The organism is Serratia sp. JSRIV001, assembly GCF_019968745.1.
GTDB lineage: Bacteria > Pseudomonadota > Gammaproteobacteria > Enterobacterales > Enterobacteriaceae > Chania > Chania fonticola_B.
Genome location: NZ_CP074147.1, coordinates 5,528,827 through 5,644,169, shown reverse-complemented (window position 1 = coordinate 5,644,169; position 115,343 = coordinate 5,528,827). Strand labels below are relative to the sequence as shown.

Sequence of the window (115,343 nt, the reverse complement as noted above, 5' to 3'; positions counted from 1 at the left end):
ACATGGCCGAAGACGGCAGCATCGTTAAAACCGCTGGCGTGGATAAAGACAACCTGACTTTCCGTGGGCCAGCCAAAGTTTATGAGAGCCAGGATACGGCCGTTGAGGCGATTCTTGGCGGTAAAGTGGTGGCCGGCGACGTAGTGGTGATCCGTTATGAAGGGCCAAAAGGCGGGCCGGGCATGCAGGAAATGCTCTACCCAACCACCTATCTGAAATCGATGGGGCTGGGCAAGGCCTGTGCGCTGATCACCGATGGTCGTTTCTCAGGCGGCACCTCCGGTTTATCCATTGGTCACGTTTCGCCGGAAGCGGCCAGCGGCGGCCTGATTGCGCTGGTGGAAGAAGGGGACATGATCGATATCGATATCCCGAAACGCAGCATGGTGCTGGATGTGCCGGAGAGCGTACTGGCTGCACGCCGTGAGGCGGAACTGGCACGCGGTGATGCGGCCTGGACACCGAAAGCGCGTGAGCGCCAGGTATCTTATGCGTTACGTGCTTATGCTACGCTGGCCACCAGTGCTGATAAAGGCGCAGTGCGGGACAAGAGCAAGCTGGGAGGCTAACCACCATGGCGGTATCACAACCCCTACCCGACGCCCCCTGTGGCGCCGAATATTTGCGAGCGGTACTCCGCTCGCCAGTTTACGAGGTGGCTCAGGTCACCCCGTTACAGACCATGGGCAAGATCTCTGCGCGCCTCGGCAATACCATTCTGGTGAAGCGCGAAGATCGCCAGCCGGTGCACAGCTTTAAGCTGCGCGGGGCTTACGCGATGATTGCCAGCCTGGATGAAGAGCAGAGGGCGCGTGGTGTGGTCACGGCCTCTGCGGGCAACCATGCGCAGGGTGTCGCCTTTTCCGGCAACCGTTTGGGGATCAAAACCCTGATCGTGATGCCGGTGTCGACGGCGGATATCAAGGTTGATGCGGTGCGCGGTTTCGGCGGTGAAGTGTTGCTGCACGGTGCCAACTTCGACGAAGCCAAGGTCAAGGCGATTGAGCTTTCGCAGCAACAGGGCATGACCTTTGTACCCCCGTTCGATCACCCGGCAGTCATTGCCGGGCAGGGCACTTTGGCGATGGAGCTATTGCAGCAGGACGCGCACCTGGACCGGGTGTTTGTGCCGGTTGGCGGTGGCGGCCTGGCGGCCGGTGTCGCGGTGCTGATCAAGCAACTGATGCCGCAAATCAAAGTGATTGGCGTGGAAGCTGAGGATTCGGCCTGTCTGCGTGCGGCGCTGGATGCCGGGCAGCCGGTCGATCTGGCGCGCGTCGGGTTGTTTGCTGAAGGCGTGGCAGTAAAGCGCATCGGTGATGAAACCTTCCGTCTGTGCCGTGAATACCTTGATGATGTGATCACCGTCGATAGCGATGCGATCTGCGCAGCGGTGAAAGATCTGTTCGAAGACGTGCGGGCCATCGCCGAACCTTCTGGCGCGCTGGCGTTGGCAGGGCTGAAAAAATACGTGCAGCAGCACAATATTCAGGGCGAGCGGCTGGCCCATGTGCTTTCCGGTGCTAATGTGAATTTCCACGGACTGCGCTACGTTTCCGAACGTTGCGAGCTGGGCGAACAACGCGAAGCGCTGCTGGCGGTGACCATTCCAGAACAGAAGGGCAGCTTCCTGAAGTTCTGCCAGCTGTTGGGTGGCCGTGCGGTTACCGAGTTCAACTACCGCTATGCCGATGCTGACAACGCCTGCATCTTTGTCGGGGTCCGCCTGACCAGGGGCCATACCGAGCGGCTGGAAATCATCGATGAGCTGAACCGTGATGGTTATCAGGTGGTAGACCTGTCCGACGATGAGATGGCAAAACTGCACGTGCGTTACATGGTGGGCGGGCGGCCTTCGAAACCGCTGCGTGAGCGTCTGTACAGCTTTGAGTTCCCAGAGTCACCGGGCGCTCTGCTCAAGTTCCTGCAAACGCTGGGCACGCACTGGAATATTTCGCTGTTCCACTACCGCAGCCACGGTACCGATTTTGGTCGCGTGCTGGCAGGGTTTGAGCTTTCTCAGACTGAGCCAGAGTTTGAGCAACACCTGCAGGCGTTGGGTTACGACTGCCATGATGAGACCGACAACCCGGCCTTCCGGTTCTTCCTGCAGGGCTAACATCGGCGACAAGGATAGCGTATGAGTAATGAGTTCACCGGGTTCAGCCAACAAGGGCTGGACTTCCTGCAACAGGTGCGGATCGAGAACGACAAGGAGTGGTTTGATGCCAATCGGGGCGTGTATGACCGTGAGCTGTTAACGCCGTTCCGTTCGCTGGTGGATGCGCTGAGTCCTGCGATGCTGATGATTGACCCGCAGTTTGAAACCCGTCCGGCCATTGGCAAAACGCTGTCGCGCATTCATCGCGACACGCGTTTTTCCCATGATAAATCCCGCTACCGTAGCCGCATGTGGCTGACCTTCAAGCGGCCAAGCAAAGACTGGAAGCTGGCACCGGTGTACTTCTTTGAACTGGGGCCGGACATGCTGCGTTATGGCCTGGGTTATTACAGCGCCGACAAAGCCACCATGGATCTGTTTCGCCACACCTTGCTGCGCAGGCCACAGCCGTTTTTGGAGGTGGCCGAGTGCTGCCGTGCGCCGTTCGAGCTGGTGGGGGAAAGCTATAAGCGCCCGTTGGTGAAGGAACAGGCACCGGAGATTGCCACCTGGTACAACCGTAAGTCCTTTGCGGTGATGGCCACAGATAATCAGGTGGAAAAACTGTTCAGCGCCGATCTGGTCGCTACCCTTACGCAGAGTTTCCAGCAGTTGGAGCCGCTGTACCAGTGGCTGATGCAGGTGGAAGCGATGAAGCAGATCGACCCTGCAGACTTATGAGAGCAAACGCCAGAACGCCTCAATCAGCGGTTCGTTGAGGCGTTTTTTCGGCACGCAGACCCCCAGTTCGAACGGTTCGACCATCGAGATATTTTCCAACTGAGAGATGCGGTTGCGAACGGGCTCCGGGCTATTATCTACCACCACGCTGGGGATCAGCGCGATACCGCAGCCTAATGCCACCATCGAAACAATCGCCTCATGCCCGCCGACGGTGGCGTAAATCAGCGGATTGGTGATGTGCTGGCGGCGGAACCACAGCTCGATGCGTTTTCTTGATGGGCCATGCTCCGGCAGGATAAACGGCATATTGGCCCAGTCCGGCTGCTCTGCAAAAGCCTGCGTTCGAACCGCACACGGCAGAGCGGGAGCAATCAGCACCAGCGGGATCTCACCGATTTGGGTGAAGGCGACGCTGGTGGGGAGTGTTTCAGGCCGCCCGGCGATACCAAGGTCGGCCTCGTTGGATTGCACTTTGTCCACCGCATCGGCGGCATCACCGGTAGTCAATTTGATTTCAACCAGGGGATGCTGGGCACGGAAGCGGTCGAGGATCGGTGGCAGATGACTGTAAGCGGCAGTGACCGAGCAGAACAAGCGTAGCTCGCCACTCAGAGAAGGGCCGTGCTGGCCAAGCGAATGTTTCAACTGCTGATACTGCAGCAGCGTTTGTTGAGCAAACACTTTCAACTGTTCGCCAGCATCGGTCAGCTCTACGGTTCGGTTATCACGCAGAAACAGCGACTGTCCAAGCGTTTCTTCCAGCCGCTGGATTTGGCGGGAAAGCGTAGAGGGGCTGACGTGCATCGCCTTGGCCGTGCGGCCAAAGTGATGGCTTTCAGCCAGGTGCAGGAACAGCTTGAGATCACGTAAGTCCATAATCAGTACGCTCGCAGCGGGGTGTTGCAGAAATTGCAACGTCACGTTCGTAATATATCAATTTAAGCAACGCAATTCCTGTTATACATTGGTTTCAACGGATCCCGCATAGACAGGGCGGGAATGAGAATAATATTGCACGACACAACATCTAACTGGAGCATCACCATGGCTAACTATTTCAACACATTGAACCTGCGTCAGCAGTTGGCGCAATTGGGTAAGTGCCGTTTCATGGCGCGTGACGAATTTGCGGATGAAGCCGGTTACCTGAAAGGGAAAAAAGTGGTGATCGTCGGCTGTGGTGCTCAGGGTCTGAACCAGGGTCTGAACATGCGTGATTCCGGCCTGGACGTGGCTTATGCGCTGCGTAAAGAAGCGATTGCCGAGAAGCGTGCCTCATGGCGCAAAGCCACCGAGAACGGCTTCAAGGTTGGCACCTACGAAGATCTGATCCCGCAGGCCGATCTGGTCGTTAACCTGACGCCAGACAAGCAGCACACCTCCGTAGTTCGTGCCGTACAGCCGCTGATGAAAGACGGTGCTGCGCTGGGCTACTCCCACGGCTTCAACATCGTTGAAGTTGGCGAGCAGGTTCGTAAAGACATCACCGTAGTGATGGTTGCACCTAAGTGCCCAGGTACCGAAGTGCGTGAAGAATACAAACGTGGTTTCGGTGTACCAACGCTGATCGCGGTTCACCCGGAAAACGATCCAAAAGGCGAAGGCATGGCGATTGCCAAGGCATGGGCGGCAGCCACTGGCGGCCATCGTGCAGGCGTGCTGGAATCTTCCTTCGTTGCAGAAGTGAAATCTGACCTGATGGGCGAGCAGACCATCCTGTGCGGTATGCTGCAAGCGGGTTCTCTGCTGTGCTTCGACAAGCTGGTATCTGAAGGTACCGACCCGGCATACGCAGAAAAACTGATCCAGTTCGGCTGGGAAACCATCACCGAAGCGCTGAAACAGGGCGGTATCACCCTGATGATGGATCGCCTGTCCAACCCGGCGAAACTGCGTGCCTATGCGCTGTCTGAGCAACTGAAAGGCATCATGGCTCCGCTGTTCCAGAAGCACATGGACGACATCATCTCTGGCGAATTCTCCAGCGGTATGATGGCAGACTGGGCCGCAGACGATGTGAAACTGCTGACCTGGCGTGAAGAGACCGGCAAAACCGCTTTCGAAACTGCGCCGCAGTTTGAAGGCAAAATCAGCGAGCAGGAATACTTCGACAACGGCGTACTGATGGTAGCAATGGTCAAAGCGGGCGTTGAGCTGGCCTTCGAAACCATGGTGGATTCAGGCATCATCGAAGAGTCTGCTTACTACGAATCACTGCACGAGCTGCCGCTGATCGCCAATACCATCGCGCGTAAGCGTCTGTATGAAATGAACGTGGTGATCTCCGATACCGCAGAATACGGTAACTACCTGTTTTCTTATGCGGCGGTACCGTTGCTGAAAGAGTTCATGACCACTCTGCAGGCGGGCGATCTGGGTAAATCAGTTGCTGGTACCACCGTTGACAACGCGCAGCTGCGTGACGTGAACGAAGCGGTGCGTAACCACCCGATCGAATCCGTTGGCCGCAAACTGCGTGGCTACATGACCGATATGAAACGTATCGCAGTAGCCGGTTAAATACCAAGATTGTAGAGGCCCGATTTATCGGGCCAACTAAAAAGGCCAGCATCGTTGCTGGCCTTGTGCATTTCTGGCGTTCGGGAATTATTGTGGCATCGCCTCGTGTGGGATGATGGCCCCGCGATACTGGATCACCGTGCTTGCGGTCAGGTGACCACGTTTGGCCGCGCTAACCGCATCACCGCCGGTCAGGCGTACAGCCAGATAACCCGCGCTGAAGGAATCTCCGGCGGCGGTGGTATCAATCACTTTCTCTTTTGGCAGTTTGACCGCCGGTACGTCGTGGGTTCCCCCATCGGCGCTGAACACCAGGCAGGAATCTGCGCCACGCTTAATCACAATCTCACTCACGCCAAAGTCGCGGGTACGGCCCACCACCTGCTCAACCGGCTGCTTGCCCCACAGTAAATCTTCATCATCCAGCGTCAGGAAGGCGATGTCGGTACAGGCCAGGACCTCGCGATAGGCCTGCTGAGTCTCTTGCTGGCTTTGCCACAGCCGCGGCCGATAGTTGTTATCGAAGATCACTTTGCCGCCGTTGGCCCGGCATTGGCGCAGCAGGGTCAGCAGTTTTTCCCGGCTGGCAGGGTTGAGGATCGCCACGCTGATACCGCTCAGATACAGGTAATCAAACTGCGCCAGCTGTGCACACAGGCTCTCTGCCTGCGGGCCATCCAGCCAGTAGCGTGCGGCCGCATCGTTGCGCCAGTAATAGAAGGTGCGCTCGCCGGTATCGTCGGTTTCGATCACGTACAGCCCCGGCAGCTTGTTGTCCAATTGCTGGATCAAATCGGTTTTTACCTGCTCCTGCTGCCAGGTTTGCAGCATTTCCCGGCTGAAGCTGTCGGTGCCTAGCGCGGTGACGTAATGCACGTTCAGCGCCTGTTGCGGCACCTGACGGGCGATATAGACGGCAGTGTTGAGGGTGTCGCCGCCGAATCCACGGCTGAGATCGGCGCCTTTCTGCGACAGTTCGATCATGCATTCGCCGATCACGGCGAGGTTTTTGCTGTTCATGATAATCCCTGGCTTGATAATGAGTCTGGTTGCTGCGAATACGTCCAGTCTCAACGCAAGGGCGAAGCGAGTCAATAGGAATAAAACAGCGTTTTAATTAGTTTATGATCGCGATCGGGAAACGCGTGGTTTCCCGCCGCTGAGGAAGGAAAACTACTTGGCCGCCGCGCGCAGATCGGTGACACATTGACCACCAATCCCCCAGTTATCGGTTTCCACTTCATCTATAACCACCACGGTAGTGGCCGGATTTTTGCCGAGCGTATCGACCAACAGTTGGGTCACGCCTGCAATTAGCTGTTTTTTCTGCTCCGCGGTTGCGCCTTCGCGGGTAATTTTGATATTTACGTAGGGCATTAAATTTTCCTCTTGTTATAGAAACGTTGCATGTAGGTAATGGTTTAATGTAGGGACCTTTTACCCAGGTTTAAAGTTTTATTGTGCGTTGCCGATAACAAGATCGACAAATTTCCGGCAACGTTATCGTTCCCATTCCCTAATGGCGATAGAACCGATGATAACCAACATGATCTCTGGTCTACTGACGCCATTGTTTGCCGCCTGGCAGCGTGCCAAGGTCTTCCGTTACTGGCGGCAGTGTCGGCGTTTGTATACTTTTCAGCCCATTTACCGCACCTGCGGCAAATTGCTGGCGGTAGAGCTGCTTACTGCGGTGCATCATCCGGCGGCACCGAGCAAGCCGGTCTCCCCCGAGGACTACTTTGCCGCGCTGGGGTTGCGCCAGCGCCTGGCGGTGCTTCAGGAACAGCTCAATTTACTGCAGCAATGGCAGGCCATGTTTATCCACCATGCGTTGATGGTCTCCATCAATATCGACGGCAAGGCCTTACAGGCCCTGCAGCGACACCCGGCGATGCAGCGGCAAATCAGCGTCATGCCTTACCTGCGTTTTGAGCTGGTTGAGCAGGCAGACAGGGCGTTGAATGGGCCGCTGCAGCATATCCCCGGAGCGGAGCGCCTGTGGCTGGATGATTTTGGTAGCGGGTTGGCGAATTTCTCTGCGGTCAGCAGTTGGCGTTATCAGTATATCAAGGTGGCGCGCGAGCTGTTCATGTTGCTCAAGCAAAGCGACGAGGGCATCCAGCTGTTTTTTACCCTGGTGCGCCTGATGAGCCAGCATAGCGACGGAGTGATTGTCGAAGGGGTAGAAACAGAGCAGGAATGGCTGCTGGTACAGCGCTCTGGCGCGTTTGCAGCCCAAGGGTATTACCTGAGCCGCCCTGCACATTTTGACCAGCTGAAAACGCTGCCTACGCGGTTTATTGCCCCCATCCCTTGACCCATTAGTTCCCATCGCGTGAACTTAGGCTTATCCTCGACTAGGCTTTCAGTAAGGCTGCTTATCAATTTTCGCAGTCAGCTATCGCCTCAAGGGAGCCGCTATGACAAGAACAGGCAAAACTTTTAGCTGGATTGGCGGCATCGTACTGCTGATTATCGTGGTTTTGGTGGTGTTCATTGCCACCTTCGATTGGAACCGCCTCAAACCCACCATCAATAGCAAAGTCTCCGCCGAGCTGCAGCGCCCGTTTGCTATTCGTGGCGATCTGGGCGTTAACTGGCAACGTCACCAGGATGAGGGAGGCTGGCGTGCCTGGGTACCTTGGCCGCATATTCACGCCGAAGATATTATGCTGGGCAACCCTGCCAAGATCCCCGGTGATGAGATGGTCACACTGCAACGCGTCGATGCCTCGATCGCGCCATTGGCGCTGCTGGGCAAAGAGGTGCTGATCCCGCGTATCTGGTTGAAACAGCCAAATGCCTCGCTACAGCGCCTGGCGAACGGTGACAATAACTGGACCTTCAACCTGGCTAACAGCGCCGAAAAAGACCCCAACCAACCGCAGTCAGACTGGTCTGTCAGCATTCACGATATCGTGTTCGATCGCGGCCAGATTGATTTTAAAGACGCCACGCTCAAGGCCGATTTCCAGGCGCTGATCGACCCACTTGGCAAGCCTCTGCCCTTTAGTGAAGTTGCGGGTAAGCAGCCGGGAGATAAAGCGACGACGCCGGATTATGTCTTCGGCTGGAAGATTAAAGGAAAATACCACGGTGAAGCGCTGTCAGGCAGCGGCAAAATAGGTGGCATGCTGTCACTGCAAAGTGCTGATATTCCGTTCCCGCTGCAGGCCGATGTCCGTTCCGGCAATACCAGAGTGCAGGTTGCGGGGACGTTGTCCGATCCGCTGAACCTTGGCGGCCTGGATCTACGGCTGAAATTCTCCGGTGACAGCCTGGGAAACCTGTATGCGCTGACCGGCGTGCTGTTACCCAACACTCCACCTTATTCTACCGATGGCCATCTTATCGCCCAGTTGCATCAACCGGGCGGTGCGGTATTCGAGTATCAGGGCTTTGACGGCAAGATCGGTGACAGCGATATCCATGGGGACTTGAAGTACGTTGCGAGCCACCCGCGGCCCAAGTTGAGCGGTGAAGTGCTTTCCAAACAGCTGCGTTTTGCCGATCTTGCGCCATTGATCGGCGCGGACTCCAATCAGCAGAAAGCCAATCGCGGCGAGAAAACCCGCCAGCCGAGCGACAAAGTGCTGCCGGTTGAGAAGTTCGAAACCAAAAGCTGGGGTGTAATGGATGCCGACGTCAAATTTACCGCTAAACGCATTGAGCATGGCAGTTCGCTGCCGTTGAGCGATCTGAATACCCATCTTAAGCTGGATAACGCAGTGATCCTGATGGACCCGCTGCGCTTCGGCGTGGCCGGAGGCAACCTGAATGCCACCGTCCGTCTTGATGGTAGCAAGAGCCCGATGCAGGGCCGGGTGGATATGCACGCGCGTAAGTTCCAGCTGAAGCAGCTGCTGCCGAACGTGGAGTCGATGAAGCGCAGCCTGGGGGAATTGAACGGCGATGCCAAGCTAACAGGCAGCGGCAACTCGGTGGCCGATTTGCTGGCGACCAGCAGCGGCGATCTGCGCCTGCTGATCAATGACGGCGTGATCAGCCGCAGCCTGATGGAAATCCTGGGCCTCAACGTAGGTAACTACCTGGTCGCTCAACTGTTTGGCGATGACGAGGTGGGGATCAACTGCGCTGCGGCGGATGTCGGCATTCGCAGCGGGTTGGCGACGCCACGACTGTTCGTGTTTGATACGGAAAATGCCATCATCAACATCACCGGCAACATCAATTTCGCCACCGAGCGGCTGGATCTGTCCATCGATCCGGAAAGTAAAGGGATGCGGGTGCTGACCTTGCGTTCGCCGCTGTATGTCAAAGGGACGTTTAAAAAACCGGACGCTGGCGTGAAGGCTGGGCCGTTGATTGCTCGCGGGGTGGCTGCGGTGGCATTGGGTGTGGTTGTCGCCCCGGCAGCAGCGTTGCTGGCTCTGGTTTCACCTAGTGACGGTGGCGAAGAAAACCAGTGTGGCAAAATCCTGCAGCAGATGAAGAACAAGAAGTGACCCAAGATTACTGTAGTACCTGGCAGCTGTGATCCTGGATCTCTTCGGCGGAGGCTAGATTCAGCTGCCACAGGTTACGTTTCACAGCCAGCAGTAGGAAATCTCCTCCCGGTAAGGCCGTCATCGCCATGCCGTAGCTCCCCATGCTTTCACGTGCGCCCTCAACGCCCTGAGCCAGCAAACGGAATGCCCCAAGCTGCTTGAGTTCAGCAGCGCTGGCGCGGCGAGCCAAATAATCATGCCCCAGCAATCCACCAGGTAGCGGCTGCCAGCTTTCACTGAAATCCTCTTGCAGCTGCGCCAGCCGGTTTTTTACCGCCGGTTGCAGGCAGGAGATATGAATATGCAGCTGATTTTGCGTACGGCCATATTCGGAGTTGATCGCCAGAGAGATGGCGGCATCGTCGATCGGTTTACCGAGTTTATCCGCCATAAAATGCCGGGCCTGCCAGGCTAAGGCGAAGAAGTTGGCGGTATCGGGCTTCAGTACCTGCGGACTTTCAATGCCGGTGATTTTGGCCGTTGGCATCAACAGGTATTGCAAAGGCCCATTGCGGTCTTTCAGCACTACGAACCCGGCCTGCTCATCTACCTGTGTGCAGGGCGCCGGATTATGGTTTTGTTGCTGATTCGGCAGGCATTGCTGGCTGACGATATGCCACAGCGCATCCGGGTGGGCCGGTTTCAGCCAGAAATAGGTGGCAATGGCGATAATAATCAGCAACGTAACAGACAAACAGAGCCAACGGCGCAATGACATGGGCGGGTTTCCTCAGCAAATGGAGGGATAGCATAGCCGGGATTTGTGACAACAGACAAACAGGCCCCCATAGGCAGGGGGCCGGGAGAGGATTACAGAGACGTGTGGCGGGTTTCTTTCATCAGCAGCAGCGCAATCAGCGTCAGGCTGGCCATGGCCGCCAGGTACATGCCAACGTAGAACAGCCCGTAGTTGTTAGCCAACCAGGTCGCAATATAAGGCGCTACCGAAGCCCCCAGGATCGAGGCCACGTTATACGAGAACGAGGCTCCGGTGTAGCGCACTTCGGTTGGGAACAGTTCAGGCAGCAGTGCGCCCATCGGGCCAAAGGTCAGGCCCATAATGCTCAGCCCCAGCAGCAGGAAAGCCATCACCAACAGCTGATTGCCGGAACCCAGCATGCTCGGGAACAGGAAGGCAAAGCCGATCATCAACAGGGTGATGACAATCATGGTCTTGCGGCGGCCAAAGGCATCGGCCAGCAAACCGGCGATCGGCACCATCACGCCAAAACCAATCACCGCTACCATCAGCATCCACAGGAAGCTGTTACGTGAATATCCCAGCCCCAGCGGCTCTGCGGCCGTGCCGTAGGTCATGGAGTAAACGGTCATCAGGTAGAACAGCGTATAGGTAGCCAGCATGATGAAGGTACCCAGGATGGTAGCCTTTTTGTGTTTGCTCAACAGCGTCCCGAGCGGGACCTTCACCTGTTTGCCCGCTTTGGCCACCTTGGCAAAAACCGGAGTCTCGTGCAGCGAAATACGCACATACAGACCAACCAGCACCAGCGCGGCAGAGAGGATAAACGGTACGCGCCAGCCCCAGGTCATGAACTGTTCGTCAGTCAGCAACCAGGAGAGCAGCAGGAAGGTGCCGTTGGCGAAGAAGAAGCCGATCGGTGCACCCAACTGCGGGAAAGAGCCGTACAGCGCACGTTTGTTGGCAGGCGCATTCTCGGTGGCCAGCAACGCGGCACCGCCCCATTCGCCACCCAGACCCAGGCCTTGGCCAAAGCGTGCCAGCGCCAGCAGGATCGGTGCAAAGATGCCAATGGTTGCATAGCTTGGCAGCAGGCCGATCAGCACGGTGGAAATCCCCATGGTCAGCAGTGAAGCCACCAAGGTGACCTTCCGCCCGACGCGGTCGCCGAAGTGGCCGAACAGAGCAGAGCCGATGGGCCGTGCCACAAAGGCGATGGCGAAGGTGGCCAGCGATTGTAGCGTTGCAGCTGCCGGGTCACCCTGTGGGAAGAAGATATGCGGGAATACGATCACCGCAGCGGTGGCATAAATATAGAAATCAAAGAACTCGATGGCGGTACCGACCAGAGAGGCGACGATGACTTTTCCCCGGGAGTTAACCGGTGTGGACGCGGCATCGGCGTCCAAGGGGGTTGCGATGGTGGCTTGCATAGTTATTTCTTATATTTTGACTAGGGAAAAATTCATCTTAGTCATAGCAAAATGGCTTTTCAACGGGGAGATTTTGTACTATCTGGCAAATAAACTGTTAAAAAGACTAATGTTTTAACGAGTTGACGTTCTATGGTCGTTAACGTGGTGAAGTGAGCTATAAGCAGAGAGAATGACTGGAAAAGGTGCAAAGAAAAGTTATAGGGTAGTTTGTTATGCTGGTTTTTGCCGATCGGTTAGTCTGGTTTTAGAGTTATTGACTGCTTTTTGAGTTGATTATTGAAATAAAAAACCAGTCGCAACCTTGCGACTGGCATGAATACCATGCTGATGGTGGATATTCACTTGCCCTGCGGCAGGGTTTTGTCCTCTTTATACTGTGCCGTGGCGATCCAGGCGGCGCAAAACAGCGTCAGGCGGGCAAAAAAGTAGAAGAACGCCATCAGCCCGATCACCGAGCCAAAGGCGGCACCGGAAGGTGATTTGGCGACCTGCGGCAGCGTCATGGTCATCACAAACTTGATGGCTTCAAAGCCAATTGCGGCGATCAGGGTGCCGCGCAGCAGCGCTTTTTTCTTCGGCTTATGGCGTGGCAGCATCCAGAAGATCCACAGAAACAGCAGGTAGTTGGCAAAAATGGAGATCGACAGCGCGATCAGCGTCATCGCCGGCCGCAGCCATTCAATGCCATCCAGTCCCAACGCATGCACGATGGCCGCCTGGGCAGAACCCGCAATCGAGGTTAACGACAGCGTGACGATCAGCGCCACCACCAAGCCAGTTAATGAAATAAAATCGCGGGTGTAGCGAAAATAGATTTTCTCCTGATCCTGCGGATTACGTTCCCAGACGTCACGGGACTGGGCGCGGATCGCCTCACGCAGGTTACCCATCCAACTGATGCCGGAGTACAGCGCCAGCGCCAGACCGGTCAGGCCGACGGTGGTACGTTGCTGGATGGCGGTATTCACCGTGTTCTTCAAGGTACTGGCCAGCGTGGGATCGCTGATGCTGTTGACGATCTTATTGATCAATTCGGCCAGCAAATCCGGGTTAGATGCCAGCACAAAGCCCACGGCGGCAAACGACACCATCAGGATCGGGATCAGTGAGAGAAACGAGAAGTAGGTAATGGCGGCGCCAAACTGACTGCCGAGACGGTCGTTGAAGCGTTCGGTGGCTCGCAGCAGGTGAGCGATGGTGGGCCAGGCTTTAACGCGCTCTATCAGGCGAGCGAACCCCGAAAGGCCTTTATCCAGTTTTTGATTGCCGGTTTTGATGGCGATCGTCGGTTTCTCAATGGCCTCAGGCTGCTCTGGAGCGGCTTTATTCTGCATTACGTCACGGTATCCTTCAGGTAAATCAATGGGCATGTGCTTGATTATAGCCAAATATGCCCTCGATTTGGTCGCTAATGGACGAGATTGGGTTAATTCTGATGATGGCCTCTACCGACAGCTGCGAGCAAGAACGTTCGATTTTGTCCTATTCACCACACGTCTGTTTTTCTGCCGGATCCCTGCAATTTTATCTATCTCAGCGCCAGGAAGGCTTTTACTCATCTTATGGCGCGCGCTTTTTTATCCGGCATGCGCCTACTGCAGCCGTAGGGGCTGGAACGGTTATTTCCTGAATCAATAGATAAAATGGAAGGTCTTATGAAATTATTCAATCATCCCACCTGTCGTCCATTTACCGAAGCGGGCAACCTGTCGCAACTTTCCGCTTATTACGAGGAAGATCGCCACATCATGTGGATGTTACTGCGTGCAGAGCCGCGCCCTTGCTTCAATCAGGCGCTGATAGAAGACATCATGACGCTGGCGCAGGCGGCGAAAGAGTCGACGTTGCAGTTCGACTTCTGGGTCACCGGCTCGCTGGTGCAAAACATGTTTAACGTCGGCGGGGATCTGAGCTTTTTTGCCGAAGCGATCAAAAACCGCAGGCGTGAGGCGATGATGGCATATGCCCGGGCCTGTATCGACTGTGTGCATGCGGCAGCACGAGGTTTTGATACCGGGGCCATCAGCATTGCCATGGTGGAGGGCAGCGCGCTAGGGGGCGGTTTTGAGGCGGCATTGGCGCACCATTTTGTCTTGGCGCAGAACAACGCACGGATGGGGTTCCCAGAAATCGCCTTCAATCTGTTTCCCGGTATGGGCGGTTATTCACTGGTAGCCCGCAAGGCAGGTATGCGCCTGGCGGAAGAACTGATCTGGAGCGGCGAGTCTCACACTGCCGAATGGTTCGAAAACTATGGGCTGGTGGATAAGCTGTTTCAACCAGGTGATGCCTATATGGCGACTCGTACCTTCATCGACACCATCAGGCCCAAGCTGAACGGTATGCGTGCCATGTTACGCGCGCGTCAGCGGGTATTACAGTTAACCCGCTCCGAGCTGATGGACATTACCGAGGATTGGGTGCACGCGGCCTTTACCATCGAGGAGAAGGATCGCCTGTACATTGAACGGTTGGTGATGTTGCAGGATCGGCACACGCTTAATCAGCGTCACGCTGGCTAAGCGTTAATTCCCGCCCGCATCACTTTGGTGATTGCGGGCTATAGGTTTTCAGCCACTGCTCCAACTGTTCGGGCAGCATCGGCCGGGCGAACAGGAATCCCTGTTTTTCATCTACCCCTACGCAGTCCAGGAAACGATTTTCACTGTCCGTCTCGACCCCTTCGGCAATCACCTTGAACTGTAGCGCTTCGGCGACCGCGACGATGGCGCGTATCAATGACTGTGATACCGGGGCCAGATTGACGCCGCGAACAAAGCTTTGATCCAGCTTGATAGCGTCCAGCGGGATACGTGCCAACTGGGCCAGAGAGGAGTAACCGGTGCCAAAATCATCCAGGTGTACCTGGGCGCCCAAGGCCCGTAGCCGGGCGATCACCTCACGCGCCCGATTCTCATCTTCTATCAGGCTGCTCTCGGTCAGCTCAAAGTCCAGAGTGCAGGGAGAAAGCTGGTTTTCTCGCAGTACCTCAACCAGATCGTCTACCACGCTGTCATCCACCAACTGCCTGGCGGAAAGGTTAACCGCAATGCGTAAATTCAGCCCCTGCTGCTGCCAAATGGCAGCCTGTTTAGCGGCGGTTTGCAGCACCCAGCGGCCAAGTGGGGCAATCAGCCCGGACTCTTCGGCATAGGAGATAAACTGCAGCGGTGGGATCAGCCCGCGCTCCGGTGAATCCCAGCGGACCAGCGCCTCTACGCTGTTCACGGCTCCGTTGAGCGTTGTGACCTTGGGTTGGTAATACACCACCAGTTGCTCCTGTTCCAGCCCCTTACGCAGGTTGGTATCCAGCCACATGTATTCGGCAACGCGGCGGTTCATGTCCGGCGAGAAGACGATAAAGGTGCGTTTGCCGTGCTCTTTGGCGACGTACATGGCGGTATCGGCGCTGCGGATCAGGCTGTCCAGATCGTGGCCATGTTGCGGGCAGAGGGCAATGCCAATCGAACAGCCGGTGTAGACCTCGATCAGGCCGATGCGGAAGGGCATTTGCAAGCGATCGATAATGCGCTGGGCCAGCTCTTGCAGCATGATCCGGTCGGCCTGGGTGACCAGCACCAGAAATTCATCGCCCCCCAGACGGGCAAGTTTTTCTCCATGATCCAGGCAACTGAGAATGGCGTGGGACACCTCGATCAGCAAGCGATCGCCAAACATATGGCCATAGGCGTCGTTCACTTTTTTGAAGTTATCCAGATCGAGATAGACCAGCCCTACGTGGCTTTCACCGCGTTCGCTTATCGCCCGGTTGATATCATCCTGAATGGCGTTGCGGTTTGGCAGGCCGGTGATGGTATCGGTATTGGCCAATAGCCGCAGGCGTTCCTGGGCACGGCGTTCTTCGGTGATATCCGTGCCGGAACAGATCAGGAACACCTCTTTTTTGCCGCTGCCGCTGTGGACAAACTTGTTGCGGAACAGGAATAACCGCTCGCCTTTGACCGTTTTGATCCAGCGCTCCACCTCATAGGAGGCCCCGTTGTGAAAGAAGTTGGCAATATTGCGCCGGGATGCTGCGGCCTCTTCGGGGCTCATAAACATCTTGAAGACGTTTTTGCCAATCACGTCCTGTTCCTGCAGGCCGGTATACTCTTCGCTCAGGCGGTTAAAGCGCTGGACGCGGCCGTGTTGGTCAACGATGACAATGACGGAATTAGCCTCTGACACCACCTGTTCGGCAAACGATAGGCCGTGCACCAAATCACGTGCCACGGCTTCGGTATCGGTATAGGCAGAGGCGGTGCCAGCCCACTCAAATTTATTGATCCGGCGGCCGACCAAATGCAGGTGGATGGGCTGGCCGCTGAGCTGGATGGTCAGATCCAGGCTGGCGGTGACCCCGCTCAGACGGCGGATTTTCGCCGCCTGCATTTCGTCGAGGGCCACGGCAAGGTGTGTTTTGCCTTTGATTGCCGTCAACTGCAGGGCATTGCTGTCAAACGCCAGATGCCAGTAAGGGCTGCTGGTGCCAAAATGGGTGTTAAGGAGTATCGGGCCTTGGTCTGCGAACATGTTCATTCCTCAAAATGGGACAGCCGGACCCTACGCTGCAGCCTGAAAGACGATGGGGATCGCGTGAACGACGTCTGTATAGAGTGTAAAAGAGAACCGCGTAGTGTGCGAAAATCAGTTTTTGGCTTCGTTGAGCCAGAGTTGTGGCTAGGGATGCTAAATTAATCCCAAGCTGGAGGTGGACAAAAGCCACACTAATAATTACGCTTGGGTCATGTAATCTTCCAAATAACAGACGCCTTCTCCATAATTTATTCATAATTGACGAATATTGCCATTTTTGATTTTAAAAAATTTACACTCCCTCGCATTACTATATATTCATGCGCATACTATTATTTCCGACGACGAGATAGTGAGCCTGTTAACGTACAGCGCTCCTGATGAAGAATAACTTTTAAGGAAATAATTATGCGTAAACTGACTGCTTTATTTGTCGCTTCAACCTTAGCCCTGGGTTCTGCTTCTGCCGCCTTTGCTGCGGACGCAACTGCCACCCCGGCAACCGCATCGGCCACAGCCGCTGCACCGGCAAAAATGATGCATCATAAAGGCCCAGGCAAAGAAGGCCCGTTTGCCGGCCTGAACCTGACCAAAGAGCAGCGCCAGCAGATGCGCGATATCATGAAAGAGTCGCATCAAAAACGCGGCCCGGGTGCTAAAGACGAGCGCCAGGCACTGCACAGCATGATCGCTTCGGAAAGCTTCGACGAAGCCAAAGCAAAAGCCCAGATCGATGCGATCGGTAAAGCGCAATCCGAGCACATGCTGGAACGCGCCAAAGCGGAAAACAAAATGTATAACCTGCTAACGCCAGAGCAGAAAAAACAATACAATGAGAATTATCAGAAACGCGAGCAGAAGATGATGGAGCATATGAAAAAAATGCGCGATCAACAGCCTGCCGCTGAATAATTAACATTGCTGTCAAAATAAAAATGCCGGGTTATTTGCCCGGCTTTTTTTATTAATGACAACGTCCTGACCGTGAAGCTAAAATTTAACCTAATAAGGTTAGTGTAAAAAATAGACTGGCCGCCATGTTCAAAGATCTCTCTCCCCAGTAATACCAGTTTGAAATCATCACTCTTAATGAATTTTCCCCCGAAGACCATCTGGAATGAAAAATTGAGGATGGTGTATGTGCTGCCACGCCTACAGCCTATTTCCCGCGGATCTCGCATGGGTTGAACGGGGCGACTAGGCCGGTTTCCCGTCTTTAATCCACTGTTCCGTCATACGCATCGAAAGGCGATACCGGGCGCAGTTGTGCGTGTTCAGTACCCGGAGTTCATCCTGCAGGAGAGCCCTGAACTGCTCCTTATCTTCTGTGGCAATAGTGATGGCTAGCAGGGCGGATTCGATACTCTCCCTGTCGGTGACGATATAGCGGATGGCTGTATTTAAGTCCTCCCGGTGGCGCAGTCTGAACGGGTCAGGAACACCCATTGCCTGGAGTGTCACGGCGTAGCGTTTTATTGAGCGACGGTACAGATGCTCAAACAACTCCACCGCTAGAGCCACATTACGCTTTTCATAGACCCCCATCATGGCGTATGCATAATTCGTGGCATCAGCGTCAAGGAAGGACAAAGGGGCACTATTATACAGCATCAGCGGAATGTTGGCCGCGAGCCTGTTGGTTCTTTTGTTACCGTCCTCAAAGGGTTGCAGGTAGGCAAGATTGACCCACAGAAAAAATGCGGACTCTACCGGATTTATGATTTGCCGGGCCTTCTCAATAATTTTGTCAAACATCTCCTGCAGCAGGAAAGGTGTCTGCAGCGGAGTGTAAGTTGTTCCGCTGATATTCACTATCTTCTTCCTGATGGCCCCGAGACCTTCCGGTTCAGAAAGCAAGTCGTGCATCAATAGAGCATGAAGGTTGCTGATGACAGGGCCAGTCAGTCCGGATTCGGGGACGGCATCGACCATAAACTCAATCGCCTGCTTATGGTTCAACAGCATCACTGCATCCATATCCCCGGCTTCTGTCCCGCTTTTAAAGAGTTCCTCGGTTGCCAGCAAGGAATACCGGTTGCCTTCCAATTGCGATGAGGACCAGGATAAATCAATCAGCAACTGCTCCAGCACTTTTCGGGCATAGGTCCCTGCAGGTTGCTGCCCGGCCATCTTCCCTTCTTCCATTAGTGCCCTGGCAAGAGACTCTGACAGCAGAAAGGTCTGGTTCGGGATGTAGTCCTCCACAAAGCTTCGGTCATAACCAGTAATCTCCCTGCTAGTCAGTGGGGAGTGTAGGTAGTTGAGAAGAGCTTGCGCCTCCGTGGTGTGAGGTGCGATGCCACTGTCTGTTGTGACCGAAGAAGTGGGTTGTACCAACTCTGTCTGTTGCCCAGAGAGGGTGTAACGGGTTCCTCGTCCGGTGCCGTATCGGATGATTCTGTCTTCCCTGAGCAGGACCTCAATATGACGCTTGATGGTGGAGCGACCGACCTGAAGCTGCTTCGCCAGTTCCCCAGAACTGACGGGAGTTTTCGCGGCAGCGATGGCGGTTAGGATGGCCTGCTGCAGGTTGGGTAGGGTAACTGAGGATGTCATCGATGTTTGTTTCCTGCGGGCCAGTAAAAACACGGACCGAAAAATATGATATTTACGGCCCGTTTTGCCATTTATGGCCCACTGCATCAGGTTTTATGGCCCAATTTAAGTTTTACCGGCCCATTAAAGGGTTTGCGGCCCATAGTAGGGCCATCGACACGATTTTAATTTCTGACAGGATTATTTAGCTGTAGCAGCAATGGCATTAAATTGTTCGATAATAATCGCGGCGAACAGGGGATCGTTGATATGGTACGGTACCTTGAGCAACCGGCGTTTTGCGGTCTGTACCAGCGTCCGTTCCAGCGAGTGAACAAAAGCGCTCAGCGCTTGTGGATCCCAGAAGGGTTGCCCTGGCGCATCCAAGGTTGAAAAGCCACCCAGCGGTACGACAAAGCATACTTCCCCGGCGCAGGCGTTCAGCTTGTCACCAATCCAGCGCCCTAACTGGGTATTCTCCTGCGCCGTGGTGCGCATCAGCGTTACCTGGCTGTTGTGGCAATAAAATTGACGATTGGCGTAGCGGGCCGGAATGGTTTTCGGGTGACCGAAGTTGATCATATCCAGCCCTCCGCATGACATCACACCAGGGATCTCGGTGCGGGCAATGGCCCCAAAGCGATCTTCGTTGCAGGCCAACACGCCATCAAACAGATAGTCGCACACCTCGGTGGTGGTCAGATCCAATACGGCGTTGAGCAAGCGGCTGTCGATCAGCTTCTCCATTGCCTGGCCACCACTGCCGGTAGCGTGAAACACCAGGCAATCCCAGTCGTGCTCAATGGCGCTGGTCACGGCCTTGATACAAGGCGTAGTGACGCCAAACATGGTCAGGCCGGTGGCAGGTTTGCTGTCGGCATCATCATCGATATGAAAGCGGATGGCGCCGGCTATCTGGTTGGCGGCATTGCTCAATACCTTGCGTGAAATGCGATTTAGCCCGGCGATATCGGTGACGGAATACAGCATGGCAATATCGCTGGAGCCGACATAGCCAGCGACATCACCCGCCGCCATACTCGACACCATCAGCTTTGGCAGGCCGATGGGCAACTGTTGCATGGCGGGCGTGATGATCGCGGTGCCACCAGACCCGCCCAAACCGAGCAGCGCAGCAACATCACGACGTGAGAGCATGAAGCGCTCAAAAGCGATAGCCATGGCCGCAATCGCCTGCCCGCGATTAGCACAAAAAACGGCTTGCTCACCTTCCGGATGGTAACCCGCGATCTCATGCGCAGAAACGTCCGCATGATACAGAGAAGGCTTACCGGAAGTGGAGAGATCGAGGGTGATGACGGGTAAATCGAGATTGGCGATCAGATGACGGACATATTCCAGTTCTTGTCCTTTAGTATCTGCTGTGGTAGCAATATAGACAAAACCCGGGGTGCTGCTCATCATCTGTTCCTGAAAAAGGTTCAGACAAAGGCCTGAACAAATTGATTTTAATGCTATTTTTTATAGTAGGTGGTGAACCCTGGTGTCGGACAATAAGGTACTATCGTTTATTTGTTGGTCATAATGAGACTGCCGTATCATTTTTGCAAGCATTAATTTGTTTAAAGTGAGACTTGAGTCCCGTTTTTGGCTATCTTAGCTGTAATTTTTTACGTTGCCGATGGGCCAGGATCTGTCGGTGAGGCTGTCTATCGTATTGACTCCAAGGCTGGAAGATACGAGGAAGTTCGAGGAAAACGTGCCAATATCCGCATTTCCCGCTCCACGGGATGAATCTTTGACACATACTCGTGCCAAAACCCGCAGCTTGCTGCTGGCCTGTGCGATGGAGCTCTACGATGGTGGAGTCTTCCCTTCGATTACTGAGCTAGCGGCGCATGCGCAGGTCTCTCGTGCCACCGCTTATCGCTATTTTCCCACCCAAAGTGCCCTGATCTCCGCCGTTGTGGCGAAAAGCCTGGGGCCGATCCTTGAATGGCAACCGCAGGATAACGATGCGCTCAAGCGCATTCATCAACTGTTGGCGTTTGCCTACCCGCAGATGGAGCAGCATGAAGGCGCGCTACGTGCGGCGTTACAGCTATCGCTCCAGCAATGGGCTAACGCGACGCCGGGCGAAAAGTTTGTGCGTGGCAATCGCAAGCGGCTGTTGAAGCTGGCGGTTGAGCCCTTGCAGAACAAACTCCCTGCTGAAGCCCTGCAACGCGTGATCCACGCCTTTTCGCTGATTTATGGTTCCGAGGTGTTCCTGGTGCTGAAGGACATTTGGGGTTTAGAGCTCGATGATATTCAGGATGTAACCCAGTGGATGGCCAAAGCCATCATTCGTCAGGCTGAAGAAGATGCCAGAGTTGAGGGATAATCCGCGAACGAGTGACGGGCCGGGGAGTGCTCTCCGGCCTTTTCATTGGTTTTTTGGCAAATAAAAAACCGGAACCCTTGCGGGCCCCGGCTTAACGAGGGGTGAAGCAATTAACTCTGCGGTTAAACTTGCTCAGCTTGCAACTCCCTGTTGATACTTTAATCAGGTGTTGTGGCCGGCTTATAATTTCCCTGGTGTTGGTATGGTTATTACTAACTTATCGTTCTACTATCGTTTTTATAATACATCACTTCTGATACCATGTTTGACCATAAAAGATGGTATGTCAAGCAAGCTATTAGGCTAAGATTGTATAGTATGCGAGATTTCGATAACGTTTTTGTACGGATGGGTGTCAAAGCGACTGAAAAATCAGCGAGATATATCGAAGGATAACATGTTTAACAATCATCAAAAATTCGATTCGCAGTCGATTGCAGGCAAGGTCAGGGAACTCTTTTTGCAACATGGGATCGGCAAGCGACAACATGCCAAGGAACTCAGCCGCATTTTGGATCTGAGTTTTTCCCATGCTCACCGCAAGCTGAAAGGCCAGAGCCCATGGACGCTGGAGCAAATCAACAGCGTGGCACTGGCCTTGGGAGAAACGCCAGCCTCCATCGTCGACATTCTCCCCGAAAGCGAGTCTGTTGGGTCCACTGTGGCACAGGATGCCATCTTTTCTGTGGCCGGGGTGGCGTTACCTTGCGTGGCGCACATTAGCAGCGAACTAGTGGGCAGCAAGCAGGCCGAGTTTGTTGGCTTGCAGCAGGATGGGCAGTGGATCGTTTATCGAGCCGGCGAAGCCCCACAGGGCAAGTATTTTGCTGTCGAACTGATCGAGATCCGCCCCGGCCTTAGCGAGGACGATCGCCTGAGCATTGCAGTATTGGACGATGCACATCAGGCCGCTGATGAGCTAACCAAGTATCTCAATAGCCAAGGATTCAACGCGGTGGCTTTCTATGACGTCAGCAGTTTCTGCCAGGCGCTGGCCAAAAGCCCGTTTGATGGCTATGTGGTGGATTGGTTGATAGGCCATGAGACGGCGCAGACATGCATCGAAACCATTCGCACTTCCGATCATGCGGATGCGCCGATCCTGGTGCTGACTGGCCAGTTGGGCACCGATTTGCGTGAGTCAGAGATTGCCAGAGCAATGCGTGATTATGACGTGCTCGGCCCGTATGAAAAGCCGGTGCGGCTCCATGTGATCGAAGCCGCACTGCAACGGTGCTTTAATCTGTAGCGACAAACAGCGACGTGAGTGAGGTGGATAGCGCCTCCATGCGTACCGGTTTCATCAGGTAATCGTCAAACATGGCGCGTTGCTCGCTAGGGAGCAGCTCCGGCGTATAGGCGCTGATACCGATAATCGGGATATTACGGTTCGGGCCACGCTGGTCACGCAACTGTTGCGCCACTGCCACACCATCGATGCCGGGCATTTGCAGGTCGAGCAGCAAGGCATCGTAAGGCCGCCGCAACAGCTTTTGCAGCGCACGTTCCGACGAATCACACAGCTCATATTGATAGCCCAACTTATCCAGCAGGGCGATAAAGGCCATGCCTGCGGCAGGATTGTCGTCCACCACCAGGATTTGCTGCTCTTTTTTCAACAGCGTCGCTGCTGGACGTGGGCTTTGCTCCGGCAACTGTTCTTCACTGATCTCAACGGGGATGCTGACGATAAAGGTGCTGCCTTCTCCCACTTCGCTGTACACCGTGATCGTGCCATCGAGCAATTCGACCAGGCCGTGGACGATCGCCAATCCCATGCCAACCCCGCTGTATTGGCGAGTATTTGACTGATCGAGCTGGGTAAAGGGCTCGAAAATCTGCGGTAGCAGGGCATTGTCGATACCGATGCCGGTATCCGTGACTTCAATGATTAACGAGCTTCCCGCCGGTTGGCTACGCAGGCAGCTGTGCAGCGTGATGGTGCCGCTTTCGGTATATTTAAAGGCGTTGGTCAGCAGGTTAACCACGATTTGCCGAAGCCGCTGAGGGTCTGAATAGACCTGCGCATGGGTAAACTCCACTTCACGTACCAGTTTGACCCCAGGTTTATGGGTCAGCATGGCGATTTCATCCGTCGTTTCGTCGATCACCTGCTGGGCATTAAAGGGAACAATGCGCAGCTCCATCATGCCGCTGTCCAGGCGTGCATAATCGGTGAGATCCTTCATCTGGCTTTCTATCTGCTCGGCGGCGGTTTCCAGCCGGTGGAAGGTATCCTTGTGCTCATGGGATACGCGGGTATTGGTCAGCACATCAATGGCGGACATAATGCTTTGCAGCGAGGTGCGCAGTTCATGGCCGATGGCCCCGAGGAAGGCGTTTTTGGTGCGGATAGCCTTTTGCTCTGCGCGAATGGCCTTCGACTGCTGGCTGATGGTTTGGCGCTGCTGGCGGATGACGATCAGCGTGATGGCAATCAGCGCGATCACCGAGAACATAATGATCACCAGGCCATAAAAGATGATGTGCCTTTTCTCGATAAAATCTTCGTAAGCGCCGGTGCGCTGCTTCACTTCAGCGTGGTCCGCCAGGTTGGCCATCATAATCGCGGAGGGTTTGATCTGTTGCATGGCTTGCGAAATCAGCCCCAGATCTACCTGAGGGCTGTTGACCAACTGATCCAACTGGGTAATTTCATTGCGCATCCGTTCAACGAGCTCGGGATATCCAGGCTCGTGATACAGCGGCAGGGTCGATTCTGACGGGCGGGCGAGCACCGAATAGCGAGAATAGAGAATATCGAACCTTAGCCTCAGGTTATCGATATCCACCTGATTGGTACTTTTTTGCTGTTCCACCAGGGTTTCAAATTCCGCCAGCTTGATGGCGAACTTGGCGATCGACCAAGAGTAGTTTTCCTGCGTACCGGCAACGGCATACAGCCCTTTTTTGGACAAGGTGGCACTGTAGTAATACAGCGTCACCGTCGAGGCGAGCAGGAATAAGGCGGCAAAAATGGCCGGAATGGCCAACCTGCCGCTGTCTTTGAAGCGGACTAACTTCATTTAATTACTATCCTGTTGATCTGCCAAATAAAGCGCGAGTTATACAGCGGAGAGTTGAGCTCCGCGCCCCCGGCATCGCGGGGATAGATCAGAAACAGCGGCCCGAAATCGCGCACCTTTAACATTTCCCCGCCCATTTTATAGGCCAGGATCATATTGTATTTAGCCACGTCCGAGATGGGCACATCAATATAATAATCGTTCAGCGCGTAGAGCGTCATCATGGTGCCTTCGGCCCCCACTTTAGCCAAAATATCTGCCAGCAATACGCCATCGAATTTTACTCTTGGCGTCCACGACGTGGTGGTCGTGATGCTGTGGACCGGCATGGCAAACAGCTCTTTATCGGTAAAGACATAGGTTTTGTTCTCGGCGTCGGTGGTGTTTTTAATCTTGCCGCCAACTTCCAGGGTAAAGCTGAGTGCGCTGGTTTGGGTAATGACCAAAGCCAGCAGGGCAAATGCGGTATTTCTTATTGCGGTCAACAGCATCGGTAGTTCTCCAGACCGGGGATCAGGCCCACGGCAATTCGTTTAGCATCAGGGTAGTAAAGGCTAGTTCGACCTGCTCCAGGTCATGCTTTCTGGCGCTGGCCTGCACGTTGTTCAGCTCGGGGATGGCAAAATAGACAGGCTGACATAAAGGATAGTCTCGCACCCGCAATTCGGGAGCGATTGAGGTAAAGAAGGCGGTGGTTGGCACATCGTAACCAGCGGCAATATGCACCGCAGCGGTATCCGATGTCAGAACATAGCGGGCATGCTTCACCCAGGCCAGGAAATCCGCGGTCGTGGTGGAAAGCGGTTGAATATCCACATAATGCGGATGATCTACCGCGCCAAATCCTAGCACTGGGCAGGCAAATTTCTCCCACAGGGCATTCACCAGTGGCACATGGGCACTGGCCGGAATGCTGCGTAACGGCGTACTGGCGGTGGGGCAAAACAGCACGTAGGGCTTGTTCTGCCAGCGTTCAGGTAATGGCGGCAGACATAGTTTTTGCATCCAGCGGTTGGCTTTCGCCGTAGCAGGAATAGCGGTAGGTTCAACGCCCAGCGCCTGCAGAAAAAAATCGATCATCGGCAACGTGGTGAAGGCTGGCCAGAACAGTTGATTACCGGCATCGATACACAGTTCTTGTTCTGGAATATGCTCTGCCTTCCACGGCAGCCAACGGAGATCCGCCACCACGCCTGCCGCCAGATGATAAAGCTGATCGACATAGTGGGGCGCGCGCCCTGGCCGGTAGATAATAGTTTGCAGGTTGGGATTAAACTCGCGCAGCGCCTCAAGCGCGGTCAGGCCAATAATGGAATCGCCCAGCGTTACGCCCATGCCGTTAATGATGTGCACGACCGATTCGTTGCAATAATCCACGCTGAAAGGGGCCGCAGCGGCATTGCGGATACCGCGGTAGCCAGCCAGGCTAAAATAATCACCGGAAAAACTCTCCTGTTGTTCAAGATCCCATGAGGCGACCATGACGCCGTCTGCCGTCAGCAAACTTCCCCGGTGATATAACACTTCATCCTTTGTTAACACTTCCATTATTTGTCCTGTCTACGAAGGCGTGGCTAAGGCTAGGAGGAATAGGCAAAAGAATGGCAGAAAACGCCGCGCTTTGCAGGTGAGAATAAGCGAAATAGCATTAAAAAGATTGGAGTTTACGCCTTACCTGAATAGCCGCAGGAAGGCAGCCCCAATAGATAAGATGTCATCCGTGTTATTTTCCGCTAGATTGAGGTGATTTTGTGGTCAATGGATAATGATAAGCAGGATAATGAGATGAAAAATAGCGTAATGGCCTTGGTTTTGGTGATGATGGCTGCCACTGCCGTTCAGGCTGAAGAGACCGCCGTGGTGAAAGACAGCGTGAAAAGCGTGGTCTCTGGCGTCATTGCCTCAGGTAAAGATGCTCTCAGCGGTCTGAAAGATGGCGTGGATGATGGCCGTCAGTCAGGTAGCAGCATTGATGGGGCCATCATTGTGACCGACAAAGACAATCTGGTTAAAAATGTCACCGCATCGGTTTCCGCCATTGAGAAAGTCGCGCTCCAAGAATATAAAGTGACCCTTTCCCTACGTAATAAAACCGACAAAATCGTACGTCTTAGCAATCTGAATGAAAGTAAATCATTGATGCTGTTAGACAAGGAGGGGTTTGTTTCACCACTGAAAACCGCATTGGTGCCTGGGGATGCGAATATTACCATCCCGGAAAATGCGGCAGTCCGAGTGCGGTATGTTTTTGCTGACGTTGAAGACACGCCTGCCATGCTGCGCCTTTATGGATTGGATATTCCGGTCCCCGCAGTCGTAAATCAGTAAGCTAAACCATCTGGTGGCCGTGATCGATTGATTCTGGATCGCGGCCTGGCCTGGTAACCGCCCACCAACGTTGACCTATTACCGCCCGTCTGAAAACGACCGGGGTGGCAATTTGTCGTGCCTCCGTTTTTTGACGGGCAAAAAAGGAGCCTTGAATCAGCCAGTATTTGGCCTTGATGGTGGGCGCGCTGGCATTGTTTGATAGAGCGGTAAAGTAAACCAGGGGCCAGATATTGGCTGCTCCAAGCCCTAAAGGTTCAACGAGCCGAACCTAAGCCGCGTGCTGCGATTCAGGATTTACAGGCTCTCCGTGGGCTAACACTGCCAGCCCGGCAGCTTTGATATTTCGGGCCGCGTTGATATCCCGATCATGGTCTTCCCCGCATTCAGGGCAGTGCCAATTACGAATATCAAGAGGCATTTTTTCCATGGTGAAGCCGCAACTGCTACAGCGTTTTGAGGTTGGGAAAAACGGGTCGATAGCGACAACGCTACGCCCCGTCCATGCGCCTTTGTACTGTAGCTGGCGAACAAGTTCGCTCCAGCCAGCATCTGCTATCGCTCTAGACAGCTTTGGATTGCGGAGCATGTTTTTTACCTTAAGGGATTCGACGCAAACAACTTGGTTTTCGTTAATCAGTTTGCGGGACAACTTGTGCAGGTTATCCATCCGGCAATCGGCGATTTTCGCGTGGAGTCGGGCGACCTTTAAGCGCGCTTTGGTTCGGTTTTTCGAACCTCTGGCTTTTTTGCTTAATCTGCGCTGTAGCAACGCAAGGCGTACAGCGTATTTAGCTGTATGGCGGGGATTGCTGGTTTTGAGTCCAGAGTCGGTGACGAACAAATCTTTTAAGCCAACATCAATGCCAACTGTTTTGGCACTAAGCGGCAGTGATACAGGTTCAAACTCACAAAGGCAGGAGAGGAAGTACCTACCGGTAGCATCTCTGGAAAGGGTGACGGTAGACGGCACGGATGGCAACGGGCGTGACCAGCGGACATCAAGAGGCATTTTGCTTTTAGCCATGTACAACTTGCCTTCACGGTCTTTAAACGCGCTGGTTGTCAATTCTGCCGTCTGCTTGTGGCGTTTGCTCTTGAAAGCCGGATATGCAGCCCGTCCAGCAAAGAAGTGAGTAAATGCCGCTTGTTGGTGCCGCAAAGACTGCTGGAGGGGTACGCAGGAGACGTCATTCAGCCAGGTGAACTCAGGCTCTTTTTTGAGAGCAGTAAGGCGCGCATTGGCCTGTATGTAGCCGATTTTTTCCTGTCGTTCGTAGTACGCATCAGTGCGCCAGTGAAGGATTGAATTATAGACGAAACGCACGCAGCCGAACGTCTGAGCTAAAAGCGCAGACTGTTCCGGTGTTGGGTAAAACCGATACTTATATGCACGTTTCATGGATCCACATACTAGAGAGGAAAATGTGATTATGCCAAACCACGTTAGTCTGAAAACAGCCTCCTTTCCTCCCCGGCCTGAAGGTCGAGGTTTCTCGGAAGCATCCTGAGGAATGACCCGCGCTCCGGGGTTATCAAATCCAACCGGATCGTATTCCCCGACGGTATCAAGGCCGGTTATCTATGGGTGGAACAAGGGAAAATAAGCGGTTTCGCCAGCCACTTTTCCGGTTGCTGCATCGACCATAGTCATCGGATCATCATGCCCGGCTTTGTCGATATTCATGTGCACGGCTGGGGGCAGGGTTCGTTCGGCTGCAAGGGCAATAAGGAGTCGCTGAAGTGGATGAACCACGATTTGGTCAAGGCCGGTGTCACTTCTTACCTGCCCACTTCCGGCATGGGCATACAGATTATTGTGCTTCAATTGGCAGAAATAAAACCACCGTCATATTGGATTTTGTCACCAGTCTGAGGCCGCTTGAGCGGCCTGGGTTTGCTGCAGACTCTCGCCAGTTTCACTGTCTCCCTCCATCAGGGATATACCGACGCTTTTGGCGCATTTATAGTGACGCCCCCTTAAAGCTGTTTATCAGGCCTGACGATGTGCTCGTGGCACAGCTAACAGACCTCTTTTCTTGGGGTCAATCATCGATATTCCGGCAATAGAAAGAAGGCAAAAAATATCGGCCGAAAATATAGCCATTAGGATATTGAGGTTGGATGAAAAAACCACTGCGTATCCCTTTTTGATACCAAATATCAGGCAGGAAGGTATCCACTTTTGCGCCAAAAAGTGTACTCTGAGAAAGGTTTACTATATCTTCTACGTAGATCTTATAAAAAGATCCACTTTGAATGTAATCAAACGAAATATCCCTGCTTATAATTCCAGCACTCTCTCCGTTTTCATACAATTTACCTTGTAGGAAAATCATGCCATTACCTTTCTGCATAAGATATCTTAACCTGAGGGAAAGTATTTTGTCATCTTTATGTATATTTACATTTGCGTAGCAGGATATTCTATTGTGCTGAGTGTATAAATACCTTCTTAATTCTAATACAGATAGTGAACTAATGGCAAAAATAGCCATGATAATTAAAGGGATTTTCAGTTTTCTTATGCTTAATCTAGATAAAATTCTGTTGAACATTCGCCACCCTCCTGAAATGTACTATCACATGTGATAATGGCCCGATAACCAATTTGCTGTCTTGAGGCATAATAAACTTTTTCTCCTTTATTGCAGGAGAATTTTTTACTTTTTAAAAATGATGTGACGCTCTCTATGGAGTTAGTATTGTTGGAGAGGTAAATATCACATGGGTAGCCACTGTTCATATGGTGAAAAGTATCAAAGAACCTACCCGAATTTATATTTAAAATGAGTCCTGTTATGCAGCCAAGGGTGAGGGTTAATAATAAAATAGCATAGAAACCTCTTCTCTTTGACTGGGGGGGGTTGTTGGTTGGGGACTCAATGGTATCTTGCTGAGTATCCTGGCAGGCCACCTCATCTATCGTACCTTCCAACGGCAGAGTTCTTGTCTCTACACTGCCTGATGAAAGCTGTGTCTTTAAAATAATTGAGGTTTTTTTTTCTATAACCAGACCTCTTCTATATCTTGTTGCAATTACATCATCCAAGCCAAGTGTTGAAAACGCCTTTCTGATGGTGAGTATCGTCTGGTAAAAGTTATTGTCAGAAGCGATAACGCCTCTTTTTTTCCAGATACTGTCCATTAGTTCTTCTCTGGGGATTATCTGCCCCTGACGTGAGATAAGAGTAGAAAGGCACTCTGTTGCTGTACTTAAAAGTTTAATCTTCTCATCATAATTTTTTGAAATGAGTACGTTTTCATCGGGTATGAAGTATACTTTTTGGTCAATGAGGTAAATGCAGCGATTGCTGATTTCTGCATCTTCTTTATCTACGTCGTTCATTTTTTGCCTTATCAAATCATCACTTAAGTTTCATTTAAGATTGTATGTTGAGCAAGAAAACTCCATTTTAAATTACCTGTGGACAAATTGGTTTATGTTTTTAAAATCATTATGTTAGGCGAAATCTAAGAAGGAGTTAATAACTTTATAGGTTCATTAATTTATCATATGATCGCATTTTTTTAAGCAAAATGCACTTTAGGAAAAATCTTAAAATTATAAGAATCTCAGATGATTATTTTTGATTTTTTTTGATTATTTTAAGTGGTGTTACGATGATACTGTGGTTGCCATTGAGAGGGACCTTGGGTATTTGATGACTAATATGGTGCGGGACTTTCTACCCGCGTAAAAATGTATGATGTCATAATTACCTGCCAGATTTCTGCGTGGTTAAGAAAACTATGTATGCTAAGAAAACAAGATTCATAACATGGAGTGACGATCATTTTTTTATATCTGGCCTGAAATCTTTGCATTCGGAATGGAGATTCATTCAGTCGAGACGTTTTCCATCAGAGAAAAAAATGCGTAGTGCACTTAAGAAAACATCCGAAAATAGTATGTTTATTGTAAATGTAAATATGGAAAATATTCATTTTTTCTCAAAAATTTTAGGGTTTTTGTTAGCGAATGATATTCTAACAGTTTGTTTTATCGACGTTCCTGTGAAGGTCAGGCCGAATCCAAAGGGAAGTGTGTTTTTTTTATCCTCAAAAACGGAAGTTTCTGAAGTTGTAAGCTTTATTAACGATGTTAAAACCAATAGAGCGGATAAAAGACACGTTAGAGAAAAAATGTTTTTGTGGCAACGGTTTACTGCTGACGAGGTCAGTATCATGCGCTCGATGATTAATGACGGTATGGACATCAATAGAGTCTCTAAAGTGCTGCTGATGAATTCAAAAACCGTTTATAGGAAAAGGAATAATGCATTATATAAAGCCGGGCTGTCTAATCTTAATGACTTAAGTATGCTTTTGTTTAAGTTTCTCTGGCTTTCTGATAAGGCATTAAATCATCATTAATTCATTCAGGTAAGTAACATCGTTACTCACTGAGTACATGATGTTTTGAAATGGTATTTTCAAGAATTCCGTATAGTTATATGGATATGCACCACACCACCTTAGTTTAAATAAGGTTATTCACTCATATGTTTAAAGGAATACACATGAAAATTAATAAACTGGGCGCCATTGCACTGTCAATCCTGGCCTTGAACTCTACATCCGTATTGGCTGCGGAAGCTGGTGCGACGAAGAGCATTGTGAATGGAGGTAAGGTTTATTTTAAAGGGGAAGTAATTAACGCAGCTTGTGCTGTAGACGCGGGCTCTATCGATCAGACCGTTCAGTTAGGCCAAGTGCGTTCCGCAAAACTGGCTAAAGCAGGCGACACCAGTCCGGCGGTTGGCTTCAATATTCAGCTTAACGATTGCGATACTGCTGTTTCGACTAAAGCTTCTATTGCTTTCTCCGGTACAGCGGTTGACAGCACTAACACTACCGTACTTGCAACGCAGAGTTCAACTTCCGGTGGGGCAAAGAATATCGGTGTACAGATCCTTGATAAAACGGGTACTCCGCTGGTATTGGATGGCTCAACTTTCAGCACTGCGATGGCTCTGAATGATGGCAGTACGGCTGTTCCTTTCCAGGCTCGTTTCTACGCTACTGGTGCAGCAACGGCCGGTACTGTCAGTGCTGATGCCTCCTTTAAGGTGCAATACGAGTAATCCATTTGCCAGGCAAGGAGGCATTCAGGGCCAGGATGGCCCGTTATACGCAATAAAACTGGGATGATAACGATGCAGAAAGTGAAATCGGTATTCTGCTATCTGTTTTAGGTAATTGCTTGAGCATCACCTTACCCAAGGGAGCCGCCAGTATTGGCTCTCTCTGAACTACCAATAAGAAACAGAAAATAACGACGAATAAAAAGGGAAATATGTGAGAAAAATACTGGAGATAACGCGCTGCTTATTCGTGGGATGTTTGATAATTGCCGCCACCGGCTTTTCCGTGCGTAGCGAAGCGAGTGTAGCGCTGGGGACCACCCGGGTTATCTATCCGGCGGGCCAGAAACAGGTTGCGCTTGCGGTCACCAATAATGAGCAGGACAGCACCTACCTTATTCAATCATGGGTGGAAAATGCTGAAGGTGGCAAAGACGGTCGCTTTGTCATCACTCCACCGCTGTTTGCCATGCAGGGTAAAAAAGAGAACACCCTGCGCATTATCGATGCCACTAATAATCAGCTACCGCAGGATCGGGAAAGCCTGTTTTGGGTAAACGTTAAAGCGATCCCATCGATGGATAAATCGAAGCTGAGTGAAAACACGCTGCAATTGGCAATCATCAGCCGTATCAAGCTCTATTATCGCCCAGGGAAACTGAGCCTGCCGCCGGAGTTGGCAGCGGAAAAACTGACATTCAGCCGTAGTGGCTCAACGCTGACGCTTCACAACCCTACTCCCTATTACCTGACGGTCACGGAGCTGAAGGCTGGGAACCAGGTGCTGGAAAATGCGCTGGTACCACCGATGGGTAAAGCTTCGGTGACGCTTCCTGCCAACGCTGGCGGCGAAATCACCTACCAGACGATTAATGACTATGGCGCATTGACTCCAAAAATGACGGGCGCACAGCAATAACCAACAGGGAAGATCCCAGCGGTTTGTTCCCTGGGTATAAAGAAAGAACTGACAGCCGGCCAATTTCAGACCGGAGGGACTATGTCGCAGCTAAAACATGGAACAGGCCATTTAGGCTCACGGTTCAATATGCACTTCAGCCAGTATTCGGGGCGTTTTTTTATCGCCTTATTGGCGACGATACCGACATATACAACACCAGCCGAGCTTTACTTTAATCCCCGTTTTCTGGCGGACGATCCTGCTGCTGTGGCAGATCTTTCCGGGTTTGAAAATGGTCAGGAAGTGCCGCCTGATACTTATCGAGTAGATATCTATCTTAACGACGACTTTATGACCACTCGTGATGTTGCCTTTAGTGCGGGTGAAAACGGTCTCGGTCTGGTTCCGTGCCTGACCGGCAGCCAGCTCGTTGGCATGGGCGTCAATACCTCCGTAGTCAGTGGTATGGATACGTTCGCGCCAGACGCCTGTGTCCCCTTGACCGATATGATCGAGGGGGCCACAAGCCGTTTCGACGTCGGCCAGCAACGTCTTTATCTGACCGTACCACAGGCCTTTATGGGTAACCGTGTGCGTGGTTATATTCCGCCTGAGCTCTGGGATGAAGGGATTACTGCCGGCCTGCTGAACTACAACTTTACCGGTAATAATATTGGTGATGGCAGAAATAATGCTTATCTGAACCTGCAAAGTGGATTGAACATGGGCTCCTGGCGGTTGCGCGACAATACCATTTGGAGCTACAGCAGAGGTGGTTCATCCGACAGTAAAAATCAGTGGCAACACATCAATACCTGGATAGAGCGCGGTATTACCTTACTACGCTCACGTCTGACGGTGGGTGACAGCTATACCAGCAGCGACATTCTTGGCGGCATTAACTTCCGTGGTGCGCAGTTGGTCTCCGATGACAATATGCTGCCAGAAAGCCAGAGGGGCTTTGCGCCGGTTATTCATGGTATTGCCCGTAGTACGGCACAGGTGTCGATCACGCAAAATGGTTATGAGACTTATAACATTACGGTGCCACCTGGGCCGTTCACCATCAACGATCTTTATGCGGCAGGCAACGGTGGCGATCTGCAGGTCACCATAAAAGAATCTGACGGTACCAGCCAGGTATTCAGCGTGCCTTATTCCTCTGTGCCGATGTTGCTGCGCAGCGGCCAAATCCGCTACAGCGTAGCGGCGGGTGAATATCGTAGCGGCAGCAGCCAGCAGGAGAAACCCAAATTCATCCAGAGTACGCTGATGCACGGTATGCCGGCAGGCTGGACGCTGTACGGTGGCACCTTACTGGCGAATCGCTATCGTGCGTTTAACTTTGGGTTCGGCAAGAATATCGGCGATTTCGGTGCCTTCTCGCTGGATATCACGCAGGCAAACGCCATGCTACCCGACGACAGCGAGTATCAGGGGCAGTCGCTACGTTTCCTCTACAACAAGTCGTTTAATGAGACCGGTACAAATATCCAGTTAGTGGGCTATCGGCACTCGACACGGGGTTACTACAGCTTTGCAGACACCACTTACCGGCGAATGGAGGGCTACAGTATAGATACCCAGGATGGGGTTATACAGGTGCAACCCAAATTCACTGATTACTACAATCTCGCCTGGAACAAACGCGGTACATTACAGGCCAGTTTGACCCAGCAGTTGGGGGGGGCAGCCACCTTCTATCTGAGCGGCAGTCGCCAGACCTACTGGGGGACCGGCAAGGCTGACGAACAGCTGCAAATGGGACTGAATGCCGCAGTGGACAACATCAACTGGACGCTGAGTTACAGTCTGACCAGAAGCGCCTGGCAGACAGGCCGCAACCAGATGTTGGCTTTCAACGTCAACATCCCCTTCAGCTACTGGCAGCGCACCAACAGCCAGTCAGTATGGAACAGTGCCAGTGCAAGTTACAGCATGTCTCATGATCTGAACGGTCGGATGAACAACTTTGCCGGCCTCTACGGTACGCTGCTGGAGGATAACAACCTGGGTTACAGCGTGCAGACCGGTTACGCCAGCGGAGGCGATAGCCGTAGTAACGGTACGGGCTATGCGGCGCTGAACTACCGTGGCGGTTACGCTAACACCAATATTGGCTACAGCCGCAGCGACGGTTTTAAGCAGCTGTACTACGGCGTCAGCGGTGGTGCACTGCTTCATGACAATGGCGTCACCTTGAGCCAGCCGCTGAACGATACGGTGGTGCTGGTGAAAGCGCCTGGCGCGGGCGGCATCAAAGTTGAAAACCAGACCGGTGTTCGCACGGACTGGCGCGGTTACGCCGTACTGCCTTATGCCACCGACTATCGCGAAAACCGGATAGCGCTGAATACCAATACTCTGGCCAATAACGTCGAGCTTGATGATCCGGTGGTCAGTGTTGTACCTACCCACGGCGCGGTAGTGCGCGCTGATTTCAACGTCAGAGTCGGGATAAAAATTCTGATGACGTTGATATACAACGGCAAGCCAGTGCCATTCGGTGCCCTTGTAACATCCGAAACCAACCAGGGCGGCAATATCGTCGACGAGAACGGTCAGGTTTATATGAGCGGTATGCCGCTAGTGGGCAAGGTTCAGGCAAAGTGGGGCCATGGACAGGACAACAGTTGTGTGGCTGATTATCGCCAGCCGAAAGATAGCCTGAACAAAGTGCTGAATCAACTGACGGTGGTGTGTCGTTGATGAAACTTAACCTGTTTAGTGCGCTATTGGCTTGTTACATATGCTCGGCCGTTGCCACCGATAACTCCATTTCTCTTTACGGAAACATCCTGAATAACACCTGCGCAGTGGCAGGTGAATCGAAAGATTTTACTGTCGATCTGAGGCATAACGTCGCTAAACAATTTCACACAGTAGGCGCGACGACATCACCAGTACCATTCCGTATCGTGCTTTCCCCGTGCGGAAGCTCGGTAACGGCGGTAAAAGTCAGTTTTACCGGTACTGCGGATAATGACAACACAAGTCTGTTAAAGCTCGACAGTGGTGCGGCTGCTGCTGCGGGAATAGGCGTACAAATTCTGAATAGCCAGCAGACGATGTTGTCGCTCAATGCCACATCGTCATCAATATCATGGACGACGCTGACACCAGGACAAACCAACGTACTTAATTTTTATGCCCGTTTGATGGCTACCCGGATGCCGGTCACCGTCGGGCATGTCAATGCAACGGCAACCTTTACGCTTGAATTTCAGTGACAGGAAACTGATATGAATATGAAAAATAGGAATGTGTACCCTCTGCTATTGTCCGGGCTACTGAGCCTCGCCAGCCCATTACAGGCTGCTGACGTGACTATCACGGTTAGCGGTAAAGTGGTAGCCGGCCCTTGTACCGTTTCAACCTCCAAAGCTTCTGTTGCACTAGGTGACATATACAGTTCGGATATGATCTCCGCGGGTGCCGCATCGGAGTGGAAACCCGTTACCCTAAGCCTGACGGGTTGCCCCATCGGAACGTCACAGGTGACAGCGACATTTAGCGGGACGGCTGATGCGACCGGTTATTATAAAAATATGGGGACCGCGGGTAATATTCAGATCGAACTGCAGGACGATAAAGGAACCAAGCTGAATAATGGCATTAAAAAGGCAGTATCGGTCGTCGATGCTACCAAGTCGGCAAGTTTCCCACTCAAAGTCAGAGCACTGTCTGTAAACGGTGCGGCTACCCAGGGAACTATTCAAGCGGTAATTAGCATTACCTATACCTATGCCTGATTGATGAGTGTTTTTATGGAAAAAATCATATTAATAATATTATTGATGGGATGCTCTTTTAATAGTTTGGCAACTACGTGTATAGATTTGACTGGTCAGACTATAAGTGATAAAGACGAGAGCGTCGTGAATGTCTATGTTGATATTAGGCCGAGTATTTCTGCTGGGGAAAACATGGTAGTAAACCTTTCCAACTCTATCAGTTGTAAAGATCGCTACAAAATTAATGGTGGGAACGGGAGCCCCGTTTTTTTTTATTTTGCACGCAACTCAGGCTTCACGGGGGAACTATCTAAATATGCTGGTTATTTAGAATTCGTTAGAACTAAGTATTCATTGCCGTTAGGTACCGAAACTTTCTCATATTTTTCTTCTAACTATAATTATACACCACTCTCCGCTAAGCTTATTATTACGCCTGACTCATCTGCCAGAGGAGTTGTGATACCAGCTGGGAGCAATTTTGCTGTTTTGTATGTGCATATGATGGATAGAGGCCCTGATAATAACGGCCCTGTAACACTCGAAACGTACACATGGAATCTAATAGCTAATAACAGTGTCGTCATTCCTACAGGAACCTGCGATGTTTCAGCACGTAATGTTACGGTCTCATTACCTGATTATCCTGCTAGTACTCCTGTGCCCATTTCTGTGAATTGTTTGAAAAATCAACAGTTGAGCTACTACCTTTCAGGAACGACTGAGGATGCCGGCAACACCGTTTTCCGCAATACGGCTTCAGCCTCTGCCGCACAAGGGGTTGGCATACAGATAACGGGCAACGGCAAGGTTATCCCTGCGAACAGTAATGTATCACTGGGTAACGTTGGAGAATCGTCAGTGGAGCTTGGGTTAACGGCGAGCTATGCACGTACCAGTGGGCCGTTGACCGCAGGAAACGTTCAGTCAATCATTGGGGTGACGTTTGTTTACCAGTAAATGTTAGCGAATATTCCATGGCTATTTAAACCTTCTTAACCCCCTGATGCTGGCAGCTCAGCATCGGGAGGCTTGGTTTTTTGGGGCACATCACACCGGCAATTTCTACTTCGATGCTGACTGTGCCCACTCCCTATTCCGCTGTGAGGGATCACAGCGGTTCAACATGCCCCACCACCCGCGATACCATCGGGAATTGTATTCTTAATTGCCGTTCAATATGGTCCACCGCATCGTGCACCGCAGAAATCGACAAGGCTGGAAGGGCCCGACAGTGAAAATTCACAATCACGCCCTGTGGCGTTTCTCGCGCACGGATATCATGGATGTCTTGCACCAATCCGCTGTTTTGCGCCGAAACCGTCAATGCTTGTTCAATCCTTGCCAGTTCGCCGTGTTCCACATCCTGGCTAGTTAGCCAATCCAGCATCTGGGGCTCCAGGTGGGTTTCAATCTCGGTATTTTCGCCCAAGGTCTGGCGTAGAGCCTCCTCCACCTCGCTGGCAATATCATGCGCCTGCTCTACGCTGGCATTGGCCGGAACCAGCAGATCCATCCCGATCGCCACACGGTCTGCCAATTGTTGTAGCGAAAGGCTCTGTACCACGGCCCCATGGTTGGCGGCCAGCATGCGAATACGGGTTGCCAGATCTTCATCACTTCTGGCTTGAGGGATGGCAATTACCCTCACTTCCGAGTTGGCGTATTGCTGCGCAAGTTTGGCGGTAATCGCCAGCTTCAATTCCTTGATCCGCTCAAGCGGTAGCGTACGGCATACCCCAACGCTCACCTCGATAAACAGCGTGGCTCCACCACTGCGCAGACGAATATTCTCCGTAGACAGCACCGCGGGGAAGTCATTAAGTATGGCAGCGATATCTTCCCGCGTGCCAGCAGGTGCAGTATCAATCAGGGAATCAAAGGAGCGTTTCCCCAGCTTCAATGCGGCAGTCAGGATAAAGCAGGCGACGATCAGTGCTGCCAGCGCATCTGCACGGGCAAAACCAAAAAGCACAAAAACCATGCCCAACAGCACCACACCAGAAGACAACATATCGGAGAAGAAATGCAAAGCATCGGCTTCCAGAGCCGCGCTGTTGGTGGCTTTGGCCACGCGGTTCAAGGCTCGGACACGGAAGAAATCAACCACAATGGACACCAGCAGTACCGCAATCACTACCGGTGCAGCTACAATCTGGTTGGCCTCACCTATCAGGCTGCTTACTGCTTCAAAGATGATCCAACCGCCAGCCGCCAACAGGAGCAGTACCTCAAACAGTGCGGCCAGATTCTCAACCTTGCCATGACCGAAGTGATGGTCATCATCAGCAGGTTTATCGCTGACGCTCACCGCCCACCAGGTGATGCTGGTGGCTATAAAATCGGTAAATGAATGAATGCCTTCGGAGATCAGGCCAATACTGCCGGTAAATATACCTGTGATAAATTTACCTAACGCCAACAATCCGCTGATAATCATCGAGTTTCTGGCGACGGCCTGTTTTTTATTTTGCATAGCACAGCTCATAGTTGAATTAAAAAAAATCAGCGTTTGGTTTTTACGGAACATTGCCAGACAAAAGCGACGAGCAGCAAGCTTGCGGTCGCTGTCAGCAATAAACAGGAAAGAAAGGCAGTTTGACCGGTGGAATACAAATAAATCTCATTAATACCTACCGAGATCATAAAAATAGCGTACAGCAACCCAAGAATAAAAATTATCATCATTATCACGCGCGGTAAATACCGTCCGTTTATTGCGGTTATTCATCCTCCCCGCAATGATTGATGAGGCTACGGGGAGGATGATGCTAGGCGGATCTTTTTCGTTCATTAGTCATCCCATTTGGTGCTCAGATAGGCTGCGATCAGCCCCAATGAGCTGATGAAAAACAAAAATCCCATAAAAAACATCATATTTCCCATAATCTTATCCTCGGTTAACTGTAATCGATAACGACCTCTGTGGTTAAAAGTAAGTGTGTAACGTAGTCTCTGGCTTCATTCACCGTCCTGGTGCCAGCGGCGGTGAAAAAGTCAGCGTTCAAAGCGTTAGCAATGGCTGACCCGCCTGTGCTGCTGGCGTGGTAGCGGTCATCGCTGAGGAGTCTGGAAGTGATTGACCCTATTGCTGTTTAAACTTCAACAGTGCATCGCATAGGGGAGTAAACCAAAGAGGGGGAGTGCAGAAAGCCTATCTCCGCGTCCAGGTTTTAGCACTATACAACGTATCTGAACAATCTCAGAAGTTACCTTGGGCTGAACCTTAATCCGATAAAGCCTGTCTTAACCTTGGGCATCTCTCGATGTCGTCAGATCAGTAACCTGTGTTTGTATAGGAGCCTCGCCAAACGAGATACTGCATATAACTACGCGGTGATTATAGGCGCGTTGGGAGCGATTGTGCTCGAAAATCGGCATCTCGTTGAGGTTATATTTAAGAAGTTATATTTAAAAGAACGATTTATCTTAATGAATGCTAATTTTGCAGTGATATAAACATTATGGCGGGGATATTCAATTGCCTTAATCAGCATTTATAAGCTGAATAAAAGCAAAAACCGACCTTTTACAGTCGGTTTTACAGTAAGGAATGCACCATTTACCGCATGGTCACGAATTCTTCCGCAGCGGTTGGGTGGATCGCCACGGTGTTGTCAAAGTCTTTCTTGGTCGCTCCCATCTTGATTGCCACGGCGAAGCCCTGCAGGATTTCATCCATGCCGAAGCCAATCCCGTGCAGACCAACAATCTTCTCTTCTTCGCCCACACACACCAGCTTCATACGGCATGGTTGGCGATGCTGAGTCACAGCGCTGTACATGGCGGTAAAGGACGATTTATAGACCTTCACTTTGTCCTCACCAAACTGCTCTTTCGCCTGCGGTTCGGTCAGGCCGATGGTGCCGATCGGCGGATGGCTGAACACCACGGTGGCGATGTTGCTGTAATCCAGATGCTCGTCTGGCTTGTTGTTGAACAGGCGCTCGGACAGTCGACGGCCAGCGGCAACGGCAACCGGGGTCAGCTCAACCGCACCGGTGTTGTCACCTACCGCGTAGATGCCTTTCACGTTGGTGTTCTGGAATTTGTCGACCTCGATGTAACCTTTGGCATTGGTTTTCACGCCGGTGACCGCCAGGTTCAGATTGTCGGTCGCTGGTTCGCGGCCGATGGCCCAGACCAGGCTGTCCACGGTGAACTCTTTGCCGTTTTCCAACGCCAGCGTCAGGCTACCGTCGGCATTCTTGACGATGGATTTTGGAATGGATTCGGTGTGCAGGGTTGGCCCTTCGGTGTTCATCACCTCAACCAGGGTTTCTACAATCATCGGATCGAAGGTACGCAGCGGGGCGTGTTTACGCACGAACAGATGCGTTTCCGCTCCCAGCGCGTTCATCACACCGGCAATTTCTACCGCGATGTAGCCCGCACCCACTACTGCCACGCGTTTTGGCATGGCATCCAGCTCGAAGAAGCCGTCGGAGTCGATGCCGTATTCGGCACCTGGGATCGAAGGATGGCTTGGGCGGCCACCGGTCGCGATCAGAATATGGTCGGCAGTGATTTTCTCGCCGTTGACTTCTACGGTATGCGCGTCAATAAAGCGGGCAAAACCTTTGATCACGTCGACCTTGTTTTTACCCAGTACGTTGTCGTAAGAGGTATGAATGCGATCGATGTAGGCGGTGCGGTTGGCGATCAGACGTTTCCAGTCAAAGGCGTTGACGGTGGTATCGAAGCCGTAATCCGGGCCGTACTGGTGAATGGCCTCGGCGATCTGCGCCGCATGCCACATGACTTTTTTCGGGACACAACCCACGTTAACGCAGGTGCCGCCAAGCTCTTTGGCTTCAATCAGTGCGCATTTCTGGCCATACATGGCTGCCCGGTTGATCGATGCGATACCGCCGCTGCCGCCGCCAATTGCTAGATAATCGTAATGTTTCGTCATCTGGGTTTTCCATGAGTTGTGTGATTCGAGAAGGGTAAGAGTTTAACGCCTGACTGGGGGTTGTCGCAAAGATTGCGTCGATGGCTGTAATAGGCAGAGGCTTGATCCTCTGCCCGGTCGATTTTACACGATAACCAGTTCGGGTTTTGCCCGATCGAGCGCTTGGCGATCGGCACTGCTGATGCCAGTATCGGTAATGATCATGTCGATCTGGCTCATCGACAGTACCAGGTTGAACCCCCTGCGGCCGAACTTGGTAGAGTCGACCACCGCGACTACGCGCTTGGCTGCCTGAGCCATCACGCCGCTGATAGAGTAGCCTTCATTAAAGGTGGTGATGCCGTTGGTGGCGTCCAACCCGTCGGCCCCGACGAACATCACGTCACCGGCAATGCCCTGTAAGGAGAGCTCCGCGATGGAGCCGTGCATGGAGCGCGTCTTATGGCGCAGCGTGCCACCACACAGCACCAGCGTGATGTCTTTATTGTCGGAAAGCGCAAAGGCGGCGGGCAGGTTATTGGTGATCACCGTGATATTGCCCATCTTCACCAGCTCTTCGGCGATCAGCATGGTGGTGCTGCCGCTGTCGAGGATCACCGTATCGCCGGGATTGACCATGGCCGCCGCTTTTAACGCAATGCGCTTTTTCGGGTCTTTAGCCAGCTGGTAGCGTTCCTCCAGGATGACTTCACCGGTGGTTTTCGGTGCCTCGGCTTCCTGCTCCAACTGGCTGCCCGGCCTGGCGGCACCGCCGTGGAAGCGGATCAGCAGGCCTTTTTCTTCCAGCAGGCGCAGGTCAGCGCGGATGGTAACCTCAGAAATTCCGAAGGAATTCGAAAGATCGCTGACCAAGATGCTGCCGTTCTGCTGAACCAAGTCGACAATTTTGTTTCGTCTTTCAAAAGAGTTCATCATCCTGACCTATCGAAATGTTTTGCTTTTATTTTATGCGAAAGGGATATGAAAGGGGAGCATAAAGATCAAGGAGATGGGATTTGAGGCAAAATAATGGCTGCACCAGGGCAGCCATTGGCTAAATATCACTCTTCGCCGAGCTTAAGCATGATTTTTCCCTGCATCGGCATACCGGCCAGGGCCGCAACGCTGGCGGCGTATTGCTGCGGGCGATCGATGCTGGCAATCAACGGCTCCAGAGCCAAATCTGCCGATTGGAACAGCTTCATGGCCTGCTGCCACTCTTCCCCTGGCCACGGGGCCGAATAGTTCATCCAACTGCCCAGCAGCGTTAGCTCCTTGCGCAGGATCTGGCTAAAGGTGCTGTAAGACAGGTGCAGATCCTTATGGAGAGTCCCCACCAGCGCGATTTGTGCCCGCGGCCCGGCGATATCCAGCGCCAGGCCAACCGTTTGTGGCGTGCCGGCGGTTTCCAGGATCAACTGATCAAAACGCCTTTCCTGCAAGCGTTCGGCTATCTGGGCGGGACTGAGTTCTGCGCTGTTAAACGCGTTTTCTGCGCCGATCTGGCGTGCCAGCTTGAGCCGGTCGTCATTGATATCGATCGCCGTGACGCTGCGTGCGCCCATTGCTCTGGCGCACTGGATCGCCAATTGGCCAATGGTACCAGCACCAATGATGATCACCTCTTTGCCCTGACAACCCCCAGCCAACTGAATGGCATGCAGGCCGACGGTGATAGGCTCAATAAACGCCCCCTGCAATAAGCTGACGTTGGCAGGCAATTTCACCAGATTGGCGCGTTTGACCACGATAAACTCGGCGTTGCCGCCATGGCTGCGTGAACCGACGAACTGGTAATGCTTGCACAGCGAATAGTAATGGCGCTGGCACTCCGGGCAGTTAAAGCATGGCAACAAAGGAACGCAGGCCACGGCATCATGCTGTTGCAGATCGGTAACCCGATCGCCACAGGCCACGACCCGGCCACTGAACTCATGCCCCAGGGTAATCGGGTAGAAATGCGCTCCCTTGGCGAATATGCGGGGGATATCCGAACCGCATAGCCCGGAATAAGCCACCCGAACCAACACCTCATCGGCGGCCTCAATAGCAGGGGCGGGGCGTTCTTCAACGCGCACTTCTCCCTCCGTGTGGATCACGACTGATTGCATAACTTGAACTCCGTAGAAATAGAGAGGGGGGAGATAAGCTCCCCCGAAGGATCAGGACATAGCGTTGAGGCTTTGGGCGGCCTGTTGCTTGGCGGTGGCTTCAGCCTGGGCAAATTGACGGGCACGGCGCCAGGTGAGGAACACCCCAATGGCGTAAATGACGCCGATAACCACCAGACCCACCACGTTTTGCCAGGTGAGCAGTTGGATCAGCAGGTAGGTGATCGGTGAGCCGCCTTGGTCCATGGAGGCCACCACTCCGCCCGCTTTCAGGGCACCGGCATTGGCCGCCAGTTGGGTATGTAGCCCGATGGTTTGGGTCGCGATCCACAGCGTGATGCTCATGATGATAAAGCCCGAGATCAGCGTGCGGAACAGGTTGCCCTGATGTACCGCGACGGCGAGGGCCACAAAGAAGCCGATGGTTGCCAGATCGCCGAACGGCAGCACCTGGTTACCTGGGACGATCACGGCGATCAGAATGGTCAGCGGGATAAAGATCAGGCTGGCGGAGACCACGGCGGTATGGCCCAGCAGCAGCGCCGGATCGAGGCCGATAAGGAACTCCTGGCCACCAAAGCGTGCTTGCAGGCGTTTACGAGCGTGCTTGGCGATCGGCGTCAGGCCATCCATGATCGGTTTGATCACCCGTGGCATCAGCAGCATCACGGCAGCGGTTTTCACCGCCAGTTGCAGAATGCCCTTCAGGTCATAACCGGCCAGCGCACCGATAATCAGCCCCATCACAAAGCCGACGGTCACCGGCTCGCCGAACGGGCCAAAGCGTTTCTGTACGTCGTCCGCGCTGAAGTGAATACGGTTCAGGCCGGGGATCTTCTCGATAATGGTGTCCACCAGTACGGCGATCGGCCCCATATAGGCGGAGGTGCCGTGCGGAATGGCAATCCCTTCCAGCCCGAAGAAGTCGCGGGTGTCTTTGGCGAACCAATCCCCCAGCTTGTAGACGAAGGCGGCATGCACCACCACGCCCAGCATACCCAGCCAGTATGAGCCGGTGGCCAGATGCACCATGGCACCGGTAAAGGTCATATGCCAGATGTTCCAGATATCCACGTTAACCACGCGGGTCATACGCATCAGCAGCATCACGATGTTGACCGCAATCGCAACCGGGATGGCGATCAGGGCAATCTGTGAGGCCCAGGTCATTGGTGATGAGCCTGGCCAGCCGATATCCACCACGTGCAGGTTGATCTGGAACTGTTCGGCCATCGATTTTGCTGCGGGGCCGATCGAGTCCAGCATCAGGCCGATAACCAGCCCGATACCGACAAAGCCAATGCCGATATGAATGCCGGATTTAAATGAATCCCCTAACTTCATCCCTAAAATCAGCGAGAAGATGATGATCACGATGGGCAGCATCACCGTAGGGCCGAGATCGAGGATGTAACGCATGATGTCGGTAAACATGGGCTACTCCGTCAGAATGGTCAGTATTTTTTGTTTCAGCGCATCGATGCCGACGCCGGAAATAAACGGCATGCCGTGGACCAACGGTATATCGCCAAACTGCCGGTCGACACGGGCGGTGGTGCAGATCAAATCGGCATCGTCCATATAGGTTTCAATCTCGGTCACGCGGCACTGCACCAAATCCAACTCGATGTTGTGCTCCGCGCACAGCTCTTTGATCTCTTCTGCGGCCATGGTCGAGGTGGCAACGGCACCGCCGCAGGCAACGATAATTTTACGTTTCACAGTGTGGCTCCTTCATATTCTGTTTTTTGTTGTGGTCGGGAGGGCGGAGTGAAAACCCGCTGGGCAAAAATTTCGCCCAATTGGTCCTCGGGGGCGGTCAGTAGCGCAGTGATAAACTCGGGGTGCTGCAACTGGCCAAACAGCGTGCGCAGTAAAACCAACTGCGCAGCCGGGTCGGTGACGATCAGCGCGATAATCAGCGCAACGTCGATCGTGCCGTCATCATCCGCCTGAGCGAAGGGAACGGCATGGTCAGGGCGGATCAGATAAATAGCCGGAGCACGTGCATGCTCCGCTTCACAGTGGGGGATGGCGACCGCGTGCTGCTCAAGGGCTATGCCGGTGGGATAAGCGCTCTCACGCACCAGCAACGCCTGCGGGTAGCTGTTGTGAACGACCCCGGCGTTGAGCATGGTGACGCCAATGTGCTCCAGCGCCTGCTGCGCGTCGGCAAAGCTGATGCCAGTGCGAACGAACAGTTGGCTGTTATGCATGGACCATCTCCTCGGCGTTTTTAGCCCGCTCTGCGGGGGCACAGCCGAAGCGATAAGCGCGCAGCACATCCTGAATCTTGTCGATCATCAGTGCGTGGGGTTGCTTCGCCAGTTTGCGCTCCATCACGCGCTGATATTGCAGCGGGAAGTATTGGCTAAGCAGGCCCGCGGGGATCTCTTGCTGGTCGAGGTTATTGAGCAGCGTCGTCATACTTTGGGCAATACGCGGATGAGGCCAGTAGTAGCGGATACGATCCGACAGGCTGAAATGCAGATCGATCAGCGAGCGGCTGAACGTCGGGTGATAATACTTTTTCCAGTAATCCGGTTCGTCGAGCATTACGGCGTCAATCACCGCCAGGATCTGGCTGCGTTTTTCCGGGGCAATCAGGGCCTGTTCGATATTGGCCAAGGCAAACACCGCTTCGCGTAGGGCAAACGTAAGAGCCGGGCCAACCTTGAGAATGGCGAAGTGATCGCGCACCAGTTGCTGATAGGCTTCACGCGTTTGATAATCGGTAGAGTGCGCCTCATAAACCAACGGCGTGGTGGTAATAAATTGGGAGAGCTCACGGGCAAGCTGTGGTTGGTAGGCGATCACTTGTGAGTGGTCGAACTCCACCCCTGGCTGCACTACCACGGCGATGATCCTCGGGATCGCCGCTGCCAACCCAGCCTTGCGGAACGCCTGATAGTGAGTTTCCAGCGTGGCGGCGGCATCCGTCGCGTGAGTGATATGTACGCTGCCAATGGCGGAAGACTCTCCGCCTGGAACCGGCACCTCGGTCCCAATCACATAGGTTAGCTGCTGTTTTTGCTCTGGGGTAGCGACCCGTTCGGCGACCTGGCACAAACGGGCGGCGCGTTCTGCCACCACATTGGGATCTAACGGGATCGGATCGTCGGCGCAGGACATGGATGCATCCAGATGGATCTTGCTGAATCCGGCGGTAACGTAGTCGGCGATCAGCACTTCCGCTTTCGCCATTGCGCTGGCGGCGGGTTCATTTTGCCAACAGTTCGGGCCTAGATGGTCGCCCCCTAACAGCAGCCGGGAGAGCGGAAAGCCGACGGTTGCCGCAATATCGCAGACAAACTGCCGGAAATCCGCCGGTTTCATGCCGGTGTAACCGCCAAACTGATTAACCTGGTTGGATGTGGCCTCGATCAGCACCTGGCGATCGCTGTGCAGATCCAGGCGTAATGCGGCCTCAATGACTAATGGGTGTGCCGAACAGACAGAGCAGATCCCGATCGGCTCCCCTGCTTTATGTCGTGCGATGATATTTTTCATTCTACCCTCCGTTTTCTTACGAATATAATCGTAATGTTTCGAAAGGTTAGCAATGCACTTTTCTATTATTCGTGATCAAGATCGAAAACTTTACCGCTATTTTTCCGTGCTAGTGCTTTCAGTGTGAGGAATTAAGTTAACGAGCAGGATAGGTTTAGTTATTTAAAATCAGTTAATTATAGAGGATTGATAAAGAGAGGCGTCGGCATACGCAATAAAGTGAAAGCCGTTATTGTGACGAGAGGATGCCCTCACTCCAACCCTCTCCCACAGGGAGAGGGAGCTGTTAGCCCTTGCTCTTTTGGAAGTAAAGAGGTCATCTCATTAAACGCGATCGTCCCCTTATCCAAGGTGCGTCACTGAGTTTTCAGACACACTTGATCGGCTCCCTCTCCTTTAGGGAGAGGGAGCTGTTAGCCCCTGCTCTTTTGGAAGTAAAGAGGTCATCTCATTAAACGCGATCGTCCCCTTATCCAAGGTGCGTTACTGAGTTTTCAGACACACTCGATCGGTCCCCTCTCCCTGTGGGAGAGGGTTAGGGTGAGGGGCCGTTACCATGCTGGTGTATTTCACAGCCTGCCTTCGCAGCCACAAACCTGAATCACCTTTTGCACCACCTGCTGCATCGCCAGCTTGGCGGGCTGCATATAGTGGCGCGGATCGTTGGCCTGCGGATGCTCCGCCAGATGCTGTTTCAGCGCATCGGAAAAGGCGATTTTAAGCTCCGTCGCCACGTTCACCTTGCAGACACCCAGCCGAATCGCCTGCTGAATATCGGCGTCCGGCAAACCCGACGCACCATGCAGCACCAATGGCACGCTGACCCTGTCGCGGATCTGTCCAAGGCGGATGAAATCCAGCTCTGGCTTGCCCTGGTAAAGCCCATGTGCCGTACCAATCGCCACCGCCAGTGAATCGATGCCGGTGGAACGCACAAACTCCTCGGCCTGTTGCGGCGAGGTATAGCGGGCATCCTTGGCATCGACGCTGATGCCATCTTCAACGCCACCAAGCCGCCCCAGCTCTGCCTCAACGCTGACATCATAACGATGGCAAAACTCGGTCACCTGCCGCACCAGGGCGACATTTTCCGCAAAGGGCAGGTGTGAGCCATCAATCATGGCCGAGCGGATCCCAGCATGCACTTTAGTTTCAATATCTTGCAGGGTTTCATGGTGATCCAGATGTACCGCCAGCGGGATGCGGTATTCGGCGGCCAGCTGTTTGACAATGGCGACCACGTTAGCCGTTCCCGCATAGAGATAGGTGCTCGGTGTACCGGCCAGGATCACTGGCGAGCGCATGTGTGCGGCGGTTTCTGTCACCACCTGCATGGTTTCCAGGTTATGAATGTTGAAGGCAGGTACGGCATAGCCCTGTTGTTGTGCCTTCTTCAGCATATGGTTGGTCGAAATGATATACACCGCCTGCCTCCTGTTTTCTTTTGTTACGGTATCTTTCGATATTCATCATCTGATCGAAAGGTAAAATAAGCAAACAGTTATTTTGCGGTTGTGATGAGGATCGGCAAAAGATCGGGGGAAAATGAGGCTGAAGCAGGGGGGATGGAGAAGGGAAAAGTGGATGGCCGCCCAGGCAGGCGACCATCATCGAACTTATTCTGGTACGACCCAGTTCACCAGGTGGTGACCGATACCGGACGGCACCAGTACCTTGTGTAGCCACGGCAGCACGTTGTTCATCTGCTGTTCCAGCTTCCAAGGTGGGTTAATCACGATCATGCCTGAAGCCGTCATCCCGCGTTGATCGCTGTCGGGTTTCACCGCCAGCTCAATTTGCAGGATACGGCGGATGCCGGTCGCTTCCAGCTCTTTGAGCATGCGTTTGATCTGCTGGCGCATCACCACCGGATACCACAGGGCATAGGTGCCGGTAGCAAAACGTTTGTAGCCTTCCTGAATACCTTTCACCACGTCTTGATAATCGGTTTTCATCTCATACGGTGGGTCCATCAGGATCAGGCCACGGCGTGACGGAGGTGGCAACTGCGATTTTAGCTGCTGGTAGCCATCGGCACGCTGCACTTTGGCGCGCTCGTCTTTCTGGAATTCGTTACGCAACAGCGGGAAATCACTTGGGTGCAGCTCTGTCAGATGGATTTTATCCTGCGGGCGCAGCAACTGGCGGGCGATCAGCGGTGAGCCTGGGTAGTAGCGCAGGGTGCCGGAACGGTTGAAGTTGTGCACTACGCTCATGTAGGCCGCCAGCTCTTCTGGCAGATCGTCACGTTGCCACAGCAGGCCGATGCCTTCCAGGTATTCCCCGGTGCGCTCGGCATGCTCACCGCTCAGCTGATAGCGCCCGGCACCGGAGTGGGTATCCAGGTACAGCAGCGGCTTATCTTTTTCTTTCAGCGCCTCAATGATCAGGCTCTGAACGGTGTGCTTGAGCACGTCGGCGTGGTTGCCGGCGTGAAAACTGTGGCGGTAACTTAACATGGCGTTTTGTGTTTCCTGATTTTCGAGTTATTTTCAATAAAATCAACTCATTAAATGCAAAAGAGTTCTGCGTGTTTACTGCAAACTCGTAGATCAACGAATTTAAGCTACCAAGTATAAACCGCCTTGCTGGTAAAAAGCGAAAAGCGTTGCAGCCTGCAGGGATCTACGCCGGTATAGTCAAGAATAGGTGATAGCTATGAGGAATTTGCCTTGATTGTTCTTTATACAATGCCGAATTTCAATTATATTAGTGGATGAGTAAATGGAAATACTTTCTTATAAGGCAACCGGAGGCCGCGATGAAAGATAGAATATACCCCAACTATCTCACGGGAAATAATTCCACTCTCTTCCCCACACCACCCGATCATGGCGCCTATGCCCGACGAATTGCGGAAGAAAAATTCCAGGCTTGTATGAATGCCGAACAGCGCCACATCATGCTGCTTACCAAAGAAGAAGCCTATGATGTTCTGGAGTGCTTTGGAGAGTTTGGCAGAGGCGATCGGCAGCATGATGAGGGTTTTCTAAATATCACACGTGATGAAGGGTTGGACTATCTGGGATATGCTGCAACCTATAGCGGCAACGCAAAGGATTTCTACTCTGCGGCGGACCTGGTCAGGAAGTTGGGGGGCTTTGGGATTGCCGCCATCATTTATGTCGGAAGAAACGGCGAGAAGTTAATCAAGATCACCGGCTACCCAGGTATTAGACGGATCTTAAATGGAACGCGTTATTCGTTAAATAATATGCAGGTTGTACAAATTGGGGTCGGGGTAAAAGGGCTTAATCATACTGCTATACAGGGCATGAAATGGAGTATATATGTCTCTTTGGCCTACCGTAGCCTGGAGTTTATACTAAAGGATGAAAGCACTGCGGCTAGTTTTTTAGGAAATGTAACTAGTGATATTGTCAAAGCGGTTGTCGTTACTGTTATCATGAGAGCAACATCGTCCGCGTTGTTAATAGGTGCGGCTGTTTCCTTAGGTGGTGCTATTATTGGTGTCGCCATTGTAGCGTTTTTTATTACGATGGGTCTAGAGTATTTAGACCGGGAGTATGGAATCACTAATAAAATTATAGAAAAAATAAAGGAAATGGAAGCGCAGACACCAAGGGTTTCAAGTGTGTTAGGAACAAATAGCCAAATTTTATACAATAAACCATGAAAAATAAATTAATAACCAACGTGGGCGAGACAGTTACAGTAAAAGAGCGTTTAAGTTCTTTGCTTGTCGCCGGGATTTTTTCTTTAGGTTGCATTTTTGCACCAAGTATTATTAGCAACTATATCATCAGCTTTACCTATCCTGATGTTGTTTCATTTAACAGGTTGGAAACTTTCATTTTAGCAATTATTCCTGCAAGTGCCGTATATTTCCTTATGTTTTTCCATTTGTCTATTACCGGCAAAAATTATCTAGCTAAATTCAAGCCTATACTTATATACTCTTTACGCCTTACCGCTTTTTTGCTTGTTGTCGCCTTTATTTTTAATTGGCATTTTACCACAGTGTTGGATCAGCATGGCTATGGCACCTGTTGGAAAAGAAGCTTGTATTCGGAGACGCTCTATATTAAAGATGCCGAGGAATGTAAAAAAAGAGGATCAGAGGTACTTAGAAAGCCAAGACCAGCTTACCAAAAATAGAATCACCGGTTGATATGATGATAGTGAAGTATGAAAAATAAAATTGATTTAGAAATAACCTTTACTGAGATACTTAGCTTTCTCTTTACCTTTGTTTTTGGGTTGCTTGGGGTTTTATTTACACCATATATTTTAAAAAACGAACTATTACCTTACTTATCATACCCAGATGTTGTGTCATTTTATCGAATGGCGAATTATATGGTGGCAGGTTTCTTTGGATTCGTAATGATGATGGTGATGTCAGGTTATATCTTGGTTACAAGAAGGAAAGATTTAACGAAAATAAAGAAATTTAGCATGTTGTGTATATATTTAACGGTTTTATTGTTTGTACTTGTGACTGTTTTTAATTTACTAGCTCCCTATATCAAAAAGGTTATGGCACTTGTTGGAAAAAAAAGTTTATATTCGGAGGCGCTCTATATCAAAGATGCCAGTGAATGTAAAAAAAGAGGAACCCAAGTGCTTAAAAGACCCAGCGCTGTTTATAGCCGTTAGGGCCTCTTGGTAAGAGAGACCCTGCTAGTCGTTAATAAACTCTGTCGTCCCATACGCTATAACCTGAGGTGCCAGCGATATGGTGTTGGCAAATAATATCTTTATAACGTACGGAAATAATTTCTTCGGGTTGTGCACTGGAATGCGTTAAGCAGTGGGGATAGTTTATGTTGAAATCTACGATGGTTGCCTCTCTGAGTTCGATCGTGTAGTACAACTCTTGGGCACCATTTTGTGATGTGCGGTAAAAATCAAACTTAAGGTTAAGCAACTCGTTATTAGAAATAGCCAGCAAAAACAAAGGAGATGATTTATCCTGTGGTTTAACAAAAATCACTGGGTTATGCATCACATTTTCGCCCCGGCTGATGTTATGCGCGAGCTTAAGAACAAGTATCTGGTTTTCGTGGCCTAATTGGTGCTTGTTACCGATCGAATCCGCTGTAGAACACCCTGCCGATATCAACCCTTGTTGTTTTCCATTAATCGTTGCGTAGATATTATTTGCCATGATGAACTCCTTGTCATGTAATTCGTGGCTGGGGTTGGTTAAAAATAGACCGAACCATTTTGTATCAAAACAACCTCAATTAACATGGTTTTTAGCGCACAGGCTGATTTTTTAGCTAGGAATAATAATATTCATCAATAAATAAAAATGACTCATAAAGTATGCTGTATGTATGTGAGCGTGTTTGAAACGTGTATTAACGCAAATGAGAGCATTTTATAGGTACTTAGCGGGGAGGTATTCTTGTCGCTTTCCTACTTAATCTACTTAATGCAATTGTGGCCTATCTTCCTCACTAAACGATCCGCGTGAGTGAAGAAACAGGTTTAATCACACGCATGACCATTGATTTTCCCGCTGGTTGGCACCATGTTAGAAAGAAGCTTATCTTTGTCTGGCCTGATGTGCGCATCGGGTCCACCACCCTAATCAGGACTGCCTCTATGACCAATGCGTTGCTGACACCGTTTGCCTTACCGCCGTTTTCTGCCATTCGCCCTGAAGATATCGTTCCTGCGGTGACATCCGCACTGGCCGACTGCCGTGCTGCGGTTGAGCGCGTCGTGGCACAACCAGGGCCGTTTACCTGGGAAAATCTGTGTCAGCCGCTGGCCGAATCTGACGATCGCCTGTCACGCATCTGGTCACCTGTTGGTCACCTAAACTCGGTGAAAAACAGCCCGGAACTGCGCGAAGCTTACGAGCAGGCGCTGCCGCTGCTTTCCGAATACGGTACTTGGGTGGGCCAGCATGAAGGGCTGTACCAGGCCTATCGTAATCTGAAAGACGGCGAAGGCTTTGCCAAACTGACCGCGCCACAGCGCAAGTCGGTAGAAAACGCGCTGCGTGATTTTGAGCTATCGGGCATTGGCCTGCCAAAGGAAAAACAAAAGCGTTACGGCGAGATCGTGGCGCGTCTGTCTGAACTGGGTTCGACCTACAGCAACAATGTGCTCGATGCCACCATGGGCTGGAGCAAGTTGATTACTGATGTGAATGAGCTGAGCGGCCTGCCGGAAAGCGCACTGGCCCAAGCCCAGGCGATGGCACAGGCCAAAGAGCAGGAAGGCTGGTTGCTGACGCTGGACATGCCGAGCTATTTGCCGGTGATGACCTATGCCGATAACCAGGCGCTGCGTGAAGAGATGTATCGCGCCTTCACCACCCGTGCCTCCGATCAGGGGCCGAATGCTGGTAAGTGGGATAACAGCGAAGTGATGGCGGAAACGCTGGCTCTGCGCCACGAACTGGCACAGCTGCTGGGTTTTGCCAGCTATGCGGACAAATCATTGGCGACCAAGATGGCAGAAAGCCCGGAGCAAGTGCTCGGTTTTCTGAGCGATCTGGCCAAGCGCGCTCGCCCACAGGCAGAGCAAGAACTGGCACAGCTACGAGCCTTTGTCAAACAGCACTATGGTGTGGATGAGTTAGAGGCTTGGGATATCAGTTATTACGGAGAAAAGCAGAAGCAACATCTGTTCTCCATCAGTGATGAGCAACTGCGCCCCTACTTCCCGGAACAGCGCGTGCTGGAAGGGCTGTTTGAAGTGGTTAACCGTATTTACGGTATCACCGCCAAAGAGCGTCAGGGTGTTGATACCTGGCATCCAGAGGTGCGTTTCTTCGATCTGTTCGATGCCAAAGGTGAACTGCGCGGCAGCTTCTATCTGGACTTGTATGCCCGCGAGAACAAGCGCGGTGGTGCATGGATGGATGATTGCGTCGGTAGCCTGCGCAAAGCCAATGGCGAATTGCAAAAACCGGTTGCCTATCTCACCTGTAACTTTAACCGCCCGCTGGGTGACCAGCCGGCGCTGTTTACCCATAACGAAGTCACCACGCTATTCCATGAGTTTGGCCACGGTCTGCATCATATGCTGACGCAGATCGATACCGCTGGGGTTTCTGGTATCAACGGTGTGCCTTGGGATGCGGTAGAGCTACCAAGCCAGTTTATGGAAAACTGGTGCTGGGAGCCGGAGGCATTGGCGTTTATCTCTGGTCACTTCCAGACCGGCGAACCACTGCCGAAAGCCCTTCTGGACAAAATGCTGGAAGCGAAAAACTATCAGGCGGCGCTGTTTATCCTGCGTCAGCTGGAGTTTGGCCTGTTCGATTTCCGTATGCACGCCGAATACAGCCCGGAAAAAGGGGCGCAGATCCTGCCAACCCTGGCCGAGGTGAAGAAAATGGTGGCGGTGATCCCTTCGCCGAGCTGGGGCCGTTTCCCACACGCATTCAGCCATATCTTTGCCGGTGGCTATGCGGCGGGTTACTACAGCTACCTGTGGGCGGAAGTGTTGTCGGCAGACGCCTACTCGCGTTTTGAAGATGAAGGGATTTTCAACGCTGAAACCGGTCAATCCTTCCTCGATAACATCCTGTCACGCGGGGGTTCCGAAGAGCCGATGGAATTGTTCAAACGCTTCCGTGGCCGTGAACCGAAGCTGGATGCTATGCTGCGCCATTACGGTATAAAAGGGTAACCCGCCAAGTGAGCGTGTTTTTATTGTGTGAAGCAGGCGCCGATCCCGGCGCCTTGTCTATTTTGGCCGATCGTTGGCAGCTAACCAGCGACGAAAATGCGACGATGGCGCTGGTGCTGACGCCAGAACGGTTGGAGCTGCGCAAGCGCGATGAGCCAAAGCTTGGCGCTATCTACGTCGATTTTATCTCTGGCCCGATGGCCCATCGGCGGCGTTTCGGCGGTGGCCGTGGCGAAGCGGTGGCCAAAGCGGTAGGCATCAAAGGCAGCTATGTGCCTAACGTGGTGGATGCCACTGCCGGGTTAGGGCGTGATGCGTTTGTGTTGGCATCGCTGGGTTGCCAGGTTCGCATGTTGGAGCGTGATCCGGTCGTCGCTGCGTTGCTGGAAGATGGTTTGCAACGGGGCTATCAGGACGCGGAGATCGGTCTTTGGCTGCGTGAACGCATGACGTTGCTTCATGCCTCCAGCCTGACGGCGCTGAGCGATCTCGATCCACGCCCGGAAGTGGTGTACCTCGACCCAATGTATCCGCATAAGCAGAAGAGTGCGTTGGTGAAAAAAGAGATGCGGGTATTTCAGTCGCTGGTGGGCAGTGATGATGATGCCGACGGCTTGCTGGAGCCTGCCCGCAGGCTGGCGACCAAAAGGGTCGTGGTGAAACGACCGGACTATGCCCCTCCGCTGGCCGATGTTCCCGCTCATGCTGCCACGACCACCAAAAATCACCGTTTCGATATTTATATGCCGCTGTAAGATAAACGTGAGGGGGCATTCATTGAGCCTCCTCACATTTCCCATGTTCATTCTGCAATGTCACTGGTAACGCTGAGATGTGCGTCGCATAATCCTGTTTAATTACAATCAACTATAATGAAACAACATGATGAAAAAGACGCTGCTTTCCCTGCTGCTTTGCTTGAGTACCTCTGCCATGGCCGCTGAACCGGTAAATATCACCATTCTGGGCACCTCCGATCTGCATGGCACCTTTGTGCCTTGGGATTACTCTACCGACACCGAGAACCTGGCGGGCAGCCTCAGCCAGATAGCCACTCAGGTGCATAAAGTTCGTGCCCAGCAGCCGAACGTGATCCTGGTCGACGCCGGGGACACCATTCAGGGCAACTTTGTTGAAACCTTCAAGAATGACAAAACCAGCCCGATGATCCTCGGCTTTAACGCGCTCGACTATGACGTGTGGGTGATGGGCAACCACGAGTTCGATTTTGGCCTGAAGGCGCTGGCAACCCCACTCAGCCAGTTCAAAGGCACCGCGCTGGCGGGCAATATCGTCTGGGACAGCGGCAAGCCTTATCTGCCTGCCTATAAGATCGTTGAGCGCCAGGGGGTGAAGATTGGCATTATCGGCATGGATACGCCGATGACCGCTGAGTTTGCCAAGGGCACCGATCGCATCGACGGCCTGACGTTTACCGATCCGGTGCAGGCGGTGAAAAAGGTGATCCAGCAGATCCACGGCCAGGTGGATGCCATCGTGCTGGTGGCCCACATGGGGATCGATAATGAGAACCAGCGGCCAGGCACTGGCGTGGGCGATATCGCTCGAGCCAACCCGGAGCTGGCGGCGATCGTGGCCGGGCATATGCACGTCAAGGTGGATAAAGAGGTGATCAACGGCGTGATCGTCACCGAGCCGGACAAATACGGCCGTGCGCTGTCGCGTATCGATCTGCAATTTGAGCAGCAAAATGGCAAATACGTACTGATCAATAAAGACAGCTACACCTATCCGATCAAAGGCATCAGCTCCGATAAAAAGCTCGAAGAGATCTACCAACCGTTCCATACCATCCTGCGTGCCAATGCCAACCGGCCGATTGCGCAACTGACCGGTCAGGATCTGGTGCCGCCGGATGCGGTAAAAGGTATTCCACAGGTACATATTCAGGATACCGGCATCAGCGCCCTGTATCAGGAGGCTGCTCGTCACTACGCACCTAAGGCGCAGGTGATCGCGTTGCAGATTGATAACGACAGGCCGAAGCTGAACGTGGGCACCATCACCGCCAAGGATATCGCCTTCAACTATCAATATGCCGGTGGTGAAATCACCGTCTACCAGTTGACCGGTAAAGAGCTGAAAAAGTACATGGAGTGGTCAGCGGACTACTTCAACCAGCAGCATGATGGCGATGTCACCTACAGCTTTAACCCACAGCGTCGATCGTCCAAATACTCAACCAATGACTTCTTTGATGGTGTGACCTATACCATCGATCTGCGTAAACCCGTTGGGCAGCGCATCACCGAGTTGAAGTTGAACGACGGCACCCCGGTGACCGACAGCACGCCGATCCAGTTGGGGATGAACAGTTATCGCATGGCCCACCTGACGCAAAAAGGCGGCGTACTGGAAGGTATGCAGTTCCCGGTGCTGTCAGATACCAAGGCGGAATTTGGTGAGGAAGCGGGGACTATCCGTAATCTCACCATTCGCTATCTGACCGAGGTGAAGAAGGGTGAATACCAGGGCAAAGCGATGCACCGCTGGAAGCTGGTGGGGCTGGAAGGGTACGAACGTGAGCGCAAGATTGTGGACAAGTTGCTCAATGACGGCAAAATCAGCGTGCCAACCACCGATGATGGGCGCTATACCAACGTGGCCTCCATCAACGTCAAAGAGTTATTGTTCAGTGACCCGCAAATGATGAAGCAACAGATTGCGGCACTGCAACAACAGGCGCAAGCAGCGACCGATCCGGTCATCAAACAGCGGCTCAATGATCGGTTGGTGATTATCGAAGCCATTAATTGAGGTAATACTCAGTTAACCAGATAAAAAAATGCCGGCGAATCTGCCGGCATTTTTCATTCAGGATAAGGTTAGAGCACGCCCTGAGCCAGCATCGCATCGGCAATCTTAACGAACCCGGCAATGTTGGCGCCGTGAACGTAATGCGTTTGCTTGCCTTCGCCGCCGTATTCGACGCAGGACTGATGGATATCCGCCATGATGTGACGTAAACGGATATCGACCTTCTCTGCCCGCCAGTTAAGGCGCGCGGCGTTTTGCGCCATCTCCAGCCCGGAAGTGGCAACACCACCGGCGTTGGCGGCTTTGCCCGGTGCGAACAGCACGCCCGCTTCCAGGAAGGCATCGGTGGCCTGGATGGTGGTTGGCATATTAGCGCCTTCTGCCACGGCTTTGACCCCGTTGCGGATCAGCACCTGTGCGGCTTCCAGATCCAGCTCGTTCTGGGTGGCACAAGGCAGGGCGATATCCACCGGCACGTTCCACGGGCTTTCACCAGCCAGATAGGTCAGACCACGCTCGCGGGCATAATCGGCAACTCGGCCATAGCGCTGGTTCTTGATTTCGGCCAGATGCGCCAGTTTTTCAGTGGTGAAGCCAGCTTCATCCACCACGGTACCGCCGGAATCGGAAACGGTGATCACCCGCGCGTCCAGCTCCAACGCTTTCTCAATGGTGTATTGCGCCACGTTACCGGAGCCGGAAACCGCGACACGCATCCCTTCAAAGCCCAGACCATGGCGCTGCAGCATTGAATCGGTGAAGTACACCAGGCCGTAACCGGTCGCTTCCGGGCGGATCAGGCTGCCGCCGAACGACAGGCCTTTACCGGTGAATACGCAGCTGGTGTTGTTGGACAGCTTTTTCATCATGCCAGCCATAAAGCCCACTTCGCGGCCACCTACGCCGATATCCCCGGCTGGCACGTCGGTATCTGGGCCCAGGTGACGATAAAGTTCGGTCATCAGCGATTGGCAGAAGCGCATGATTTCGCCCTGGCTTTTGCCTTTGGGATCAAAGTCTGACCCCCCCTTGCCACCGCCCATAGGTAGCGTGGTCAGGGCATTCTTGAAGGTCTGTTCGAAACCCAGGAACTTCAGAATGGAGGTGTTAACTGAAGGGTGGAAACGCATCCCCCCTTTGTACGGCCCAATGGCGGAGTTGAACTGGATACGGTAGGCGCGGTTTACCCGTACTTTGCCCTGATCATCAACCCAACTGACGCGAAACTGAATGATACGCTCAGGCTCTACCAGGCGCTCTAACAGGGCATGGTCACGATAATGGGGGTTACGTTCGATGAATGGCCACAGAGAGGTAAAGACTTCACGCACTGCCTGCAGATATTCCGGTTGATGCGAGTTATGACGTTGTAAGGATTTTAGAAAGGATTCTAGCGATACAGCCTGTTCCATGGATAGCTCCTGTTTAGCATATTGGTTCCCCTGTTTTTATGATGTGTCTCACAGTTGGGGAGGATGTTGTGTCTACCTCGACTATATCACTGTGGGGTGGCTGATTAACAAGCAATAAATAACAGGAAACCATGAAAAACGCCCGCGCAGGGCGGGCGTTGGCCAAACAGGTTAGCGAATGCTTACTTTTCTTCGTCGCGCAGCGGCACAATCAGCATATCAATATGTACCGTATTGATTAACTGGCGCGCAGAGGACATCAACTTGCTCCAGAAATCCTGGTGGTGTCCACACAATACCAGGTCCATATCGTATTTCTTAATCGCATCAACCAGCACCTGCGCCAGATCGCCGCTGCCGCTCAGGGTTTCGGTGATGGGATAGCCCGCATTTTGCGACAGCTCGGTTAACGCATGGTGGGTTTCTTCGGAAATACGCTTTTGCATATCGCCAAGGTTGACGTCGATCAGGCCGGTATACAGATCGGAATAGTTTACATCAACGTGGATCAGAGAGACTTTGGCATTGTACGGCCGCGCCATTGATACCGCTTTCTCGACCAGGATTTTACTTTCCGGTGATAGGTCAACCGCAATCAGTATGTGTTTGTAAGCCATGAGAATACTCCTTCCATATAATGCCGATTAAAGGGGGCAGGCATTCAGTGTTCCAGCTTGGCGCTTTCGCCTTACCTGCATAGTACCATCCAGATAACACAATGATATGTTGGGGCGATCACACTGCACCGCATCAATCACCCTTGTTTATACGTTTACCCCACCCGTTTTACACCGACGGGGCAAAAAATCCTATGGCTTATACGGCTATTCGCCGTTTGAACGATTGAATTATAAGCATTGTTGCTCAAAGTATAGCTTATGACGGTTATCCGAGCGGAGAGTGGGTAGATGAAGAATTTGGCCCTGACTGTAAATTTTATGCGGCACCGGGATCTGTTTGCGTTTCATTATTCTACACTAGTGAATGTGGACCCCACTTATTTCCTCTGATCGCTGTAAGGCCTGTTCATCAAGCGGTCAGAGGTTGTGGGTAGCAACGGGTCCGTAAGGTGCTAGGGGGATGGGAGCCAAGGCTCCGGCAGCATAAGGTATGAAGTAGGGCCGTTGGCCCGGCGGGTGTCCGGGATAACAACGCCTTGAGGGGGCTATCATGATTAGTACCGTCGCGCTGTTTTGGGCATTGTGTGTGGTCTGTGTGATTAACATGGCCCGGTATTTTTCTTCTCTGCGTGCGCTGCTATTTGTTTTACGCGGCTGCGACCCGTTACTTTACCAATACGTCGATGGCGGAGGGTTCTTTACTTCGCATGGCCAGCCGAGCAAGCAGATACGGCTGGTGCGCTATATCTTTACGCAACGCTATATGGAGCACCACGACCCGGAATTCATTCGCCGCTGTCAGCGTGTCCGCAGCCAGTTTGTGCTGACTTCATCGCTGTGTGGGCTAGTGGTGATCAGCCTGGTGGCATTGGCGATCTGGTATTAGCCCGGCGATAGCAAGGCAAAAAAATGGCGGCCACTTTGGCCGCCATTGTTGTATCGAGCAATCGTTAAATCATTTTCAGCGCCAGCCAATACAGGCCACCGGAAAGCAAAATCGAGACTGGCAGGGTCAGAACCCAGGCCAACAAGATGCTCTTGATGGTTTTGCTCTGCACGCCACCGCCATCTACCAGCATCGTTCCGGCAACCGCCGAAGACAATACTTGGGTAGTGGAAACCGGCATACCGGTATAGCTGGCCACGCCAATCGACAGGGCGGCCGTCATCTGTGCCGACACCCCCTGAGCGTAGGTCATGCCTTTCTTACCGATTTTCTCACCGATAGTGGTAGCAACGCGTCGCCAGCCCACCATGGTACCGAGGGACAGCGCCAGGGCTACCGCGACGATAATCCAGGTTGGTGCATATTCAACGGTTTCCAACAGGTCTGAACGCAGATTCTTCAGGAAGCGTTGATCTTCCACTGAGGTTTCTGGCAGCTTGGCCACCTTGTCTGCAGTCTCGGTCACGCACATCAGCAGGCGGCGCAGATGGCTGCGCTGCTCTACCGTCAGCTGATCGTAGTTTTGCAGATTGTTCAGCAGGTCCAGAGAGCGCTCAACGGCAATCAGGGCACGTGAGCTGTCGCAGTGGAACTCAACCGGTTGATCAGGCGTTGGAGCCGCATTCTGAGGCGCAGGAACCAACGGCGTCTGTGTGGCCACGTGTGCCAGAGAATCGCCATGCTTTTGGTAGAATTGCTGCAGGTGGCTCACGGCATCGCGGGTACGGGTGATGTCATAACCGGTCGCGCTCATGTTGAGGACGAAGCCGGCAGGGGCAACACCGATCAGCACCAGCATAATCAGGCCGATACCTTTCTGACCGTCATTGGCACCGTGTGAGAAGCTCACGCCGATAGCCGACAGGATCAGAGCGATACGTGTCCAGAACGGTGGCTTACGTTTGCCATCGACCTTTTCACGTTCCGCCGGTGTCATATGAATACGCTGACGTTTTTTGGTATTGCTCCAATAGCGGCGCAGCATGAACACCATCAGCCCGGCAATGATCATCCCGATCAACGGGGAGAAGATTAACGACAGGAAGATGCTGATCATTTTTGGCACGTTCAGCGCGTCGACCACGGAGGTGTTGGTCACCAACGCATTGGTCAAGCCGACACCGATAATGGCGCCAATCAAGGTGTGGGAACTGGAGGCCGGTAACCCAAGATACCAGGTACCGAGGTTCCAGATAATTGCCGCCAACAACATGGAGAAGACCATGGCTAACCCGTGTGCTGAACTGACGTTCAACAACAGATCGGTTGGTAGCAGGTGCACAATGGCGTAGGCAACACTCAAACCGCCGAGCATCACGCCAAGAAAGTTGAACAGGCCAGCCATAACGACCGCAAGTTGCGAGCGCATAGCACGGGTGTAAATTACAGTAGCGACCGCATTGGCCGTATCATGGAAGCCGTTAATGGCCTCATAGAACAGCACGAACAACAATGCGAGAATTAACATCAGGCCGGTATGGAAATCCAGGCCAGTGAACAAATGCAGCATAAGCGTTACGCCAGGTTTGTGGACATGAACGCCGCGCATTATCGGCGACAACGGGTGTCGGGGAAAAGGAAAATATGACGTTTTTTTGATTTCTCTGATGTACAAGGGGTTTGAACACTGTTGAATCGATGCAATTTCAGCATGTTACTGCCGTTTATGTCCGTTACATTTTCTTACGTTGGCGTTGTCCTGCCGATGCCTTTACAATCCCCCACCGCGGATTTAGCGGTATACAGGCACGTAAAAGGCGTAAAATACGCTCTTGTTGCCGCGATTGTTGTGGTTATTGCAAAGAGAGGTTTGGGTGGAACAGTTTGATGTTGTCGTCATTGGCGCGGGTGCCGCAGGGATGTTTTGTGCTGCGCAGGCAGGGCAACTGGGTTGCCGGGTGCTATTACTCGACAACGGCAAAAAACCGGGCCGCAAGATCCTGATGTCTGGCGGTGGGCGCTGTAACTTCACCAACATGTCCGTTGAACCGGCGGCCTACCTCTCGCATAACCCCCATTTCTGCAAATCGGCATTGGCACGCTATACCCAATGGGATTTTATCGATCTGATTAACCGCTACGGCATCGCCTACCACGAAAAAACCTTGGGGCAGCTGTTCTGTGATGATTCTGCACAGCAGGTCGTCGATCTGTTGGTGCAAGAGTGCGAACTGGGTCAGGTGGTAACGCGCCTGCGCAGCGAGGTCCTGAGCGTCGAAAAAACCGACCAGGGCTTTGAATTGGCACTTAACGGCGAGAGTGTGAGTGCTCGCTCACTTGTGGTGGCGAGCGGTGGGCTTTCCATGCCGGGTTTGGGGGCCACCCCCTTTGGCTATAAGTTGGCGGAACAGTTTGGCCTGAAAGTGTTGCCGACCCGGGCCGGTTTGGTGCCCTTTACGCTGCATAAGCCGCTGTTGGAGCAATCCCAGGCGCTGTCTGGCGTTTCGGTTCCCGCAGTGGTCACAGCGGAAGATGGCACCAGCTTTCGTGAAAGCATCTTGTTTACGCATCGGGGGCTTTCTGGTCCGGCTATCTTGCAGATCTCCAGTTACTGGCAGCCTGGTGAGTTTGTGAGCATTAACTTACTTCCAACGCTAGACCTGGTGGGCTTCCTTAACGAACAGCGCCAGGCACATCCTAACCAGAGCCTGAAAAACACCCTGGCTTTGCACTTGCCAAAGCGCCTGGTGGAATTGCTGCAAGAATTGGGGCAACTGCCGGAGGCCACGTTGAAGCAACTCACTCCAACGCAGCAGGCAGCGTTGGTTGATAGTTTGCAAGATTGGCGCGTACAACCCAATGGCACTGAGGGTTACCGCACCGCAGAGGTGACCCTGGGCGGTGTGGACACCAAAGAGCTTTCTTCCAAAACCATGGAGGCGAGTAAGGTGCCGGGCCTGTACTTTATCGGTGAGGTGGTGGACGTGACAGGATGGCTGGGGGGTTATAACTTCCAGTGGGCCTGGAGTTCCGCTTGGGCCTGCGCGCAGGCTTTGGCTGCGCAGAAATCTTAAAGAGACGGCAGGCATTCCTGAACCTGCTCGCCATGAAGAGGCGCGGCATGCGGCGCCTTTTCAGATAATAAATGGTCTATTTTAAGAACTTAAGAGATAGGAACATCGGAAGTAATTCTGAATAATGGGCTCGGCTCGTGCGTTGAGGCAAGCGCACTCTGATTCAAATAATAACAAGGAAAGTTCTGCTGATGAAAATCAAATGCGGTTTAGCATTACTGGCTTCTCTGGTGCTGGTTTCCGGCTGTAGCCAAAAGATTTCCTCTTCACGCGTGGCGGCTGATCCTGCCGCTGCACCGGCTCCAGTCGCCCAAGAACATAAACTGGGAACGGCATGGGGTGAGGACGTTTACTCCAAAGTGACCACCGTTGACGCGAAGCGTATGCATTCCTCTCCAGACAGTGTCGCCAAAGTGTTGTACAGCGCGGCCGCTTCCAATAATGGGCAGTACACCAATGAGATCGTGTTGTCTTCCGTCAGAATGCGGGTGCAGACCGAAAACAATCGGGATTTCGCGCTCAATCGTTATAAAAATGGCGAGTTTTCATTCTCTGCCAATGACGGCGAGCGCTACCAGCTGTTCTTCTATAACACCAGCCCCAGCAAAACCTATGAGGTGGTAACCGCTGTTGACGGCCTGGACGTGATTTCTGGCCGCAGTGGTTCACTGCGTAATTCCGGCTATCTGGTCTCCCCAAAAGGAACCCTGGTGATTGAGGGCTTCCGTAAAAGTGATTCGTCCGTTGCCGCATTCCGTTTTGCAAAACCGGATGACTCCTACGCTGCGAGTTCACTGGCGGGGGAAAAAGAGAATGTCGGCGTGATTGGTGTGGCGGTTTATGAAATGGCCCTGCCGGGCCTGCCTGATTGCCAACCGCAGGCGTTCCCTGCGGATGCTAAATACGCCCCTGCTCCCTGCAAGAAACCGTAATTGCGTGAACGTGGCCTCAAAATCTGAGGCCACGTTCAGGCTTCGGGCCTGTTTCCAGCTTCCTCAGACACCCTAGACATACCGGCAGCTCCTGACCCCCGTAGCGGCTATCGCCTCATCGCAGGGTGAACGCTTACCTTTCGGCCAGCAAGACCTTGCTCTTGGCCGTTTTCGAGACAATAAATGGCGTACAGGAATAATCTGGTTGGTAATAACTTTACAATTACAACTATCGTGTTTATTCAGAATATCCTTCTGCATCATGCGAACGCATTTTTCTATTGTTTTTAATCGGTAATTTACCGAAAAATCTGTTTTTTTTTACCCAATTTAGGTTAGGGATAGATAGATTTCGCAGTAGGAATTTTATCTTTTCTAAGTGAAAAATGTGGCGTTATAGAAATTCTGCGAATTATCTTAGCCATTGACGGGATATAAAAATTTGGCGATCTTTATGCAATGTGACCTATATCAATAAACCATGGCCGGAAAAACCTATCTTGTATAGGGCCAGCTTGGTTAGGGGCGTTTGTGGTTTGTTGTTAGTCGTTAATGCATGTTAACGTGCTGATTATTAATCATATCTAGGCAAGGCAATCAGTCTCAGAGGAAAGTGGTTATGCCATGGAGTCATGAAATTCAACAGGCAATTACCTTGTTACAGGCATGCCAACATCGCCATTCGGACAGCCTGCCCTGTCCGGCCAGGGGGGATGAACCTGGCGCAGTAGGCACTTGCGCAGAAAAAATCATGCCGTCAATCATCCTGCTTAATGCGTTTGCCGATGTACTTCCGCAGCATCAGGAATTACATCGTCTTGGTATGGTGCTGGAGGCCCAGGGCCGGATCAACAAATTGACTCAAGGGGAGAGCTACAGCCAAAGCGCACTGGCGTATTTACGTGCGCAAATCGAATCCTGACAGTTCCATCTCTACCCCTTGTATTTTAGCGAGGGGTTGCTTTTTGGTTCGTATGGTACCGGCTCATTATTAACGAGCTATTTATTTCACCGTACTTTGAACTTATGCCCTTGGATAAGGGGGGGGAGGGCCAATATAGGGTAGAACGCCCGGGTATTTTATCGATATAATTCTATTTCCGCAGAAAGTATTATTAATTGCTTTTACACGTATACCTATTATCGTGCCGTTGGGGGCGAATGGGGCTAAACTACTACATTATTAACACGGCCAGCCGTACATGCGTAGTATTATTAATGTGCCAAGAGCGACCTTGACTCCTCTCGGCTCAGCAACATTTTATTCAGCTTGGTTCTATACTGCATCAACCGCTCTCCACATGCGCTGAGCTGGCCGGTTTGCAGAGCGATTAACAACTTGCCTGAATTTTTTTACTGGCAGAAAATACCCTCATGGATTTCAGCTGGCAGCCAGCAGTTCGCCGCTGAAAGAGGAGAGTCGCGCAACAAGCCGGAGTGAGCATGAAGGGCAGTAATGAATTACTGGTATTGGAAGGCATCCATTATCAAATTGACGAGCAGGTTATTCTGGATGCCGTTTCTTTCACCCTGAAGTCGGGCGAATTTAAGTTGATCACCGGGCCTTCGGGGTGTGGCAAGAGTACTTTGTTGAAGATCGTTTCCTCATTGCTTAGCCCAACTCGTGGCAACATCATTTTCAACGGTAAAAATATTGATGACGTTGCCCCAGAAGAGTACCGCAAGCAGGTTTCTTACTGCTTCCAAACGCCAGCCCTGTTTGGTGACACCGTCTACGATAACCTCGCGTTACCCTATCAAATTCGTAAACTGAAACCCGATGAGAAGAAAATCCGCCAGGATCTGACACTGTTGGCCTTGCCGGATAGCATGTTGAAAAAAGGTATCAACGAGCTCTCCGGCGGTGAGAAACAACGTATTTCCTTGATCAGAAATCTGCAATTTATGCCAAAGGTACTGCTGCTTGATGAGATCACCAGTGCTCTGGATGAAGATAACAAACGTAACGTCAATGAGTTAATCCGCCGCCTGGTGGCCGAGCAAGGTCTGGGGGTACTATGGGTTACACACGATAAGGATGAAATTGCGCATGCGGACGAGGTGATCACCCTGCCGCTGAGCCGCATCGATAGCCAGGAGAAAGCTCATGAGTCAGCATAATATCACCAACGAATCATTAGGCTTGTCGATGCTCCTGGTGATTGTCGCCATTCTGATCAGCCACAAAGAGAAGCTGGCACTGGAAAAAGACATTATCTGGAGCATTTGCCGTGCGGTGGTACAGTTGGTTATCGTCGGCTACGTTTTAAAATATATCTTTGATTTGGATAATGGACTATTAACGGTGTTGATGGTGCTGTTTATCTGCTTCAATGCAGCATATAACGCGAAAAAGCGCAGTAAGTATATCGATAACGCGTTTACCATTTCGTTTATTGCCATTACTGCAGGGGCGACGTTGACGCTGGTAGTGCTGGTACTGAGCGGCTCGATTGCCTTTACGCCAATGCAGGTGATCCCCATTTCCGGCATGATTGCTGGCAACGCGATGGTGGCGGTGGGTCTGTGCTACAACAACCTTGGGCAACGTTTTAAAGACCAACAGCAGAAGATCCAGGAAATGCTCAGCCTGGGAGCATCCCCCAAATTCGCTTCTGCGGCTCTGATCCGTGACAGTATTCGTGCATCGCTGATCCCGACGATAGATTCCGCTAAAACGGTTGGTCTGGTAAGCCTGCCAGGAATGATGTCCGGTTTGATCTTTGCTGGTATCGATCCGGTAAAAGCCATCAAGTATCAGATTATGGTGACATTTATGCTGCTTTCTACCGCCAGCCTGTCAACCATCATCGCCTGCTATCTGGCTTATAGGAAGTTCTACAACCAGCGTGAGCAACTGGTGGTTCATACGCTCAAATAGGCACTTCTCGCCCTACGCAGTATGTGTAAAGCGAGGCTCTCTGTAGCCTACGGACAGCTTGTGCGTTTATCCTTGCAGCAATGCAATACTGTGGCGGATCTCGCGTTCGATATCGCCCTCTGTCCAGGTGTTTAGCTGTGAAGAGAACGGCTCGAAGGCATAGATCCCCCGGTAGCCCAAACGTTCCAGGTTCTGTACTTGGGCTACGCTTGCCAACCGATCTTTATCGCTCAGCATAATGCGTTGTTCATCGCTTAATGCGCCTTTGACGAGCGGATCCTCAACGCCAGAGAGATGCACCAAACCAATCTGCTCAACCCGGATCTGAGCGTCAAACTCTGGTTGTGCAACGTTGCTAAGATAGTGGTGGAACGTATCCAGCACTATCTTATAGGGTGCGCCAGAATTACGAATGATTGCCTGTGCCAGCAAGGAAGAGCGCAGTGAACTTATGCCAAACCCCAATGGTTCCACGTAGCCCTCAACGCCGTACTGTTTGAACAGCGGAGCGAGTAGCCGTAGTGCAGCCAGCGTATCTTCCCTCTTTTGTGATTCACTGCGCCGGTCGCTCGCGTTGCAATGTGGGCACATCACCACCGCCTTGCTATGGATGGCTTTTGCCTGAACCAGCAACGCTTCAGCGTTTTTCAGCAATGCTGCTTGATCTTCCAGCAGGTTGAACATTCCCAGCGCGTTGATGGTGACGATCTCAATGCCGAACTCTTCGGCCAGCGCGTTTAACTGCTCGTTGCTCAGGTTGTCGGACACTTTGCCACCCGACATATCGTTGCGCAGTTCGACCTTGTTTAACCCACATCTTTTCACCAGGCGGAAGAAGTTCTCCAGAGTGAGGTTGGGGGCTATCTTACGGTTGATACAAAAACGTGCTAACGCAATGGCCATGTTGCATCACTCCTGGATTTGTGGGCTTTAGGCTTTGCCATCTTCTGCCGTGACGATTTCAGATAGCGGTTGGCGATAGCGTTTTGCCATCACGACGTCTTCCATTCTTTCCAGTGAAACGCCCTTGGTTTCTGGAATAAAGCGGGCAATAAACCAATAGCTGAACAGGCAGCAGGCGGCAAACACCCACATTGGGAACGCCCCGTGGAAGGTGGAGAACAGATAAGGTTGGTCATTGATCATCGGGAAGCTCTGGGCCACGACGAAGTTGGCCAGCCACATACAGCCAACGGCAATGCTCATCCCCTGTGAACGCATGCGGTTGGGGAAGATTTCGGAAACCAGCACCCAGGCACCCACGCCCCATGACATGGCGTAGAACACCATAAAGAACAGCATGCCAAACAGCGCAAAGTAGCCAGTTGCCTGGGTATACAAGGCATAAGAGGTGATCAGCAGACCAACGATGGTGCCCAGGGTGCCCCAGCGCATCAGTGGAATACGGCCTAAGCGATCCATCAGCATCGCGCCGATCACCGAGCCGACCAGTTGCAATACGCCGATCCAGATGGTCTGGAACAGGGCTTCTTGCGCGTTTTCGGTCACGGTTTTCAGCACCACCGGGGCGTAATACATCATGACGTTAACCCCCGTCACCTGTTGCAGCATGGCGATCATACAGCCGACAAACAGAATGAAGCGTACGCGCACGTCGCCATAATTCAGCTTTTGCTTGCGGTGCTGCTCGTCCTGGCGAAGCGACTCCTTGATTTCTCTCAAAACGCTTTTAGCATGCTCAGCATTTGAAACTCGGGTCAGCATGGCTAAAGCCTGATCGTCGCGGCCTACCATTACGCTCCAGCGTGGTGATTCGGGGATGACAAAGACCAAGGCGGTGAACAGCAGGCAGGGGATCACCTCTGAGCCAATCATCCAGCGCCAGCCCATCTCAATCAGCCAGGCTTCGCTGGCATAGCTGGCAATCTTGAAGTTAACGTAAAAAATCACGATCTGACCGAACACGATGGCGAACTGCTGCATGCTGAGCGCCCGGCCCCGCATATCCTTCGGTGAGACTTCTGACATGTACATGGGGGATACCGTTGCGGCCAGCCCGACGGCGAGACCCCCGATGATGCGATAGATAACAAACCAGGTGAAGGTGGTGGCCAAAGCAGCACCGACTGCAGAGACGGTAAACAGGAGGGCGGCGACCACCAGGGCCTTTTTTCGGCCATAGCGCCCGGCCAGCGGCCCAGCGCCGAAGGCACCGACCACGCAGCCGATCACTACGTTGGACACGGCCCAGCCGGTTTCTGCCGGGCTGAGGTCAAAGTAGGCTTTAAGGGCCTCGATAGCGCCAGAAATCACGGCGGTGTCATAACCAAACAGAATGCCGCCGAGTGCCGCAATCCCGCAGATACGCAGAATATACCCAGTATTGTGTTTACGCTGATGTGACATATGTTGCTCCGATTTTTATCCAGGCTTCTGCCTACTTAAGTGACTTGTAGGGGGGTAGGGAGGCAGAAGGGTGAACCGTGCCTGTCATCAAGGCGGTGTTTTTCAGGGGGCCTTTGGCAGACAAGAACATTTATTTCATATTTAGTGAATAATGAAATATTGATTTTTAGATCCAGTTCAAAAAATTGAGCATAAATAGGGCAAATGTTCTGCCCGATTTGCATAGCAGATTGGAAAATTGACTCCTCCAGGCGGGCAAGTGTATCTGTTTAAAAAATAGAGATTACTGTGTAAGGCCACGCAGCTGGCGGATCGCGGATAGCATCGTTTGCCACCACCCGCTCTGCCTACGGGAATGGCAAATTTGCGATCGGCGGCACTAAAAACAAATTTTCTAAAAACTTTTATTTGAAACTTTTTTTTCAATAGAATAGAGTTTGATTCATCTGGTCAGGATTTAATCTGCCTGTGGGCCGTACTCTTGCAGACGGCACGATGAACGTCACGGTATGCGGCAATGCTTCAGGTCGTGGCGATAGCGGACTTAAAAGAGGGTGAAACATGAAAACCGTGGGTAACTTTATTGGTGGGCAGGTTTGCCTGAGCAGCAGTAATCAAACCGTCGACGTGCACAATCCGGCCAGCGGCCAGGTTGAACGCCGGGTGACGCAGAGCACCGCCGCCGAGGTGAAACAGGCTATTGATGTCGCCCATCAGGCATTTACCGACTGGGCGCGTACCACGCCGCTGCGCCGGGCGCGTATCATGTTCAATTTCAAAGCATTGCTAGAGCAGCACCGCGAAGAGTTGGCGCAACTGATCGTCAGTGAACATGGCAAAGTCTATTCCGATGCGCTGGGGGAGTTGACACGTGGCATGGAGGTGGTGGAGTTTGCCTGCGGTATTCCGCACCTGATCAAAGGGGAATACTCACCGGATGTCGGCACCGGCGTGGACAGTTTCTCGTTGATGCAGCCACTGGGTGTTGTGGCCGGGATCACGCCGTTTAACTTCCCGGCTATGGTGCCGATGTGGATGTTCCCTATCGCGCTGGCCTGTGGTAATACCTTCGTCTTGAAGCCTCCGGCGTTGGTGCCTTCGGCCTCCGTGCGTCTGGCAGAACTGCTGAAAGAGGCGGGCCTGCCGGATGGGGTGTTCAACGTCGTGCATTGTGGCAATGAAGAGGCCTCGCAGCTGTGCACCGATCCACGCATTCAGGCGGTGAGCTTCGTTGGCTCATCTACGGTTGCAGAGCATGTTTACACCACCGCCAGTGCGAATGGCAAGCGTGTACAAGCCTTTGGGGCCGCCAAAAATCAGGCTATCGTCATGCCGGATGCGGATCTGGATGCCACGGTCAATGCGCTGATGGGAGGGGCATTTGGCTCGGCCGGTGAACGTTGCATGGCGCTGCCGGTGGCCGTCGTGGTTGGTGATAGCACCGCGGATAAACTGATTGCCAAACTCAAACCGCTGATCGCCCAACTGCGGGTTGGCCCCGGCATGCAGCAAGGCGGCGAGGAAAATGAAATGGGGCCGTTGGTCTCATCCGCCCATCAGAAAAAAGTGCTGGGGTACATTGATATTGGCGTTAAAGAGGGTGCAACGCTGGTGGTCGATGGCCGCGATTATCAGGTGCCGGGTTATCCAGAGGGTTACTACGTGGGCGGTACCCTGTTCGACAACGTACAACCTGATATGCGCATCTATCGCGAAGAGATCTTTGGGCCGGTGTTGGGCATTGTGCGTGTGGCCGATTACCAAACGGCCATCGATACGGTGAACAGCCACGAGTTTGGTAACGGCAGCGCCATTTTCACCAATAACGGCCACTATGCTCGCCAGTTTGTGCATGAGGTTCAGGCGGGGATGGTGGGGGTTAACGTGCCGGTACCGGTGCCGATGGCTTTCCACAGCTTTGGCGGCTGGAAACGTTCAGTATTCGGTGCGCTTAACGTACATGGTACGGACGGCGTGCGATTCTATACCCGCATGAAGACGGCCACCGCACGTTGGCCAACCGGCCAGCAAACGGTATCCGAATACAGTATGCCAACGCTGGGCTAAACCGCAGCCAGGTATGCCGAGGCCGTTATTCCATCGGGATAGCGGCCGTTGTCGCTGGTATCAATGCATTGCAGCCACACTCACAAGCACGGGATTTAAGGAGCATTGTCATGTCATCATTACTTGCGAAATGTCAGCAACCGGATGCGCAGGGGCGTATTCAGTCCGTCACCCCGGAAAATGCCGGCTGGCGTTTTGTCGGGTTTGAGGTCTATCGGTTAGCGGCCGGGCAGTCGTTGCGGTTGGAGAGTGGCGACAAGGAGCTTTGCCTAGTGCTGGTGGCGGGAATTGCCTCTGTGGTAACGCAACGAGCGGAGTATCCACACATTGGTAAGCGGATGAGCCCGTTTGAGCGCACTCCACCTTACTCCGTTTATGTACCGCATCACGACCATGCTGAAGTCCGGGCAGAAACCGATCTGGAATTGGCGGTATGCAGTGCACCGGGTAACGGACATCTGCCTTCACGCTTGATCACCCCGGCAGACGTCGGCGTGGAGCGGCGGGGTAAAGGCCGTAACCAACGGCTGGTACACAATATTCTGCCTGATAGCCAACCGGCTGACAGCCTGCTGGTGGTTGAGGTTTATACCGACGAAGGCAATACCAGCTCCTACCCAAGCCATAAGCACGACCAGGAAAACTCGCCGGACGAAACCTACCTGGAAGAAACCTATTACCACCGTCTTAACCCTGAACAAGGGTTCTGCCTGCAACGTGTCTATACCGACGATCGTTCGCTGGATGAGTGTATGCCGGTCTATAACCGCGATGTGGTGAAAGTGCCGCGCGGTTACCATCCGGTGGCAACCCTGGCCGGATATGACAATTACTATCTCAATGTGATGGCGGGGCCGGTACGCCTGTGGAAGTTCACCTGGGAAAAAGATCACGCCTGGATCAACAGCGAGAGCTATTGATACTGACAAGGTAGGGGCCGCCGCACACTGCGGCCCTTTTCGAATATTACAGCTCTTTGGCGTTATTCAGTGCCAATGATACCGCCAGCGTCTGTGCCAGACACATGGAGGCCACCTGCGAGCGGAAACCATCTACCTGCGCTTCGCGCACTACAAAACAGACATCGCTGAAGGCGGCAAGCGGGCTGACCTGGCTGTCGGTAATGGCGATCAGCTGTGCGCCCTGCTTGGCACCCAACTCCACCAGTTCTACCGCTTCTTTGGCATAAGGCGAATAGCTTATGGCGATCACCACGTCCTTGGGCTTCACCATGCTGAGCTGTTCGGTAAACATCCCGCCTAACCCGTCGATCAGGAAGGCGCGCCTTTCCAGGTGGCGCAGGGCATAGGTGAGATATGAAGCCACGCTGAATGAGCGGCGCAGGCCGATCACGTAGATATTTTCCGCGCTATTCAGCAGCTCTACCGCCCGATCCAACTGCTCGGCACTGGTTTGCATCGCCAACTGTTGCAGCGCCTGCGAGTTGACCATCGTAAACACGTTAAGGATTTCTGCCGGCTTTTCCGGGGCAACGCTGTCGTCGGTAGAGGTTTGGCGGAACAGGCGTGCGCGCTCGGTATAGTTCACCGTTTCTTCCATCAGATGCTGGCGGAAAACCTGCTTCATTTCGTTGAAGCCGCTAAAGCCAAAGGCGTTGGCGAAACGGATCAGGGTAGATGGCGGCACGCTGGCCTGTGCGGCGATGGAGGCAACGGTATCGAAAGCAATGCTGTTACTGTTATCCAGAATGTATCGTGCTACCTGTTTCAAGCGCTTGCTCAGCGTTTCATAACGGCGGCGGATCTCGTCCTGTAACAGCGAAAGTTGAGTTGGGTTAGTCATCCATTCGGCTCGCAGTATTGGCTGAGGCGTATTGGGTATACGCTGAAGATATTGTCCGGTTATTCTAACAGATGGAGTGGACATTTCATTTCTACAAAAAGCGATTTATTTCGTCGCCAGTTGCGTTACTTCACAGAAAATGGGCAAAAAAATCCCCTTAAAGCAGCGAAAATCACTTTAAGGGGCAGGTTCATTAACAACGCCAGCTTAACTCCGGCTGGTTTTACTCGCAGGCTGCGGGCGATATTGCCGCCAGAAACCGATCAGCGTCAGGTATTTCTGTTTCACCTGTTCGACCAGCCCGAGGTCATCGATCTCACCTTGTAGCCAAAGGCGTGAAGAAGTGCCAAAAATGGTGCGGCCAACCGCGAAACCTTTTACCCAGTGGGCATCTGCGGCTGCGGCGAACCCGGCTTTCAGCGTTTCCTGTGGGGAGTCTAGCCCGAGGATCAGCACCCCGCGGCAGAATGGGTCGTGAGTTTCAATCAATTCCCCCACTTTTTGCCAGTTGGCGGCACTCAGCGGCGGCAATTTCCACCAGTCTGGCAGAACGCCCAACCGGTAGAAATGTTCCATCACCTGCAGATAGTTGCGCTCGTCTTTGTCGGCATGACCTTCTGGCAAAATGACTTCCAGCAACAGCTCATGGCCCGATTTGCAGCAGCCACGATACACGTCAACGATCAGCTCATCCTGCTCACGGCGCAGCGTTTCGGCATCCTGTGGATGATAAAATACCAGGCATTTGACCACGTGCTCTTGGGGCCAGTCGATCAGCTGCGAGCCAATGTTGCCGTGCTCCAACCGCAAAGGGCGGGAGCTCGGCAACTCCACCGGGCGGCCAATCCACCAGCCTTGGCCAGTAATGGCATTCAACGCCGCCTGGCCGTAGGTAGTATCTGCCAGAATACCGCTGTTGCCGTGTAACCCCGCTTCGGCAGCTGCAGCCTGTGCGGCGGCCAACAATAACGTTTTTAACTGTGGGATCCGCTCTGTACTCACTCCTGCCTCTCGCGCCATTTCTGCCAACTGCTTGCGATGATCAAAGGCAAATACGCACAGTTCCGGCCACTGCTGTTTACGTGTGGTAACGCGGTGTAAATGGTTCAGACGGGCATCCAGATCCGGGCGTTTCACCTCTTGTTCGCGTTGCAGGTAATCGTCCAGCTCCAGCTTGGTCGGCATCGCGGGGGCGCAGCCGTGGCGTGACACTACCAGCGCACCGCAGGCATTGGCGTAACGGCAGGCCTGATCCCAACCCTCATCATTAAGATAGCCACGTAGCAGGCCAGACATAAAGGCATCACCCGCGCCGAGCACGTTTAAAACGTCAACGCGAACGCCAGAATGCAATTTGACTTGCTGCCAATCTGTGGGGATATCCCCTTCAAATACCGAGCACCCCTGCGCCCCTCGCTTGCACACCAACGTGGCCTGGGTGACCTTACGGACGTTTTGCAGCGCGACCAGCGTATCGGTGCTGCCGCCAGCGATATGGAACTCTTCTTCAGTCCCCACGATGAGATTGAAATGGTGCAGAACTTCCTGCAACTCGCGGGTCACCTTTTCCGATTCGATAAAGCGGGTCTCGCCATCGCCTAACGAGGTCAACCCCCACAGCACTGGCCGATAATCGATATCCAACGCGGTACGCAGCCCGTGGCGGTGGGCGTATTCCAACGCTTGAAGTACCGCTGCGCGCGTTTTGGGATGGGAAAGGTGGGTGCCGGTGATCGCCAGGGCCCGTGATGATGCGATGTAGTTTTCATCGATATCCTCGGGTGTCAGCGCCATGTCGGCACAGTTTTCGCGGTAGAAAATCAGTGGGAAGGTTTCCTGATCCTTGATGCCCAGGATCACCAGGCCAGTCAGGCGCTGCTTATCGGTGATCAGACTCTGCGTGTCCGCGCCGACGCGCTGGAGTTCTTCACGCAGAAAGCGGCCCATGTGCTCATCCCCTACGCGAGCCAGCATGCCGGATTTTAACCCTTGGATCGCGGTGCCATAGGCCACGTTGCCGGAGGAGCCGCCAAGATATTTGGCGAATGAGCTGGCATCTTCCAGGCGTGCGCCGATTTGTTGAGCATAGAAATCGACAGCGATGCGCCCGAGGCAAATGACATCAAGCTGCTTTTGTTGTGTGGCCATACCCGTTTCCTTCTGTCATTAAGCAAAACCGATTGCGACCCGGTAAAGGAGCTAAGTAGGAAGCATGGTTCGAAGTATGAGGAATAAAAATTTCAATTTCAATACGAAATGAAATTTACACCCCGTAAACGTGATGCATTTAAAAGCAGCCTATAACGGACGGCCTGCCGATCTGGCATATTATTATTGATATAACAGTACATTGCGGAAATTTCCTGCACAAGCGAGCGCCATCTTGATGGTTGCTGGTTCGATCGGCGAGTGGGCGCATCGATCGAAAGAGAGCCATGATGATTTTTTACTTAATCAGTTGAATTATATAAATAACTGCAGTCTGTGTGGTTTGGTAATATGCGATCTTTATCGCAAAATGAAATGTTTTTTCTGTATTGATATTTTATGAAAAATATATTTGTTTATAATCAATGCACGTTTCAAACCGCTTATTGCATGAGCAGTGTGTAACAACCCAGACAAGATTATCACTGCTTTTGTGTAACGACGTCAGCGCTACGCCACCGGCTACACCTGTCTGCTCGCACACCACCATCTGCAGCAGGCTCGGGATAACGCCAAATGAAAGGGTGAGTAAAATGGGTAAGATCAAGTTGACCATGGCACAGGCGTTGGTCAGATTTCTCGACAACCAGTACCTGCTGGTAGACGGTGTCGAAACCAAATTCGTCAAGGGTATCTTCGCCATTTTCGGCCACGGTAACGTACTCGGCCTGGGGCAGGCTCTGGAGCAAGACTGTGGCGATCTGCTGGTGCATCAGGGGCGCAATGAACAGGGAATGGCGCATGCCGCTACCGGGTTTGCCAAGCAGAAGCTGCGCCAGCAGATCTACGCCTGTACTTCTTCCATCGGCCCCGGCGCAGCCAATATGATTACCGCTGCGGCCACTGCCACGGCTAACCGCATTCCTTTACTGCTGCTACCGGGCGATGTGTACGCCTCTCGCCAGCCCGATCCGGTATTGCAACAGATCGAACAATCCTACGATTTAAGCATCAGTACCAACGACGCATTTCGCGCTGTCAGTAAATATTGGGATCGCATTGTGCGCCCAGAACAGCTGATGAGCGCCTGCATTAATGCCATGCGTGTGCTGACCGATCCGGCAGAAACTGGTGCCGTCACGCTTTGCCTGCCGCAGGACGTTCAGGGCGAAGCCTACGATTACCCAGACTATTTCTTCCACAAACGGCTGCATCGCCTTGAGCGCCGTCCGGCCAGCCAAGAATCTCTGGCAGAGGCTTTGGCGTTGGTGGTGGGTAAATGCAAGCCGTTGATAATCTGCGGTGGCGGGGTGAAGTATTCGCAGGCTGGGCAGGCGTTGCAGCAGTTTGCTGAACGCTTCCATATTCCGTTTGCCGAAACTCAGGCTGGTAAAGGTACGGTGCTTTCCGCTCATCCTTATAACGTGGGGGGCATCGGTGAAACCGGCTGTCTGGCGGCCAACACGCTGGCGAAGCAGGCAGACCTGGTGATCGGCATCGGCACCCGTTACAGCGATTTCACCACCTCGTCCAAATGGCTATTCCAAAATCCGGAAGTGGAATTCCTTAACATCAACGTCAGCGCGTTTGATGCTGGAAAGCTGGACGGTCTGCAAGTCTTGGCAGATGCCCGTGCGGCTCTGGCCTCTCTCAGCCCGCTGTTGGCTCAGGCGGATTATCGTGCTGATTGGCAAGACACTATCAGCAAGGCGCTTGGCGAACAGCAGAAAGAGACCGAGCGTGTCTATCAAGTGACCTATACCGGCGAAGGCTTTGTGCCGGAAGTCGACGACAGCCTCGATCGTGAACAGGTGTTTGCCGAGTTTATCGAAAAAACCGGCTCCGTATTAACCCAAAGCCGAGTGCTGGGGGTGCTGAATGAGCATTTACCGCAGGACAGCGTCATCGTTGCCGCCGCTGGCAGTTTGCCGGGCGATTTGCAGCGAGTGTGGCAAAACCGGGGTGAGCACGGCTATCACGTGGAATACGGCTACTCCTGTATGGGCTATGAGGTTAACGCCGCGTTAGGCGTCAAGCTTGCGGAGCCGCAGCGCGAAGTTTACGCCATGGTGGGGGATGGGGCGTTCATGATGCTGCATTCTGAGCTGGTCACCTCGATCCAGGAAGGCTGCAAAATCAACGTGGTGCTGTTCGACAACATGACCAACGGCTGTATCAACAACCTGCAGATAGGGCACGGCATGGGGAGCTACACCACCGAGTTCCGCTTCCGTAATCCGCAAGGCAACAAACTGGATGGCAAGCTCGTTCCGGTTAACTTTGCCATGTTGGCGGCGGCCTATGGTTGCAAAACCTACAGCATTACTACAGAACAACAGCTGATCGATGCGCTGGCAGATGCCCGTAAGCAACAGGTTTCCACCCTGCTCGATATCAAAGTGCTGCCAAAAACCATGGTCCACAACTATCTCAGTTGGTGGCGCGTGGGGGGGGCCCAGGTGGCTGAAAGTGAAAAAATTATTGCCGTCGCCCGCAGGCTGCAAGAGAACATCGATAAAGCCCGCGACTACTGATAACGCAATGCCTTGGCAATCGTAGGTGCGGTGGAGCATGCCGCGCCGACATAAATAATCAGCTCGACTTCAGACCTTGCGTCTGCCGTTTACAGTCCACGAGGATAACGAAAATGACATTGAACATTGGGGTTATTGGTACCGGTGCTATTGGTAGGGATCATATCCGCCGTTGCAGCCAGGTGTTGCAGGGCAGCCGCGTGGTTGCGGTGAATGACATCAATCGAGACAGTGCGGCCAAGGTGGTCAGCGAACTGAAACTGGACGCCAAGGTTTATGACAATGCCCACGATCTGATCAACTCCTCAGACGTCCAGGCGGTGCTGGTTACATCATGGGGGCCGAGCCATGAAGAGTTTGTGCTGGCCGCCATTGCTGTGGGTAAACCCGTGTTTTGCGAGAAACCGCTGGCGGTCACGGCACAGGGTTGCAAAAACATCGTGGATGCCGAAGCCAGGCATGGCAAACGCCTGGTACAGGTGGGTTTTATGCGCCCTTACGATCAGGGCTACCGGGCGCTGAAACAGGTACTAACCAGCGGCCAGATCGGCGAACCGCTGATGCTGCATTGTGCCCACCGTAATCCAAGGGTCGGTGAAGCCTACACCACGGATATGGCCATTACCGATACGCTCATTCACGAGTTAGACGTGCTGCGTTGGCTGCTGGACGATGATTACGTCTCGGTGCAAGTAGTGTTCCCACGCAAGAGCAGCAAAGCCCTGCCGCATTTGAGAGACCCGCAGATTGTGCTGATGGAAACGGCCAAGGGCACCCGCATTGACGTCGAAATTTTTGTTAACTGCCAATACGGCTACGACATTCAGTGTGAGGTGGTGGGGGAAACCGGCATTGCCAAGCTACCAGAACCTTCCGCGGTGCAAATGCGCAGCGGTGCCAAACTGTCCACCGAGATCCTGGTCGACTGGAAAGACCGCTTTATCGGTGCCTATGATGTTGAACTGCAAGCCTTTATCAATGACGTTCAGGCCGGCAAGCTCACCGGGCCTTCTGCTTGGGATGGCTTTGCCGCTGCGGTGGCGGCGGATGCCTGTATCGCCGCGCAGACCAGCGGTGAAGTGGTGCCAGTGACCTTGCCTGCCCGTCCTGGCTTCTATGGTAAATAACTTTCTTGGCCAAGCCGGTGGGAAAGATAGCCGGTAAGTGCCAACATGACTGAGGCTGAAAATGAACAAAGACCACGTAAAGCTGGCAATCGCCCCGATTGGTTGGACGAATGACGATATGCCTGAGTTAGGGGACGAGAACACGTTCCAGCAGTGCGTCAGCGAAATGGCGCTGGCCGGGTTCACCGGCAGCGAAGTGGGCAGCAAATACCCGCGCGATCCCAAGGTGTTGAAGCCGATGCTGGATATCCGCGGGATCCAGATCTGTAATGCCTGGTTCAGCACGTTTTTTGCCGATGGGCTGAAGGAAAAGACCATCGATGAGTTTATTAACCACATGAATTTCCTGCATGCAATGGGGGCCAAAGTGATTGGCTGCTCCGAGCAGAGCAAGAGCATTCAGGGCACCACCAAGGCGGTATTTGAAGAGAAGCCCTATTTTAGCGATGAAGAGTGGCAGCGGGTGGCGCAAGGGTATAACGAGCTGGCGAAAATTGCCGCCGGAAAGGGGATGCAGGTCTGCCTGCACCATCATATGGGCACGGGCATCCAGACCACCGAAGAGATAGACCGCTATATGAGCATGGTGAACGACGATGTTTACCTGCTGTTTGATACCGGGCATGCCTATTACTCCGAAGGCAGCCAACAGGCAATGTTGGCAATCCTGGAGAAATACCTGCCGCGCATCAACCATGTGCACTTGAAAGACGTGCGTGACGAGGTGGTGGCAGAGGTTAAGGCCAAGCGCCTGAGCTTCCTGGACGGGGTGAAAAAAGGCACCTTCACCGTGCCGGGGGATGGCGTGATCGATTTCCGGCCGATATTCAAGCTGTTGGATGAGCGTGGCTATAAGGGATGGATGGTGGTGGAGGCCGAGCAGGATCCGGCGCTGGCCAATCCTTTTGAATACGCTGTGAAAGCACGCCGCTATATTCGCGAAACGGCCGAGCTTTAAGTTAGTTATTGGTTTGCTGAGTCTAACTGGTGGGGCGTTGGTATTAGCGCCCCACCTACAAAGCAGTTCTGATTACGGGGTTTTAAACCGAGCCATATGATAAGCATCCACCAACTCGCCATCGCGCATGGCAAAGCGGCGGCTGGTGCCTTCAATCTCAAAACCGAACTTACGATACAGCGCAATGGCACCCTGATTGTCGGTGAATACCGTGAGCTCAATGCGCTCAATACCGGCCCAGTTGTCGCAGATATCGATCATCGCCTGCATCAGCGCGCTGCCAACGCCTTTGCCGTGGTAACCGGCATCCACGCTGATGCCAATAGTGGCCACATGGCGGCGGCGTACCCGCTGGTTGAGTTCCACGAACAACTGCCCCACCACGCGATCGTCAATGCAGGCCACCATGTTGTAGGTTCCGGGTTGCACGTTAGCAATACGTTGCTGCCACATGGCTTTTGACGGTAGCGGTAGTTGTAGCGTGTCACGGTAAACGGCCGGGTGGGAATATAGCTGGTGTAGGGCTTCAGCATCGTTACTTTCCACGTGACGAACTACAATCTCGCTCATTCTTTCCTCTCTTTGGCGTTTACCGTTTGAATAACCTCCCAAATTATCCGTTTACTCCCCTGAGTCAATATAATTTCCTATTGGTCAAAAAAACGCTTTACAGGTGCGAATGATAATGATTATTATTGTCATGCGTTCAGAGAGAGTATCAACCTTTGATACTGTTTGCTGAAGGCACGACATTGCTCACATTGCTTCCAGTGTTTACTTAGCCAGCTCGGGTGCTGGCTTTTTTTTTGCCCAAATTCATCGGCTAACTCATCCCACAAACCCTTTGTTACGTGCTGGCAAACTCCACCTAATTTTTTGAACAGAGGGGTGAGATTTTTGCGCTTTCATATTCCTCCGTCAGGTCTAGACTGTAGAAAACGTTGAGGAGAGTTGAATATGATTTATTTACGTAAGGCACAAGATCGCGGTCATGCCAATCATGGTTGGCTCGACAGCTGGCACACTTTCTCATTTGCTGACTATTACGCTCCCGACTTTATGGGGTTCTCGGCGCTGCGAGTGATCAACGAAGACGTGATTGATGCAGGCCAGGGGTTCGGTACTCATCCCCATAAAGACATGGAAATCCTGACCTACGTGCTGAGCGGCACGGTGGAGCATCAGGACAGCATGGGCAACAAAGAACAGATTAATGCCGGTGAGTTCCAGATCATGAGTGCAGGGACCGGTGTGCGTCACTCTGAGTACAATGCCAATAGCGATCGGCCATTGCATCTCTACCAGATCTGGATTATTCCGGATCAGGTTGGGCTGGAGCCGCGTTATGAACAACGGATGTTTGATGCGCCTCAGGGCCGCCAGTTGGTGCTGTCGCCAGACGCCCGTGAAGGTTCGCTGAAGGTGTTCCAGGATATGACGTTGTCTCGCTGGGCGCTGAAGAAAGACGAGCAATCGGTTTATCCAATCCAGGCAGAACGCCGCGTTTGGATCCAGGTGGTGCATGGCAATGTCTCTATCAATGGCCACAAAGCAGGTATTAGCGATGCGTTTGCCATCTGGGATGAGACAGCACTGTCTATCCATGCCGATGACGACAGCGAGATTTTACTGTTCGATCTGCCGCCGGTGTGATGACAAAGTAATGGCGAGGGCTTGGTGCAATGCCGGGCCCTTTTTTGTGTCTGCTGGCCGGATAACCAACAATATCGGAAAGGCGTTTTATTTGCTAAAATGGCCGCCCATTCACGGTTAGCCAGTTCAGTGATAATGAAGAAAAAACGGCCGGTGCTTCAAGATGTTGCAGATCAGGTTGGCGTCACCAAAATGACGGTGAGCCGCTATTTGCGCAATCCCGATCAGGTTTCTGCCGCTTTACAGCAAAAAATTGCGGTAGCGCTGGACGAACTTGGCTACATTCCCAATCGTGCCCCGGATATCCTTTCCAATGCGACCAGCCGGGCAATTGGCGTGTTGCTACCGTCGTTGACCAACCAGGTGTTTGCCGAAGTGTTGCGGGGTATCGAAAGCGTTACCGATGCACACAACTATCAAACCATGCTGGCGCACTACGGCTATCTGCCGGAGCGTGAGGAAGAGCGTCTGACGTCGCTGTTTTCTTATAACATCGATGGGCTGATCCTGTCCGAACGCCACCATACCGCACGTACCCTGAAGATGATTGAAGTTGCAGGCATCCCGGTGGTGGAGCTGATGGACTGTGTCTCACCCTGTATCGATCTGGCGGTCGGGTTCAACAACTTTGAAGCGGCTCGCCAAATGACTCAGCAGATCATCGCTCGCGGCCATCGTCATGTGGTGTACTTTGGCGCGCGTCAGGATGAACGCACCATTATCAAACAGCAGGGCTACGAACAGGCCATGCGTGAGTCTGGTCTTGAAGCCTACAGCATCATGACCTCACGTTCTTCTTCCTATTCGGCCGGTGGTGAGATGTTGCGCGAGGCGCAGCGAGATTATCCGCAGGTCGACAGTATCTTTTGTACCAACGATGACTTGGCGATCGGTGCGGCATTCGAGTGCCAGCGCCAGGGGTTATCTATCCCGCAGGATATGGCGATTGCCGGTTTCCACGGCCACGATATCGGCCAGGTGATGGTACCAAAGCTGGCGAGTGTGCTGACGCCGCGTGAGCATATGGGGCAGATCGCCGCTGAGCGCCTGTTGGCACGACTGCGTGGAGAGGTTGTTTCCCCACGTATGGTGGACGTGGGCTTCACCGTGGCACCCGGTGGCAGCATCTGAACCTGGGCGCAACAGCCAGCGCCCAGCACGGCTAACTTATTGCTTTAGCGCTGCAACACAGCGGCCAACTACGCCTTCAACGTCGGTATCGATATCCACGCAAATCACATCTTTTTCGTCAACCCCGGGCTCTTCTAACGCCTCAAACTGACTTTTTAGCAGCTCGGTGGGCATAAAATGCCCAGAGCGGGCTTGCAGACGGGCCAGGATCGTCTCGAAACTGCCTTTCAGATAGATAAACACCATATTGTCATTGTCTTTGCGTAGCAGATCGCGGTAGCGGCGCTTGAGCGCCGAGCAGACAATAATCCCACTCTCGTTCTTGTGATTCAGGCTGTACGCCGCGTCGTTGAGGCGTTGCAGCCAGGGCGCGCGGTCCTCGTCATTCAGCGGCTGGCCGCTGGCCATCTTCTGGATATTGGCGCGTGGATGCAGATCGTCGCCATCGATAAATTTTGCCTTGATTTCCCGTGCTACCGCCGCGCCAATCGTGGATTTGCCGCTGCCGGAGACGCCCATCAGGATGATGCTTTTTCCCGCCATAAGTTTGATCTCTATCTCAGAATGCGAATTTTGCTGGGTTACCTGGTTCCGGATCTTATCATGTTACCGGTATCATGATACGGGTAACAAATGGAGATGTGATTGTCATCACACAGCACAGAACAGGGAACATGCCCGGCGTTTTCATGTCGCCACGTGGCGGGCTGCAATCTGCATCCATTGGCTACCACTGTACTCAGCTGCCTACTTAGACCACCAGGATAGGGTCGTACAATAAAACAAAGCACCTTCTTTCGCTGCCGTTGCGTAAAGAGGCCAAGTGATAAAAGGGTTGGAGAAAAATTATGCCACTAGTGATTGTTGCCATCGGCGTAGCCATGCTACTGCTGCTGATGATCCGCTTTAAGCTGAACGGCTTTATCTCGTTGATTCTGGTCGCTCTGGCGGTTGGTATCATGCAGGGAATGCCGGTAGACAAAGTGATTGGTTCTATCAAGGCCGGCGTGGGCGGAACGCTGGGCGGTCTGGCGCTGATCATGGGCTTTGGTGCCATGCTCGGTAAGCTGCTGGCGGACTGTGGTGGTGCGCAACGGATTGCTACCACACTGATCGACAAGTTCGGTAAACAGCATATCCAATGGGCCATCGTGCTGACCGGTTTTACCGTCGGTTTTGCTCTGTTCTACGAAGTGGGCTTCGTGCTGTTGCTGCCTTTGGTGTTTACCATTGCTGCCTCTGCACGTATCCCGCTGCTGTATGTCGGCGTGCCGATGGCTGCGGCGCTGTCCGTTACCCACGGTTTCCTGCCGCCACACCCAGGCCCAACAGCTATTGCTACCATTTTCCATGCGGACATGGGTAAAACCCTGTTGTATGGCACCTTGCTGGCAATCCCAACCGTGATCCTGGCAGGCCCGGTGTATGCCCGCTTCCTGAAAGGTATCGATAAGCCGGTTCCGGTCGGTCTATATAACCCAAAAACCTTTACCGAAGAAGAAATGCCTGGGTTTGGCGTCAGCGTAGCGACTGCACTGGTGCCGGTGATCCTGATGGCGTTGCGTGCCGTGGCGGAAATGGTGTTGCCAAAAGGCCACCCGATCTTGGCTTACGCCGAGTTCTTTGGTGACCCGGTAATGGCAACGCTGATCGCGGTGCTGATCGCCATCTTTACCTTCGGCCTGAACCGTGGCCGCACCATGGACGAAGTGATGGGCACCGTCAGCGACTCCATCAAAATCATCGCCATGATGCTGTTAATCATCGGCGGTGGCGGGGCGTTCAAACAGGTGCTGGTGGACAGCGGCATTGAGCAATACATTGCTGGCATCATGCATGGCAGCAATGTGTCACCGATCCTGATGGCCTGGTCAATTGCCGCAGTGCTGCGTATTGCACTGGGTTCCGCGACCGTAGCGGCAATCACCGCCGGGGGCATTGTGGCTCCGCTGATTGCTACCACCGGGGCTAGCCCGGAGCTGATGGTTATCGCCGTTGGTTCGGGCAGCGTGATTTTCTCTCACGTAAACGATCCAGGCTTCTGGCTGTTCAAGGAGTATTTCAACCTGACCATTATGGAAACCATCAGGTCCTGGTCCGTGTTGGAAACCATCATTTCAGTCTGTGGCCTGATTGGCTGCCTGCTGTTGGCGATGGTGGTTTAAGCCTTAACGGCGGGGCGCAGCAATCTCTGCTGCGCCCTGACTGCTAAAGGTTCAGATACGCCCGAACGCCGTCCAGGAACATCTGGGTGGACAGCATCACCAGAATCAACCCCATCAGTCGTTCCAGTGCACTCACCCCTTTGCTACCCAGTAAACGTAGGAATACGTTCGACATCAGCAGGATCGCCGCCGACAATCCCCAGGCAATCAGCAAGGCCACGACCAGATGCGAAATCTGATTGGGGTACTGGTGTGAAAGTAACATCAAGGTTGCCAGAATTGACGGCCCGGCCACTAACGGAATAGCGAGCGGCACCAGGAAAGGCTCCTCTCCTGCGGAAAGATCGCTGCCGCTGCCCTCCTGCGAAGGGAAAATCATCTTGATAGCGATCAGGAACAGGATTATCCCGCCGGAGATCGACACGGTTTCGGTGCGCAGGTTGAGGAACGCCAAAATATGTTCGCCCGCGAACAGGAAAATCAGCATCAATACCAAGGCTATCAGCAACTCGCGGATCACCACCGCCCGGCGACGGCGCGGTTCCAGGTGTTTCAGCACCGACATGAAAATCGGCAGGTTACCCAGCGGATCCATAATTAAAAACAGCAACACCGTTGCCGCAATCATTTCTGTCATTTAAGGCCTCAAAATCAGAAAAAACGACGGATATAAGCGGCGTTACTGAGAATTGCCTGCTCATTGAATAAATTCACTTTGCGCTCGCGCCGACTTTTTGTAAGGTGGGTAGATATTGCACACAACATATAACTTAACTCTATCTCATATCCTTCCTGAAAGGGTATAGAGCATAGCCATCCTCCAAGGCAGGACAGTAAATATGAAAAACGTTGGTTTCATTGGTTGGCGTGGTATGGTCGGCTCGGTTCTCATGCAACGCATGACTGAAGAGCGCGATTTTGACGCCATTCGCCCGGTATTCTTCTCCACTTCGCAGCTCGGTGCTGCCGCCCCGGCTTTTGGTGGCCAGCAGCAAGGTACGCTGCAAGATGCGTATGATGTCGAAGCATTAAGCGCTCTCGATATTATTATTACCTGCCAGGGCGGCGATTACACCAATGAAATCTATCCAAAGCTGCGGGCTGCCGGCTGGCAGGGCTATTGGATTGATGCGGCCTCTTCTCTGCGTATGAAAGACGAGGCGATTATCATCCTCGACCCAGTGAACCATGCGGTGATCCAGGAAGGGCTGAACAAAGGAATCAAGACCTTTGTTGGCGGTAACTGCACCGTCAGCCTGATGCTGATGTCGCTGGGCGGCCTGTTTGCCAATGACTTGGTGGAGTGGGCCTCTGTTGCCACCTACCAGGCTGCCTCTGGCGGGGGGGCGCGCCATATGCGTGAGCTGTTGACCCAGATGGGCATGCTGCATGCGGATGTGGCGAAGGAGTTACAGGACCCGGCCTCGGCGATCCTGGACATCGAACGTAAAGTCACGGAGGCCACCCGTTCCGGTAAGCTGCCAACCGATAACTTTGGCGTTCCTCTGGCAGGTAGCCTGATCCCTTGGATCGACAAGCAGCTGGATAACGGCCAAAGCCGCGAAGAGTGGAAAGGCCAGGCGGAAACCAACAAGATCCTCAGCACCTCAAGCATCATCCCGGTTGATGGTCTGTGTGTGCGCGTCGGTGCGCTGCGCTGCCACAGCCAGGCATTTACTCTGAAGCTGAAGAAAGACATTCCGCTGCCGGAAATTGAGCAACTGTTGGCCACGCACAACGACTGGGTACGGGTGATCCCGAACGACCGCGAACTGACCATGCGTGAGCTGACGCCTGCTGCCGTAACCGGTACTTTGAACACGCCAGTTGGCCGTCTGCGCAAGCTGAATATGGGGCCGGAATACCTCTCCGCCTTCACCGTTGGCGATCAGCTGTTATGGGGCGCGGCCGAACCCCTGCGCCGCATGCTGCGTATCCTGCTGTAGGATATTTAGTTGCGTTGCATGAAGGATCACTAAGCTGTAAAAAACCGATAGCCCGCATGAAAGCGGGCTTTTTTATGTGGATTGCATTACTAAAACGCACATTTAGGTTATCCCCAAGACCGTACTTTGGGGACAGGTCGATTGGCGGCAACGTAATGCGGGGGCCATGTTGGCGGTATATCATTGAAACCGCGGCCCATCGTGTTATTTCGTCAGCACCTTTTCTAATGCGGTAAGCGCGCATTGCTGATCAAGGTGTCCACCCGGTGCGCCGCCTACCCCAATAGCGCCAACGACTTCTTCACCGCTTTTCACCGGTACGCCACCGGCCAGCAATAAAAATCCAGGGATATCACGCAGATTTTCTGCCCCGGCGTTGGTCTGGGCATTTTTCATCACATTTTCGGTAGGGTTTTTGGTGGTCAGCGCGGTAAATGCTTTCATCCGGCTGGCTTCCACCGTATGAGGACCCGCGTTATCCATCTTCTTGATAACCAGAGGAATACCGGCGCGGTCTACCACGGTAACGGCAACATTGTAGTTATTGGCGCTACAGGCCTGGATGGCACTTTGCGCCAACTTATCAGCCAATTCGAGGGAGAGATTCTTTTCGGTCAGAATGCCACTGGCTGCACTGGTGAATGACAGCATACTGCTAAATAAAATGGCGGATGAGATTATACGTTTCATCTTGGCTTGCTCCTGAATAGACCTTTGGTGTAACAAAGAGAATAGAGGGTGTCATTGAAGCAATCTATTGTCTTGATTACCTACTTGGCTAGGTGTTTTTACTGAATAGGGGGGATATGCAGCCCAGTGAAAGGGCTGGAGCGTTGTTTGATCTGACGTTCGGTTAGCCCCAACACTGCACGTAACTGCTATAACCTTGAACTTCCTTGAGGCTGATCTCTTTCAGCCCTCCAATGTGCTGTTTTCCACATTTCTGATCTCAATTGCTGTAGCAGTAAAGGCGATGCAGGCAAGGTGACGTCACTCCTGTCGTATATCAGACGCAGCCAGCGAAGGTTGCCCGCTCCGCCGGTTTTCCGGCTGAAAATTTTCCTTGGTAATGTCACCGTGTTTTTAGCAGACATGGCTATGCTTATTAGGTGGATGAAAAGTTTTCCATCAATGGTGAAAACTCGCCTAAAAATTAAGCATAAAGAGCGAAACTGCGAGCATGAAGGCGATCGATTAATCAATAACCGACTGAAATCACGCTTTAGGTAGCAAATGAATTGCATGATAGGTGCAACGGCTGCTTTTTGTTCAGCGTAGCCTTTTAAAAGTCATGCTCTTAATCAAAGGAAGAATGCTATGCCTGTACTTCCCGAACGTGACGTGATCAATCAGCTCATCTCCGGTCACTATGCCGATCCCTTTTCCTTGCTCGGCATGCATGTAACCGAAAACGGACTACAGATTTGTGCGCTGTTGCCGGATGCGGGCACCGTGTGGCTGGTAGAGAGTAAAACCGGTAACCGTCTGGTTCAGCTCAATTGCGATGACGCTCGTGGTTTTTTCAGCGCTCTCGTACCGCGTCGTAAAACCCCTTTCCGCTATCAGCTTGAAGTCAGCTGGCGCGACCATCAACAACTTCTCGAAGACCCTTACCGTTTTGGCACCCTGCTGCAGGATATTGACAGTTGGCTGCTGGCCGAGGGCACCCATCTGCGGCCTTATGAGCGGCTGGGGGCGCATCCTGGCTCGTTGGATAATGTGGATGGGGTCAGCTTTGCCGTTTGGGCACCGAATGCCCAGCGCGTGTCGGTAGTGGGGGAGTTCAACTTTTGGGATGGACGGCGTCATCCCATGCGCCTGCGTAGAGAGAACGGGATTTGGGAGCTGTTTTTACCGGGCGTGAAGGCCGGGCAACTGTATAAATACGAGATTATCGATTGTTACGGCAACGTGCAGCTGAAAGCCGATCCTTATGCTTTCGAAGCGCAGATGCGGCCGGAAACGGCCTCGTTGATCACACCGCTGCCTGCGGTGGTGGAAAATACGCCGGAAAGGCAGCGGGCCAATGACTTTGACCGTCCGATTTCCATCTATGAAGTGCACCTGGGCTCCTGGCGCCGCCATACCGACAATAATTTCTGGCTCAGCTATCAAGAACTGGCCGAGCAACTGATCCCCTACGTTAAATATATGGGTTTCACCCATATTGAACTGTTGCCGATCAACGAGCATCCGTTCGACGGCAGCTGGGGCTATCAGCCGTTGGGAATGTATGCGCCAACCCGCCGTTTTGGCACGCCAGCGGAGTTCAAGGCTTTTGTCGCCGCGGCTCATGATGCCGGGATCAACGTGATCCTGGATTGGGTGCCGGGGCATTTCCCCAGCGATGCCCATGGCCTGGCCAACTTCGACGGCACCGCGCTGTATGAATATGCCGATCCTCGCGAAGGATTCCATCAGGACTGGAACACGCTTATCTACAACTATGGCCGCCACGAGGTGCGTAACTACCTGGCGGGAAATGCGTTTTACTGGCTGGAGCGCTTTGGTATCGACGCCCTGCGCGTCGATGCGGTGGCGTCGATGATTTACCGTGATTACAGCCGTGCCGACGGTGAGTGGGTGCCGAACTACTATGGCGGTAATGAGAACCTGGAAGCGATCTCCTTCCTGCGTTACACCAACCAGACGCTGGGCAAAGAGCGGCCAGGGGCGGTGACGCTGGCGGAAGAATCCACGGATTATCCGGGCGTTACTCTACCGCCAGATGCCAACGGCTTAGGCTTCCACTACAAGTGGGATCTCGGTTGGATGCATGACACGCTGAATTATATGAAGTGCGATCCGGTGCACCGTAAATACCATCACAACCTGATGACCTTCGGAATGCTTTACGCCTATACCGAAAACTTCGTGCTGCCGATTTCGCACGACGAAGTGGTGCATGGCAAAGGCTCCGTGTTGGATCGGATGCCGGGAGATGCCTGGCAGAAATTCGCCAACCTGCGGGCCTATTACGGTTTTATGTGGGCGCACCCGGGCAAAAAACTGCTGTTTATGGGCAGCGAATTTGCTCAAGGGCGTGAATGGAATTTCGATAACAGTCTGGACTGGCATCTGCTGGATGGATTGGACGGTTGGCACCACGGCGTGCAACGGCTGGTACGCGATCTCAACCACTGCTACCAGGAGAATGCGCCGCTGTATGAACGCGATTATCGTCCAGATGGTTTTGAATGGCTGGTAGTCGACGATCACGACAACTCGGTATTTGCCTTCGCACGCTACGACTCGCAGGGCAATGAGCTGATAGCCATCAGCAACTTTACCCCGGTGCCGCGCCCCCATTACCGTATCGGTATTGGGCGCGCTGGCGAATATCAGGAGATCCTCAATACCGATTCACACCATTATCACGGCAGCAACGCGGGTAATCAGGGGCGGGTGATTTCGCAGCCGATCGGCAGCCACGGTCGTGAACATTCGATCAGCGTGATGGTGCCACCACTGGCTACGGTTTATCTGCGGCGGGAGGTTTGATGGTAGAGCTGACGCCGGGTCTTGCCGCGCCTTTAGGGGCTTATTACGACGGTAATGGCATCAACTTTACCCTGTTTTCTGCGCATGCCACTCAGGTTGAGCTGTGCCTGTTCGATGCGCAATATCGTGAAACACGCCTGCCGTTGCCTGCCCGCAGCGGTGATATCTGGCATGGATATCTGCCAGGGGGCGAGTTGGGGCAACGTTATGGTTTTCGGGTGCATGGCCCATTTGAGCCGCATCTTGGGTTGCGCTTTAACGCCAACAAGCTGTTGCTCGATCCGGCGGCGCGGGCAGTCGAAGGGCCGGTTGCCGACCATGTGCATTTGCATGGGGGGTACGATCAACCGGACCCGCAAGACAGCGCCCCGTTGATGCCAAAATGCATAGTGATCGACGAAAGCTACGATTGGCAAGACGATCGCCCGCCAGCCACCCCTTGGGGCAAAACGGTGATCTACGAAGCCCACGTCCGGGGGCTGACGTTAACGCACCCGGAGATCCCGGCCGTATTGCGTGGCAGCTTTGCCGCTCTTGGCCACCCGGCGATGATTGCCTACTTCAAGCGGTTGGGGATCACGGCGCTTGAGCTTTTGCCGGTGCAACAGCACACCACGGAACCGCGTTTGCAGCGCCTGGGGCTGATCAATTACTGGGGATACAACGTGCTGGCTCCTTTCGCGCCAGACAACCGCTACAGCAGTTTGAGCACCGGGACGACGCCGCTGCGTGAGTTCCGCGATGCGGTGAAAGCGCTGCACCGGGCGGGGATCGAAGTGATTCTGGACGTGGTGTTCAACCACAGTGCAGAGCTGGATGTGGATGGGCCAACGCTGTCGCTGCGCGGTATCGATAACCCCAGCTACTACTGGCTAACCCCTGACGGTGGCTACGATAACCTCACCGGCTGTGGCAATACGCTGCGGTTGGATCAGCCGGCGGGCGTGGCGTGGGTGATGGATTGCCTGCGCTTTTGGGTTCGGGAGTGCCATGTCGACGGTTTTCGCTTCGATCTTGGCACCGTGTTAGGCCGTACACCGGCGTTTGACCGCGATGCACCGCTGTTTCAGGCGATGCTGGCGGACGATACGCTGGGGCGCTGCAAACTGATCGCCGAGCCCTGGGACATTGGCCCGGGCGGCTATCAGGTTGGCGCGTTTCCAGGCCGTTTTGCTGAGTGGAATGACCATTTCCGTGACGATATCCGCCGTTTCTGGCTGCGGGGCGATCTGTCACTGGGTCAGTTTGCCCAGCGTTTTGCTGCCTCCAGCGAGGTATTCAACCAACGTGGGCGCGCGCCTTATGTCAGCATCAATATGCTGACGGCCCACGACGGCTTTACCTTGCAGGATGTAGTGAGTTTCAAGGAGAAACATAACCAGCCTAACGGAGAGGGAAACCGTGATGGCAGCGACCAAAACTTTAGCTGTAACCACGGGGTTGAAGGCCTGATTGCCGACGAAACCGTTTTGCAACGCCGCCAGGCCAGCCAGCGAGCACTGCTTGCCACGCTGCTTCTGGCACAGGGGACACCGATGCTGCTGGCCGGTGATGAGCACGGAAATAGCCAGCAAGGCAACAACAATGCTTACTGTCAGGATAACGCAACCACCTGGCTCGACTGGGCCAATGCGGATGAGTCACTGACCGCCTACACCGCCGCGCTGATCCGCTTGCGCCAGCAAATTCCTGCTTTGCAGGCAGACCGCTGGTGGCAGGAGGGAGACGGCAGCGTGCAGTGGTTAAACGCGCAGGGGCAGCCGCTCAGTGCGCAACAGTGGGAACAGGGCGATCGCTGCTTGCAGATCCGCCTGTCGCAACGCTGGCTGATGGTGATCAACGCCACCCAGCAGACCGTTGAGATGACGTTACCCGAGGGTGATTGGCAGGTTGTCGCCCCCTTTACTCAGGAAGATTCACGGGCGGTTCTACCCGCCTGGTGCCAGGTTGCGCATTCGCTTTGCGTGCTGGTAGAGAAAAATTAAAAGGAGTCAGTTATGGTTAAGCACGAAAATAAAGACCCTCTGATGTTGGCGCGCCAACTGCCGAATAAATCCGTTGCCCTGATATTGGCAGGCGGCCGTGGCTCGCGTTTGAAAGATTTAACCTCTACCCGCGCCAAGCCAGCCGTTCACTTCGGTGGCAAGTACCGCATCATCGATTTTGCCATGTCCAACTGCCTGAACTCAGGGATCCGCCGTATGGGGGTGATCACTCAGTATCATTCCCATACGTTGGTGCAGCATATTCAGCGGGGCTGGTCGTTCCTGAACGAAGAGATGAATGAGTTTGTCGATCTGCTGCCTGCCCAGCAGCGCCTCAGCACCGAACACTGGTACAAAGGCACCGCAGATGCGGTCTACCAGAACCTCGACATCATTCGCCGCTATGAAGCGGAATACGTGGTGATCCTGGCAGGCGACCATATTTATAAAATGGACTACTCGCGGATGCTGATCGACCACGTCGAGAAGGGAGCGCAGTGTACGGTGGCCTGTATTCCGGTACCGCGCAAGGAAGCCAGCGAGTTTGGCGTGATGAAGGTGGACGATAACGACCTGATCCTCGAATTCCTGGAGAAGCCAGCCAATCCGCCGGCCATGCCTGGCAACCCTGAGATGTCACTGGCCAGCATGGGCATCTATATTTTCAACGCCAGCTACCTCTTCCAACTGCTGGAAGAGGATATGTCGACCCCTGACTCCACCCATGATTTCGGTAAGGATCTGATCCCCAAAATTACCGCGCAGGGTGCTGCCTGGGCGCATCCGTTTACTCTTTCCTGTGTGGGGTGTGGTCCCGATCTGCCGCCATATTGGCGTGATGTCGGGACCTTGGAAGCCTACTGGCGCGCCAACCTCGATCTGGCTTCGGTCACGCCTGAGCTGGATATGTACGACCGCTCCTGGCCGATCCGTACCTATATGGAGCCACTGCCACCGGCCAAATTTGTGCAAGATCGTTCCGGCAGCCATGGCATGACCATGAACTCGCTGGTGGCCGGTGGGTGCATTGTCTCCGGTTCGGTGGTGGTGCATTCAGTGCTGTTCTCGCGAGTACGGGTGAACTCCTTCTGCACTATCGACTCTTCTGTATTACTGCCCGATGTCAACGTTGGCCGCTCCTGCCGCCTGCGCCGCTGCATTATCGATCGCGCCTGCCATATTCCCGAAGGCATGGTGATTGGTGAAAACGCCGAGGAAGACAGCAAGCGCTTTTACCGTTCGGAAGAGGGCATCGTGCTGGTAACGCGCGAAATGTTGGCAAAACTGTAGCCATTCCGGCTGGGACCTTGGGCGTGGCAAGCTGCGCCCCTTATCTCCGTAAAGACGTTTTTACCGAATTTCAGGAGTGATAATGCAGGTTTTACACGTATGTTCCGAGATGTTCCCACTGCTTAAAACCGGCGGGCTTGCAGACGTGGTTGGCGCATTACCGACGGCGCAGATTGCCGCAGGAGCTGATGTTCGGGTGCTATTACCGGCTTTTCCTGACGTGCGCAACGGTATCCCGGACACGGTACTGGTTGCCGAAATCGACTCTTTTGCCGGGCGCGTAGGCCTGCGTTATGGCACCTACCATGGCGTGGGCGTTTACCTGATCGATGCCCCTTGGCTGTACGATCGGCCGGGCAGCCCGTATCACGATCAGTCGATGTACGCCTACCCGGACAACCATCGCCGTTTTGCCTTGCTGGGCTGGATGGCCTGCGAGTTGGCGAAGGGGTTGGATCATTACTGGCGGCCAAAACTGGTCCATGCTCACGACTGGCATGCTGGCCTGGCCTGCGCCTATCTGGCTGCTAATGGCCATCCGGCACGATCAATCTTCACCGTACACAATCTGGCCTATCAGGGGTTATTTTCCGCCCACCATATGGCGGAGCTGTGGTTGCCACCGTCATTCTTGAATATCTATGGCCTGGAGTTTTATGGCCAGATGTCTTTCCTGAAAGCAGGCCTGTACTACGCTGACCATATCACCGCCGTCAGCCCGACCTATGCGCGTGAAATCACCCAGCCTGAGTTTGGTTACGGGATGGAAGGATTGCTCCAGGAGCGGCAGCGGCAGGGAAGATTGAGCGGCATTCTCAACGGTGTTGATGACAAGATTTGGGACCCGTCACACGATGCGCGCCTGGCGGCACGCTATGACGCCAGCAGCTTGAAAAACAAGGCAAAGAACAAGGTTCATCTGCAAAAAGCCATGGGGCTGCAGGTGGATGAATCGTTGCCACTGTTTGCGGTGGTCAGCCGTTTGACCAACCAGAAAGGGTTGGATCTGGTGCTGGAAGCCCTGCCAGCGTTGCTGGAACAAGGGGGGCAGTTGGTGCTGCTGGGGGCGGGGGACGCGGTATTGCAGCAGGCTTTCCTGGCCGCGGCGGCCGATTATCCGGAACAGGTCGGCGTGCAGATTGGCTACCACGATGCCTTCTCACACCGCATTATCGGCGGAGCGGACGTGATCCTGGTGCCCAGCCGCTTTGAACCTTGCGGGTTAACACAGCTTTATGGCCTGAAATATGGCACGTTGCCGCTGGTGCGCCGCACCGGTGGGTTGGCAGATACGGTGGTGGACTGTGCGCTGGAGAACCTGGCCGACGGCACTGCCAGCGGGTTTGTGTTTGATGATTGTAATGCTGTTGCCCTGGGCAATGCCATTCGGCGTGCTCTGGTGCTGTGGAGCAGGCCGAGACATTGGCATCACGTACAACGCCACGCCATGAGTCTGGATTTTGGCTGGCAAGTCGCGGCAAAGGAATATCTGTCGCTTTATCAACGCTTGTTGTAATCACGTACTTGGGATTGAATTACTATGACTTCACCGTTTAGTTACACCTCACCCACGGTCAGTGTTGAAGCGCTGAAACATTCCATCGCCTATAAACTGATGTTTATTGTCGGTAAGGATCCGGCTATCGCCACCCAGCACGACTGGCTTAATGCCGTGTTGTTTGCGGTGCGCGACAGGATGGTGGAACGTTGGTTACGATCCAATCGCGCCCAGCTTTCGCAAGATGTCCGGCAGGTGTATTACCTGTCGATGGAGTTTCTGCTTGGCCGTACGCTGTCGAATGCGCTGTTATCGATGGGGATTTACCAGGATATTGAAGACGCACTCAATGAGATGGGCCTGAACCTGAGTGAACTGCTTGAGGAAGAGAACGATCCTGGCCTGGGCAATGGCGGCCTGGGGCGCTTGGCCGCCTGTTTCCTGGATTCGTTGGCTACGCTGGCGCTGCCTGGCCGGGGTTACGGTATCCGCTATGAATACGGCATGTTCAAGCAGAACATCGTCGATGGCCAACAGATGGAGTCGCCGGATTATTGGCTGGAATACGGCAACCCGTGGGAATTCCCACGCCACAATACCCGCTATAAAGTGCGTTTTGGTGGCCGCGTTCAGCAGGAAGGGGCGAAGGCCCGCTGGGTGGAAACCGAAGAGATTATCGCCATCGCCTACGATCAGGTGATCCCGGGTTTCGATACCGATGCCACCAACACGTTGCGTTTGTGGAGCGCTCAGGCCAGTAATGAAATCAACCTGGGTAAGTTCAACCAGGGGGATTATTTTGCCGCAGTGGAAGATAAAAACCACTCCGAGAACGTCTCGCGCGTGCTCTATCCCGATGACTCCACCTATTCCGGGCGTGAACTGCGCCTGCGGCAGGAGTATTTCCTGGTTTCAGCCACTACCCAGGACATCCTCAACCGCCATTGGACGATGCACAAAACCTTCGACAATCTGGCCGACAAGATTGCCATCCACCTCAACGATACCCACCCGGTGTTGTCGATCCCTGAGCTGATGCATCTGCTGATCGATGAGCACAAATTCAGCTGGCTGGATGCCTGGGAAGTGGTGGAAAAGGTATTCTCTTATACCAACCATACCTTGATGAGCGAAGCGCTGGAAACCTGGCCGGTCGATATGCTGGGCAAGATCCTGCCGCGCCACCTGCAGCTGATCTTCGAAATCAACGACCATTTCCTCAAGCAGGTACAGCAAGTGGTGCCGGGGGATGATCAATTGCTGGCACGGGTCTCCATCATTGATGAAACCAACGGGCGTAGGGTACGAATGGCGTGGTTGGCCGTGGTCGCCAGCCATAAGGTGAATGGCGTCTCGGCACTGCACTCCGAATTGATGGTACAGTCGCTGTTTGCCGATTTTGCTCGCGTATTCCCCGATCGCTTCTGCAATAAAACCAACGGGGTAACGCCGCGCCGCTGGCTGGGGTTGGCTAACCGGCCGCTATCCAAAGTGCTGGATGACAGCATTGGCCATCACTGGCGTACCGATCTCAGCCAGCTTGGCGAAATCAAAGCGAATGCGGATTACCCGAGCTTCTTGCAGGCCGTACAGGCTGCCAAACGGCAGAACAAAGAGCGGCTGGCGGCGTATATCGCGAAAAAGCTCAACGTGGTGGTGAACCCCGACGCGTTGTTCGACGTACAGATCAAACGGATCCACGAATATAAGCGGCAACTGCTGAACGTATTGCATGTGATCACGCGTTATAACCGTCTGCTGCAGGATCCCGATGCCAAACGCGTACCGCGCGTAGTGATCTTTGCGGGTAAAGCGGCTTCTGCCTACTATGCCGCCAAACAGATCATCCGCTTGATCAATGACGTAGCGAAGGTGATCAACAACGATCCGCGAGTGCATGATGATTTGAAGGTGGTATTTATTCCTAACTACGGGGTGAGTCTGGCCCAGATGATCATTCCGGCGGCCGATCTTTCCGAACAGATCTCGCTGGCGGGGACCGAGGCTTCGGGCACCAGTAACATGAAGTTTGCTCTCAACGGTGCCTTGACCATCGGCACGTTGGACGGGGCCAACGTCGAAATGCTGGAACACGTGGGTGAAGAGAACATCTTTATCTTTGGCAATACCGCCGAACAGGTGGAGGCGCTGCGCCGCGATGGGTATAACCCACGTCAGTATTACGAACAGGATGAAGAGTTGCATCTGGCTTTGACGCAGATCGCTACCGGTGCGTTCAGCCCTGAAGAACCCCAACGCTACAGCAACCTGTTCGATTCACTGGTCAATCTTGGCGACCACTATCAGCTGTTGGCCGACTACCGCAGCTATGTGGATATGCAGGATAAGGTGGATGAGGTGTATCTCAATCAGGACGACTGGACCCGGCGCGCGATACTCAATATCGCCAACATGGGTTACTTCTCTTCCGACCGCACGATCCAGGAGTACGCGGACGAAATTTGGAATATCAAACCGATAAAGCTGTAATAGCCAAGGGCCGGATCACCGGCCCTTGAATTTAACTTATTACGTACCGTATGCCATAGGGGGCGCTGCGTGCTGCGCCCGTCTACTCACACCTCAATCAAGACGCCAATGACAACGCTTTTGGTTTGGCATTGTCTGCCAGCCAGGTTTTCACCCGCGCCTGCTGCTCTTCGCTGAGCCACATCCCCAGTTTGGTACGGCGCCACAGGGCATCATCCAGTTCGACAACCCACTCTTTCTCTACCAGATAACGCAGTTCAGCCTCGTACAGGTCATGGCCAAAGTCTTCACCCAAATCGCTCAGGCTATTGGCATTGGCCAGGATCATTTCGCTGTGGCTGCCATAGGTGCGAGCGTAACGGCGAGCCAGAGACTCCGTCATCCAGCCGTGCTGACGGCGCAGTTTAGCGGCATAGCTATCGCGATCGCCGTCAATATTGCCCCCTGGCAGGGAACCGTTTTTGGTCCACGCCGGGCCACAGCCAGGATAGTAGTGAGCCAATTTCTCCATCGCATGCTCGGCCAGCTTGCGGTAGGTGGTGAGTTTGCCACCGAACACGGAAAGCAGTGGGGCTTTGCCCTGCTCGTCATGCACATCCAGCGTATAGTCGCGAGTGACGGCCTGCGGTGAATCAGATTCATCATCACACAGCGGGCGTACGCCAGAGTAGGTCCAGACGATATCGTCACGGCCCAGCTGTTTTTTAAAGTGATCGTTATACACCTTCAACAGATAGTTGATTTCGTTATCGTCGATCTTCACGTCTTTCGGATCACCGTGGTATTCCACGTCGGTGGTGCCGATGATGGAGAACTCATCCAACCACGGAATGACAAATACGATACGGTGGTCTTCGTTCTGCAAGATATAAGACTGTGGCTGGTTATGTGCCCGAGGTACCACGATATGGCTGCCTTTGATCAGGCGGATACCGTAAGGAGACTTGAGCTTCAGGCCATCGTCGAAGAAATGTTTTACCCATGGGCCGGTGGCATTTACCAGGCCTTTGGCGCGCCAGGTAAAGGTTTTGCCGCTGTCGACGTCGATGGCTTCCACCATCCACAGACCATTTTCGCGCCAGGCGCGGGTCACTTTGGTGCGGGTGCGCACTTCGCCACCGCGTTCGGCCACGGCTTGGGCATTCAGCACGACCAGGCGCGCATCGTCTACCCAACAATCAGAATATTCGAAACCGCGCTTTAATTCCGGCTTCAGAACGGAGTCTGGTCCAAAGCGCAAACCTTTACTGCCTGGCAGGCTGGTGCGTTTGCCCAAATGATCGTACAGGAACAGGCCGATGCGGATCATCCAGGCCGGGCGCAGATGGGGCTGGTGCGGCAGGCGGAAACGCATTGGGAAGGCGATGTGCGGTGCCAGTTTCAGCAGCACTTCACGCTCGGCCAGCGCTTCGCTGACCAGACGAAACTCGTAGTGTTCCAGGTAGCGCAGGCCACCGTGGATCAGTTTTGAACTGGCGGAAGACGTAGCACAGGCCAAGTCTTGCGCTTCAAGCAGCAGTACGGACAGCCCACGCCCGGCTGCATCGGCTGCGATGCCGGCTCCGTTGATACCGCCACCGATAACGATCAAGTCTTTGGTTTCCACGTTAACTTCCTCCTGGTGTTCGAAATAGCTCTTTTATGTTCGTTTTCGCTCATTATTGTAATCGGAAACCAACAAGCAAGCCAAGAGTTAACCAAACAAAAACATTCTTGCGTGATAGAGATAACAGTTTGGTGATAGTAGATATACAAATTGAAGGGATATTTGACGTGACTTTCGCTAGCCGCATCCGCCGCAAATCCATGCCCATTGCGGGCGTGGATATCAGGAGATTTTTGAGTTTGGTAACGAAGCTATTGGGGTGGGGATGAACATAAGCATGGGCATCATTCCCATCCTGATAATGCTTCCTCCATTAATTGGCAAAGCATGGCCCGCGCAGTGAGATTCTCACTGTCGGTCTTGGTCTGCTCAAGTGTGATCCCCAGATTTCCGAGTGTTGGCAGAAGGTTGCCCGCTATGTGCAGATCTCCTGGCATGCCTAGGCGCGTGCGTACGGTTATGCCAAACCCGGCCTTTACCGCAGCCCAGATACCGCTCAGGCTGTGGCTGACAAACATTACCCTCCAGGGGATCCCTGCATGATCCAGGATGGCAGTGGCACGCGAGCGCATCAGGCACGGGCTTTCGAACATCACCAGTGGTAGCGGCTCACCCTTTGCCAGCAGAGCAGAAAGATCCAGATCCGGATGGTAAATCCACTCTAGCTGGCGTTCGCCTAACCGTCGGCCTTCGCGTATCTGTGCATCTGGTTGCCACATGAGTGCCATATCGACCGTTTTATCGTCTAATGCGGTTTGCAGCGCACGTTGACGGTCAACCCTGGCGATGATCTTCAGCTCTGGATGATGGCGCCTGAACTGGCCGAGGATCCCAGGCATCAGTGATTCACCAAAATCCTCCTGCATACCAATGCTTATCTCCCCCTTTAACAATTCTCCTTTCAGAGCACGCTGTGTTTCATCGTTTAACTCCAGCATGCGCCGCGCATAACCCATCAGCATTTCACCCTGAGGGGTCAGTTCCAGATGACGCCCCTTTTTCATCAACAATGTCGCATTGCACTGCATTTCCAGCTTTTTCAGCTGGGCGCTGACGGCGGAAGTGGAGCGGGATAGGCGTGTTGCTGCTAGCGCAAAGCTGCCACATTCAATGCCGGTAACAAAGCTGCGTAGTGCATCCAGATCCAGCACGGGTAAAAGCTTCTTCATTATCATCCTTATATTCAGGATGATTAGTCCTGATTAATTCGATTTTCAGGATGTGACTATCGCGCCAGAATGGGCTGACTGTCAATACGGAGAGAATGCCATGACCCAATCCACAGACCGAGACATGCTTGCCCGACTGGCCCCTAAACTGGCTGAATTGAGCAAGGAGGTTCTTTTTGATGATATATGGCAGCGCGGTGAGCTCTCCCCGCGTGATCGCAGCCTGATAACATTGTCTGCTCTTGCTGCGCTGGGGCGGGTGCAACAGCTACCGTGGCACCTCGATTTTGCTCGGAAAAATGGTCTGAGCCACCAGGAGATTATTGAAGCCTTCACCCATTTGGCTTTTTATGCAGGCTGGCCGGCCGCGGTATCTGCAATCGGCTGTATTGATGAGGAGAGTATCTGATGCCCTTCAGCCGAATTACACTTCGCCAAGGCTACAGTGAGGAACAACTTCAGAAAATTTCTGACATTCTGCACCAGAGCCTGACAGAGGAGTTTGACGTTCCGCCAGACGACCGTTTTCAGGTCATAGAAACGCTACCTGCCAGCCAGCGCATTTTTGACCGGCACTATCAGAGTGGTGAACGCAGCGACAACTTTATCCTGTTTCAGGTCATCGCAGGAAAGCCGCGTACCGCCGGGCAGAAGCAGAGTTTTTATCGTGTGCTGAGTGAGCGGCTAAATAGGGGCCTGAATATCCATCCCGATGATGTCATGGTGATTATTCAGTTCAACAACGCCGCTGATTGGAGCTTCAGCAATGGCCGCATGTATTGCCCTGGGTGATGGGCTAATGCGTGGCACGTTAGGCCCCCTCTCCATTTGGTGAGGGGGCCGGGAGATCAGCAGAGTTCCAGCTGTACGTCGTACTGCTCGATAATCTTCATCACGCTGGGTGGCGGAGCCTGATCGGTAAACAGATAGTCGATCAGGTTCATGTTCCCCAGGTTCACCATCGCGTTACGGCCAAACTTGGAATGGTCGGTAACCAACATCACGCAGCGGGAGTTTTCGATAATCGCGCGTTTGGTTCGCACTTCGTGATAGTCGAATTCGAGCAGCGAGCCATCCATATCGATGCCGCTGATGCCGAGTATGCCGAAATCAAGGCGGAACTGGGAGATAAAGTCCAGCGTGGCTTCGCCCATAATGCCGCCATCGCGGGTACGGACTTCGCCACCGGCCAGGATCAGACGGAAATCCTCCTTGGCGGTGAGCAGGGTGGCCACGTTCAGGTTGTTGGTCACGACCCGCAGATTTTTATGGCCCATCAAGGCGTGGGCTACCGCTTCCGGCGTGGTACCAATATCGATAAACAGCGTGGCACCGTCCGGTATCTGGCTGGCTACGCGCTGGGCGATGCGGGCTTTCTCTTCCGACCACATCACCTTGCGATCGTGATAAGCGGTGTTTACCGAACTGGACGGTAACGCAGCGCCACCGTGATGACGCTGTATTTTGTTCTGATCGGCCAGGTCATTCAAATCACGGCGAATGGTTTGCGGGCTGACGGCAAAGTGCTCCACCAGCTCTTCCGTACTGACATATCCCTGTAGGCGCACTAATTCGATAATTGCGTCATGACGCTGTGTTTGCTTCACGATATTCCCCTAATACACCGATGTGCCTGGTTGTTATTGTTCGTTGTGCGCGCGATGCCGCGTATCCCAGAATGCCATTAATAACCCTATCACTAAACCGGCAACGTGTGCCGCATTGGCGATCGACATTCCTAAAATATCGAAATAACCGGCCACCAGCCAGAGCGCGGAAAAGACCATCAAGCCCCTTGGCAGGTTCAAACCGCGTTCCGGTGCGCGTTCACCGCTCAGCCAGACGTAGCCCATCAGCGCGTAAACTACCCCGGAAAGCCCGCCGAACAGCGCACCGCTGAACAACGACTGCGCCCAGCCGCTGAAAAAGGCCGACACTACGGCGATCACAAACAGCTTGCCGGTGCCGAGGAGTTTTTCCACCGGACCACCAAGATACCACCACCACATCAGGTTAAAGGTAATGTGCAGCAGCGAGAAGTGCAGAAACGCATGGCTGACCCAGCGCCACAGCTGGCCATATTGCGAGCTGTTTTGCGGCCAGGAGAGCCAGAACATGACGGTATCATCACCCAGCACCTGCATCAGGATATAGACCAGAATACACAGGCTCATCACCGTCAGCGTCAGTGGCCCGGCCTTGCTGCGGATGATTTGCAGGTAAGAAAACTGTTGATACTGTAGACCGGCATCGGTGCTGCCTGCCTGCCAACTGGCGGCCTGATAGCGGCGGTTGAACGGATCGAGCAGGAACTGTTGCAATTCGTGTTGCACCTGCTCCAGATGGGCCTCATCCGCCAGCCAGATTTCGGCTGCATCGCCCGTGGCGCGGACTTCAAGTACAACCCCCTGCGTTGCCATGTAATCGACAAAGGCCTGCGCCAGGCGAGGGTTGGAAACGGCGATCACTCGAACCATAGATTTTCCGTCTAAGTAGATGACTTTGGCCACGGGCAAAACCGCCGATGGCATTGGCGGCTGATTATACCGTTGAAATCCTGAGCGCAGGGAAGGGATCTGACAAAAACAGTGCAGAATTCAGCAATTGGCCGCCCAGAAAGGCGGCCAAAAGGGGATTAGGCGGAGGTCTCGACGTCCTGTGGGAACTGGCGGGCCCAGGCCTCAAAGCCGCCATCAATACTGTAAACCGCGTCAAACCCCTGATGCAGCAGATACTGCGCGGCGCTGCGGCTGCTGTTGCCGTGATAGCACATGACCATCACCGGGCGATCGAACTCGTTCTGCTGCATAAAGGCGGACAGGGTGGCGTTGGTCAGATGAAAAGCGCCTGGCGTATGCCCAGCTTCAAAGCTTTGTGGATCGCGGATATCAACCAGTGCGGCGCTACCGTCTTTCAGGCGTTGGTGTGCTTGCACAACGTCGATCGTTTCAAACTGTTCCATAACTGCAAAATACCGGGTAATGGGGAATGCCGGTATTGTATCCAACTTTGGCTGGATTTAGACCAGAGCAACAGCAGGGACTTTATCCCCGCCGACTTACAAGCCTTAGCGTTATTACCAGCGATAGCTCACACCCAAGGTGCCGCCGTAATCCTGGTAGCTGTTGGCTCCCTGGGTGATCCCGCCTTCAAACCACAGCTGCATGTTGTAAGTACTCGGCGAATGCAGGCCTAACTTAACCTCAAACAGATCATCCAGGGAATTGGATTCTACCCGCGTATCATTAAAGTTTACCGCGTTCTTGCCACTATTATGCCACCAGTTGGTGGCGAGATAGGCGGTGGTATAATCGTCTTGATCGCTATACCAGCGAATACCGACGCGTGAAGTAAAGTTTGGCGCATCGGCCTGATGAATATAGACGCCTGCCGGATTCTGATAATTATCGGCATCGAAGCGGTTATAAATAATCTGCAGCTGTGGTTCGATAATTAATTCGAGAGCCGAAAACGGCTGCAAGGCATAGCCGGTTTCCAGCGAGGCGCTAAAACCGGTGCTGTCATAATTCTGCTTGCCCTGGGCATAGGTCACGCTGTTGTTAAACCAGGCATATTGCAGCCAGGAATCCACATACGCCCCAGAATGCTTTTTCTTATCCTGATACCAGGTGCTGTAAGCGCCGATAGAATAGCCGTCGACTTTACCTTCGGATGAGAGGGTGGCGTTGTTAGCGCTGCTCTTGGCGTGGCCGTAGCCGGTCATCAGGCCTGCCGTCCACTCTTCTTTGTTGTTATCCAAGGCCAGCAAATCCCCGCCAAGCATAAAGACCTGACGATCCATATCGACGGGCAAGCCGTTATCGCCCGCGCTCAGATCCTTACTGTGATAACCCGAAACGCGCATCCAGAATTGACTGTCCCCTGGCGCGGTCTTTCTTTGGTGCAAGGTATGAGAAAATAACGTTGATGCGGCAACCTGATTCCCCAGATAAACCCCGGCGTCGGGCCGAGAACTATAATCGATGAGGGTATCCGGGCTCGCCATGGCTTGAGAGCCAATAAGATAAATTCCGGTTGTAATAAGTGCTTTGCTGTTTATTGCCACAATCCCAACTCCCTATGGAAATTTGCCGCAATAGTACCCAGATGAAACGATAATGTCATGAGAAAACAGGCGGGCTTTAGATTGACCGCCAGTGATATCGCCCGACCTATTTATTTGGTGGATATATCAGGCTCTATATATTCCCCAAACTTGCAGATTTATGGTCGAACGCAGTGGTCAAATGTGGCACGTACGGCCCCCTCTCGCTGTGGGAAAGGGGGCCGTACCGGGTTTAACCTACTGATCTACTTTTAAAACTACGCGCCATAACCCATCATTTTCAGCAACTGCTGTGCTTGCTGCACCGCTTCCTGGCGATGTGCGACCCCCAGTTTCTGATACAGATTACGGATATGGGTTTTGATGGTGGTGGCCGCCACGGCCAGTTCCCCGGCAATCTGATCGTTGCTGTAACCGGAGTAAATCAGGCCCAGCACCTGCCATTCACGCTGTGTCAGCGGGCTCGTGCGGATCAATTCTGGTACTTGCGGGTGAGTTAGCAGCTTATCGACGAAGTTCTCGTCAAAATGAGCGAACTTGTGTCGGTGATGCTGGTTTATATCACGCAGAATGCGCTGGGCGCGATGCTGTTCCATTTCTGGCAGCGTGTTGAGCTGGATCAGTTGACGCAGTTGCTGCGCCATGGCCTCTCCCTCGATCACAAAGTGGCTGATAAACCCGGTACGGTTGGCCAGCGAGAGCGATTCTATCAGCGCGCGCTGGGCGTCCACTTTGCGGTCCATCTGCCAGTAGAGGTGGTTACTGAGCAGCAGGTTACGGTTGAGATCGCTCACCAACCGCAGGCGGCGGGCATTTTCGTTCAGCTCGTCCAACACCACTTCGGCTTCTTCGTACTGCCCAAGCAGGATCTGGACACGGGCGATATTACGCCATTGCCCCTGCGTAAAGTGGTTGTTGGCCATCCCCGGTTTTTCGGTATTGCGCAGCCAATTGGCCGCTGCGGTGGTATCCCCGGTCATCTGCCAGTGGATCACCCTGGGTTTATCGGCATTGGTCAGCCAGTCTCGGTGATACTGCGAGCCATGCAGCAGGACTTCGCTGCGCAGCAGGTGAGCATTGGCATTATCCAGATCGCCACGCGCCAGCGAGCATTTCGCCAACATCGCCAGGCATTGCAACTGCTGCTGCGGCTGGTAGTTAGCCAACACCTTTAGCCCTTCACGTGCCGCTTCTTCGGCTTCGTCCAACCGTGACCACGACCAGAGCACCTGTGAGCGGATGCGCAGCAGGAATTCGTGCATCGGTAACTGCTCCAGATGCTGTTCACGCACCAGTTCGAAAGCCTTATCCTGCGTTTCATAGGCGGCTTGCAGGAACCCTTGCGCGATCAGAATTTCGCTCTGCTGCAACAGCGCCCACAGCGCATAGTGATAAGCCTGATGGCGGCGGGCCATTTGTTCGGTTTGCTGCATCATGGGCAGCGCCCGTGCCAGTTCCCCTTTGCAGTGGTGAACCTCACCGGTAACGGAGGTGGCCACGATGCGGCTGTAATAGCTGGATAGCGGCAGGAATTTCAGCGCCTCGGTGGCCAGGCGTTCGGCCTCTTCCGGTTTACCGGCGTTGATCGCCACCTGAGCACGCAGCGCGTCAAATTCAGCATGCAGAGTCTGGTCAATGACGATCTTTTGCTGGAGCATGGCCTGTTCGGCGCGTTCCAGCTGGGTATTCACTTCGCTGTAACGATGCTGGCTTTGTGCCAGCCAGGCTTGCAGCAGCGCCAGTTTCGGGTTCTGGATCAGCCGTTCGTACGGCAGGGCATTCAGACACTCCTCCAGCAAGGCCAGTTCGCTGTGATGGAACAACGACCAGGCATGTTGCAGCAGGATATCGCGCAACATGCTGACATCGCTGGCTGCCAACGCATGGTGAATGGCTTCCGCCGGGTACCCGAGCGCCAGCCATCCTTCTGCCGCCGCATGGTGCAGGCCTGGCAGTTCCAGCGCCAATTCCCACTGGCAACGCTGGCGCAGGAACGAGGCAAACAGCGGGTGGAAACAGAACCACTCGCCTGTGTCGTCCATACGGTGAATAAACAGGCCCTGGCGCTCAAGCTCTTCCAGGCGCTGCTGGCCGTTGTCTTCCCCGGTCAGGCGAACGATCAACGCGTCGTTCATCGAACGCAAAACCGAGCAGCGCAACAGGAACGCGCGGGCATCGGCATCAACGCGATCCAGCACCTCATCCACCAGATAATCGGACAGGTGGCTGGCGTTCAGCCCGGCCAGACGTTTGGCAGATTGCTGAGCGGAAGAGGTGGATTGGCGGGCGGAGAGCGCGATTAGCTGTAAGGCGGTTGCCCACCCCTCCACTTCGTCACACAGACGGCTGCTGTCATTGTGCTCCAGCGGGGAGGTAAGGCGGCAGTCAAAGAACTGTTTCGCCTCCTGATGATTAAAAGCCAATTGGCGCGTGCTCAGCTCTAACAGCTGATCGCGTACGCGAAGATTGGCGATCCCCAGGGGAGGCAGAGTGCGGGAAAGGATCAGCAGCGTCAGATTTTCTGGCTGGTGGCGCAGGAAGAAACGCATTGCTTCATGGATCTGGTCATTGGTGATCAGGTGGTAATCGTCGATCACCAGGTACAGCGGCTGGTGCCAGTCAGACAGCTCGATAAACAGCTGGGCAAACAGCGCCGAAAGGTTGGCGTATTGGTGTTTCTGGCTTAATGCCTCGCTTTTCACGCAGTGGCCAGTGGTAGCCTGTTGCAGCGCGGCGATCAGATAGCTGGCGAAGCGCTCCGGCTGGTTGTCGCTCTCGTCCAGGGAGTACCACCCCAGATCCGATTTGCCCGCGGCCCATTGTGCCACCAGCGTGGTCTTACCGTATCCTGCCGGGCAATTGACCAATGTCAGGCGATAGTTAGCCGCACCAGCCAGCTTCGCCAGCAGACGATCGCGTACCACGGTATTTTGCAGCCGTACCGGACGGCTCAGTTTTGATGGGATCAGCATAATATTCCAGGTGTAAAGTGCGGTTCCCGCCGCCGAAGGACTGCCCGAAGGAATTTATTTCACCGTGTTCCTGTCTCGGGACCGGGTTGAGTTAATTATTTTGTAGCTCGTAATTAATCCCCCTCTTTAACTTCGAACATCGTCAACGGTAATGCAACAAGCTTGCGCTTTGGCTTGAAGTTAAATTGCTATTGATCACACTTTTTTATGTTTGCCCTCGGTTCAGCTCTAACTGCGCTTTACATCGCGCCTGATTACCCTCAGAAATTACCCTGTTTTTCGGCCGTTAGTGGACGAGTACAAAACTTCATCAGCTATCATAACTGTGCTAACGTCCTGAGGTTTGCCGTCGATTTTATGCTCACCGGTGATATCGATGGGCTTTCTTACCGCACGCAAGGGGGCTTAAAAAGTGCCTGAGATCACAGTTTCAGCTACGCCCCAATCCTCCTCCCCAGCTAATCCCCAGGCGGGATGATGCCATTGCGGGTTCTCCCCGGCACGATAGTGAAAAAATTGGCCCATTTACTACCCAATGGAACTCAAGTTGCCGCTTGAAAGACGACGGGTACACCGGATAGAGAGTTTTACCTATGTCACAGCCTATGCTCAAAAAGGACGTTTTTCTGGCTGCACTGACTCGTCAGTGGCAGCGTTTTGGCCTCAGCTCCGCACAGCAGATGACTCAGCATCAATGGTGGGAGGCCGTAAGTGCCGCTCTCGCCGAACAGCTGGCCGCGCAGCCTGCACCGCGTAAAAGCAGCAAGTCGTTGCGCCATGTAAACTACATCTCGATGGAATTCCTGATTGGCCGCCTGACGGCCAATAACCTGATCAACCTTGGCTGGTATGACACCGTTGAGGCGGCGTTGGCAGAGCAGGACGTCAAGCTGGCCGATCTGTTGGAGCAGGAAACCGATCCGGCGTTAGGTAACGGTGGCCTGGGGCGTTTAGCCGCCTGTTTCCTGGACTCGATGGCCACGGTGGAGCAACCGGCTACCGGCTATGGGCTGAACTATCAATACGGGCTGTTCCGTCAGTCGTTCAAAGAGGGGCATCAGCAAGAGGCGCCGGATAACTGGCAGCGCGAGAGCTACCCGTGGTTCCGCCATAATGCGGCGTTGGCCGTGGATGTCGGGATTGGTGGTAAGGTAGAGAAACTGGCCGATGGCCGCGAACTGTGGCACCCGGAGTTTACCCTGCGTGGGGAAGCTTGGGATCTGCCGGTGCTGGGCTTCCGTAACGGAGTCACTCAGCCGCTGCGACTGTGGCAGGCAACGCATAGTCATCCATTCGATCTGGGGGATTTCAACGACGGCAAATTCCTGCAGGCGGAAAAGCAGGGCGTAGAAGCCGCCAAGCTGACCAAAGTGCTCTATCCGAATGACAACCATCAGGCTGGCAAACGCCTGCGCCTGATGCAGCAGTATTTCCAGTGTGCCTGCTCGGTGGCCGATATTCTGCGTAAGCACCATCAGGCCGGGCGCAAGATTGAAGAGTTGCCGAAGTACGAAGTGATCCAACTCAACGACACCCACCCAACCATCGCCATTCCAGAGCTGCTGCGTATTCTGCTCGATGAGCACCAACTGGATTGGGATGCGGCCTGGGCGATCACCAGCAAGACCTTTGCCTATACCAACCACACCCTGATGCCGGAAGCCCTGGAGTGCTGGGATGAGAAACTGGTCCGCAGCCTGCTGCCGCGCCACTTCTCCATTATCAAGCAGATCAATGCCAACTTTAAGCGGTTGGTAGACCAACACTGGCCGGGCGATGAGGCGGTGTGGGCCAAGCTGGCGGTGCACCACAACAAGCAGGTGCGCATGGCCAACCTGTGCGTGGTCAGCGGCTTTGCGGTGAACGGTGTGGCCCAGCTGCACTCGGACCTGGTGGTAAAAGATCTGTTCCCGGAATATCACCAGCTGTGGCCGAACAAATTCCACAACGTCACCAACGGTATTACGCCGCGCCGCTGGCTCAAGCAGTGTAACCCGGCATTGTCAGGCCTGATCGATACCACCCTGAAAGTGGAGTGGGCCAACGATCTTGATGCGCTGAAGGGCTTGGAAAAATACGCTGAAGACGCCGCTTTCCGCGAGAAGTACCAGCAGATTAAACGCGATAACAAGGTGGTCCTCGCCAACTACGTGCAGAGCGTAATGGGGCTGACGCTCAATCCAGACGCGATCTTCGACGTGCAGATCAAACGCCTGCACGAGTACAAGCGCCAGCATCTGAACCTGCTGCACATTCTTTCGCTGTATCGCCAGCTGCGGGATAACCCGGATCTGGACATCGTGCCACGCGTATTCCTGTTTGGTGCCAAAGCCGCGCCGGGCTATTACCTGGCGAAGAACATCATCTATGCGATCAATCAGGCCGCAGAGAAGATCAATAACGATCCGATCGTCAAAGATCGCCTGAAAGTGGCCTTCATCCCTGATTACCGCGTTTCCGTCGCTGAACTGATGATCCCGGCGGCGGACATTTCCGAGCAGATCTCCACCGCCGGTAAAGAAGCGTCGGGCACCGGGAATATGAAGCTGGCGCTGAACGGCGCACTGACCGTTGGCACGCTGGACGGAGCCAACGTCGAGATCGCCGAGCAGGTCGGCGAGGACAACATCTTTATTTTCGGCAACACCGTGGAGCAGGTCAAAGCGCTGTTGGCCAAGGGTTATGATCCGCTGAGCTATCGCAAAAAAGACAAACACCTGAAGGCAATCCTGGATGAACTGGCCAGCGGCGCATTCAGTCACGGTGACAAGCACGCCTTCGATATGATGCTGCACAGCCTGTTGGAAGGTGGCGATCCGTATCTGGTGCTGGCGGACTTTGCTTCCTACTGCGAAGCTCAACGGCAGGTAGACAAACTGTATCGTGACCGCGACGAATGGACGCGCCGCACTATCCTTAACACCGCGCGCGTAGGCATGTTCAGCTCGGATCGTTCGATCCGTGACTATCAGCAACGCATTTGGCAAGCCAAGCGTTAAGGAGTGCGAATGAGTAAAGGTATCGATCAGGTAGCAGCCCAGGCTGGGATTGCTGCCGATTACATCAATGCCCACGGCCAACGCCAGGCGATTTCGCCGGAAACCAAACGCAAGCTGTTGGCGGCGATGAACCCGGCGTCGTTGCAGCCCTCAACGGCTCCCTTGCCGCTGGTTAAAGTCTTTTATCATGGTAACCCGGTGGCGCTGCCGCTGGGGGGAGATGGCGAGTTTCAGTGGGTATTGTTGCGTGAGGACGGTAGCCAGCAAGAAGGCCGTGCTAGTGCGCACAAAACCCTGACTCTGCCTGGCAAGTTACCGCTGGGTTATCACCAGCTCACGTTGTCACAGGGGGAGCAGCAATGGGCCTGCCGGCTGATTGTCGCCCCCAAGCGTTGCTACGAGCCGGATGCCTTGTTGACCGGCAAGAAGCTGTGGGGAGCCTGTGTACAGCTCTACACGCTGCGTTCCGAGCGTAACTGGGGGATTGGCGACTTTGGCGATCTGCGGGCGATGGTCGGTGAGGTGGGTGAACGCGGCGGCGCCTTTATCGGGCTCAACCCGATCCACGCGCTGTATCCGGCCAGTCCGGAAAGCGCCAGCCCTTATAGCCCGTCTTCGCGCCGCTGGTTGAACGTGGTGTATATCGACGTCAACGTGGTGGAGGATTTCCAGCTCAGCCAGGCTGCGCAAAAATGGTGGCAGAAGGCTGCGACGCAGAAGCTGTTGGCCAAGGCGCGTAGTAGTGAGCTGGTGGACTACAGCACGGTAACGCAGCTGAAGCTGGCGGCGTTGAAGCTGGCTTTCCCGCATTTCCAGGCCCGCAAGCCGCAGGATGCGCTGAAGCAGGAATTTGAGCGCTTCGTCGGCGAAGGAGGCAGCAGCCTGTATCAGCAGGCAACGTTCGACGCGTTACATGCCCATCTCAGTGCCAAAGACAGCACTATGTGGGGATGGCCAGCCTGGCCGGAGGAGTATCAGCAGGGCAACGGCCCGGCAGTGGAAACCTTCTGTAAGCAGCATGAGGATGAGGTTACCTTCTACCTGTGGCTGCAATGGTTGGCGGCCAGCCAGTTTGCCGAGTGCTTCGGCCAAAGCCAGCAGTGCCAGATGCCGATTGGCCTGTACCGCGATCTGGCGGTCGGGGTGGCAGAGGGAGGGGCGGAAACCTGGTGTGAACGCGAGCTGTATTGCATGCAAGCCTCGGTGGGTGCTCCGCCGGATATTCTCGGGCCGCTGGGGCAAAATTGGGGCCTGCCGCCGATGGATCCACATGTGATGGTGGCGCGGGGTTATCAGCCGTTTATCGATTTGCTGCGGGCCAACATGACCAGCTGTGGCGCCTTGCGTATCGATCACGTGATGGCGATGCTGCGTTTATGGTGGATCCCTTATGGTGAAACGGCCGATCACGGTGCCTATGTGAAATACCCGGTTGACGATCTGCTGGCGCTGTTGGCCTTGGAGAGTCAGCGCCATCGTTGCATGGTGATTGGGGAGGATTTAGGGACCGTGCCGGTGGAGATCGTCGGCAAACTGCGTGATAGCGGCGTCTATTCCTACAAGGTGCTGTATTTCGAGCACGATGCGGAGAAGCAGTTCCGTGCGCCGCAGTCTTATCCGGTGCAGGCAATGGCGACCATTACCACCCACGATCTGCCAACGCTGCGTGGCTATTGGCAAAGCGGCGATCTGACGCTCGGCAAGCAACTGGGGCTATACCCGGATGCGGAAGTGCTCAAAGAGCTGTTTGCCGATCGTGAACGGGCCAAGCAAGGGCTACTGGACGGGCTGCATCGCTACGGCTGCGTACCGCAAAAGGTCGGCAAGAAAGCCTCGTTGTTGAGCATGAGCCCGTTGCTGAACCGGGGTCTGCAACGCTATGTGGCAGACAGCGCCAGCGCGCTGCTGGGCCTGCAACCTGAAGACTGGCTGGATATGGCGGAACCGGTCAATATTCCCGGCACCAGCGATCAGTACCCGAACTGGCGGCGCAAGCTGAGCCAGACCTTGGAAGCGATGTTTGACGATGCTGAGGTCAACCGTTTATTGAAGGATTTGGATAAGCGACGCAGGAAGGTTTCGGTAGGCTAAATGCATCGGGGCGGCTTACCGACCCCGATGGAGACAGGCAGGGCGCAAAACGGAATTGCGCCCTGACAGTTATCAGTAGTAGGAGTGTTCGCCGCGCTGGTGCTCGGTGAGATCGCGCACGCCTTTCAGTTCCGGGAACTTTTGCAGCAGCTCTTTCTCGATCCCTTCCTTCAGCGTCACGTCGACCATTGAACAACCGTTGCAACCGCCGCCGAACTGCAGGATGGCCAGCGCGTCGTCGGTGATTTCCATCAGCGTCACACGGCCACCGTGGCCAGCCAGCTGCGGGTTGATCTGCGATTGCAGCACGTACTCAACGCGCTCCATCAGTGGCGCATTGTCGTCCACTTTGCGCATTTTGGCGTTCGGCGCTTTCAGCGTCAGCTGTGAGCCGAGCTGATCGGTGACGAAGTCGATTTCGGCGTCGTCCAGATAAGGCGCGCTCAGCTCATCGACGTAAGCGGACAGCTTCTCGAACTTGAGTTCGGTATCTGTCGCTTCCACCGCGTCTGGCGGGCAATAAGAGACACCGCATTCGGCCGTCGGCGTACCCGGATTGATCACGAATACGCGGATTTGGGTGCCTTCTTCTTGGCTTGCCAACAGCTTGGCAAAGTGTTCCTGTGCAGCATCTGTTATACGGATCATAGCATTAGCTCAATAGTTGACTTCTATAGTAGGTTATAATACGCCCATTGCCGTGGTACTACAACGTGCGGCAAACGCACCAAATCTGCAATGATGCGACGCCCTGCTTCTGTAACAGTGTAGCGATTTCCGCCATGGTGCTGCCAGTGGTAACCACATCATCCAGCAGCGCCACATGTTTTCCTGCCAGGTTCTCATCACAACGAAAAGCCCCACGCAGATTACGCCGCCGCAGGCGCGCTATCAATTGCTGTTGTGGCGCGGTTGCCCTGATGCGGCGTAAGGCCGCAGGGCGATATTCGCAGCCCAACCAGCGGGCCAGTGGCAGGGCCAACAGCTCGCTTTGGTTATAGCCACGTCGCCAGCAGCGTTTATCCTGCAAGGGTACCGCTAAAATCACCTCCGGTCTGTTCAGATGTTGCTCTCGGTGCGCCTGCAGCCAGTGCAGCAGGATCAAACGAGCCAGAGTGGGAGCCAGTGCGGGTGTCTGCTGGAATTTGAAATTTTTCACCAGGGTGCTGATGGGCGGGCGATAATCCGAAACAAATACCAAGGCTTGCCAAGGTGGCGCCTTTTGCAGACATCGTCCGCAAGGCTGATGGGGATCTCCACTGGGCAAACCGCAAACCGGGCAGCAAGAGGGTTTGGCGGGCAACGTGCGTAGGCAGTAGCTGCAGATACCCTGTTGCATCAGCCGTAATGGTTGCCGGCATAGCCAACAGCGGCTGTGGATTGGTAGCATAGTCACCTCCGTTTTAGCAGGACAATAACTGATGACTGAGCTGTATTGGAAAACACTGGGAGAGGGCGATCGCGATCTTGTGCTGCTGCACGGATGGGGATTGAATGCCGAGGTCTGGGGTTGCACATTGGAGCGATTGGCTCCGCATTTTCGCCTACATCTGGTGGACTTGCCTGGCTATGGCCGCAGCCAGGGCTATGGGGCCGTCTCGTTAACGGAGATGGCAGAGATACTGCTGGCCGCAGCACCCAAGCAGGCTTATTGGCTGGGGTGGTCCCTTGGTGGATTGGTTGCCGGGCAGATCGCCCTTATGCAGCCTGAGCGGGTAACCGGGCTGATCACCGTAGCTTCTTCGCCCTGCTTTACGGCGCACGACCCGTGGCCGGGGATCCGCCCGGAGGTGCTCAGTGGCTTCCAGCAGCAGCTCAGCCATGATTTCCAGCGCACCGTGGAACGTTTTCTGGCGTTGCAAACGTTGGGCACGGAAAGCGCTCGTCAGGATGCGCGCCAGTTGAAAACCGTAGTGCTTAATCAGCCGATACCGGGCGTTGAGGTGCTGAACGGAGGCCTGGAGATGCTACGTACGGTGGATCAACGCCAATCGTTGGCGGCACTGACGATGCCGGTACTGCGTATTTATGGTTACCTCGACGGGCTGGTGCCGCGCAAAGTGGCTAGCCTGTTGGATGAATTGTGGCCAAACTCCACCTCGGAGGTGATCGCCAAAGCGGCCCATGCGCCGTTTATCTCTCACCCCGAAGCATTCGCTAACATTATTAATCAATTTGTTGCAACCGAGTAATGGCGCGGTCTGGCGGCGATATCTCATTGATTACAGATTATAAACGCACAAAACGGCGGTAAATTTTTAACCAATAAGTGGATAAAAACTAAACCTGTTCGATACTTGAAGGGGTAAATGCGTGGCTACAAGGTGAATATAAGCTTATCAATCTTCACTTTGGCGATTTGTTTCTGGGCAGAGGGAGCTTCGTCAGGGAAAGCAACGAAGCTGTTAGACGTCGCAGTAGCCAAGCTCGATGACGCATTTGTTGTGAGTCGCTTTCATAAAAATCCAATTTATCCATTGAGAGGTATTATCATGAAATCATTGAAGATGATCGTTGCGGCGTTGATTGTAGGTTCAGTGTCTTTCGGTTCGATGTCTG

Annotated in this window: 99 protein-coding genes and 1 riboswitch (2 of these 100 only partly in view); of the genes, 51 read left to right on the top strand and 48 right to left on the bottom strand. The window is 53.5% G+C overall.

Going from position 1 to position 115,343, the window contains the following annotated elements; translation table 11 throughout:
- The 3 genes in view from ilvD to KGP17_RS26185 are tightly spaced (at most 21 nt apart) and all read left to right on the top strand, a layout consistent with a single transcriptional unit that may run on beyond the window.
- Nucleotides 1-569, top strand: partial view of a dihydroxy-acid dehydratase gene (ilvD, locus tag KGP17_RS26195; protein WP_021181822.1) — the end only. The gene continues 1,282 nt to the left of window position 1, outside the view; 569 of the gene's 1,851 nt are visible here — the last part of the coding sequence; its start codon lies beyond the left edge, outside the window; its stop codon occupies nucleotides 567-569.
- Between the two features lie 5 nt (nucleotides 570-574).
- Nucleotides 575-2,119: a threonine ammonia-lyase, biosynthetic gene (ilvA, locus tag KGP17_RS26190; protein WP_021181821.1), complete on the top strand. Its 1,545-nt coding sequence runs from the start codon at nucleotides 575-577 to the stop codon at nucleotides 2,117-2,119.
- A gap of 21 nt (nucleotides 2,120-2,140) precedes the next feature.
- Nucleotides 2,141-2,842, top strand: coding sequence for a DUF2461 domain-containing protein (locus KGP17_RS26185; RefSeq protein ID WP_021807370.1), 702 nt, complete (start codon nucleotides 2,141-2,143; stop codon nucleotides 2,840-2,842).
- Here the strand turns inward: KGP17_RS26185 and ilvY are convergent.
- On the bottom strand, nucleotides 2,837-3,721 hold the full coding sequence (ilvY, locus tag KGP17_RS26180; protein WP_059201933.1) for an HTH-type transcriptional activator IlvY: 885 nt from the start codon (nucleotides 3,719-3,721) through the stop codon (nucleotides 2,837-2,839). The two genes, KGP17_RS26185 and ilvY, sit on opposite strands and share 6 nt — an antisense overlap.
- 168 nt (nucleotides 3,722-3,889) lie before the next feature.
- On the opposite strand from ilvY, the gene ilvC reads away from it, so the two are divergent.
- Nucleotides 3,890-5,365 (top strand): ketol-acid reductoisomerase, encoded by a 1,476-nt coding sequence (gene ilvC / locus KGP17_RS26175; RefSeq protein ID WP_021181818.1) that lies wholly within the window; start codon nucleotides 3,890-3,892, stop codon nucleotides 5,363-5,365.
- A gap of 87 nt (nucleotides 5,366-5,452) precedes the next feature.
- On the opposite strand, the gene KGP17_RS26170 is transcribed toward ilvC, so the two are convergent.
- On the bottom strand, nucleotides 5,453-6,385 hold the full coding sequence (locus KGP17_RS26170; protein WP_223498607.1) for a sugar kinase: 933 nt from the start codon (nucleotides 6,383-6,385) through the stop codon (nucleotides 5,453-5,455).
- Nucleotides 6,386-6,538: 153 nt separating this feature from the next.
- Nucleotides 6,539-6,742 (bottom strand): 2-hydroxymuconate tautomerase family protein, encoded by a 204-nt coding sequence (locus KGP17_RS26165; protein WP_021181815.1) that lies wholly within the window; start codon nucleotides 6,740-6,742, stop codon nucleotides 6,539-6,541.
- Between the two features lie 142 nt (nucleotides 6,743-6,884).
- On the opposite strand from KGP17_RS26165, the gene pdeH reads away from it, so the two are divergent.
- Both pdeH and KGP17_RS26155 read left to right on the top strand, forming a co-directional pair.
- A complete protein-coding gene (gene pdeH / locus KGP17_RS26160; protein ID WP_179248696.1) occupies nucleotides 6,885-7,685 on the top strand; it encodes a cyclic-guanylate-specific phosphodiesterase in 801 nt (266 codons plus the stop codon).
- 103 nt (nucleotides 7,686-7,788) lie between these two features.
- Nucleotides 7,789-9,834 (top strand): AsmA family protein, encoded by a 2,046-nt coding sequence (locus tag KGP17_RS26155; RefSeq protein ID WP_223498606.1) that lies wholly within the window; start codon nucleotides 7,789-7,791, stop codon nucleotides 9,832-9,834.
- 7 nt (nucleotides 9,835-9,841) lie between these two features.
- On the opposite strand, the gene KGP17_RS26150 is transcribed toward KGP17_RS26155, so the two are convergent.
- From KGP17_RS26150 to yhjD, 3 genes are all read right to left on the bottom strand, one after another.
- A complete protein-coding gene (locus KGP17_RS26150) occupies nucleotides 9,842-10,594 on the bottom strand; it encodes a CDP-diacylglycerol diphosphatase (RefSeq protein WP_223498605.1) in 753 nt (250 codons plus the stop codon).
- A 92-nt stretch (nucleotides 10,595-10,686) separates the two neighbouring features.
- Nucleotides 10,687-12,009, bottom strand: a complete 1,323-nt coding sequence (locus tag KGP17_RS26145; protein ID WP_021807376.1) for an MFS transporter — start codon at nucleotides 12,007-12,009, stop codon at nucleotides 10,687-10,689.
- A gap of 341 nt (nucleotides 12,010-12,350) precedes the next feature.
- The gene (gene yhjD, locus KGP17_RS26140; protein ID WP_021181810.1) at nucleotides 12,351-13,346 is read right to left on the bottom strand and encodes an inner membrane protein YhjD; all 996 of its coding nucleotides are present in this window, start codon (nucleotides 13,344-13,346) and stop codon (nucleotides 12,351-12,353) included.
- Between the two features lie 321 nt (nucleotides 13,347-13,667).
- Here yhjD and KGP17_RS26135 point away from each other — a divergent pair, with 321 nt between their 5' ends.
- Nucleotides 13,668-14,534, top strand: a complete 867-nt coding sequence (locus KGP17_RS26135) for a crotonase/enoyl-CoA hydratase family protein (RefSeq protein WP_021181809.1) — start codon at nucleotides 13,668-13,670, stop codon at nucleotides 14,532-14,534.
- Between the two features lie 19 nt (nucleotides 14,535-14,553).
- Here the strand turns inward: KGP17_RS26135 and pdeR are convergent, their stop codons facing one another.
- Nucleotides 14,554-16,545, bottom strand: a complete 1,992-nt coding sequence (pdeR, locus tag KGP17_RS26130; RefSeq protein ID WP_021807377.1) for a cyclic di-GMP phosphodiesterase — start codon at nucleotides 16,543-16,545, stop codon at nucleotides 14,554-14,556.
- 411 nt (nucleotides 16,546-16,956) lie between these two features.
- Between pdeR and spy the strand changes: the two genes are divergently transcribed.
- On the top strand, nucleotides 16,957-17,460 hold the full coding sequence (gene spy, locus KGP17_RS26125; protein WP_021807378.1) for an ATP-independent periplasmic protein-refolding chaperone Spy: 504 nt from the start codon (nucleotides 16,957-16,959) through the stop codon (nucleotides 17,458-17,460).
- A 285-nt stretch (nucleotides 17,461-17,745) separates the two neighbouring features.
- On the opposite strand, the gene KGP17_RS26120 is transcribed toward spy, so the two are convergent.
- Complete coding sequence (locus KGP17_RS26120; protein ID WP_223498604.1) at nucleotides 17,746-19,104, bottom strand: Fic family protein; 1,359 nt, start codon at nucleotides 19,102-19,104, stop codon at nucleotides 17,746-17,748.
- 180 nt (nucleotides 19,105-19,284) lie between these two features.
- Entirely contained in the window at nucleotides 19,285-20,505 is a 1,221-nt protein-coding gene (locus KGP17_RS26115) for a Tm-1-like ATP-binding domain-containing protein (protein ID WP_202671941.1), read from the bottom strand.
- 385 nt (nucleotides 20,506-20,890) lie between these two features.
- Between KGP17_RS26115 and KGP17_RS26110 the strand changes: the two genes are divergently transcribed.
- Both KGP17_RS26110 and KGP17_RS26105 read left to right on the top strand, forming a co-directional pair.
- The gene (locus KGP17_RS26110) at nucleotides 20,891-21,427 is read left to right on the top strand and encodes a TetR/AcrR family transcriptional regulator (RefSeq protein WP_223499731.1); all 537 of its coding nucleotides are present in this window, start codon (nucleotides 20,891-20,893) and stop codon (nucleotides 21,425-21,427) included.
- 397 nt (nucleotides 21,428-21,824) lie between these two features.
- The gene (locus tag KGP17_RS26105) at nucleotides 21,825-22,676 is read left to right on the top strand and encodes a helix-turn-helix domain-containing protein (protein WP_021807381.1); all 852 of its coding nucleotides are present in this window, start codon (nucleotides 21,825-21,827) and stop codon (nucleotides 22,674-22,676) included.
- Here the strand turns inward: KGP17_RS26105 and KGP17_RS26100 are convergent.
- The 3 genes from KGP17_RS26100 to KGP17_RS26090 are packed head-to-tail and all read right to left on the bottom strand — an operon-like array spanning nucleotide 22,666 to nucleotide 26,001.
- Nucleotides 22,666-24,453 carry an ATP-binding protein gene (locus KGP17_RS26100; RefSeq protein ID WP_021807382.1) on the bottom strand — a complete coding sequence of 596 codons (1,788 nt, stop codon included), beginning with the start codon at nucleotides 24,451-24,453 and terminating at the stop codon, nucleotides 22,666-22,668. The genes KGP17_RS26105 and KGP17_RS26100 overlap by 11 nt on opposite strands.
- Nucleotides 24,450-24,944, bottom strand: coding sequence for a molybdopterin-dependent oxidoreductase (locus KGP17_RS26095; protein WP_024527650.1), 495 nt, complete (start codon nucleotides 24,942-24,944; stop codon nucleotides 24,450-24,452). Before KGP17_RS26095 ends, KGP17_RS26100 begins: the two co-directional genes overlap by 4 nt.
- Before the next feature lie 22 nt (nucleotides 24,945-24,966).
- Nucleotides 24,967-26,001 (bottom strand): glycosyltransferase family 9 protein, encoded by a 1,035-nt coding sequence (locus tag KGP17_RS26090; RefSeq protein WP_223498603.1) that lies wholly within the window; start codon nucleotides 25,999-26,001, stop codon nucleotides 24,967-24,969.
- Nucleotides 26,002-26,238: 237 nt separating this feature from the next.
- Here KGP17_RS26090 and KGP17_RS26085 point away from each other — a divergent pair, with 237 nt between their 5' ends.
- A complete protein-coding gene (locus KGP17_RS26085) occupies nucleotides 26,239-26,781 on the top strand; it encodes a hypothetical protein (protein WP_223498602.1) in 543 nt (180 codons plus the stop codon).
- 271 nt (nucleotides 26,782-27,052) lie between these two features.
- Here the strand turns inward: KGP17_RS26085 and KGP17_RS26080 are convergent, their stop codons facing one another.
- Nucleotides 27,053-28,183 (bottom strand): RNA-guided endonuclease TnpB family protein, encoded by a 1,131-nt coding sequence (locus KGP17_RS26080; protein WP_223498601.1) that lies wholly within the window; start codon nucleotides 28,181-28,183, stop codon nucleotides 27,053-27,055.
- Between the two features lie 186 nt (nucleotides 28,184-28,369).
- Here KGP17_RS26080 and KGP17_RS26075 point away from each other — a divergent pair, with 186 nt between their 5' ends.
- The gene (locus KGP17_RS26075; RefSeq protein WP_223498600.1) at nucleotides 28,370-28,657 is read left to right on the top strand and encodes a hypothetical protein; all 288 of its coding nucleotides are present in this window, start codon (nucleotides 28,370-28,372) and stop codon (nucleotides 28,655-28,657) included.
- Nucleotides 28,658-28,826: 169 nt separating this feature from the next.
- On the opposite strand, the gene KGP17_RS26070 is transcribed toward KGP17_RS26075, so the two are convergent.
- Nucleotides 28,827-29,339 (bottom strand): hypothetical protein, encoded by a 513-nt coding sequence (locus KGP17_RS26070; RefSeq protein ID WP_223498599.1) that lies wholly within the window; start codon nucleotides 29,337-29,339, stop codon nucleotides 28,827-28,829.
- Nucleotides 29,312-30,130 carry a winged helix-turn-helix domain-containing protein gene (locus KGP17_RS26065; protein ID WP_223498598.1) on the bottom strand — a complete coding sequence of 273 codons (819 nt, stop codon included), beginning with the start codon at nucleotides 30,128-30,130 and terminating at the stop codon, nucleotides 29,312-29,314. Before KGP17_RS26065 ends, KGP17_RS26070 begins: the two co-directional genes overlap by 28 nt.
- Before the next feature lie 527 nt (nucleotides 30,131-30,657).
- Between KGP17_RS26065 and KGP17_RS26060 the strand changes: the two genes are divergently transcribed.
- The 7 genes from KGP17_RS26060 (at nucleotide 30,658) to KGP17_RS26030 (ending at nucleotide 37,463) form a co-directional block, all read left to right on the top strand.
- Nucleotides 30,658-31,158 (top strand): hypothetical protein, encoded by a 501-nt coding sequence (locus KGP17_RS26060; RefSeq protein ID WP_223498597.1) that lies wholly within the window; start codon nucleotides 30,658-30,660, stop codon nucleotides 31,156-31,158.
- 146 nt (nucleotides 31,159-31,304) lie between these two features.
- Nucleotides 31,305-31,868 (top strand): type 1 fimbrial major subunit FimA, encoded by a 564-nt coding sequence (gene fimA, locus KGP17_RS26055; RefSeq protein ID WP_094982423.1) that lies wholly within the window; start codon nucleotides 31,305-31,307, stop codon nucleotides 31,866-31,868.
- 214 nt (nucleotides 31,869-32,082) lie between these two features.
- A complete protein-coding gene (locus tag KGP17_RS26050; RefSeq protein ID WP_115159366.1) occupies nucleotides 32,083-32,787 on the top strand; it encodes a fimbria/pilus periplasmic chaperone in 705 nt (234 codons plus the stop codon).
- Nucleotides 32,788-32,868: 81 nt separating this feature from the next.
- Nucleotides 32,869-35,478, top strand: coding sequence for a fimbrial biogenesis usher protein (locus KGP17_RS26045; protein WP_037376506.1), 2,610 nt, complete (start codon nucleotides 32,869-32,871; stop codon nucleotides 35,476-35,478).
- Nucleotides 35,478-35,999 (top strand): fimbrial protein, encoded by a 522-nt coding sequence (locus KGP17_RS26040; RefSeq protein WP_021807393.1) that lies wholly within the window; start codon nucleotides 35,478-35,480, stop codon nucleotides 35,997-35,999. The genes KGP17_RS26045 and KGP17_RS26040 overlap by 1 nt, the downstream gene beginning before the upstream one ends.
- Nucleotides 36,000-36,017: 18 nt before the next feature.
- On the top strand, nucleotides 36,018-36,521 hold the full coding sequence (locus tag KGP17_RS26035; RefSeq protein WP_037376519.1) for a fimbrial protein: 504 nt from the start codon (nucleotides 36,018-36,020) through the stop codon (nucleotides 36,519-36,521).
- A 15-nt stretch (nucleotides 36,522-36,536) separates the two neighbouring features.
- Nucleotides 36,537-37,463, top strand: coding sequence for a fimbrial protein (locus KGP17_RS26030; protein ID WP_094982420.1), 927 nt, complete (start codon nucleotides 36,537-36,539; stop codon nucleotides 37,461-37,463).
- A 151-nt stretch (nucleotides 37,464-37,614) separates the two neighbouring features.
- Here KGP17_RS26030 and KGP17_RS26025 read toward each other — a convergent pair whose 3' ends face one another.
- The 12 genes from KGP17_RS26025 to KGP17_RS25970 all read right to left on the bottom strand — a co-directional run bounded on the left by KGP17_RS26025 (nucleotide 37,615) and on the right by KGP17_RS25970 (nucleotide 49,477).
- A complete protein-coding gene (locus KGP17_RS26025; protein WP_094982419.1) occupies nucleotides 37,615-38,979 on the bottom strand; it encodes a cation-efflux pump in 1,365 nt (454 codons plus the stop codon).
- Between the two features lie 150 nt (nucleotides 38,980-39,129).
- Nucleotides 39,130-39,297, bottom strand: coding sequence for a hypothetical protein (locus tag KGP17_RS26020; protein ID WP_181817539.1), 168 nt, complete (start codon nucleotides 39,295-39,297; stop codon nucleotides 39,130-39,132).
- The gene (gene mgtS, locus KGP17_RS26015; RefSeq protein ID WP_257013771.1) at nucleotides 39,297-39,377 is read right to left on the bottom strand and encodes a protein MgtS; all 81 of its coding nucleotides are present in this window, start codon (nucleotides 39,375-39,377) and stop codon (nucleotides 39,297-39,299) included. The genes KGP17_RS26020 and mgtS overlap by 1 nt, the downstream gene beginning before the upstream one ends.
- A gap of 277 nt (nucleotides 39,378-39,654) precedes the next feature.
- Nucleotides 39,655-39,826: riboswitch (M-box (ykoK) riboswitch) on the bottom strand.
- Between the two features lie 239 nt (nucleotides 39,827-40,065).
- Nucleotides 40,066-41,418 (bottom strand): glutathione-disulfide reductase, encoded by a 1,353-nt coding sequence (gene gorA, locus KGP17_RS26010; protein ID WP_021181790.1) that lies wholly within the window; start codon nucleotides 41,416-41,418, stop codon nucleotides 40,066-40,068.
- A 123-nt stretch (nucleotides 41,419-41,541) separates the two neighbouring features.
- Entirely contained in the window at nucleotides 41,542-42,330 is a 789-nt protein-coding gene (locus KGP17_RS26005; protein WP_059199417.1) for a DeoR/GlpR family DNA-binding transcription regulator, read from the bottom strand.
- A 128-nt stretch (nucleotides 42,331-42,458) separates the two neighbouring features.
- The gene (gatD, locus tag KGP17_RS26000; protein ID WP_059199418.1) at nucleotides 42,459-43,508 is read right to left on the bottom strand and encodes a galactitol-1-phosphate 5-dehydrogenase; all 1,050 of its coding nucleotides are present in this window, start codon (nucleotides 43,506-43,508) and stop codon (nucleotides 42,459-42,461) included.
- Between the two features lie 51 nt (nucleotides 43,509-43,559).
- Nucleotides 43,560-44,942, bottom strand: coding sequence for a galactitol-specific PTS transporter subunit IIC (locus KGP17_RS25995; protein WP_021807401.1), 1,383 nt, complete (start codon nucleotides 44,940-44,942; stop codon nucleotides 43,560-43,562).
- A gap of 3 nt (nucleotides 44,943-44,945) precedes the next feature.
- Entirely contained in the window at nucleotides 44,946-45,230 is a 285-nt protein-coding gene (gene gatB / locus KGP17_RS25990) for a PTS galactitol transporter subunit IIB (protein ID WP_021181786.1), read from the bottom strand.
- The gene (gatA, locus tag KGP17_RS25985; protein ID WP_021807402.1) at nucleotides 45,227-45,724 is read right to left on the bottom strand and encodes a PTS galactitol transporter subunit IIA; all 498 of its coding nucleotides are present in this window, start codon (nucleotides 45,722-45,724) and stop codon (nucleotides 45,227-45,229) included. Before gatA ends, gatB begins: the two co-directional genes overlap by 4 nt.
- Nucleotides 45,717-47,018 (bottom strand): tagatose-bisphosphate aldolase subunit GatZ, encoded by a 1,302-nt coding sequence (gatZ, locus tag KGP17_RS25980; RefSeq protein ID WP_094982418.1) that lies wholly within the window; start codon nucleotides 47,016-47,018, stop codon nucleotides 45,717-45,719. The genes gatA and gatZ overlap by 8 nt, the downstream gene beginning before the upstream one ends.
- 569 nt (nucleotides 47,019-47,587) lie before the next feature.
- A complete protein-coding gene (locus KGP17_RS25975) occupies nucleotides 47,588-48,442 on the bottom strand; it encodes a tagatose bisphosphate family class II aldolase (protein ID WP_223498596.1) in 855 nt (284 codons plus the stop codon).
- A 192-nt stretch (nucleotides 48,443-48,634) separates the two neighbouring features.
- Complete coding sequence (locus tag KGP17_RS25970; RefSeq protein ID WP_021181782.1) at nucleotides 48,635-49,477, bottom strand: 23S rRNA (adenine(2030)-N(6))-methyltransferase RlmJ; 843 nt, start codon at nucleotides 49,475-49,477, stop codon at nucleotides 48,635-48,637.
- Between the two features lie 302 nt (nucleotides 49,478-49,779).
- On the opposite strand from KGP17_RS25970, the gene KGP17_RS25965 reads away from it, so the two are divergent.
- Genes KGP17_RS25965 through KGP17_RS25955 form a run of 3 tightly spaced genes read left to right on the top strand, consistent with a single transcriptional unit; the run spans nucleotide 49,780 to nucleotide 51,638 of the window.
- Nucleotides 49,780-50,655: a hypothetical protein gene (locus KGP17_RS25965; protein ID WP_081367014.1), complete on the top strand. Its 876-nt coding sequence runs from the start codon at nucleotides 49,780-49,782 to the stop codon at nucleotides 50,653-50,655.
- The gene (locus tag KGP17_RS25960) at nucleotides 50,652-51,137 is read left to right on the top strand and encodes a DUF1240 domain-containing protein (RefSeq protein WP_037376508.1); all 486 of its coding nucleotides are present in this window, start codon (nucleotides 50,652-50,654) and stop codon (nucleotides 51,135-51,137) included. The genes KGP17_RS25965 and KGP17_RS25960 overlap by 4 nt, the downstream gene beginning before the upstream one ends.
- A 30-nt stretch (nucleotides 51,138-51,167) precedes the next feature.
- The gene (locus KGP17_RS25955) at nucleotides 51,168-51,638 is read left to right on the top strand and encodes a hypothetical protein (RefSeq protein WP_223498595.1); all 471 of its coding nucleotides are present in this window, start codon (nucleotides 51,168-51,170) and stop codon (nucleotides 51,636-51,638) included.
- 31 nt (nucleotides 51,639-51,669) lie between these two features.
- Here the strand turns inward: KGP17_RS25955 and KGP17_RS25950 are convergent, their stop codons facing one another.
- Nucleotides 51,670-52,149, bottom strand: a complete 480-nt coding sequence (locus KGP17_RS25950; protein WP_037376510.1) for an Hcp family type VI secretion system effector — start codon at nucleotides 52,147-52,149, stop codon at nucleotides 51,670-51,672.
- Between the two features lie 443 nt (nucleotides 52,150-52,592).
- Between KGP17_RS25950 and prlC the strand changes: the two genes are divergently transcribed.
- The 3 genes from prlC to KGP17_RS25935 all read left to right on the top strand — a co-directional run bounded on the left by prlC (nucleotide 52,593) and on the right by KGP17_RS25935 (nucleotide 57,413).
- Nucleotides 52,593-54,635, top strand: coding sequence for an oligopeptidase A (gene prlC, locus KGP17_RS25945; RefSeq protein WP_223498594.1), 2,043 nt, complete (start codon nucleotides 52,593-52,595; stop codon nucleotides 54,633-54,635).
- An 8-nt stretch (nucleotides 54,636-54,643) separates the two neighbouring features.
- Nucleotides 54,644-55,390: a 16S rRNA (guanine(1516)-N(2))-methyltransferase RsmJ gene (rsmJ, locus tag KGP17_RS25940; RefSeq protein ID WP_059199427.1), complete on the top strand. Its 747-nt coding sequence runs from the start codon at nucleotides 54,644-54,646 to the stop codon at nucleotides 55,388-55,390.
- Nucleotides 55,391-55,520: 130 nt separating this feature from the next.
- Entirely contained in the window at nucleotides 55,521-57,413 is a 1,893-nt protein-coding gene (locus KGP17_RS25935; RefSeq protein ID WP_223499728.1) for a bifunctional UDP-sugar hydrolase/5'-nucleotidase, read from the top strand.
- A 68-nt stretch (nucleotides 57,414-57,481) separates the two neighbouring features.
- Here the strand turns inward: KGP17_RS25935 and gdhA are convergent, their stop codons facing one another.
- Together gdhA and uspA are read right to left on the bottom strand one after the other, a co-directional pair.
- A complete protein-coding gene (gene gdhA, locus KGP17_RS25930; RefSeq protein ID WP_021807409.1) occupies nucleotides 57,482-58,825 on the bottom strand; it encodes an NADP-specific glutamate dehydrogenase in 1,344 nt (447 codons plus the stop codon).
- Between the two features lie 182 nt (nucleotides 58,826-59,007).
- Nucleotides 59,008-59,442, bottom strand: a complete 435-nt coding sequence (uspA, locus tag KGP17_RS25925; protein WP_021181773.1) for a universal stress protein UspA — start codon at nucleotides 59,440-59,442, stop codon at nucleotides 59,008-59,010.
- Between the two features lie 553 nt (nucleotides 59,443-59,995).
- Between uspA and uspB the strand changes: the two genes are divergently transcribed.
- Nucleotides 59,996-60,331, top strand: coding sequence for a universal stress protein UspB (gene uspB, locus KGP17_RS25920; protein WP_021181771.1), 336 nt, complete (start codon nucleotides 59,996-59,998; stop codon nucleotides 60,329-60,331).
- Between the two features lie 64 nt (nucleotides 60,332-60,395).
- On the opposite strand, the gene pitA is transcribed toward uspB, so the two are convergent.
- Nucleotides 60,396-61,901 carry an inorganic phosphate transporter PitA gene (pitA, locus tag KGP17_RS25915; protein WP_218520167.1) on the bottom strand — a complete coding sequence of 502 codons (1,506 nt, stop codon included), beginning with the start codon at nucleotides 61,899-61,901 and terminating at the stop codon, nucleotides 60,396-60,398.
- Between the two features lie 304 nt (nucleotides 61,902-62,205).
- Between pitA and KGP17_RS25910 the strand changes: the two genes are divergently transcribed.
- From KGP17_RS25910 to fetB, 5 genes are all read left to right on the top strand, one after another.
- On the top strand, nucleotides 62,206-63,405 hold the full coding sequence (locus KGP17_RS25910; protein ID WP_065683979.1) for an NAD(P)/FAD-dependent oxidoreductase: 1,200 nt from the start codon (nucleotides 62,206-62,208) through the stop codon (nucleotides 63,403-63,405).
- A gap of 191 nt (nucleotides 63,406-63,596) precedes the next feature.
- Entirely contained in the window at nucleotides 63,597-64,337 is a 741-nt protein-coding gene (locus KGP17_RS25905) for a lipoprotein (protein WP_021181768.1), read from the top strand.
- 619 nt (nucleotides 64,338-64,956) lie between these two features.
- Entirely contained in the window at nucleotides 64,957-65,259 is a 303-nt protein-coding gene (locus KGP17_RS25900) for a hypothetical protein (RefSeq protein WP_021807412.1), read from the top strand.
- A 521-nt stretch (nucleotides 65,260-65,780) separates the two neighbouring features.
- Nucleotides 65,781-66,458 (top strand): iron ABC transporter ATP-binding protein FetA, encoded by a 678-nt coding sequence (fetA, locus tag KGP17_RS25895; RefSeq protein WP_021181766.1) that lies wholly within the window; start codon nucleotides 65,781-65,783, stop codon nucleotides 66,456-66,458.
- Nucleotides 66,445-67,218 carry an iron export ABC transporter permease subunit FetB gene (gene fetB / locus KGP17_RS25890; RefSeq protein WP_021807413.1) on the top strand — a complete coding sequence of 258 codons (774 nt, stop codon included), beginning with the start codon at nucleotides 66,445-66,447 and terminating at the stop codon, nucleotides 67,216-67,218. Before fetA ends, fetB begins: the two co-directional genes overlap by 14 nt.
- Nucleotides 67,219-67,284: 66 nt before the next feature.
- Here fetB and KGP17_RS25885 read toward each other — a convergent pair whose 3' ends face one another.
- Entirely contained in the window at nucleotides 67,285-68,121 is an 837-nt protein-coding gene (locus KGP17_RS25885) for a TIM barrel protein (protein WP_179248678.1), read from the bottom strand.
- Between the two features lie 27 nt (nucleotides 68,122-68,148).
- Nucleotides 68,149-69,585 (bottom strand): sugar porter family MFS transporter, encoded by a 1,437-nt coding sequence (locus KGP17_RS25880; RefSeq protein ID WP_021807415.1) that lies wholly within the window; start codon nucleotides 69,583-69,585, stop codon nucleotides 68,149-68,151.
- A 561-nt stretch (nucleotides 69,586-70,146) separates the two neighbouring features.
- Here KGP17_RS25880 and KGP17_RS25875 point away from each other — a divergent pair.
- Both KGP17_RS25875 and iolB read left to right on the top strand, forming a co-directional pair.
- Complete coding sequence (locus KGP17_RS25875) at nucleotides 70,147-71,652, top strand: CoA-acylating methylmalonate-semialdehyde dehydrogenase (protein WP_223498593.1); 1,506 nt, start codon at nucleotides 70,147-70,149, stop codon at nucleotides 71,650-71,652.
- Nucleotides 71,653-71,762: 110 nt separating this feature from the next.
- Complete coding sequence (iolB, locus tag KGP17_RS25870; protein ID WP_021807417.1) at nucleotides 71,763-72,572, top strand: 5-deoxy-glucuronate isomerase; 810 nt, start codon at nucleotides 71,763-71,765, stop codon at nucleotides 72,570-72,572.
- Nucleotides 72,573-72,618: 46 nt separating this feature from the next.
- On the opposite strand, the gene KGP17_RS25865 is transcribed toward iolB, so the two are convergent.
- Complete coding sequence (locus KGP17_RS25865) at nucleotides 72,619-73,455, bottom strand: MurR/RpiR family transcriptional regulator (RefSeq protein ID WP_021807418.1); 837 nt, start codon at nucleotides 73,453-73,455, stop codon at nucleotides 72,619-72,621.
- 207 nt (nucleotides 73,456-73,662) lie between these two features.
- Nucleotides 73,663-75,603 carry a 5-dehydro-2-deoxygluconokinase gene (iolC, locus tag KGP17_RS25860; protein WP_094982408.1) on the bottom strand — a complete coding sequence of 647 codons (1,941 nt, stop codon included), beginning with the start codon at nucleotides 75,601-75,603 and terminating at the stop codon, nucleotides 73,663-73,665.
- Nucleotides 75,604-76,196: 593 nt separating this feature from the next.
- On the opposite strand from iolC, the gene iolD reads away from it, so the two are divergent.
- From iolD to iolE, 3 genes are all read left to right on the top strand, one after another.
- The gene (iolD, locus tag KGP17_RS25855) at nucleotides 76,197-78,137 is read left to right on the top strand and encodes a 3D-(3,5/4)-trihydroxycyclohexane-1,2-dione acylhydrolase (decyclizing) (protein ID WP_223498592.1); all 1,941 of its coding nucleotides are present in this window, start codon (nucleotides 76,197-76,199) and stop codon (nucleotides 78,135-78,137) included.
- A 113-nt stretch (nucleotides 78,138-78,250) separates the two neighbouring features.
- Nucleotides 78,251-79,264, top strand: a complete 1,014-nt coding sequence (locus KGP17_RS25850) for a Gfo/Idh/MocA family protein (protein WP_021807421.1) — start codon at nucleotides 78,251-78,253, stop codon at nucleotides 79,262-79,264.
- A gap of 61 nt (nucleotides 79,265-79,325) precedes the next feature.
- A complete protein-coding gene (gene iolE, locus KGP17_RS25845; protein ID WP_209555015.1) occupies nucleotides 79,326-80,222 on the top strand; it encodes a myo-inosose-2 dehydratase in 897 nt (298 codons plus the stop codon).
- Nucleotides 80,223-80,294: 72 nt separating this feature from the next.
- Here iolE and KGP17_RS25840 read toward each other — a convergent pair whose 3' ends face one another.
- Complete coding sequence (locus KGP17_RS25840; RefSeq protein ID WP_021807423.1) at nucleotides 80,295-80,792, bottom strand: GNAT family N-acetyltransferase; 498 nt, start codon at nucleotides 80,790-80,792, stop codon at nucleotides 80,295-80,297.
- A gap of 387 nt (nucleotides 80,793-81,179) precedes the next feature.
- Between KGP17_RS25840 and KGP17_RS25835 the strand changes: the two genes are divergently transcribed.
- Both KGP17_RS25835 and gntR read left to right on the top strand, forming a co-directional pair.
- Entirely contained in the window at nucleotides 81,180-81,875 is a 696-nt protein-coding gene (locus KGP17_RS25835; protein ID WP_223498591.1) for a pirin family protein, read from the top strand.
- 135 nt (nucleotides 81,876-82,010) lie between these two features.
- A complete protein-coding gene (gene gntR, locus KGP17_RS25830; RefSeq protein WP_059201936.1) occupies nucleotides 82,011-83,006 on the top strand; it encodes a gluconate operon transcriptional repressor GntR in 996 nt (331 codons plus the stop codon).
- Nucleotides 83,007-83,042: 36 nt separating this feature from the next.
- Here gntR and KGP17_RS25825 read toward each other — a convergent pair whose 3' ends face one another.
- The gene (locus tag KGP17_RS25825) at nucleotides 83,043-83,549 is read right to left on the bottom strand and encodes a gluconokinase (protein WP_166733608.1); all 507 of its coding nucleotides are present in this window, start codon (nucleotides 83,547-83,549) and stop codon (nucleotides 83,043-83,045) included.
- A 305-nt stretch (nucleotides 83,550-83,854) separates the two neighbouring features.
- On the opposite strand from KGP17_RS25825, the gene gntT reads away from it, so the two are divergent.
- Nucleotides 83,855-85,171 carry a gluconate transporter gene (gene gntT / locus KGP17_RS25820; protein WP_021807428.1) on the top strand — a complete coding sequence of 439 codons (1,317 nt, stop codon included), beginning with the start codon at nucleotides 83,855-83,857 and terminating at the stop codon, nucleotides 85,169-85,171.
- 43 nt (nucleotides 85,172-85,214) lie between these two features.
- Here the strand turns inward: gntT and KGP17_RS25815 are convergent, their stop codons facing one another.
- A complete protein-coding gene (locus KGP17_RS25815) occupies nucleotides 85,215-85,808 on the bottom strand; it encodes a YhgN family NAAT transporter (protein WP_021181749.1) in 594 nt (197 codons plus the stop codon).
- Between the two features lie 202 nt (nucleotides 85,809-86,010).
- On the opposite strand from KGP17_RS25815, the gene asd reads away from it, so the two are divergent.
- Nucleotides 86,011-87,117 (top strand): aspartate-semialdehyde dehydrogenase, encoded by a 1,107-nt coding sequence (asd, locus tag KGP17_RS25810; protein WP_021181748.1) that lies wholly within the window; start codon nucleotides 86,011-86,013, stop codon nucleotides 87,115-87,117.
- A 204-nt stretch (nucleotides 87,118-87,321) separates the two neighbouring features.
- On the opposite strand, the gene KGP17_RS25805 is transcribed toward asd, so the two are convergent.
- Nucleotides 87,322-87,807, bottom strand: coding sequence for a heme-binding protein (locus tag KGP17_RS25805; RefSeq protein ID WP_021807430.1), 486 nt, complete (start codon nucleotides 87,805-87,807; stop codon nucleotides 87,322-87,324).
- 627 nt (nucleotides 87,808-88,434) lie between these two features.
- On the opposite strand from KGP17_RS25805, the gene glgB reads away from it, so the two are divergent.
- From glgB to glgP, 5 genes are all read left to right on the top strand, one after another.
- The gene (glgB, locus tag KGP17_RS25800; RefSeq protein ID WP_094982404.1) at nucleotides 88,435-90,618 is read left to right on the top strand and encodes a 1,4-alpha-glucan branching protein GlgB; all 2,184 of its coding nucleotides are present in this window, start codon (nucleotides 88,435-88,437) and stop codon (nucleotides 90,616-90,618) included.
- Complete coding sequence (gene glgX, locus KGP17_RS25795; protein ID WP_094982403.1) at nucleotides 90,618-92,603, top strand: glycogen debranching protein GlgX; 1,986 nt, start codon at nucleotides 90,618-90,620, stop codon at nucleotides 92,601-92,603. Before glgB ends, glgX begins: the two co-directional genes overlap by 1 nt.
- A 12-nt stretch (nucleotides 92,604-92,615) precedes the next feature.
- The gene (glgC, locus tag KGP17_RS25790) at nucleotides 92,616-93,893 is read left to right on the top strand and encodes a glucose-1-phosphate adenylyltransferase (RefSeq protein WP_021181744.1); all 1,278 of its coding nucleotides are present in this window, start codon (nucleotides 92,616-92,618) and stop codon (nucleotides 93,891-93,893) included.
- A gap of 82 nt (nucleotides 93,894-93,975) precedes the next feature.
- Complete coding sequence (glgA, locus tag KGP17_RS25785; protein ID WP_021807434.1) at nucleotides 93,976-95,409, top strand: glycogen synthase GlgA; 1,434 nt, start codon at nucleotides 93,976-93,978, stop codon at nucleotides 95,407-95,409.
- 24 nt (nucleotides 95,410-95,433) lie between these two features.
- Nucleotides 95,434-97,881: a glycogen phosphorylase gene (gene glgP / locus KGP17_RS25780; protein WP_094982401.1), complete on the top strand. Its 2,448-nt coding sequence runs from the start codon at nucleotides 95,434-95,436 to the stop codon at nucleotides 97,879-97,881.
- A gap of 97 nt (nucleotides 97,882-97,978) precedes the next feature.
- Here the strand turns inward: glgP and glpD are convergent, their stop codons facing one another.
- Nucleotides 97,979-99,487: a glycerol-3-phosphate dehydrogenase gene (glpD, locus tag KGP17_RS25775; RefSeq protein ID WP_021807436.1), complete on the bottom strand. Its 1,509-nt coding sequence runs from the start codon at nucleotides 99,485-99,487 to the stop codon at nucleotides 97,979-97,981.
- A 284-nt stretch (nucleotides 99,488-99,771) separates the two neighbouring features.
- Entirely contained in the window at nucleotides 99,772-100,668 is an 897-nt protein-coding gene (locus KGP17_RS25770; RefSeq protein ID WP_223499726.1) for a LysR substrate-binding domain-containing protein, read from the bottom strand.
- Nucleotides 100,669-100,756: 88 nt separating this feature from the next.
- On the opposite strand from KGP17_RS25770, the gene KGP17_RS25765 reads away from it, so the two are divergent.
- Nucleotides 100,757-101,065, top strand: a complete 309-nt coding sequence (locus KGP17_RS25765; protein ID WP_021807438.1) for a carboxymuconolactone decarboxylase family protein — start codon at nucleotides 100,757-100,759, stop codon at nucleotides 101,063-101,065.
- Nucleotides 101,065-101,448 (top strand): tautomerase family protein, encoded by a 384-nt coding sequence (locus tag KGP17_RS25760; protein WP_115159388.1) that lies wholly within the window; start codon nucleotides 101,065-101,067, stop codon nucleotides 101,446-101,448. The genes KGP17_RS25765 and KGP17_RS25760 overlap by 1 nt, the downstream gene beginning before the upstream one ends.
- 56 nt (nucleotides 101,449-101,504) lie before the next feature.
- Here KGP17_RS25760 and KGP17_RS25755 read toward each other — a convergent pair whose 3' ends face one another.
- The 5 genes from KGP17_RS25755 to malT all read right to left on the bottom strand — a co-directional run bounded on the left by KGP17_RS25755 (nucleotide 101,505) and on the right by malT (nucleotide 107,694).
- Entirely contained in the window at nucleotides 101,505-102,263 is a 759-nt protein-coding gene (locus tag KGP17_RS25755; protein WP_021181740.1) for a DeoR/GlpR family transcriptional regulator, read from the bottom strand.
- Between the two features lie 33 nt (nucleotides 102,264-102,296).
- Nucleotides 102,297-103,133: a rhomboid family intramembrane serine protease GlpG gene (gene glpG / locus KGP17_RS25750; protein WP_059201937.1), complete on the bottom strand. Its 837-nt coding sequence runs from the start codon at nucleotides 103,131-103,133 to the stop codon at nucleotides 102,297-102,299.
- A 158-nt stretch (nucleotides 103,134-103,291) separates the two neighbouring features.
- Nucleotides 103,292-103,618, bottom strand: coding sequence for a thiosulfate sulfurtransferase GlpE (gene glpE, locus KGP17_RS25745; RefSeq protein ID WP_021807441.1), 327 nt, complete (start codon nucleotides 103,616-103,618; stop codon nucleotides 103,292-103,294).
- A gap of 114 nt (nucleotides 103,619-103,732) precedes the next feature.
- Nucleotides 103,733-104,662: an autotransporter outer membrane beta-barrel domain-containing protein gene (locus KGP17_RS25740; RefSeq protein ID WP_223498590.1), complete on the bottom strand. Its 930-nt coding sequence runs from the start codon at nucleotides 104,660-104,662 to the stop codon at nucleotides 103,733-103,735.
- A gap of 317 nt (nucleotides 104,663-104,979) precedes the next feature.
- Nucleotides 104,980-107,694, bottom strand: coding sequence for an HTH-type transcriptional regulator MalT (gene malT, locus KGP17_RS25735; protein WP_021807443.1), 2,715 nt, complete (start codon nucleotides 107,692-107,694; stop codon nucleotides 104,980-104,982).
- A gap of 593 nt (nucleotides 107,695-108,287) precedes the next feature.
- Between malT and malP the strand changes: the two genes are divergently transcribed.
- Complete coding sequence (malP, locus tag KGP17_RS25730) at nucleotides 108,288-110,693, top strand: maltodextrin phosphorylase (protein WP_223498589.1); 2,406 nt, start codon at nucleotides 108,288-108,290, stop codon at nucleotides 110,691-110,693.
- A 9-nt stretch (nucleotides 110,694-110,702) separates the two neighbouring features.
- Complete coding sequence (malQ, locus tag KGP17_RS25725) at nucleotides 110,703-112,784, top strand: 4-alpha-glucanotransferase (RefSeq protein ID WP_021807446.1); 2,082 nt, start codon at nucleotides 110,703-110,705, stop codon at nucleotides 112,782-112,784.
- Between the two features lie 72 nt (nucleotides 112,785-112,856).
- On the opposite strand, the gene nfuA is transcribed toward malQ, so the two are convergent.
- Together nfuA and gntX are read right to left on the bottom strand one after the other, a co-directional pair.
- The gene (gene nfuA / locus KGP17_RS25720) at nucleotides 112,857-113,432 is read right to left on the bottom strand and encodes a Fe-S biogenesis protein NfuA (protein ID WP_021181724.1); all 576 of its coding nucleotides are present in this window, start codon (nucleotides 113,430-113,432) and stop codon (nucleotides 112,857-112,859) included.
- A gap of 58 nt (nucleotides 113,433-113,490) precedes the next feature.
- Nucleotides 113,491-114,174: a DNA utilization protein GntX gene (gntX, locus tag KGP17_RS25715; protein ID WP_179253425.1), complete on the bottom strand. Its 684-nt coding sequence runs from the start codon at nucleotides 114,172-114,174 to the stop codon at nucleotides 113,491-113,493.
- A gap of 31 nt (nucleotides 114,175-114,205) precedes the next feature.
- Between gntX and bioH the strand changes: the two genes are divergently transcribed.
- Both bioH and KGP17_RS25705 read left to right on the top strand, forming a co-directional pair.
- The gene (gene bioH / locus KGP17_RS25710) at nucleotides 114,206-114,976 is read left to right on the top strand and encodes a pimeloyl-ACP methyl ester esterase BioH (protein WP_179253424.1); all 771 of its coding nucleotides are present in this window, start codon (nucleotides 114,206-114,208) and stop codon (nucleotides 114,974-114,976) included.
- A 300-nt stretch (nucleotides 114,977-115,276) separates the two neighbouring features.
- On the top strand, nucleotides 115,277-115,343 hold the 5' portion of the coding sequence (locus KGP17_RS25705; protein ID WP_223498588.1) for a YdgH/BhsA/McbA-like domain containing protein. The gene runs 218 nt beyond the window's last position; 67 of the gene's 285 nt are visible here — the first part of the coding sequence; its start codon is at nucleotides 115,277-115,279; its stop codon lies off the right edge, out of view.

Bases quoted from the DNA above. Each gene is read 5' to 3' on its own strand.
- glgX (WP_094982403.1), top strand. From the start codon at position 90,618: ATGGTAGAGCTGACGCCGGGTCTTGCCGCGCCTTTAGGGGCTTATTAC.
- KGP17_RS26005 (WP_059199417.1), bottom strand. From the start codon at position 42,330: ATGAACTCTTTTGAAAGACGAAACAAAATTGTCGACTTGGTTCAGCAG.
- KGP17_RS26070 (WP_223498599.1), bottom strand. From the start codon at position 29,339: ATGTTCAACAGAATTTTATCTAGATTAAGCATAAGAAAACTGAAAATC.
- pdeH (WP_179248696.1), top strand. From the start codon at position 6,885: ATGGCGATAGAACCGATGATAACCAACATGATCTCTGGTCTACTGACG.
- KGP17_RS25875 (WP_223498593.1), top strand. From the start codon at position 70,147: ATGAAAACCGTGGGTAACTTTATTGGTGGGCAGGTTTGCCTGAGCAGC.
- ilvC (WP_021181818.1), top strand. From the start codon at position 3,890: ATGGCTAACTATTTCAACACATTGAACCTGCGTCAGCAGTTGGCGCAA.
- KGP17_RS26040 (WP_021807393.1), top strand. From the start codon at position 35,478: ATGAAACTTAACCTGTTTAGTGCGCTATTGGCTTGTTACATATGCTCG.
- ilvY (WP_059201933.1), bottom strand. From the start codon at position 3,721: ATGGACTTACGTGATCTCAAGCTGTTCCTGCACCTGGCTGAAAGCCAT.
- KGP17_RS26105 (WP_021807381.1), top strand. From the start codon at position 21,825: ATGTTTAACAATCATCAAAAATTCGATTCGCAGTCGATTGCAGGCAAG.
- KGP17_RS25960 (WP_037376508.1), top strand. From the start codon at position 50,652: ATGAAAAATAAATTAATAACCAACGTGGGCGAGACAGTTACAGTAAAA.
- KGP17_RS25900 (WP_021807412.1), top strand. From the start codon at position 64,957: ATGCCATGGAGTCATGAAATTCAACAGGCAATTACCTTGTTACAGGCA.
- glpE (WP_021807441.1), bottom strand. From the start codon at position 103,618: ATGGAACAGTTTGAAACGATCGACGTTGTGCAAGCACACCAACGCCTG.
- uspB (WP_021181771.1), top strand. From the start codon at position 59,996: ATGATTAGTACCGTCGCGCTGTTTTGGGCATTGTGTGTGGTCTGTGTG.
- mgtS (WP_257013771.1), bottom strand. From the start codon at position 39,377: ATGTTTTTTATGGGATTTTTGTTTTTCATCAGCTCATTGGGGCTGATC.
- glgC (WP_021181744.1), top strand. From the start codon at position 92,616: ATGGTTAAGCACGAAAATAAAGACCCTCTGATGTTGGCGCGCCAACTG.
- malT (WP_021807443.1), bottom strand. From the start codon at position 107,694: ATGCTGATCCCATCAAAACTGAGCCGTCCGGTACGGCTGCAAAATACC.
- pitA (WP_218520167.1), bottom strand. From the start codon at position 61,901: ATGCTGCATTTGTTCACTGGCCTGGATTTCCATACCGGCCTGATGTTA.
- malQ (WP_021807446.1), top strand. From the start codon at position 110,703: ATGAGTAAAGGTATCGATCAGGTAGCAGCCCAGGCTGGGATTGCTGCC.
- KGP17_RS25955 (WP_223498595.1), top strand. From the start codon at position 51,168: ATGAAAAATAAAATTGATTTAGAAATAACCTTTACTGAGATACTTAGC.
- KGP17_RS25840 (WP_021807423.1), bottom strand. From the start codon at position 80,792: ATGAGCGAGATTGTAGTTCGTCACGTGGAAAGTAACGATGCTGAAGCC.
- uspA (WP_021181773.1), bottom strand. From the start codon at position 59,442: ATGGCTTACAAACACATACTGATTGCGGTTGACCTATCACCGGAAAGT.
- KGP17_RS25880 (WP_021807415.1), bottom strand. From the start codon at position 69,585: ATGTCACATCAGCGTAAACACAATACTGGGTATATTCTGCGTATCTGC.
- gdhA (WP_021807409.1), bottom strand. From the start codon at position 58,825: ATGGAACAGGCTGTATCGCTAGAATCCTTTCTAAAATCCTTACAACGT.
- KGP17_RS26110 (WP_223499731.1), top strand. From the start codon at position 20,891: ATGGAGCTCTACGATGGTGGAGTCTTCCCTTCGATTACTGAGCTAGCG.
- spy (WP_021807378.1), top strand. From the start codon at position 16,957: ATGCGTAAACTGACTGCTTTATTTGTCGCTTCAACCTTAGCCCTGGGT.
- glgB (WP_094982404.1), top strand. From the start codon at position 88,435: ATGCCTGTACTTCCCGAACGTGACGTGATCAATCAGCTCATCTCCGGT.
- iolD (WP_223498592.1), top strand. From the start codon at position 76,197: ATGGGTAAGATCAAGTTGACCATGGCACAGGCGTTGGTCAGATTTCTC.
- KGP17_RS26080 (WP_223498601.1), bottom strand. From the start codon at position 28,183: ATGAAACGTGCATATAAGTATCGGTTTTACCCAACACCGGAACAGTCT.
- fimA (WP_094982423.1), top strand. From the start codon at position 31,305: ATGAAAATTAATAAACTGGGCGCCATTGCACTGTCAATCCTGGCCTTG.
- pdeR (WP_021807377.1), bottom strand. From the start codon at position 16,545: ATGTTCGCAGACCAAGGCCCGATACTCCTTAACACCCATTTTGGCACC.
- KGP17_RS26045 (WP_037376506.1), top strand. From the start codon at position 32,869: ATGTCGCAGCTAAAACATGGAACAGGCCATTTAGGCTCACGGTTCAAT.
- KGP17_RS25885 (WP_179248678.1), bottom strand. From the start codon at position 68,121: ATGGCCATTGCGTTAGCACGTTTTTGTATCAACCGTAAGATAGCCCCC.
- KGP17_RS26145 (WP_021807376.1), bottom strand. From the start codon at position 12,009: ATGCAAGCCACCATCGCAACCCCCTTGGACGCCGATGCCGCGTCCACA.
- gatZ (WP_094982418.1), bottom strand. From the start codon at position 47,018: ATGAAAAATATCATCGCACGACATAAAGCAGGGGAGCCGATCGGGATC.
- KGP17_RS26150 (WP_223498605.1), bottom strand. From the start codon at position 10,594: ATGTCATTGCGCCGTTGGCTCTGTTTGTCTGTTACGTTGCTGATTATT.
- KGP17_RS25815 (WP_021181749.1), bottom strand. From the start codon at position 85,808: ATGACAGAAATGATTGCGGCAACGGTGTTGCTGTTTTTAATTATGGAT.
- KGP17_RS25965 (WP_081367014.1), top strand. From the start codon at position 49,780: ATGAAAGATAGAATATACCCCAACTATCTCACGGGAAATAATTCCACT.
- KGP17_RS26170 (WP_223498607.1), bottom strand. From the start codon at position 6,385: ATGAACAGCAAAAACCTCGCCGTGATCGGCGAATGCATGATCGAACTG.
- KGP17_RS26135 (WP_021181809.1), top strand. From the start codon at position 13,668: ATGAAATTATTCAATCATCCCACCTGTCGTCCATTTACCGAAGCGGGC.
- gorA (WP_021181790.1), bottom strand. From the start codon at position 41,418: ATGACGAAACATTACGATTATCTAGCAATTGGCGGCGGCAGCGGCGGT.
- nfuA (WP_021181724.1), bottom strand. From the start codon at position 113,432: ATGATCCGTATAACAGATGCTGCACAGGAACACTTTGCCAAGCTGTTG.
- ilvA (WP_021181821.1), top strand. From the start codon at position 575: ATGGCGGTATCACAACCCCTACCCGACGCCCCCTGTGGCGCCGAATAT.
- KGP17_RS26095 (WP_024527650.1), bottom strand. From the start codon at position 24,944: ATGCTGTTGACCGCAATAAGAAATACCGCATTTGCCCTGCTGGCTTTG.
- iolC (WP_094982408.1), bottom strand. From the start codon at position 75,603: ATGGCCACACAACAAAAGCAGCTTGATGTCATTTGCCTCGGGCGCATC.
- KGP17_RS25995 (WP_021807401.1), bottom strand. From the start codon at position 44,942: ATGTTTACCGACATCATGCGTTACATCCTCGATCTCGGCCCTACGGTG.
- glgP (WP_094982401.1), top strand. From the start codon at position 95,434: ATGACTTCACCGTTTAGTTACACCTCACCCACGGTCAGTGTTGAAGCG.
- KGP17_RS25950 (WP_037376510.1), bottom strand. From the start codon at position 52,149: ATGGCAAATAATATCTACGCAACGATTAATGGAAAACAACAAGGGTTG.
- gatD (WP_059199418.1), bottom strand. From the start codon at position 43,508: ATGCAATCAGTCGTGATCCACACGGAGGGAGAAGTGCGCGTTGAAGAA.
- KGP17_RS25740 (WP_223498590.1), bottom strand. From the start codon at position 104,662: ATGGCGAGCCCGGATACCCTCATCGATTATAGTTCTCGGCCCGACGCC.
- KGP17_RS26060 (WP_223498597.1), top strand. From the start codon at position 30,658: ATGCGTAGTGCACTTAAGAAAACATCCGAAAATAGTATGTTTATTGTA.
- prlC (WP_223498594.1), top strand. From the start codon at position 52,593: ATGACCAATGCGTTGCTGACACCGTTTGCCTTACCGCCGTTTTCTGCC.
- KGP17_RS26035 (WP_037376519.1), top strand. From the start codon at position 36,018: ATGAAAAATAGGAATGTGTACCCTCTGCTATTGTCCGGGCTACTGAGC.
- KGP17_RS26185 (WP_021807370.1), top strand. From the start codon at position 2,141: ATGAGTAATGAGTTCACCGGGTTCAGCCAACAAGGGCTGGACTTCCTG.
- gntR (WP_059201936.1), top strand. From the start codon at position 82,011: ATGAAGAAAAAACGGCCGGTGCTTCAAGATGTTGCAGATCAGGTTGGC.
- glpG (WP_059201937.1), bottom strand. From the start codon at position 103,133: ATGGTTCGAGTGATCGCCGTTTCCAACCCTCGCCTGGCGCAGGCCTTT.
- yhjD (WP_021181810.1), bottom strand. From the start codon at position 13,346: ATGCAGAATAAAGCCGCTCCAGAGCAGCCTGAGGCCATTGAGAAACCG.
- asd (WP_021181748.1), top strand. From the start codon at position 86,011: ATGAAAAACGTTGGTTTCATTGGTTGGCGTGGTATGGTCGGCTCGGTT.
- KGP17_RS25970 (WP_021181782.1), bottom strand. From the start codon at position 49,477: ATGTTAAGTTACCGCCACAGTTTTCACGCCGGCAACCACGCCGACGTG.
- KGP17_RS26020 (WP_181817539.1), bottom strand. From the start codon at position 39,297: ATGAACGAAAAAGATCCGCCTAGCATCATCCTCCCCGTAGCCTCATCA.
- KGP17_RS25850 (WP_021807421.1), top strand. From the start codon at position 78,251: ATGACATTGAACATTGGGGTTATTGGTACCGGTGCTATTGGTAGGGAT.
- gntX (WP_179253425.1), bottom strand. From the start codon at position 114,174: ATGCTACCAATCCACAGCCGCTGTTGGCTATGCCGGCAACCATTACGG.
- gntT (WP_021807428.1), top strand. From the start codon at position 83,855: ATGCCACTAGTGATTGTTGCCATCGGCGTAGCCATGCTACTGCTGCTG.
- KGP17_RS26065 (WP_223498598.1), bottom strand. From the start codon at position 30,130: ATGAACGACGTAGATAAAGAAGATGCAGAAATCAGCAATCGCTGCATT.
- bioH (WP_179253424.1), top strand. From the start codon at position 114,206: ATGACTGAGCTGTATTGGAAAACACTGGGAGAGGGCGATCGCGATCTT.
- fetB (WP_021807413.1), top strand. From the start codon at position 66,445: ATGAGTCAGCATAATATCACCAACGAATCATTAGGCTTGTCGATGCTC.
- KGP17_RS25825 (WP_166733608.1), bottom strand. From the start codon at position 83,549: ATGGCGGGAAAAAGCATCATCCTGATGGGCGTCTCCGGCAGCGGCAAA.
- KGP17_RS26085 (WP_223498602.1), top strand. From the start codon at position 26,239: ATGAAAAATAGCGTAATGGCCTTGGTTTTGGTGATGATGGCTGCCACT.
- KGP17_RS25935 (WP_223499728.1), top strand. From the start codon at position 55,521: ATGAAAAAGACGCTGCTTTCCCTGCTGCTTTGCTTGAGTACCTCTGCC.
- KGP17_RS26155 (WP_223498606.1), top strand. From the start codon at position 7,789: ATGACAAGAACAGGCAAAACTTTTAGCTGGATTGGCGGCATCGTACTG.
- malP (WP_223498589.1), top strand. From the start codon at position 108,288: ATGTCACAGCCTATGCTCAAAAAGGACGTTTTTCTGGCTGCACTGACT.
- iolE (WP_209555015.1), top strand. From the start codon at position 79,326: ATGAACAAAGACCACGTAAAGCTGGCAATCGCCCCGATTGGTTGGACG.
- KGP17_RS26100 (WP_021807382.1), bottom strand. From the start codon at position 24,453: ATGAAGTTAGTCCGCTTCAAAGACAGCGGCAGGTTGGCCATTCCGGCC.
- KGP17_RS26165 (WP_021181815.1), bottom strand. From the start codon at position 6,742: ATGCCCTACGTAAATATCAAAATTACCCGCGAAGGCGCAACCGCGGAG.
- gatA (WP_021807402.1), bottom strand. From the start codon at position 45,724: ATGCATAACAGCCAACTGTTCGTTCGCACTGGCATCAGCTTTGCCGAC.
- KGP17_RS25760 (WP_115159388.1), top strand. From the start codon at position 101,065: ATGCCCTTCAGCCGAATTACACTTCGCCAAGGCTACAGTGAGGAACAA.
- KGP17_RS25835 (WP_223498591.1), top strand. From the start codon at position 81,180: ATGATTTATTTACGTAAGGCACAAGATCGCGGTCATGCCAATCATGGT.
- KGP17_RS26030 (WP_094982420.1), top strand. From the start codon at position 36,537: ATGGAAAAAATCATATTAATAATATTATTGATGGGATGCTCTTTTAAT.
- KGP17_RS26090 (WP_223498603.1), bottom strand. From the start codon at position 26,001: ATGGAAGTGTTAACAAAGGATGAAGTGTTATATCACCGGGGAAGTTTG.
- KGP17_RS25805 (WP_021807430.1), bottom strand. From the start codon at position 87,807: ATGAAACGTATAATCTCATCCGCCATTTTATTTAGCAGTATGCTGTCA.
- KGP17_RS25765 (WP_021807438.1), top strand. From the start codon at position 100,757: ATGACCCAATCCACAGACCGAGACATGCTTGCCCGACTGGCCCCTAAA.
- KGP17_RS26120 (WP_223498604.1), bottom strand. From the start codon at position 19,104: ATGACATCCTCAGTTACCCTACCCAACCTGCAGCAGGCCATCCTAACC.
- KGP17_RS26025 (WP_094982419.1), bottom strand. From the start codon at position 38,979: ATGCAAAATAAAAAACAGGCCGTCGCCAGAAACTCGATGATTATCAGC.
- iolB (WP_021807417.1), top strand. From the start codon at position 71,763: ATGTCATCATTACTTGCGAAATGTCAGCAACCGGATGCGCAGGGGCGT.
- KGP17_RS25865 (WP_021807418.1), bottom strand. From the start codon at position 73,455: ATGACTAACCCAACTCAACTTTCGCTGTTACAGGACGAGATCCGCCGC.
- KGP17_RS25905 (WP_021181768.1), top strand. From the start codon at position 63,597: ATGAAAATCAAATGCGGTTTAGCATTACTGGCTTCTCTGGTGCTGGTT.
- glgA (WP_021807434.1), top strand. From the start codon at position 93,976: ATGCAGGTTTTACACGTATGTTCCGAGATGTTCCCACTGCTTAAAACC.
- fetA (WP_021181766.1), top strand. From the start codon at position 65,781: ATGAAGGGCAGTAATGAATTACTGGTATTGGAAGGCATCCATTATCAA.
- KGP17_RS26115 (WP_202671941.1), bottom strand. From the start codon at position 20,505: ATGAGCAGCACCCCGGGTTTTGTCTATATTGCTACCACAGCAGATACT.